This window comes from Streptomyces sp. NPDC042336, from assembly GCF_055581985.1.
Genome location: NZ_JBVJEA010000001.1, coordinates 870,124 through 982,225 on the forward strand (window position 1 = coordinate 870,124; position 112,102 = coordinate 982,225).

Annotated in this window: 101 protein-coding genes, 1 other RNA gene and 1 pseudogene (1 of these 103 cut by a window edge); 48 read left to right on the forward strand and 55 right to left on the reverse strand. The window is 73.2% G+C overall.

Annotated features, from left to right (window positions below; all coding sequences use genetic code 11):
* Window positions 1-129 precede the first annotated feature (129 nt).
* Window positions 130-957 (forward strand): phosphotransferase, encoded by an 828-nt coding sequence (locus ACZ6IM_RS04030; RefSeq protein ID WP_469554121.1) that lies wholly within the window; start codon window positions 130-132, stop codon window positions 955-957.
* Between the two features lie 10 nt (window positions 958-967).
* Here ACZ6IM_RS04030 and ACZ6IM_RS04035 read toward each other — a convergent pair whose 3' ends face one another.
* Window positions 968-1,630, reverse strand: coding sequence for a TetR family transcriptional regulator (locus tag ACZ6IM_RS04035; RefSeq protein ID WP_469554255.1), 663 nt, complete (start codon window positions 1,628-1,630; stop codon window positions 968-970).
* Window positions 1,631-1,784: 154 nt separating this feature from the next.
* Here ACZ6IM_RS04035 and ACZ6IM_RS04040 point away from each other — a divergent pair, with 154 nt between their 5' ends.
* Genes ACZ6IM_RS04040 through ACZ6IM_RS04050 form a run of 3 tightly spaced genes read left to right on the forward strand, consistent with a single transcriptional unit; the run spans window position 1,785 to window position 5,001 of the window.
* The gene (locus ACZ6IM_RS04040) at window positions 1,785-3,179 is read left to right on the forward strand and encodes a glycosyltransferase family 4 protein (protein ID WP_052842779.1); all 1,395 of its coding nucleotides are present in this window, start codon (window positions 1,785-1,787) and stop codon (window positions 3,177-3,179) included.
* Window positions 3,173-3,907, forward strand: a complete 735-nt coding sequence (locus ACZ6IM_RS04045) for a class I SAM-dependent methyltransferase (RefSeq protein ID WP_052842778.1) — start codon at window positions 3,173-3,175, stop codon at window positions 3,905-3,907. Before ACZ6IM_RS04040 ends, ACZ6IM_RS04045 begins: the two co-directional genes overlap by 7 nt.
* Window positions 3,904-5,001, forward strand: coding sequence for a prenyltransferase (locus tag ACZ6IM_RS04050; RefSeq protein WP_052842777.1), 1,098 nt, complete (start codon window positions 3,904-3,906; stop codon window positions 4,999-5,001). The genes ACZ6IM_RS04045 and ACZ6IM_RS04050 overlap by 4 nt, the downstream gene beginning before the upstream one ends.
* Before the next feature lie 16 nt (window positions 5,002-5,017).
* On the opposite strand, the gene ACZ6IM_RS04055 is transcribed toward ACZ6IM_RS04050, so the two are convergent.
* The 5 genes from ACZ6IM_RS04055 to ACZ6IM_RS04075 form a co-directional block, all read right to left on the reverse strand.
* Window positions 5,018-5,305, reverse strand: a complete 288-nt coding sequence (locus ACZ6IM_RS04055; RefSeq protein ID WP_052842776.1) for a hypothetical protein — start codon at window positions 5,303-5,305, stop codon at window positions 5,018-5,020.
* A 107-nt stretch (window positions 5,306-5,412) separates the two neighbouring features.
* Window positions 5,413-6,288 (reverse strand): DUF5336 domain-containing protein, encoded by an 876-nt coding sequence (locus ACZ6IM_RS04060; RefSeq protein WP_052842775.1) that lies wholly within the window; start codon window positions 6,286-6,288, stop codon window positions 5,413-5,415.
* A 158-nt stretch (window positions 6,289-6,446) separates the two neighbouring features.
* Window positions 6,447-7,424 (reverse strand): N-acetylmuramoyl-L-alanine amidase, encoded by a 978-nt coding sequence (locus ACZ6IM_RS04065; protein ID WP_052842774.1) that lies wholly within the window; start codon window positions 7,422-7,424, stop codon window positions 6,447-6,449.
* A 10-nt stretch (window positions 7,425-7,434) separates the two neighbouring features.
* Entirely contained in the window at window positions 7,435-8,127 is a 693-nt protein-coding gene (locus ACZ6IM_RS04070) for a class I SAM-dependent methyltransferase (RefSeq protein ID WP_052842773.1), read from the reverse strand.
* 155 nt (window positions 8,128-8,282) lie between these two features.
* Entirely contained in the window at window positions 8,283-10,037 is a 1,755-nt protein-coding gene (locus tag ACZ6IM_RS04075) for an MFS transporter (RefSeq protein ID WP_052842772.1), read from the reverse strand.
* Window positions 10,038-10,278: 241 nt separating this feature from the next.
* On the opposite strand from ACZ6IM_RS04075, the gene ACZ6IM_RS04080 reads away from it, so the two are divergent.
* Entirely contained in the window at window positions 10,279-11,733 is a 1,455-nt protein-coding gene (locus tag ACZ6IM_RS04080) for an MFS transporter (protein ID WP_052842771.1), read from the forward strand.
* A 352-nt stretch (window positions 11,734-12,085) separates the two neighbouring features.
* Here the strand turns inward: ACZ6IM_RS04080 and ACZ6IM_RS04085 are convergent, their stop codons facing one another.
* The 4 genes from ACZ6IM_RS04085 to ACZ6IM_RS04100 all read right to left on the reverse strand — a co-directional run bounded on the left by ACZ6IM_RS04085 (window position 12,086) and on the right by ACZ6IM_RS04100 (window position 15,863).
* Window positions 12,086-12,718: a response regulator gene (locus ACZ6IM_RS04085; RefSeq protein WP_469554126.1), complete on the reverse strand. Its 633-nt coding sequence runs from the start codon at window positions 12,716-12,718 to the stop codon at window positions 12,086-12,088.
* Between the two features lie 241 nt (window positions 12,719-12,959).
* Window positions 12,960-14,186 (reverse strand): sensor histidine kinase, encoded by a 1,227-nt coding sequence (locus ACZ6IM_RS04090; RefSeq protein ID WP_469554127.1) that lies wholly within the window; start codon window positions 14,184-14,186, stop codon window positions 12,960-12,962.
* A gap of 37 nt (window positions 14,187-14,223) precedes the next feature.
* Entirely contained in the window at window positions 14,224-14,940 is a 717-nt protein-coding gene (locus ACZ6IM_RS04095) for an ABC transporter permease (RefSeq protein ID WP_052842769.1), read from the reverse strand.
* Window positions 14,937-15,863 carry an ABC transporter ATP-binding protein gene (locus tag ACZ6IM_RS04100; protein ID WP_469554129.1) on the reverse strand — a complete coding sequence of 309 codons (927 nt, stop codon included), beginning with the start codon at window positions 15,861-15,863 and terminating at the stop codon, window positions 14,937-14,939. The genes ACZ6IM_RS04095 and ACZ6IM_RS04100 overlap by 4 nt, the downstream gene beginning before the upstream one ends.
* Before the next feature lie 144 nt (window positions 15,864-16,007).
* On the opposite strand from ACZ6IM_RS04100, the gene ACZ6IM_RS04105 reads away from it, so the two are divergent.
* On the forward strand, window positions 16,008-16,889 hold the full coding sequence (locus ACZ6IM_RS04105; RefSeq protein WP_052842767.1) for a MaoC/PaaZ C-terminal domain-containing protein: 882 nt from the start codon (window positions 16,008-16,010) through the stop codon (window positions 16,887-16,889).
* A 104-nt stretch (window positions 16,890-16,993) separates the two neighbouring features.
* On the opposite strand, the gene ACZ6IM_RS04110 is transcribed toward ACZ6IM_RS04105, so the two are convergent.
* Together ACZ6IM_RS04110 and ACZ6IM_RS04115 are read right to left on the reverse strand one after the other, a co-directional pair.
* A complete protein-coding gene (locus ACZ6IM_RS04110) occupies window positions 16,994-17,161 on the reverse strand; it encodes a hypothetical protein (protein ID WP_052842766.1) in 168 nt (55 codons plus the stop codon).
* 97 nt (window positions 17,162-17,258) lie between these two features.
* A complete protein-coding gene (locus ACZ6IM_RS04115) occupies window positions 17,259-18,518 on the reverse strand; it encodes a hypothetical protein (RefSeq protein ID WP_469554131.1) in 1,260 nt (419 codons plus the stop codon).
* Window positions 18,519-18,727: 209 nt separating this feature from the next.
* Here ACZ6IM_RS04115 and ACZ6IM_RS04120 point away from each other — a divergent pair, with 209 nt between their 5' ends.
* Genes ACZ6IM_RS04120 through ACZ6IM_RS04130 form a run of 3 tightly spaced genes read left to right on the forward strand, consistent with a single transcriptional unit; the run spans window position 18,728 to window position 21,821 of the window.
* A complete protein-coding gene (locus tag ACZ6IM_RS04120) occupies window positions 18,728-19,597 on the forward strand; it encodes a Nif3-like dinuclear metal center hexameric protein (protein ID WP_052842764.1) in 870 nt (289 codons plus the stop codon).
* Window positions 19,594-20,337, forward strand: coding sequence for a zinc ribbon domain-containing protein (locus ACZ6IM_RS04125; RefSeq protein WP_469554257.1), 744 nt, complete (start codon window positions 19,594-19,596; stop codon window positions 20,335-20,337). Before ACZ6IM_RS04120 ends, ACZ6IM_RS04125 begins: the two co-directional genes overlap by 4 nt.
* 11 nt (window positions 20,338-20,348) lie before the next feature.
* Window positions 20,349-21,821, forward strand: coding sequence for a bifunctional RNase H/acid phosphatase (locus ACZ6IM_RS04130; protein ID WP_052842762.1), 1,473 nt, complete (start codon window positions 20,349-20,351; stop codon window positions 21,819-21,821).
* Here ACZ6IM_RS04130 and eda read toward each other — a convergent pair.
* From eda to ACZ6IM_RS04150, 4 genes are all read right to left on the reverse strand, one after another.
* A complete protein-coding gene (gene eda / locus ACZ6IM_RS04135; RefSeq protein WP_052842761.1) occupies window positions 21,796-22,470 on the reverse strand; it encodes a bifunctional 4-hydroxy-2-oxoglutarate aldolase/2-dehydro-3-deoxy-phosphogluconate aldolase in 675 nt (224 codons plus the stop codon). The genes ACZ6IM_RS04130 and eda overlap by 26 nt on opposite strands.
* 72 nt (window positions 22,471-22,542) lie before the next feature.
* Window positions 22,543-23,325 (reverse strand): peroxide stress protein YaaA, encoded by a 783-nt coding sequence (gene yaaA, locus ACZ6IM_RS04140; protein WP_052842760.1) that lies wholly within the window; start codon window positions 23,323-23,325, stop codon window positions 22,543-22,545.
* Between the two features lie 35 nt (window positions 23,326-23,360).
* Entirely contained in the window at window positions 23,361-23,975 is a 615-nt protein-coding gene (locus ACZ6IM_RS04145; protein WP_469554134.1) for a hypothetical protein, read from the reverse strand.
* On the reverse strand, window positions 23,972-24,733 hold the full coding sequence (locus ACZ6IM_RS04150) for a MerR family transcriptional regulator (protein ID WP_052842758.1): 762 nt from the start codon (window positions 24,731-24,733) through the stop codon (window positions 23,972-23,974). Before ACZ6IM_RS04150 ends, ACZ6IM_RS04145 begins: the two co-directional genes overlap by 4 nt.
* Window positions 24,734-24,840: 107 nt before the next feature.
* Here ACZ6IM_RS04150 and ACZ6IM_RS04155 point away from each other — a divergent pair, with 107 nt between their 5' ends.
* The 3 genes and pseudogenes from ACZ6IM_RS04155 to rnpB all read left to right on the forward strand — a co-directional run bounded on the left by ACZ6IM_RS04155 (window position 24,841) and on the right by rnpB (window position 27,008).
* On the forward strand, window positions 24,841-25,677 hold the full coding sequence (locus tag ACZ6IM_RS04155; protein ID WP_052842757.1) for an AraC family ligand binding domain-containing protein: 837 nt from the start codon (window positions 24,841-24,843) through the stop codon (window positions 25,675-25,677).
* Between the two features lie 19 nt (window positions 25,678-25,696).
* A pseudogene (locus ACZ6IM_RS04160) lies at window positions 25,697-26,524 on the forward strand (DMT family transporter); the annotation flags it as partial.
* 70 nt (window positions 26,525-26,594) lie between these two features.
* An RNA gene (gene rnpB, locus ACZ6IM_RS04165) (RNase P RNA component class A) lies at window positions 26,595-27,008 on the forward strand.
* 51 nt (window positions 27,009-27,059) lie between these two features.
* Here rnpB and ACZ6IM_RS04170 read toward each other — a convergent pair.
* Both ACZ6IM_RS04170 and ACZ6IM_RS04175 read right to left on the reverse strand, forming a co-directional pair.
* On the reverse strand, window positions 27,060-27,701 hold the full coding sequence (locus ACZ6IM_RS04170; RefSeq protein ID WP_469554136.1) for a LysE family translocator: 642 nt from the start codon (window positions 27,699-27,701) through the stop codon (window positions 27,060-27,062).
* Window positions 27,702-27,787: 86 nt separating this feature from the next.
* Complete coding sequence (locus ACZ6IM_RS04175) at window positions 27,788-28,837, reverse strand: LLM class flavin-dependent oxidoreductase (RefSeq protein ID WP_052842755.1); 1,050 nt, start codon at window positions 28,835-28,837, stop codon at window positions 27,788-27,790.
* Between the two features lie 312 nt (window positions 28,838-29,149).
* Between ACZ6IM_RS04175 and ACZ6IM_RS04180 the strand changes: the two genes are divergently transcribed.
* Both ACZ6IM_RS04180 and ACZ6IM_RS04185 read left to right on the forward strand, forming a co-directional pair.
* Window positions 29,150-30,163 carry a glycoside hydrolase family 11 protein gene (locus tag ACZ6IM_RS04180; RefSeq protein WP_469554139.1) on the forward strand — a complete coding sequence of 338 codons (1,014 nt, stop codon included), beginning with the start codon at window positions 29,150-29,152 and terminating at the stop codon, window positions 30,161-30,163.
* A gap of 34 nt (window positions 30,164-30,197) precedes the next feature.
* The gene (locus ACZ6IM_RS04185; RefSeq protein ID WP_469554140.1) at window positions 30,198-31,223 is read left to right on the forward strand and encodes a polysaccharide deacetylase family protein; all 1,026 of its coding nucleotides are present in this window, start codon (window positions 30,198-30,200) and stop codon (window positions 31,221-31,223) included.
* Between the two features lie 69 nt (window positions 31,224-31,292).
* Here the strand turns inward: ACZ6IM_RS04185 and ACZ6IM_RS04190 are convergent, their stop codons facing one another.
* Entirely contained in the window at window positions 31,293-31,634 is a 342-nt protein-coding gene (locus ACZ6IM_RS04190; protein ID WP_469554142.1) for a MazG-like family protein, read from the reverse strand.
* Between the two features lie 30 nt (window positions 31,635-31,664).
* Window positions 31,665-32,207: a DoxX family protein gene (locus ACZ6IM_RS04195; RefSeq protein WP_052842753.1), complete on the reverse strand. Its 543-nt coding sequence runs from the start codon at window positions 32,205-32,207 to the stop codon at window positions 31,665-31,667.
* 152 nt (window positions 32,208-32,359) lie between these two features.
* On the opposite strand from ACZ6IM_RS04195, the gene ACZ6IM_RS04200 reads away from it, so the two are divergent.
* Window positions 32,360-32,686 carry a nuclear transport factor 2-like protein gene (locus ACZ6IM_RS04200; RefSeq protein ID WP_030192071.1) on the forward strand — a complete coding sequence of 109 codons (327 nt, stop codon included), beginning with the start codon at window positions 32,360-32,362 and terminating at the stop codon, window positions 32,684-32,686.
* A 237-nt stretch (window positions 32,687-32,923) separates the two neighbouring features.
* Here ACZ6IM_RS04200 and ACZ6IM_RS04205 read toward each other — a convergent pair whose 3' ends face one another.
* Window positions 32,924-33,715, reverse strand: coding sequence for an SDR family oxidoreductase (locus ACZ6IM_RS04205; RefSeq protein ID WP_052842752.1), 792 nt, complete (start codon window positions 33,713-33,715; stop codon window positions 32,924-32,926).
* A gap of 132 nt (window positions 33,716-33,847) precedes the next feature.
* Between ACZ6IM_RS04205 and ACZ6IM_RS04210 the strand changes: the two genes are divergently transcribed.
* Window positions 33,848-35,518 carry an alkaline phosphatase D family protein gene (locus ACZ6IM_RS04210; RefSeq protein WP_052842751.1) on the forward strand — a complete coding sequence of 557 codons (1,671 nt, stop codon included), beginning with the start codon at window positions 33,848-33,850 and terminating at the stop codon, window positions 35,516-35,518.
* Here ACZ6IM_RS04210 and ACZ6IM_RS04215 read toward each other — a convergent pair.
* Complete coding sequence (locus ACZ6IM_RS04215; protein ID WP_052842750.1) at window positions 35,505-36,545, reverse strand: Gfo/Idh/MocA family protein; 1,041 nt, start codon at window positions 36,543-36,545, stop codon at window positions 35,505-35,507. The genes ACZ6IM_RS04210 and ACZ6IM_RS04215 overlap by 14 nt on opposite strands.
* Before the next feature lie 174 nt (window positions 36,546-36,719).
* Here ACZ6IM_RS04215 and ACZ6IM_RS04220 point away from each other — a divergent pair, with 174 nt between their 5' ends.
* The 4 genes from ACZ6IM_RS04220 (at window position 36,720) to ACZ6IM_RS04235 (ending at window position 41,487) form a co-directional block, all read left to right on the forward strand.
* Window positions 36,720-38,060, forward strand: coding sequence for a multidrug effflux MFS transporter (locus ACZ6IM_RS04220; protein ID WP_469554144.1), 1,341 nt, complete (start codon window positions 36,720-36,722; stop codon window positions 38,058-38,060).
* Between the two features lie 77 nt (window positions 38,061-38,137).
* On the forward strand, window positions 38,138-39,211 hold the full coding sequence (locus ACZ6IM_RS04225; RefSeq protein ID WP_052842748.1) for a serine hydrolase domain-containing protein: 1,074 nt from the start codon (window positions 38,138-38,140) through the stop codon (window positions 39,209-39,211).
* A gap of 567 nt (window positions 39,212-39,778) precedes the next feature.
* On the forward strand, window positions 39,779-40,768 hold the full coding sequence (locus ACZ6IM_RS04230) for a small ribosomal subunit Rsm22 family protein (protein ID WP_052837381.1): 990 nt from the start codon (window positions 39,779-39,781) through the stop codon (window positions 40,766-40,768).
* Between the two features lie 56 nt (window positions 40,769-40,824).
* A complete protein-coding gene (locus ACZ6IM_RS04235) occupies window positions 40,825-41,487 on the forward strand; it encodes a response regulator transcription factor (protein ID WP_052837678.1) in 663 nt (220 codons plus the stop codon).
* Window positions 41,488-41,506: 19 nt separating this feature from the next.
* On the opposite strand, the gene ACZ6IM_RS04240 is transcribed toward ACZ6IM_RS04235, so the two are convergent.
* A complete protein-coding gene (locus tag ACZ6IM_RS04240) occupies window positions 41,507-41,686 on the reverse strand; it encodes a DUF6243 family protein (RefSeq protein ID WP_469554146.1) in 180 nt (59 codons plus the stop codon).
* Between the two features lie 104 nt (window positions 41,687-41,790).
* On the opposite strand from ACZ6IM_RS04240, the gene ACZ6IM_RS04245 reads away from it, so the two are divergent.
* Window positions 41,791-42,447 carry a TetR/AcrR family transcriptional regulator gene (locus ACZ6IM_RS04245; RefSeq protein ID WP_052837382.1) on the forward strand — a complete coding sequence of 219 codons (657 nt, stop codon included), beginning with the start codon at window positions 41,791-41,793 and terminating at the stop codon, window positions 42,445-42,447.
* A 91-nt stretch (window positions 42,448-42,538) separates the two neighbouring features.
* Window positions 42,539-43,270, forward strand: a complete 732-nt coding sequence (locus tag ACZ6IM_RS04250) for a bifunctional DNA primase/polymerase (RefSeq protein ID WP_052837383.1) — start codon at window positions 42,539-42,541, stop codon at window positions 43,268-43,270.
* 3 nt (window positions 43,271-43,273) lie between these two features.
* Here the strand turns inward: ACZ6IM_RS04250 and ACZ6IM_RS04255 are convergent, their stop codons facing one another.
* The 7 genes from ACZ6IM_RS04255 to ACZ6IM_RS04285 form a co-directional block, all read right to left on the reverse strand.
* Window positions 43,274-44,263: an SCO2278 family lipoprotein gene (locus ACZ6IM_RS04255; protein ID WP_052837384.1), complete on the reverse strand. Its 990-nt coding sequence runs from the start codon at window positions 44,261-44,263 to the stop codon at window positions 43,274-43,276.
* Window positions 44,223-45,095 (reverse strand): iron uptake transporter permease EfeU, encoded by an 873-nt coding sequence (gene efeU, locus ACZ6IM_RS04260; protein WP_052837385.1) that lies wholly within the window; start codon window positions 45,093-45,095, stop codon window positions 44,223-44,225. Before efeU ends, ACZ6IM_RS04255 begins: the two co-directional genes overlap by 41 nt.
* 2 nt (window positions 45,096-45,097) lie before the next feature.
* Window positions 45,098-46,354 carry an iron uptake transporter deferrochelatase/peroxidase subunit gene (gene efeB / locus ACZ6IM_RS04265; protein ID WP_052837386.1) on the reverse strand — a complete coding sequence of 419 codons (1,257 nt, stop codon included), beginning with the start codon at window positions 46,352-46,354 and terminating at the stop codon, window positions 45,098-45,100.
* A 16-nt stretch (window positions 46,355-46,370) separates the two neighbouring features.
* Window positions 46,371-47,525 (reverse strand): iron uptake system protein EfeO, encoded by a 1,155-nt coding sequence (gene efeO, locus ACZ6IM_RS04270; RefSeq protein ID WP_052837387.1) that lies wholly within the window; start codon window positions 47,523-47,525, stop codon window positions 46,371-46,373.
* 220 nt (window positions 47,526-47,745) lie between these two features.
* Complete coding sequence (locus tag ACZ6IM_RS04275) at window positions 47,746-48,588, reverse strand: heme ABC transporter ATP-binding protein (RefSeq protein WP_052837388.1); 843 nt, start codon at window positions 48,586-48,588, stop codon at window positions 47,746-47,748.
* Window positions 48,585-49,676, reverse strand: coding sequence for a FecCD family ABC transporter permease (locus tag ACZ6IM_RS04280; RefSeq protein WP_052837389.1), 1,092 nt, complete (start codon window positions 49,674-49,676; stop codon window positions 48,585-48,587). Before ACZ6IM_RS04280 ends, ACZ6IM_RS04275 begins: the two co-directional genes overlap by 4 nt.
* Window positions 49,673-50,701, reverse strand: coding sequence for a heme/hemin ABC transporter substrate-binding protein (locus ACZ6IM_RS04285; protein WP_052837390.1), 1,029 nt, complete (start codon window positions 50,699-50,701; stop codon window positions 49,673-49,675). The genes ACZ6IM_RS04280 and ACZ6IM_RS04285 overlap by 4 nt, the downstream gene beginning before the upstream one ends.
* A 103-nt stretch (window positions 50,702-50,804) precedes the next feature.
* On the opposite strand from ACZ6IM_RS04285, the gene ACZ6IM_RS04290 reads away from it, so the two are divergent.
* From ACZ6IM_RS04290 to ACZ6IM_RS04300, 3 genes are read left to right on the forward strand one after another with little or no spacing between them, the layout of a single operon-like run.
* Window positions 50,805-52,271: an HtaA domain-containing protein gene (locus tag ACZ6IM_RS04290; RefSeq protein WP_052837391.1), complete on the forward strand. Its 1,467-nt coding sequence runs from the start codon at window positions 50,805-50,807 to the stop codon at window positions 52,269-52,271.
* A gap of 30 nt (window positions 52,272-52,301) precedes the next feature.
* Window positions 52,302-53,915: an HtaA domain-containing protein gene (locus ACZ6IM_RS04295; protein WP_469554150.1), complete on the forward strand. Its 1,614-nt coding sequence runs from the start codon at window positions 52,302-52,304 to the stop codon at window positions 53,913-53,915.
* 59 nt (window positions 53,916-53,974) lie between these two features.
* Window positions 53,975-54,619 (forward strand): PhzF family phenazine biosynthesis protein, encoded by a 645-nt coding sequence (locus tag ACZ6IM_RS04300; RefSeq protein ID WP_052839960.1) that lies wholly within the window; start codon window positions 53,975-53,977, stop codon window positions 54,617-54,619.
* A 35-nt stretch (window positions 54,620-54,654) separates the two neighbouring features.
* On the opposite strand, the gene ACZ6IM_RS04305 is transcribed toward ACZ6IM_RS04300, so the two are convergent.
* On the reverse strand, window positions 54,655-55,302 hold the full coding sequence (locus tag ACZ6IM_RS04305; RefSeq protein ID WP_052839959.1) for a biliverdin-producing heme oxygenase: 648 nt from the start codon (window positions 55,300-55,302) through the stop codon (window positions 54,655-54,657).
* A gap of 131 nt (window positions 55,303-55,433) precedes the next feature.
* Window positions 55,434-56,291: a type I methionyl aminopeptidase gene (gene map / locus ACZ6IM_RS04310; protein WP_052839958.1), complete on the reverse strand. Its 858-nt coding sequence runs from the start codon at window positions 56,289-56,291 to the stop codon at window positions 55,434-55,436.
* A gap of 57 nt (window positions 56,292-56,348) precedes the next feature.
* Here map and ACZ6IM_RS04315 point away from each other — a divergent pair, with 57 nt between their 5' ends.
* Window positions 56,349-56,591 carry a hypothetical protein gene (locus tag ACZ6IM_RS04315; protein WP_052839957.1) on the forward strand — a complete coding sequence of 81 codons (243 nt, stop codon included), beginning with the start codon at window positions 56,349-56,351 and terminating at the stop codon, window positions 56,589-56,591.
* Here the strand turns inward: ACZ6IM_RS04315 and ACZ6IM_RS04320 are convergent, their stop codons facing one another.
* Together ACZ6IM_RS04320 and ACZ6IM_RS04325 are read right to left on the reverse strand one after the other, a co-directional pair.
* Window positions 56,592-57,935 (reverse strand): MFS transporter, encoded by a 1,344-nt coding sequence (locus ACZ6IM_RS04320; RefSeq protein ID WP_469554153.1) that lies wholly within the window; start codon window positions 57,933-57,935, stop codon window positions 56,592-56,594. It abuts the gene before it with no gap.
* Between the two features lie 466 nt (window positions 57,936-58,401).
* Window positions 58,402-59,016, reverse strand: coding sequence for a hypothetical protein (locus ACZ6IM_RS04325; RefSeq protein WP_052839956.1), 615 nt, complete (start codon window positions 59,014-59,016; stop codon window positions 58,402-58,404).
* Between the two features lie 131 nt (window positions 59,017-59,147).
* Here ACZ6IM_RS04325 and npdG point away from each other — a divergent pair, with 131 nt between their 5' ends.
* Both npdG and ACZ6IM_RS04335 read left to right on the forward strand, forming a co-directional pair.
* Window positions 59,148-59,855, forward strand: coding sequence for an NADPH-dependent F420 reductase (gene npdG, locus ACZ6IM_RS04330; protein WP_052839955.1), 708 nt, complete (start codon window positions 59,148-59,150; stop codon window positions 59,853-59,855).
* A 76-nt stretch (window positions 59,856-59,931) separates the two neighbouring features.
* The gene (locus ACZ6IM_RS04335; protein WP_217252526.1) at window positions 59,932-60,123 is read left to right on the forward strand and encodes a hypothetical protein; all 192 of its coding nucleotides are present in this window, start codon (window positions 59,932-59,934) and stop codon (window positions 60,121-60,123) included.
* On the opposite strand, the gene ACZ6IM_RS04340 is transcribed toward ACZ6IM_RS04335, so the two are convergent.
* Window positions 60,113-60,910, reverse strand: a complete 798-nt coding sequence (locus tag ACZ6IM_RS04340; RefSeq protein WP_052839953.1) for a site-2 protease family protein — start codon at window positions 60,908-60,910, stop codon at window positions 60,113-60,115. The two genes, ACZ6IM_RS04335 and ACZ6IM_RS04340, sit on opposite strands and share 11 nt — an antisense overlap.
* Before the next feature lie 228 nt (window positions 60,911-61,138).
* Between ACZ6IM_RS04340 and ACZ6IM_RS04345 the strand changes: the two genes are divergently transcribed.
* Window positions 61,139-64,939 carry an AfsR/SARP family transcriptional regulator gene (locus ACZ6IM_RS04345; protein WP_469554155.1) on the forward strand — a complete coding sequence of 1,267 codons (3,801 nt, stop codon included), beginning with the start codon at window positions 61,139-61,141 and terminating at the stop codon, window positions 64,937-64,939.
* 12 nt (window positions 64,940-64,951) lie between these two features.
* Here ACZ6IM_RS04345 and ACZ6IM_RS04350 read toward each other — a convergent pair whose 3' ends face one another.
* From ACZ6IM_RS04350 to panB, 3 genes are all read right to left on the reverse strand, one after another.
* Window positions 64,952-65,776 carry an ABC transporter permease gene (locus ACZ6IM_RS04350; RefSeq protein WP_052839952.1) on the reverse strand — a complete coding sequence of 275 codons (825 nt, stop codon included), beginning with the start codon at window positions 65,774-65,776 and terminating at the stop codon, window positions 64,952-64,954.
* A complete protein-coding gene (locus tag ACZ6IM_RS04355; protein ID WP_469554157.1) occupies window positions 65,773-66,804 on the reverse strand; it encodes an ATP-binding cassette domain-containing protein in 1,032 nt (343 codons plus the stop codon). Before ACZ6IM_RS04355 ends, ACZ6IM_RS04350 begins: the two co-directional genes overlap by 4 nt.
* Before the next feature lie 177 nt (window positions 66,805-66,981).
* Complete coding sequence (gene panB / locus ACZ6IM_RS04360; RefSeq protein WP_052839950.1) at window positions 66,982-67,857, reverse strand: 3-methyl-2-oxobutanoate hydroxymethyltransferase; 876 nt, start codon at window positions 67,855-67,857, stop codon at window positions 66,982-66,984.
* Window positions 67,858-68,177: 320 nt separating this feature from the next.
* Here panB and ACZ6IM_RS04365 point away from each other — a divergent pair, with 320 nt between their 5' ends.
* Together ACZ6IM_RS04365 and ACZ6IM_RS04370 are read left to right on the forward strand one after the other, a co-directional pair.
* A complete protein-coding gene (locus tag ACZ6IM_RS04365) occupies window positions 68,178-69,230 on the forward strand; it encodes an endonuclease/exonuclease/phosphatase family protein (protein ID WP_052839949.1) in 1,053 nt (350 codons plus the stop codon).
* Between the two features lie 116 nt (window positions 69,231-69,346).
* Window positions 69,347-70,573, forward strand: coding sequence for an MFS transporter (locus tag ACZ6IM_RS04370; RefSeq protein WP_052839948.1), 1,227 nt, complete (start codon window positions 69,347-69,349; stop codon window positions 70,571-70,573).
* A 47-nt stretch (window positions 70,574-70,620) separates the two neighbouring features.
* Here ACZ6IM_RS04370 and ACZ6IM_RS04375 read toward each other — a convergent pair whose 3' ends face one another.
* Window positions 70,621-73,104: an ABC transporter permease gene (locus ACZ6IM_RS04375; protein WP_469554160.1), complete on the reverse strand. Its 2,484-nt coding sequence runs from the start codon at window positions 73,102-73,104 to the stop codon at window positions 70,621-70,623.
* A complete protein-coding gene (locus ACZ6IM_RS04380; RefSeq protein WP_052839946.1) occupies window positions 73,098-73,874 on the reverse strand; it encodes an ABC transporter ATP-binding protein in 777 nt (258 codons plus the stop codon). Before ACZ6IM_RS04380 ends, ACZ6IM_RS04375 begins: the two co-directional genes overlap by 7 nt.
* Before the next feature lie 128 nt (window positions 73,875-74,002).
* Between ACZ6IM_RS04380 and ACZ6IM_RS04385 the strand changes: the two genes are divergently transcribed.
* The 3 genes from ACZ6IM_RS04385 to ACZ6IM_RS04395 all read left to right on the forward strand — a co-directional run bounded on the left by ACZ6IM_RS04385 (window position 74,003) and on the right by ACZ6IM_RS04395 (window position 75,772).
* Window positions 74,003-74,620: a TetR/AcrR family transcriptional regulator gene (locus ACZ6IM_RS04385; RefSeq protein ID WP_052839945.1), complete on the forward strand. Its 618-nt coding sequence runs from the start codon at window positions 74,003-74,005 to the stop codon at window positions 74,618-74,620.
* A gap of 88 nt (window positions 74,621-74,708) precedes the next feature.
* Complete coding sequence (locus ACZ6IM_RS04390; RefSeq protein ID WP_052839944.1) at window positions 74,709-75,563, forward strand: helix-turn-helix domain-containing protein; 855 nt, start codon at window positions 74,709-74,711, stop codon at window positions 75,561-75,563.
* Window positions 75,560-75,772 carry a DUF397 domain-containing protein gene (locus ACZ6IM_RS04395; RefSeq protein ID WP_052839943.1) on the forward strand — a complete coding sequence of 71 codons (213 nt, stop codon included), beginning with the start codon at window positions 75,560-75,562 and terminating at the stop codon, window positions 75,770-75,772. Before ACZ6IM_RS04390 ends, ACZ6IM_RS04395 begins: the two co-directional genes overlap by 4 nt.
* Before the next feature lie 5 nt (window positions 75,773-75,777).
* Here ACZ6IM_RS04395 and ACZ6IM_RS04400 read toward each other — a convergent pair whose 3' ends face one another.
* Window positions 75,778-76,008 (reverse strand): hypothetical protein, encoded by a 231-nt coding sequence (locus ACZ6IM_RS04400; RefSeq protein ID WP_052839942.1) that lies wholly within the window; start codon window positions 76,006-76,008, stop codon window positions 75,778-75,780.
* Window positions 76,009-76,554: 546 nt separating this feature from the next.
* On the opposite strand from ACZ6IM_RS04400, the gene ACZ6IM_RS04405 reads away from it, so the two are divergent.
* From ACZ6IM_RS04405 to ACZ6IM_RS04415, 3 genes are all read left to right on the forward strand, one after another.
* Window positions 76,555-78,645, forward strand: coding sequence for a WD40 repeat domain-containing serine/threonine protein kinase (locus ACZ6IM_RS04405; protein ID WP_469554163.1), 2,091 nt, complete (start codon window positions 76,555-76,557; stop codon window positions 78,643-78,645).
* A 110-nt stretch (window positions 78,646-78,755) separates the two neighbouring features.
* Window positions 78,756-79,208 (forward strand): hypothetical protein, encoded by a 453-nt coding sequence (locus ACZ6IM_RS04410; protein ID WP_052839940.1) that lies wholly within the window; start codon window positions 78,756-78,758, stop codon window positions 79,206-79,208.
* A gap of 32 nt (window positions 79,209-79,240) precedes the next feature.
* Entirely contained in the window at window positions 79,241-80,113 is an 873-nt protein-coding gene (locus ACZ6IM_RS04415) for a hypothetical protein (protein ID WP_052840242.1), read from the forward strand.
* A 36-nt stretch (window positions 80,114-80,149) separates the two neighbouring features.
* Here ACZ6IM_RS04415 and glnA read toward each other — a convergent pair whose 3' ends face one another.
* The gene (glnA, locus tag ACZ6IM_RS04420; protein WP_052840241.1) at window positions 80,150-81,511 is read right to left on the reverse strand and encodes a type I glutamate--ammonia ligase; all 1,362 of its coding nucleotides are present in this window, start codon (window positions 81,509-81,511) and stop codon (window positions 80,150-80,152) included.
* A gap of 290 nt (window positions 81,512-81,801) precedes the next feature.
* Between glnA and ACZ6IM_RS04425 the strand changes: the two genes are divergently transcribed.
* The 3 genes from ACZ6IM_RS04425 (at window position 81,802) to ACZ6IM_RS04435 (ending at window position 84,950) form a co-directional block, all read left to right on the forward strand.
* Entirely contained in the window at window positions 81,802-82,470 is a 669-nt protein-coding gene (locus ACZ6IM_RS04425) for a DUF3105 domain-containing protein (protein WP_052839939.1), read from the forward strand.
* The gene (locus tag ACZ6IM_RS04430; protein WP_052839938.1) at window positions 82,467-83,093 is read left to right on the forward strand and encodes a DUF305 domain-containing protein; all 627 of its coding nucleotides are present in this window, start codon (window positions 82,467-82,469) and stop codon (window positions 83,091-83,093) included. The genes ACZ6IM_RS04425 and ACZ6IM_RS04430 overlap by 4 nt, the downstream gene beginning before the upstream one ends.
* Before the next feature lie 96 nt (window positions 83,094-83,189).
* The gene (locus ACZ6IM_RS04435; RefSeq protein ID WP_052839937.1) at window positions 83,190-84,950 is read left to right on the forward strand and encodes an NAD+ synthase; all 1,761 of its coding nucleotides are present in this window, start codon (window positions 83,190-83,192) and stop codon (window positions 84,948-84,950) included.
* Between the two features lie 37 nt (window positions 84,951-84,987).
* On the opposite strand, the gene ACZ6IM_RS04440 is transcribed toward ACZ6IM_RS04435, so the two are convergent.
* From ACZ6IM_RS04440 to ACZ6IM_RS04450, 3 genes are read right to left on the reverse strand one after another with little or no spacing between them, the layout of a single operon-like run.
* Window positions 84,988-85,434: a VOC family protein gene (locus ACZ6IM_RS04440; protein WP_052839936.1), complete on the reverse strand. Its 447-nt coding sequence runs from the start codon at window positions 85,432-85,434 to the stop codon at window positions 84,988-84,990.
* A 52-nt stretch (window positions 85,435-85,486) separates the two neighbouring features.
* The gene (locus tag ACZ6IM_RS04445) at window positions 85,487-85,741 is read right to left on the reverse strand and encodes a Txe/YoeB family addiction module toxin (protein WP_030189135.1); all 255 of its coding nucleotides are present in this window, start codon (window positions 85,739-85,741) and stop codon (window positions 85,487-85,489) included.
* Window positions 85,738-86,001 carry a type II toxin-antitoxin system Phd/YefM family antitoxin gene (locus tag ACZ6IM_RS04450; RefSeq protein WP_052839935.1) on the reverse strand — a complete coding sequence of 88 codons (264 nt, stop codon included), beginning with the start codon at window positions 85,999-86,001 and terminating at the stop codon, window positions 85,738-85,740. The genes ACZ6IM_RS04445 and ACZ6IM_RS04450 overlap by 4 nt, the downstream gene beginning before the upstream one ends.
* 173 nt (window positions 86,002-86,174) lie before the next feature.
* Here ACZ6IM_RS04450 and ACZ6IM_RS04455 point away from each other — a divergent pair, with 173 nt between their 5' ends.
* On the forward strand, window positions 86,175-89,180 hold the full coding sequence (locus ACZ6IM_RS04455) for a bifunctional [glutamine synthetase] adenylyltransferase/[glutamine synthetase]-adenylyl-L-tyrosine phosphorylase (protein ID WP_052839934.1): 3,006 nt from the start codon (window positions 86,175-86,177) through the stop codon (window positions 89,178-89,180).
* Between the two features lie 118 nt (window positions 89,181-89,298).
* On the opposite strand, the gene ACZ6IM_RS04460 is transcribed toward ACZ6IM_RS04455, so the two are convergent.
* Window positions 89,299-90,159 (reverse strand): phosphatase PAP2 family protein, encoded by an 861-nt coding sequence (locus tag ACZ6IM_RS04460; RefSeq protein ID WP_052839933.1) that lies wholly within the window; start codon window positions 90,157-90,159, stop codon window positions 89,299-89,301.
* Between the two features lie 94 nt (window positions 90,160-90,253).
* Entirely contained in the window at window positions 90,254-91,288 is a 1,035-nt protein-coding gene (locus tag ACZ6IM_RS04465; protein WP_052839932.1) for a LacI family DNA-binding transcriptional regulator, read from the reverse strand.
* A gap of 378 nt (window positions 91,289-91,666) precedes the next feature.
* Between ACZ6IM_RS04465 and ACZ6IM_RS04470 the strand changes: the two genes are divergently transcribed.
* From ACZ6IM_RS04470 to ACZ6IM_RS04495, 6 genes are all read left to right on the forward strand, one after another.
* Window positions 91,667-92,938, forward strand: a complete 1,272-nt coding sequence (locus ACZ6IM_RS04470) for an extracellular solute-binding protein (protein WP_469554168.1) — start codon at window positions 91,667-91,669, stop codon at window positions 92,936-92,938.
* A 106-nt stretch (window positions 92,939-93,044) separates the two neighbouring features.
* Window positions 93,045-94,049 carry a carbohydrate ABC transporter permease gene (locus ACZ6IM_RS04475; protein WP_003976584.1) on the forward strand — a complete coding sequence of 335 codons (1,005 nt, stop codon included), beginning with the start codon at window positions 93,045-93,047 and terminating at the stop codon, window positions 94,047-94,049.
* A gap of 13 nt (window positions 94,050-94,062) precedes the next feature.
* The gene (locus tag ACZ6IM_RS04480) at window positions 94,063-94,974 is read left to right on the forward strand and encodes a sugar ABC transporter permease (RefSeq protein WP_052839930.1); all 912 of its coding nucleotides are present in this window, start codon (window positions 94,063-94,065) and stop codon (window positions 94,972-94,974) included.
* Between the two features lie 118 nt (window positions 94,975-95,092).
* Window positions 95,093-96,775 (forward strand): glycoside hydrolase family 13 protein, encoded by a 1,683-nt coding sequence (locus ACZ6IM_RS04485; RefSeq protein ID WP_052839929.1) that lies wholly within the window; start codon window positions 95,093-95,095, stop codon window positions 96,773-96,775.
* A gap of 206 nt (window positions 96,776-96,981) precedes the next feature.
* Window positions 96,982-102,387, forward strand: coding sequence for a pullulanase-type alpha-1,6-glucosidase (pulA, locus tag ACZ6IM_RS04490; protein WP_469554171.1), 5,406 nt, complete (start codon window positions 96,982-96,984; stop codon window positions 102,385-102,387).
* 55 nt (window positions 102,388-102,442) lie between these two features.
* Window positions 102,443-102,799: a 5-carboxymethyl-2-hydroxymuconate Delta-isomerase gene (locus ACZ6IM_RS04495; protein WP_052839927.1), complete on the forward strand. Its 357-nt coding sequence runs from the start codon at window positions 102,443-102,445 to the stop codon at window positions 102,797-102,799.
* Here ACZ6IM_RS04495 and ACZ6IM_RS04500 read toward each other — a convergent pair.
* The 4 genes from ACZ6IM_RS04500 to ACZ6IM_RS04515 form a co-directional block, all read right to left on the reverse strand.
* Window positions 102,796-103,485 carry a TetR/AcrR family transcriptional regulator gene (locus ACZ6IM_RS04500; protein WP_469554173.1) on the reverse strand — a complete coding sequence of 230 codons (690 nt, stop codon included), beginning with the start codon at window positions 103,483-103,485 and terminating at the stop codon, window positions 102,796-102,798. The genes ACZ6IM_RS04495 and ACZ6IM_RS04500 overlap by 4 nt on opposite strands.
* 56 nt (window positions 103,486-103,541) lie before the next feature.
* Window positions 103,542-104,630, reverse strand: coding sequence for a PDR/VanB family oxidoreductase (locus tag ACZ6IM_RS04505; RefSeq protein WP_469554176.1), 1,089 nt, complete (start codon window positions 104,628-104,630; stop codon window positions 103,542-103,544).
* A 94-nt stretch (window positions 104,631-104,724) separates the two neighbouring features.
* On the reverse strand, window positions 104,725-106,656 hold the full coding sequence (locus ACZ6IM_RS04510; RefSeq protein ID WP_052839924.1) for a hypothetical protein: 1,932 nt from the start codon (window positions 106,654-106,656) through the stop codon (window positions 104,725-104,727).
* Between the two features lie 66 nt (window positions 106,657-106,722).
* Window positions 106,723-107,232, reverse strand: coding sequence for a tetratricopeptide repeat protein (locus ACZ6IM_RS04515; RefSeq protein ID WP_052840240.1), 510 nt, complete (start codon window positions 107,230-107,232; stop codon window positions 106,723-106,725).
* A gap of 136 nt (window positions 107,233-107,368) precedes the next feature.
* On the opposite strand from ACZ6IM_RS04515, the gene ACZ6IM_RS04520 reads away from it, so the two are divergent.
* Window positions 107,369-107,821, forward strand: coding sequence for a hypothetical protein (locus ACZ6IM_RS04520; protein WP_469554178.1), 453 nt, complete (start codon window positions 107,369-107,371; stop codon window positions 107,819-107,821).
* A gap of 76 nt (window positions 107,822-107,897) precedes the next feature.
* On the opposite strand, the gene ACZ6IM_RS04525 is transcribed toward ACZ6IM_RS04520, so the two are convergent.
* The 4 genes from ACZ6IM_RS04525 to ACZ6IM_RS04540 all read right to left on the reverse strand — a co-directional run.
* A complete protein-coding gene (locus ACZ6IM_RS04525) occupies window positions 107,898-109,376 on the reverse strand; it encodes a DUF1996 domain-containing protein (protein ID WP_469554180.1) in 1,479 nt (492 codons plus the stop codon).
* A 159-nt stretch (window positions 109,377-109,535) separates the two neighbouring features.
* A complete protein-coding gene (locus tag ACZ6IM_RS04530; protein WP_469554183.1) occupies window positions 109,536-110,189 on the reverse strand; it encodes a response regulator transcription factor in 654 nt (217 codons plus the stop codon).
* The gene (locus ACZ6IM_RS04535; protein ID WP_052839920.1) at window positions 110,174-111,451 is read right to left on the reverse strand and encodes a sensor histidine kinase; all 1,278 of its coding nucleotides are present in this window, start codon (window positions 111,449-111,451) and stop codon (window positions 110,174-110,176) included. Before ACZ6IM_RS04535 ends, ACZ6IM_RS04530 begins: the two co-directional genes overlap by 16 nt.
* Window positions 111,448-112,102: the 3' portion of an SDR family oxidoreductase gene (locus ACZ6IM_RS04540; RefSeq protein WP_469554185.1), read on the reverse strand. It continues 431 nt past the right edge of the window; the window shows 655 of its 1,086 coding nt (coding positions 432-1,086); the start codon falls outside the window, past its right edge; the stop codon is at window positions 111,448-111,450. Before ACZ6IM_RS04540 ends, ACZ6IM_RS04535 begins: the two co-directional genes overlap by 4 nt.

Genomic DNA, 112,102 nt, shown 5'->3' on the forward strand with positions numbered 1-112,102 from the left:
GGTCAGCGCCGGAATTGCACCGGCTTCCCCCCGTACGGGTGATGACGACGCCGCCACTTTACCCGCCCGGGGGGTCCGGGCCGAGGGGCGGCCGGGACGGGAGCCGCGGCCGGGGGATACGTTCCGGGCATGCGGACGGGGAGACTGATCGGGGCGGGGCGCACGGCCGACGTGTACGAGGCGGGCGCGGGGTGGGTGCTGCGGCGCGACCGGGAGGGCGTCGGCGACGCGGTGGCCGAGGGCGCGGTGATGGAACACGTACGGGCGCACGGCTACCCGGTGCCACGGGTCCGGCCCGCGGGACCGGCTTCCCCGCACACCGACCCGCACACCGACCCGCGTGCCGGCCTCCACGCCGACCCGCGCACCGACCCGCACACCGACCTCCCCGTCGACCCGCACACCGACCTCCCCGTCGACCCGCGCACCGACCTCCCCGTCGACCCGCGCACCGACCTCCCCACCGACCCGCGCACCGATCTCGTCATGGAGCGGCTGTTCGGGCCGACGATGCTGCGGGCCTGTCTGGACGGGGCGTTGACGCCCCGGGACGCGGGCGGCATGCTCGCCCGGTTGCTGCGGCTGCTGCACGAGGTGCCCCCGTACCGCTCCACCGACCCGGGCGTGTGCGTCCTCCACCTGGACCTGCACCCGGACAACGTGATCCTCACGGCCGACGGCCCCCGGGTGATCGACTGGTCCAACGCCGAGGAGGGCGTCCCCGGGCTGGACTGGGGCACGTCCGCAGTGATCCTCGCCCAGGTGGCGGCCGTCGGCGGCCCGATGGCCGAGCCCGCCGGAGTCATGCTGGCCGCGCTGCTCGCCGATCCGTCCGCCCTCACGCAGGAAGGCCTCGCCGAGGCGCTGCGGCGACGGGCGGCCAACCCGACCATGGACCCGCGGGAGCTGGCGGTGCTGCCCGCGGCCGAGGATCTGGTCCGCTCCCACCTGGGGTGAACGGCGGACCTCAGCGGTGCGCCGCTTCCGCCGCGCTCCCGGCCTCCGTCAGGTCGATCAGCCGGCACACCGTCTCGATGTCCACCCGCACCTGGGCGAGGGAGGTGCGGCCCGCGAGCCAGGTGATCAGGGTCGAGAGCCAGGTGTGCTCGACGACCCGGACCGCCGACAGCTGCTCGGGGGTCGGGTTCTCCAGGCCGCCCATCGCGTCCAGGATGATCGCCGTGGTCTGCCGCGAGACCTGGTCGACCTCCGGGGAGACGCTGCGGTCGGCGAAGGTCAGGGCGCGGGCCATCGCCTCGGCCAGCCGGGGCTCGCGCTGCAACGCGCCGAAGGCCCGCATCAGGGTCTGCGCCACCCGGTCCGCGGCCGTCTCGCCGGTGGGCGGGCTCTTGCGCAGGGTGCCGTGCAGCCGCTCCAACTGGTCGTGCATGGTCGCGACCAGCAGATGCACCTTGGACGGGAAGTACCGGTACAGCGTGCCGAGGGCGACCTGCGAGGACTCCGCGACCTCCCGCATCTGCACCGCCTCGAAGCCGCCCCGGCAGGCCAGCTGGGCGGTCGCGTGCAGGATGCGGCGGCGGCGCTCCCGCTGCCGCTCGGTCAGGGGCGGTGCGGAGGGGCGGTGCGCCGGACCGGCTGGCTCCGCTGCCGGATCGTCCACCTCGCTCACCTTCTCCCCCGTGGCGTGAATCACCTGATCCACTCGTCACAGCCCGGCTACCTGCCGGTAGATTCGAAGCCGCTGACGATCAAGTCTGAAACTTGTTCTAGATTAACCTCCCGACGTAGTGTCGCGGGACAGCGCAGTGAGGAGGGGGCCCGAAGTGACCGCCGAGGCCAGTCAGACGGGTCCCCGTCCGGAGCCCGCCGCCGACGGCTTGCCACCGCTGCGCATCGCGCTCCTCACCTACAAGGGGAACCCGTTCTGCGGCGGCCAGGGCGTCTACGTCCGCCATCTCTCCCGTGAACTGGCCCGCCTCGGCCACCGCGTCGAGGTCATCGGGGCCCAGCCGTATCCCGTCCTGGACGTCCTCGACGGCCGCGAGGACCGGCTGTCCCTCACCGAGCTGCCCAGCCTCGACCTCTACCGCCAGCCCGACCCCTTCCGCACCCCGAAGCGCGGCGAGTACCGCGACTGGGTCGACGCGCTCGAGGTCGGCACGATGTGGACCGGCGGCTTCCCGGAGCCGCTGACGTTCTCGCTGCGTGCCCGCCGCCATCTGCGGGCCCGCCGCGGCGACTTCGACGTCGTCCACGACAACCAGACCCTCGGCTACGGCCTGCTGGGCGACGTGGGCGCGCCCCTCGTCACCACCATCCATCACCCCATCACCGTCGACCGGCAGTTGGAGCTGGACGCGGCCGACAGCCGCAAGCGCCGCTACTCCGTGCGCCGCTGGTACGCCTTCACCCGGATGCAGAAGCGCGTCGCGCGCCGGCTGCCCTCCGTGCTCACCGTCTCCGGCACCTCCCGCCAGGAGATCGTCGACCACCTCGGTGTACGGGACGACCGCATCCACGTGGTCCACATCGGCGCCGACACCGACCTGTTCTCGCCCGACCCGTCGGTGCCCCGGGTGCCCGGCCGGATCGTGACGACGTCCAGCGCGGACGTGCCGCTCAAGGGCCTGGTCTTCCTCGTCGAGGCGCTCGCGAAGGCGCGCACCGAGCATCCCCGGGCCCACCTCGTCGTCGTCGGCAAGCGGCCCGCCGAGGGACCCGTAGCCCAGGCGATCGAGCGGTACGGCCTCGAAGGCGCCGTCGAGTTCGTCAAGGGCATCTCGGACGCCGAACTGGTCGACCTGGTGCGGTCGGCGGAGGTCGCGTGCGTGCCGTCGCTGTACGAGGGCTTCTCGCTGCCCGCCGCCGAGGCCATGGCGACCGGCACGGCACTGCTCGCCACCACCGGCGGGGCGGTCCCCGAGGTCGCCGGACCCGACGGGGAGACCTGCCTCGCGGTGCCGCCGGGCGACGCCGACGCGCTGGCCGCCGGGCTGAACCGGCTGCTGGGCGACCGCGACCTGCGCGCCAGGCTCGGCGCCGCCGGACGCGAACGCGTGCTGCGGCACTTCACCTGGGCGCGCGCCGCCGAGGGCACCGTCGCCCGCTACCGCGAGGCCATCGGCCCCGCCGCCCCCACGACCACGCCGAGGATCGTGCCCGCGACCCCGACCACCAGTGACTCCGGCGTCTATCCCGAAAGCAGGGCCACGTGCTGACCGTCGACTTCTCCCGGTTCCCGCTCGCCCCGGGCGACCGCGTCCTGGACCTCGGCTGCGGCGCCGGCCGGCACGCGTTCGAGTGCTACCGGCGCGGGGCGCGGGTCGTCGCGCTGGACCGGAACGCCGAGGAGATCCGCGAGGTCGCCAAGTGGTTCGCGGCGATGGAGGAGGCCGGCGAGGCCCCGGCCGGCGCCACCGCCACCGCCATGGAGGGCGACGCCCTGGCCCTGCCCTTTCCCGACGAGTCCTTCGACGTCGTCATCATCTCCGAGGTGATGGAGCACATCCCCGACGACAAGGGCGTCCTCGCCGAGATGGTCCGCGTCCTCAAGCCCGGCGGGCGCATCGCCGTCACCGTGCCGCGCTACGGCCCCGAGAAGGTCTGCTGGACCCTCTCCGACGCCTACCACGAGGTCGAGGGCGGCCACATCCGCATCTACCGGGCCGACCAGCTCCTCGCCCGCATCCGCGAGGCCGGGCTCAAGCCGTACGGCACCCACCACGCGCACGCGCTGCACTCGCCGTACTGGTGGCTCAAGTGCGCGTTCGGCGTCGACAACGACAAGGCGCTGCCGGTACGGGCGTACCACAAACTGCTGGTGTGGGACATCATGAAGAAGCCGCTGGCGACGCGGGTCGCCGAGCAGGCGCTGAACCCGCTGATCGGCAAGAGCTTCGTGGCCTACGCGACCAAGCCCCACCTGCCGCCGGTGGACGCCGCGTGACCTCACCCCGCACTCCCGGCACGCCCCGCACCCCCCGCACCGAACACCTGGTCCTGCCCGGCGTCCTCACCGCCGAGGAGGCCGCCGCGACCGTCCGCGGCATCCTCGCCGTCCAGCGCGAGGACGGCGCGATCCCGTGGTTCCGCGGCCACCACCTCGACCCGTGGGACCACGTCGAGGCGGCCATGGCCCTGGACACGGCCGACGAACACGAGGCCGCCGAGCGGGCGTACACGTGGCTGGCCCGGCACCAGAACCAGGACGGATCCTGGTACGCCGCCTACGCCGACGGGGACTTCGCCGACGTCACCGACCGCGGCCGGGAGACCAACTTCGTCGCCTACGTCGCCGTCGGCGTCTGGCACCACTACCTCGCCACCGGCGACGACACCTTCCTGGAGCGGATGTGGCCGGTCGTCCACGCGGCGGTCGAGTTCGTGCTGCGCCTCCAGCAGCCCGGCGGGCAGATCGGCTGGCGCCGGGACGACGACGGCACCGACACCACGGACGCGCTGCTGACCGGCAGTTCCTCCGTCCACCACGCCCTGCGCTGCGCGCTCGCCATCGCCGAGCAACGCGAAGAGCCGCAGCCCGACTGGGAGTTGGCGGCGGGCGCGCTGCGGCACGCCATCCGCCGCCACCCGGAGCGGTTCCTGGACAAGAACCGCTACTCGATGGACTGGTACTACCCCGTGCTGGGCGGCGCGCTGACCGGCACGGAGGCCAGGTCCCGCATCGAGGAGAGCTGGGACCGCTTCGTGGTCCCGGGCTTCGGGGTGCGCTGCGTCGTCCCCAACCCGTGGGTGACGGGCGGAGAGTCGGCCGAACTCGCGCTCGCCCTGTGGGCGGTGGGCGAGTCCGACCACGCGCTCGCCGTCCTCCAGTCCATCCAGCACCTGCGGGACGCCGACAGCGGCCTGTACTGGACGGGCTACGTCTTCGAGGACGACGCCATATGGCCGCGCGAGCTGACCACCTGGACGGCCGGTTCGCTGCTGCTCGCCGTCGCCGCGCTCGGCGGCCACGAGGCCACCTGCCGGGTCTTCGCCGGCGACCGGCTGCCCAGGGGACTGGACCCGGACTGCTGCGTCTGAGCGGCCGGGCCGGCGGTCAGTGACGGCCGAGGCGGTTGGCGACGGCGTGACCGACGAAGAGGTAGACGACCGCGGCCAGTCCGTAGCCGGCGACGACCCGGGCCCAGGCCTCGTCGAACGTGAAGAGGTCGTGCGACCAGCCCGCCAGCCAGTCGGCCGCGTCATGGACGAACCGCACCAGGTCGTTGGCCCGGTTGGCGTCCAACAGGTACATCAGGATCCACAGGCCGAGGATGAAGGCCATGATGTCGGCGACGATCGCTATGGCCCGGCCCGCGGAGGTGGAACCGCTGTATCTAGACATGCCTTCCGTATGGCCCCGCAGGGCCGGAGGAAACCTACGCCGACGGCCCCCCACCCGGAACGTGGTCCGGGCGGAGGGCCGTTGAGGCGTCGGAAGCGTCGGCGCGGTCAGCCGCGCTGGATGCCCGAGGTGTCCTGGAGGACGCCGCGACGGCCGTCCTGGGTCTGCGCGACCAGGTTGGCGCCGCGCTGCTCGACGGCCAGGTACCAGGTACCCGGCGCCAGTTCGGCGATCGGCGTCGGGGAGCCGTCCTCCGCGAACAGCGGACGCGGCACCGGCACGGCGAACCAGAACGGGGAGAAGTCCCCGGCGGGCTGGGCCGCCGGCTGAGCCTGCGCCTGCTGCGGCGCCTGCGGCTGACCGGGGTGGGGCTGCCCCGGCTGCGGCTGCCCGCCGAAGGACGGACCGGGCTGACCCGGGTGCCCGGGCTGGCCCGGCTGAGAGCCGTACGGCTGCTGCTGGGCGCCCGGGTAGCCGTAACCACCCTGGGGCTGGCCGCCGTAGGGCTGCGGCGCGGCCGGGCGGGGGGCCGGGATCAGGGTGCCCTTGAGGGCGGGGAGCAGCGGGGTGGCGACGGCCGCGGCGGCCATGAGCAGCGTGGCGACGAGGGCGAGGATCAGGCCGATCCCGGCGCCGATGTTGTCCAGGCCCCCGTCGTTGTCGAAGGCGCCCGCCGGGTCGAAGATGTTGCCGAGCGCGCACCACGCGGCGAAGACCGTGAACGCCGTGCCGAACTGGCCGAGGTCGAGACCGGCCACCTTCCTGGGCTGCGGCATGGCACGGTTCACGACGACGAGCGCGGCGCCGATGACGCCCGCCAGGACGACACCGAGCACGACCGAGCCACTGCCCCACAGGCTGGGGATGTCGGCGCTGTCCGGCGCACCGTCGATCGAGTAGATGTCGAGGAACGACGCGATCAACAGCAACACCGCTGCTCCGATCACCACGCCGTCGCCTCGAGTGAGCGAGCGGATATTCACTTCAGGTCCTTCGTAGGTCGTCTCGTCGTCGGTAGAGGCGTCGCTGTCACGATGGCGCCGAAAGGTTCCGGTGTGAAGCGCGGGGGTGGCCCCTCATCGTACGGAGGACACTATCGTCCGGACCTCGGGGCTGTCCGCAGGGATCGGGACGCCGATCGCTACCCGCGCAGGAAACTCACGATTCCCTCAGACATCCCTTGCGCCGCCTTCTGGCGCCAACTGCCGCTGGTCAGCAGGGCCGCGTCCGTGCTGTCGCGCATGTTGCCGCACTCGATGAACACCTTGGGAACCGTTGACAGATTGAGACCGCCCAGGTCCGTGCGCGTGACCAGACCGGTGCCGTCGCCGAGGTAGTTCGAGGGCGCGGTGCCCGTGACCCGCACGAAGCTCCCCGCGACGCGCTTGCCCAGTTCCGCGGAGGGCGCCGCGATCGTGCGGGTGTCGGCCGCCCCGTCGTGCACCGGGCCCGGCAGGATCACGTGGAAGCCGCGATTGCCGGTTCCCGACCCGTCGGCGTGGATCGAGATCGCCGCGTCGGCCTTCGCCTCGTTGCCGATCCGGGCCCGCTCGTCCACACAGGGTCCGTACGGACGGTCGCCGTCCTGCGTCAGCTTCACGGTCGCGCCCTGTTCCTGAAGCAGGGTGCGCAGCCGGTGGGCCACGTCGAGGGTGAACTTCGCCTCCGGCCAGCCCGCGTTGGTGGCCGTGCCCGTCGTGTCGCACTCCTTCCGGTGCGTGCCGATGTCCACCTTGCGGTTGATCTCGGACGCGTGCCGGAAGTTGGCGGGGTTGTGGCCCGGGTCGATGACGACGACCTTGCCCTTGAGGGCGCCGGAGGCGGGGGGCCGGGAGGCGGACGCGGACGGCTTCTGGGACGTGGGGGCGGGTGAGGAGCCCGCGGGCTTCTTGGCGTCGCCGCCCTCGGACGCGGGAGCACTGGCGGAGGGCGCCGCCGACGTCCGTACGGCGCCCGCCCGGCCGCCGCCGTCCCCGTCGTCCGGGCCGCCGACCGCCGCGTACACCCCCCACCCGATCAGCGCCCCGGGCACGAGCGCGGCGACCGCCACGGTCAGCGGGCGGCGCAGCGGGGAGCGGCGGGGCTGGGGAGGTTCGAAGTCCGGGCCTGTGTACGACACGTCAGCGACTCTAACCGCGCCCCCGGATCGCCGCGCCGGTTCGCCGCAGCACGCGCAGCGAGTCGGTCACGGAGACCTCGGTGAACGCGCCGGACGCCAGGGCCCTGAGGTAGACGCGGTACGGGGCCTGCCCGGTGAACTCGTCGGCCGGGTCCGGGAAGACGTCGTGGATGACCAGCAGCCCGCCGTATGCCACGTGCGGGGCCCAGCCCTCGTAGTCGGCGTTCGCGTGCTCGTCGGTGTGGCCGCCGTCGATGAAGACGAGGCCCAGGGGGGAGTTCCAGACCGCCGCGACCTGGGGGGAGCGCCCGACCAGGGCGACCACGTGCTCCTCCAGACCGGCCCGGTGCAGGGTGCGGCGGAAGGTGGGCAGGGTGTCCATCACGCCCAGCTCCGGGTCGACCGTCTCCGGGTCGTGGTATTCCCAGCCCGGCTGCTGCTCCTCGCTGCCCCGGTGGTGGTCGACGGTGAGCGCGGTGACTCCGGCCCGGCGGGCCGCGTCGGCGAGCAGGACGGTGGAGCGTCCGCAGTAGGTGCCGACCTCCAGCAGCGGCAGCCCGAGGCCGCCCGCCTCCACGGCCACCGCGTACAACGCGAGGCCCTCGTGCGCGGGCATGAACCCCTTCGCGGCCTCGAAGGCGGCGAGGACATCGGGCGAGGGCGAGGCGGCGAGGGAGGGGACGGAGTCGGGGGCCGCGGTCATGAGGGCCTTTCGGTGGTGCGGGTGCGGGTGCGGGTGCGCCGGTCCGGTGGCGCGGGTGGTCCGGCGTCGGCGCCCCATGCTGCCGCACCCCCTGCCGCGCGGTGCGACAGGGGGTGCGGGGACCGGCCGGGGCCGGGAGGGCCGGGCGGGGAGGGTCAGGCCGGGACCGTCTCGCCCGGCAGCGACAGGTCCAGGTCGACCTGGCGGTCGCCGCCGTGGGTGGCCGCGTGGGCCAGCGGGGCGTGGCCCGCGGCCCGGGCGGCCAGCACGTACGGGCCCTCGGCGGGCACGGCGAGGGCGTAGCTGCCGTCGGCGGCGGAGAGGGTCGCGCCCGCCTGCCGCCCGTGCCGGTCGATCAGCGTGACCTTGGCGCGGGGGACGGGGGCGCCGTCGGCGGCCAGCACCCGGCCGCGGAAGCCGTGCGGCGGCTGCCCGGTCCCGGCGAGCGCCTGCTCGGCGCGGGCCAGGTTCGCGTCCTCCTCGCTGCTCGCCCTCAGCTGCGAGACCGCCTGGGGGCGACGCGGGAGGAAGAAGGCCAGCACCAGACCGACGGCGACGGCACCCGCCGCGATCATGAAGGAGACGCGGAAGCCGTGCAGGGTGGGGACGGCGACACCGCCCGCGTCGTTCGCCGTGTTGGCGAGCACCATGCCGATGACCGCGCTCGACACCGACGTACCGATGGACCGCATCAGCGTGTTGAGGCCGTTGGCGGCGCCGGTCTCGGAGGCCGGGACCGCGCTGATGATCAGGGCGGGCAGGGAGGAGTAGGCGAGGCCGATGCCCGCGCCGATCAGCACCGAGGTGACGACGGTCTGCCAGGCGGCGCTCATCAGGCCGAGGCCGCCGGCGTAGCCGATCCCGATGATCACCAGGCCGATGATGAGGGTGGTGCGGGGGCCGTAGCGGGCGGACAGACGGGCGTAGACCGGGGCGGTGAACATCATCGTCAGGCCCAGCGGAGCCACGCACAGGCCCGCGACGACCATCGACTGACCGAGGCCGTAGCCGGTCTCGGAGGGCAGCTGGAGGAGCTGCGGCAGCACGAGGGAGATGACGAAGAAGGAGACGCCGACCATGATCGAGGCGAGGTTGGTGAGCAGCACCTCGCGGCGGGCCGTGGTGCGCAGGTCGACCAGCGGGGCCGCGACGCGCAGCTCCATCAGGCCCCACAGGAGCAGGACCACGACGGCGGCAGCGAACAGGCCGAGCGTGGTGGGCGACGACCAGCCCCAGTCGCTGCCCTTGCTGATCGGCAGCAGGAAGAGGATCAGGCCGGCCGACAGGCCCAGCGCGCCCGGCAGGTCGAAGGAGCCCTTGGCGCGCAGCGGGGACTCCGGCACGACCAGCAGGGTCAGGGCGATGGAGACGACACCCAGGCCGGCGGCGCCGTAGTACAGGGCGTGCCAGTCGGTGTGCTGGGCGACCAGGGCCGCGGCGGGCAGCGCGAGGCCGCCGCCGACGCCGATCGAGGAACTCATCAGCGCCATCGCCGAGCCGAGCCGCTCACGGGGCAGCATGTCGCGCATCAGGCCGATGCCGAGCGGTATCGCGCCCATCGCGAAGCCCTGCAGGGTACGGCCGACGATCATCGGGATCAGGGCGTCGGTGAGCGCGCTGAGCAGCGCGCCGACGACCATCACCGACAGGCTGGCGATCAGCATGCGGCGCTTGCCGAACAGGTCGCCGAGCCGGCCCATGATCGGCGTGGCCACGGCTCCGGACAGGAGCGTGGAGGTCAGGACCCAGGTGGCGTTGCTGGGTGAGGTGTCCAGAAGTCGGGGCAGGTCCTTGATGACCGGGACCAGCAGGGTCTGCATCACCGCGACGACGATGCCCGCGAACGCGAGCACCGGGACGGTGGCCCCGCTCGCTCGCCGCGCGGGTTCGTCGGTCGTCGTGTGGGACATGGGGTGGGGCCTCCAGGCCGGAGTTGGCGGATGCGGTGCGTGATCGTGATGTGTGCAGACTGAACCTCGTGCGCCGGGGCAACTATTCCGTTGCTTCGGGCCCCTAACGAATTCTTGACCTTCTCTTGGGGCCGCGCCTACGCACGGTTAACCGGAAGGCCGTCTAGGACCCGGGACCTAGGACGGGCTGGGGACCAAAAACCGATGCAAGGGGCACACCCGGGTTGAGACCATGACACCCATGCTGGAAGCCAGCGGTACCTCCACCGCCTCCCGAATACCGCCGCGCCGTACCCCGCCGACCTGGCTGGTCGTGGTGCTCGCCTGCGCCGGTCAGTTCCTGGTCGTCCTCGACGTGTCCGTCGTCAACGTCGCACTGCCGTCGATGCGGACCGATCTCGGGCTGAGCGCGCAGGGGCTCCAGTGGGTGGTCAACGCGTACGCCATCGCCTTCGCCGGGTTCATGCTGCTCGGCGGACGGGCCGGCGACCTGTACGGGCGCAAGCGGATGTTCCTGGTCGGGCTCGGGCTCTTCACGCTGGCCTCGCTGGGCGGCGGTCTCGCCCAGGAGGGCTGGCAGCTGCTGGTCGCCCGCGCCCTTCAGGGTCTCGGCGCGGCCGTGCTCGCCCCCTCGACGCTGACCATCCTGACCGCGGCGGTGCCGGAGGGCGCGGCGCGGGCGCGGGCGATCGCGACCTGGACCGCCGTGGGCGCGGGCGGCGGTGCCGCGGGCGGTCTGGTGGGCGGCGCCCTGGTGGACGGGCTGTCCTGGCGCTGGGTGCTGCTGATCAACGTGCCGGTGGGCGCGGTCGTGCTGGCCGGCGCCGCGCGGTGGCTGGCCGAGAGCAGGGGCGGCCCACGGCGCCGCCTGGACCTGCCGGGCGCCCTGCTGGTGACCGCCGGTCTCGGCACGCTGGCCTACGGCATCTCGCAGACCGAGTCCGAGGGGTGGGCGGCGCCGGCGGCCCTGGTGCCGCTGCTGGCCGGGCTCGCGCTGCTCGGGCTCTTCCTCCTCGTCGAGGCGCGGACGGCGGCGCCGCTGATGCCGCTCGGGCTGCTGCGGCTGCGGGCGGTCGCGTCGGCGAACGTGGCGATGCTGGTGTCCGGGTCGTCGATGTTCTCGATGTGGTTCTTCATGACCCTGTACGCGCAGAACGTGCTGGGCTACTCCCCGCTGGAGGCGGGCCTGGCCCTCGTGCCCAGCTCCCTGGCGGTGATCCTCGGTTCGAAGGCGGCCCCGCGGTTCCTGCCGGTGCTCGGGGCCCGCAACGTGGCCGTGCTCGGCACGCTCGTCGCGGCGGTCGGCTTCGGCTGGCAGTCGACGATGACGGCGGACGGCGGCTATCTGACCGCCATCATGATCCCCGGCGTTCTGATGATGCTGGGCGCGGGCATCGCGGCGACCCCGCTGGCCTCGCTGGCCATCTCCGGCGCGGCGCCCGGGGACGCCGGACTGGTCTCCGGGCTGATCAACACCTCCCGGACGATGGGCGGTTCGCTGGGTCTCGCGGTGATGTCGACGATCGCGGCGACCCGGGCCGGGGGCGAGGACGCGGGGCCGACGGCCCTGACCGACGGCTACGCGCTGGTCTTCCGCACGGCGGCGGTGGTCCTGCTCGCCGCGGCCCTCCTGATGCGGGCATGGCTCCCGGCAGGACGCCCCAAGCCCGACCCAACGGCCCGCAGCACGGACTGAGCACCGTTCAGGGTGCCCGGTGTCGCCGGGTTCGCGGGTGCGCTCCGGAAGGGGCGCGGGGCTGTGTCTTTGCGCGGCTTCGCCGCGGGGGTGCGAGCAGCTTGAGGCCTTCTGTGTCGCCGGGTTCGCGGGTGCGCTCCGGAAGGGGCGCGGGGCTGTGTCTTTGCGCGGCTTCGCCGCGGGGGTGCGAGCAGCTTGCGGCCCCCTGTGTCGCCGGGTTCGCCGGAGCGCCCCCAAAGGGGCGTGGGGAACTGCGCGAGCAACCCCCACCGGCCCGCGGCCGACAAACCGCCCCGGCCCGCGGCCGACGAACCCCCCGCCGGCCCGCGGCCGACGACCCGCCCGGAGCCGGTCAGAGCCACCCCTGCCGCCGCGCCGCGCGGAGCGCCTCCGTGCGGTTGCGGGTGGCCGTCTTGCCGATCGCGGCGGAGAGGTAGTTGCGGACCGTGGACTCGGACAGATGCAGCGCGCCGGCGATGTCGGCGACCGTCGCACCGTCCGCCGAAGCCCGCAGCACATCGCACTCCCGCGCGGTGAGCGGGCTGGGGCCCGCGCTGAGCGCGGCGGCGGCGAGCGCGGGATCGACGACCGTCTCACCGGCCAGCACCCGGCGGATCGCGCCGGCCAGCTCCTCCACCGGGCCGTCCTTGACCAGGAAACCCGCGGCGCCCGCCTCCATGGCCCGCCGCAGGTACCCGGGGCGGCCGAACGTGGTCAGGATCAGCACCCGGCAGCCGGGCGTCCGCTCCCGCAGCTCGGCGGCGGCGTCCAGGCCGCTCAGCCCCGGCAGTTCGATGTCGAGGAGGGCGATGTCGGGGCGGTGCGCCAGCGCGGCGGGGACGATCTCGTCACCGGCCGCCACCTGCGCGACGACCTCGATGTCCGCCTCCATCCCGAGCAGCAGCGCGAGCGCGCCCCGCATCATCCCCTGGTCCTCGGCGAGGAGCACACGGACGGGATGGGCGCGGGGCGTCTCGTCAGTCACGGGGCAAGGGTAGAGGGCAGGCGCACCACGGACCCGGGGCGCGGCACGGCGCGGGCCGGGGGTGCGGCACGGCGTGGGCCCGGGGTGCGGCACGGCGCGGGCCGGGGGTGCGGCACGGCGTGGGCCCGGGGTGCGGCACGGCGTGGGCCGGGGGTGCGGCACGGCGTGGGCCCGGGGTGCGGCACGGCGCGGGCCGGGGGTGCGGCGCACCACGGGCCCGGGGGCGCGGCACGACGCGGAACTAGGCCGGTGCGCCCACCGGTTCCCCCTCCGCCCGCACCGGCAGCTCCGCCGTCACCGAGAAGCCGCCCCGCGGCTCCACCCCGGCCGTCAGCGAACCGCCCGCCGTGGCGAGGCGTTCCCTGAGCCCGGTCAGCCCGGTGCCCGGTCCCTGGGAGGAGAGGGCGGCCCCCGTACCGTTGTCCGTGACCGTCAGCCGGACCCGGTCCGCGCTGCCCGCGACCGCGATCTCGCACCGGCTCGCCCCGCTGTGCCGTACGACGTTGGTGACCGCCTCCCGCACCACCCACCCCAGCAGCGCCTCCGCCTGCGGGGGCAGCGGCGGTCCGGAGCGGTGCACCACCGGGTCCACGTCCGCCGCGCTCAGCGCGGAGCGCGCCCGGTCCAGCTCGGTGCCGAGGCTGCCCTCGCGGTAGCCGGTGACCGCCTCGCGGACCTCGGTCAGCGCCTGGCGGCCGACCGACTCGATGTCCGTGATCTGGGTCAGCGCCGCGTCCAGGTCGCGGGGCGCCAGCCGGCGGGCGGCCTCCGACTTGACCACGATCACCGACAGCGTGTGCCCCAGCAGGTCGTGCAGGTCCCGCGAGAACCGCAGCCGCTCCTCCGCCACCGCCCGCGTGGCCAGTTCCTCCCTGGCGGCGCGCAACTGCCGTACGGCGTCGGACAGGCTCAGGATCGCGGCCGTCACCATCGTCGACAGGAAGGTCCCGTAGGCGATGTTCAGACCGTTCCAGCCGTCCTTGACGCCTGCCACGGCACCCGCCGCCACCGCCAGCGACCAGCCCCACCGGCCCAGCCACCGGCCGCGCAGCGCCGCGCCCGCGGCGAGGCCCAGCAGCGGGAAGAACAGCAGCCAACTGCCCCCGTACGCCAGGGCCAGAGCGCAGGTCACCAGTGCCATGGCGGCCAGCGCCAGCCGCGTGGACGGGGCCTCGCGCAACTCCTTGTCGAAGGAGCGGAAGGCGACGTAGATGTAGAGCGAGTTGAAGACCAGCAGGCCCAGGCCGCCGACCCAGGGGTTGGCGCTGTTGCCCTGGAAGATGTTCGCCAGGCTGCCCAGGCCCATCAGCAGCCACGGCAGCAGCGTGAAACCGGTGGGCGGCGGCCCCATCCGCTCCGGCCACCCCCCGGCCCCGGCTTGGGAGTCGGCCGGATCGGACTGCCGTGCCAGCTGCCACGCGTCCAGGCGGCACGACATCCCGCGCAGCCGCCCTCGGGTCCCCGTCATGGGTGTCAATTCCCTTCCGCTACGGCGCTCGGGGCGCTCAGTCGGTCGCCGCGCCGCGGCGGTAGGACAGGACGGCGTACGCGCCGAAGGCCAGCAGCCATCCCGTCAGGACGAGAATGGCACCCGCGGGAGGCGCGTGCCCCGTGGCGACCGAGGTGCCCAGCTGCGCGAAGCGGTTGGTCGGGGTGTACGCCGACACCGAGCGCAGCCACTGCGGGAACAGCGCCAGCGGGAACCACAGCCCGCCGAGCACCGCGAGCCCCAGGTTGGCCACCATGTTCGCCACACTCGTGGTCTGCCCGGTCAGCCGGTAGCCGTTGCCGAGCCCCAGCAGCGTGAAGGGCACCGACCCCAGCCACAGCAGCAGCGCCAGCGCCGCCCACTGCCAGGCCTCCAGCCGTACGCCGTTGAGCAGGCCGCCCGCGGCCAGGACGGCCGTGATCGCCGGCAGCACGGTGACCGAGGCGGTCAGGGCACGGCCCACGACCACCTGGTGCGGGCGCATCGGAGTCACCCGCAACTGCCGCAGCCAGCCGATGGCACGGTCCTCGGCGACCCCGCCGCCGGTGTTGAGGGCGGAACCGACCGCGCCGTACGCGGCCATGCCCACCATCGCGCCCGTCTTCCAGTCGCCCGCGTCGCCCCCGAGGTTGGTGAACAGCAGGTACATCAGCACCGGCATGGCGATCCCGCCGACCACGAAGCCGGGGTCGCGCAGCGTGCGGCGCGTTTCCAGGATCAGGTAGTCCCTCATCGCACGCTCTCCTTCTCCGGCACCGGTGCCGGAGACGTCAGGGCCAGGAACGCGTCGTCCAGGGACGCCGGGGCGACCTCCAGGCCGCGTATCGCGCCGAGCCGGGCGAGGGCGACCACGGTCGCGTCGGAGTCCTCGGTGCGCAGCACCGCACGGTCCCCGCGCACCTCCAGCGAGCGGACCCCGGGCAGCAGCGTCAGGTCCTCGGTCGGCCGTCCGGCCAGGTCGAAGGCGACGCGGCTGCCGCCCGCCGCCCGCCTCAGCTCGTCGCCGGTGCCGTCGGCGACGATCCGCCCCCGGTCGACGACCAGGATCCGGTCGGCGTGCGCCTCGGCCTCCTCCAGATAGTGGGTGGAGAAGAGGACCGTGCTGCCGCGCCGGGCGTACGCCCGCATCGACCGCCAGAAGGCCTGCCGGGCCTCCACGTCCAGGGCCGCCGTCGGTTCGTCCAGGACCAGCAGGTCGGGGCGCCCGGCCAGGGCGAGCGCGAACCGCACGCGCTGGGTCTGCCCACCGGACAGCCGGTCCACGCGCCGCCCGGCCAACCGCTCGATCCCGGCCAGCTCCAGGGCCTGCCCGACGGACATCGGCGCCGGATAACGGCCGGCCACGAAGGCGACCAGCTCACCCACGGTGACCCGGGGCACCGCCCGTGCCTCCTGGAGCATGGCCCCGACCCTGCCGGCCCGCACGGCACGCTCCGGCGGCCCGCCGAACAACTCCACGGTGCCCCCGTCGGGCGGGCACAGGCCGAGCAGCAGCGCGATCGCCGTCGACTTGCCCGCGCCGTTGCGGCCCAGCAGCGCGACCGTCTCACCGCGCTCGATGCGCAGGTCCACGCCGTCGACGGCGCGGACGTCGCCGTAGGCCTTGGCCGCACCCGTGAAGGCGACGGCGGGGGTGGTGCCCTCTGTCGGTCTCATACCGGTGACGCTACGGAGCCGGCCCGGGCGGGCGGCAGATGCGGTTGTCCGGACTTCGGGAGGACAAATGTCACGGGTGGCCCGCGTCCCGTACGGTCGGGGCTGTCCGTGATCGTCGTCGTGACCGGGAGGAGCGGCAGGACCATGCCCATCGACGCGGCCGGGGCACTCGGCGCCGCACCCCGGGTCCGGGAGATCGCCTGGGACCACAAGGACGTGCAGCTCTACCACCTCGGCATCGGTGCCGGCCGGCCCGCCACCGACCCGCGCGAGCTGCGCTACACCCTGGAGTCCCGGCTGCACGTCCTGCCGAGCTTCGCCACGGTGGCCGGCGGCGGCGCCCCGGGCGTGATCGCCACGCTGTCCGTGCCCGGCGTCGACGTCGACCTCGCCCACGTCCTGCACGGCGGGCAGCGGCTGCGCCTGCACCGGCCCGTTCCGGTGCGGGGCCGGGCCACCGCGGCCTCGCGCGTCGTCGCCGCGTACGACAAGGGCACGGCGGCCGTCCTCGTGCTGCGCACCGAGGTCACCGACGCGGACGGGCCGCTGTGGACCGACGAGGCCGAGGTCTACGTACGCGGGGAGGGCGGCTGGGGAGGTGAGCGGGGCCCGTCCGGGCGCCCCTCGCCACCGCCCGCCGGGCCACCGGAACACGTCGCCGAACGGGCCTTGCGGGAAGACCAGGCGCTGCTCTACCGGCTCTCCGGCGACTGGAACCCCCTGCACGCCGACCCGGAGTTCGCCGCGCGCGCCGGCTTCGCACGGCCCGTCCTGCACGGTCTGTGCAGCTACGGCGCCACGCTCAAGACGGTCGTGGACACGCTGCTGGACGGTGACGTGTCCCGGGTGCGCGCGTACCGCACGCGGTTCGCCGGGGTGGTGTACCCGGGGGAGACGCTGCGGGTGCGGATGTGGCGGGGCGCCGGGGCGGGCGGTGCCGCTGCGGGAGAGGTCCGCGTGGCCGTCAGCGCCGTCGAGCGCGACGACGCACCGGTCCTCGCCGACACGGTCGTCCGGTACGCGTGAACGACAACGGCCCCGTCCGCCGGACGCGACGGACGGGGCCGGAGCCGCTTGCTTGCGAGTGCCTGTGCCTGTGCCTGTGTCGGTATCGGTGCTTGTCCGTACCGTCAGGCGGCCGTCTCGGACTCCTCGGCCGGCTTGCGGTGGCGACCCTTGGGAGTCGCCGCGCCCTCCTGGCTGGAGACCGGTCCACGGTGCCTGCCGTGGCCGGTGTGGGTCTCGGAAACGTCGGCACCGGCGGCCTGTATCGGCTGGGTCGTGCTGGTGTCGTTCATCGGAAGGAATTCACCCCGTCAACATGATCTTTCCTACAGCCGGGCGAGTCTAACCGGCACACCTCGGGCGGAATCCAGGCGGCCGCGCCAACCGGCACTACTTCGTTACAAGCCGTGCCAGCGGGGCCTGTTGCAGCGGTACGGGGCGGGGCTGAGCGGGGGCGGGAGGGGGCGTCGACGTGCCCTTCGCGCCCGGTTCGCCCAGTTCGCCCGGAGCCGATTCCTCCGCATCCGCCGCATCCGTGGCGCCCCCGGCATCCGCAGCGCCCCCGGCCTCGGTGGCGTGCCCGGCGTCCCCCGCGCCCTCCTTCGGCCCGCCGCCCGCGTCGGGTGCGGGCAGCCGGGCCACGCCGCACGGCGACTGCGGTGTGGAGCACGGCAGCCGCAGCTCGCCGTCCGGGGTCCACAGCCCGGCGCCCGTCAACCACCCCTCGGGCGCCGGAAGATGCCGTACGTGCCGCTCGGCGGGCCGCCACACCCCGACCCAGCTGCCGAACGCGCCGTCCACCCGCAGGGCCACCGCGCAGCGTTCCGGAGTCAGCACCTGCCCCGGCTGGATGGCGAACGGCGTCACGACGCAGTCCGGCAGCCGCAGGCACTCCGGGAACCGCACCGGCAGCGTGCTGCCCAGCACGCCCCAGCCGAGCCGCTCCCGGCCCGGCGAGGGGGCGTCCGAGCGGATCAGCACCAGTCCGCTGTGGGGGTCGGCCAGCAGTATCCGGTCGTCGCTGTCCGCGGCGATCTGCAGCAGTGGCGACACCTCGCCGCCCCGCTCCAGGTCCACCACGACCGCCTTGGTGCGCCCGCCGGTCTCCCGGTCCACCGCCAGCATCCGGCCGGTGCGGTCCAGCCAGACCCCGCCCGAGCAGCGGCCGGGGACCTCCGCCACCCGCTCGGGCCCGAAGGCGCCGCCCGCGACCTGCCACAGCACCGTCGACCGCGGACCGGCCGCGAGGGCGTACGCCCGCTCGCCGCCCGGGGCCGGCGGCAGCAGCCGCAGCCCGGTGCCGTCCGCCGGGCACTCGACCGCGCCGAGCGGCAGCTCGCCGGTACCGGGCCCGGTCGGGTACAGCAGCGCGAAGACGTGCCGGCCGGCCGCGACCCGGTGGACCAGGACCCGCCCGTCGCCCATCGGCTGCACCTCGGTGCCCGGCTCCTCGGGCTGGTTGCCCGGCAGCGGCACCGCGTACGGCTCGGGGCCGTCCAGGGTCCAGCGCTCCGGGTACCAGGAGTCGCCGTCCTCCCCGCTCCGGGCGAGACGCGCGGCGTAGCCACCCTCCGCGGTGATGCTGCAGCCCGCCCGGGGGCCCCCGCCGTTCCCGGGGTCCGCCGAAGGCTCGATCGCACAGGCCGTCATCGTTCGGTCACCTCCGGCGACGAAGCTAGTTTTCGTACGCACGGGCGGGGGACCAGCTGCTGTCCCCATCACACATACGTGTGTCACAGGAACGATTCGCCTGAGGGAAGGGCACGGCGTGTGCTGTGCCGGACCGGCCGGGCGCGGCGGCGGGCGGCGGGTACGTCCGCGGGTACAACGGCACAGAACCTCCAGGTAGCCTTGCACGCGTGCCCCGTCTGTCAGAAGTCATCGCCGCGCTGGACAACCTGTGGCCCGCCGAGCGGGCCGAGTCCTGGGACGCGGTCGGCACCGTCGTGGGCGAGCCCGACCAGGAGGTCACGCGCGTCCTGTTCGCCGTGGACCCCGTCCAGGAGACCGTCGACGAGGCGGTGAAGCTGGGCGCAGACCTGCTCGTCACCCACCACCCGCTGTATCTGCGCGGGACGACGACGGTGGCGGCGTCCACCTTCAAGGGCCGCGTGGTGCACACGCTGATCAAGAACGACATCGCCCTGCACGTCGCCCACACCAACGCCGACACCGCCGACCCGGGCGTCTCCGACGCGCTGGCCGGTGCCCTCGACCTGGACGTCGTACGGCCATTGGTGCCGGACCCGAGCGACCCCGAGGGGCGCCGCGGCCTGGGCCGGGTGTGCGAGCTGCGGCACCCCCTGACCGTCCGCGAGCTGGCCGCCCGCGCCGCCGAGCGGCTGCCCGCCACGGCGCAGGGCATCCGCGTCGCCGGCGACCCGGAGGCGACCGTGCGCACCGTCGCCGTCAGCGGCGGCTCCGGCGACGGTCTCTTCGACCACGTGCGGGCGGCCGGCGTCGACGCCTTCCTGACCGCGGACCTGCGCCACCACCCCGCTTCCGAGTTCGCCGCGGACCGCGCCGCCCACCGTCCCCTCGCGCTGCTCGACGCGGCGCACTGGGCCACCGAGTGGCCCTGGTGCGAGCTGGGCGCGGCCCAGCTCGACGAGATCTCCGACCGCAACGGCTGGGACCTCAGGGTCCACGTCTCGAAGACGGTCACCGACCCCTGGACGGCCCATGTGGCGTCCGCCCCGACCTCTAACGCAATGGGAGCCCCCAACTGAAAGCCGCGCCCGCCGACCAGATCCGACTCCTCGACGTCCAGGGCCTCGACACGCGTCTCCAGCAGCTCGCGCACAAGCTCCGGTCCCTGCCCGAGCACGCCGAGATCGAGTCGCTGACCAAGGACCACACCCAGCTGCGCGACCTGCTCGTGGCCGCGCAGACCGAGGAGAGCGACTGCGCCCGCGAGCAGACCAAGGCCGAGCAGGACGTGGACCAGGTGCGCCAGCGCGCCGGCCGCGACCAGCAGCGCCTGGACTCCGGCGCCGTCACCTCCCCGAAGGACCTGGAGAACCTCCAGCGCGAGATCGCCTCCCTCGCCAAGCGCCAGGGCGACCTCGAGGACGTCGTCCTGGAGGTGATGGAGCGCCGCGAGTCCGCGCAGGAGCGGGTCGCCGAGCTGACCGAGCGGGTCGGCGCGGTGCAGGGCAAGATCGATGACGCCACCGCGCGCCGCGACGCGGCCGTCGAGGAGCTGGACGGCGAGGTGGCCTCGGTGACCAAGGAGCGCGAGGTCATCGCGGGCTCCGTCCCCGACGACCTGCTGAAGCTCTACGACAAGCTGCGCGAGCAGCAGGGCGGCGTCGGCGCGGCCAAGCTGTACCAGCGCAGCTGCCAGGGGTGCCGCCAGGAGCTGGCCATCACCGAGCTGAGCGAGATCCGCGCGGCGGCGCCCGACACGGTCGTCCGCTGCGAGAACTGCCGCCGCATCCTGGTGCGCACGGCGGACTCCGGGCTGTAGGGGGCGGTCCGGTGGCTGACCAGGCGACGCGTCCCGCGCGGGAGTTCGTCGTCGAGGCCGACGGCGGGTCACGGGGGAACCCGGGGCCCGCGGGCTACGGCGCGGTGGTGCTGGACGCGGCGACGGGCCAGACCCTGGTCGAGGCCGCCGAGTACCTCGGGGTCGTCACGAACAACGTCGCCGAGTACCGGGGCCTGCTGGCCGGCCTGCGCGCGGCCAGGGAACTGGACCCGGACGCCACCGTGCGCGTCCGCATGGACTCCAAGCTCGTCGTCGAGCAGATGTCGGGCCGCTGGAAGATCAAGCACCCGGACATGAAGCCCCTGGCGGCCGAGGCGGCCCGGGTCTTCCCACCGGGGCGCGTGACCTACGAGTGGATCCCCCGCGCGGACAACAAGCACGCCGACCGCCTGGCCAACGAGGCGATGGACGCGGGCGCGCGCGGCGAACAGTGGTCGCCGTCCACGTCGACGGCGGAACTGGCCACGGGCGGCGCCACCGGCCGCACGGCCGGGGCCCGCGGGAGCGGGGACCGGCCGGCCGCCGCATCCGCCGGGGCCGCGGAAGGCACCGACGCGGAGAGCACCACCGGCGTCGAGAGTGCGGTGCCCGGCGCGGAGACGCGGGGCGTTGCCGCCCCTCGTGCGGGCGGGGTCCGCGGGATCGGGGCCGAGTCGACCGTCGCACCCGCCGGTACCGGAGGCGGTGGCGGTGGAGATGCCGCACCGGCAGGGGGCGGTGCGGCCGTGGGCGAGCGCCTCGCACAAGCGGCCCGGACCGGCGCCGCCGATGCGTCCGCCGACGCCGACGTGCGGGCCGCCAAGGCCGTGGCGTCACCGGGGTGGGGACCCCCCGACATGGGCGCCCCCGCCACCTTCGTGCTCCTGCGGCACGGGGAGACGCCGCTCACCCCGCAGAAGCGGTTCTCGGGGAGCGGCGGCAGCGATCCGTCCCTGTCGCCCGTCGGCCGCGAGCAGGCCGAGAAGGTCGCCGAGAGCCTCGCCCGGCGCGGCACGATCGAGGCGATCGTCGCCTCGCCCCTGGCCCGCACCCGCGAGACCGCCGGCATCGTCGCCGCCCGGCTGGGTCTTGAGGTGACGGTTGAGGAGGGGCTGCGCGAGACCGACTTCGGCGCGTGGGAGGGGCTCACCTTCGGCGAGGTGCGCGAGCGCCACCCCGCCGACCTGGACGCCTGGCTGGCCTCCCCGGACGCGGAGCCGACCGGCGGCGGCGAGAGCTTCGCGGCCACCGGCGCCCGGATCGCCGCCACCCGCGACAAGCTCGTCGCGGCGTACGCGGGCCGCACGGTGCTGCTGGTCTCCCACGTCACGCCGATCAAGACGTTCCTGCGACTGGCCCTGGGCGCCCCGCCCGAGTCGCTGTTCCGGATGGAGCTGTCGGCGGCGTCGCTGTCGGCGGTGGCGTACTACGCGGACGGCGGCGCCAGCGTCCGCCTGTTCAACGAGACGTCCCACCTGCGCTGAGCCCACCTGCGCCGAGCGCCGCCGCCTCGCGGGCCAGCGCCTCGACGCGCCCCCAGTCCCGGCCGGCCACCGCGTCCTTGGGCAGCATCCAACTGCCCCCGACGCAGCCGACGTTGGGCAGCGCCAGATACTCCGGCGCGGAGTCCGGTCCGATGCCGCCGGTCGGGCAGAAGCGCGCCTGTGGCAGCGGCGCGGCGAGCGCCTTGAGATAGGCGGTGCCGCCCGCGGCCTCGGCCGGGAAGAACTTCATCTCCCGCACCCCCCGCTCCAGCAGCGCCACCACCTCCGACGTGGTCGACACCCCCGGCAGGAACGGCACCCCGGACGCCCGCATCGCCTCCACCAGCGCGTCCGTCCACCCGGGGCTGACCAGGAACCGCGCCCCGGCCGTCACGACCTCGGCGACCTGCTCCGACGTGATGACCGTGCCCGCGCCGACCACCGCGCCCGGCACCTCACCGGCGATGGCCCTGATCGCGTCGAGGGCGACCGGCGTCCGCAGTGTCACCTCGATCGCGGGCAGCCCACCGGCGACGAGCGCCCGGGCGAGCGGCACGGCGTCGGCGAGGTCGTCGACGACCACGACGGGTACGACGGGCGCGAGATCCAGCACCGAGGCGGCGGGGGAGGAGGGCAGCGGAGAACTCATGCCCTCATCGTGCCGCCGAAACGCACTCCCTGCAATCACCGTTGCATCCAGCGCAACGGCGGGGCTGACGGATCAGTGCACCTCGTCCACGAGCACGTCCAGGGACCACGGCCGCCCGGCCTTCGCGGGCGCCTCCGCCTCCACCTCGTACCCCAGGTCCCGCAGCGCCGCCACCAGCTCCGCCGGCCCCGCGGGCGCGGTCCCGGACGCCAGCAGACTCCGTACGATCCGCCCCTTGGTCGCCTTGTTGAAGTGGCTGACCACCTTGCGGGTCGGTGCGTGCAGCACCCGCACGGTCGCCGTCCGCGAGGCGACCTCGCCCCTCGGCTTCCACGCCGCCGCGTACGCCGCCGAACGCAGGTCGAGCACCAGCCCGTTCCCGGCCGCCTCCGGCAGCACCTCGGCCATCGGCGCCCGCCAGTGCGCGCCCAGGGCCCCGAGCCCGGGCAGCTTCACGCCCATCGAGCACCGGTAGGAGGGGATCCGGTCCGTCACCCGCACGGCACCCCACAACCCGGAGAACACCAGCAGCGACCTGGCTGCCCGCCGCTTGGCGGCGGCGTCCAGCGAGGCCAGGTCCAGGGCGTCGTACAGCACACCGGTGTAGATCTCCCCGGCCGGACGCGCACCCGCCGTCAGCAGCTCCACGTTCTTGGCGACCTCGCCGCGCAGCCCCTCGCTCAGCCCGAGCACCTCGCGCGCCTTCTCCTCGTCGCCGGCGCACAGCTCCACCAGCTCGCCGAGGACAGCCTCCCGGGCGGCGGTGAGCCCCGGCAGGGACAGCGACCCGGTCTTCAACGGGGCGCCGCGGCCGGACGCGGCCTTCCCCTCGGACGGCGGCAGCAGGACAAGCACACGTACTCCTTCACTCGCGAGCGCCAGGCTCCCGATCAGGGTACGGCGTAGCCCTCCCGTGCCTGCTCGACGGCCCGTACGAGGGCCCCGGGGTCGTCGGCGTGACACCGCACCACGCGGACCTCGCGCCGCCGCCCGAAGAACGAGACGTGGGCGACGGGCTCGGCGAGTTCCACGGTGACGGAGGTCTGGGACCCCACGGCGAGATCCAGCGCGCCGTCGGCCCGCTCGTGCGTCGCCCGCAGCTCCCGCCGGACGGAGGCGATCCGCTCCAGCGGTATCCGTAGGTCGACGTGGACGGCCCGGCGGATCCGCAGTGTCCCGGCGGCCGGGTCCAGGACGTGCGGCCGGACCACGGACGCGGCGTGCAGCCCGACCACGATCAAGACCGTGTACACGTCCAGCACCAGCACCACGTGGTGCACGGCGGGCCAGTCCCGCAGCAGCACGGACATCATCACTGACTCGACGACACACACGAACCCGAACCCGAACATCATCGCGCCCTGCCCCCGCGCGTACCCGAAGACCGACCCGCCGGCCACCGCCCCGTGGGTCCGCCGGACCGCCCACAGCCACAGGCTCGCCAGCAGCCGCAGCTCGTGCCGGACCAGGAGGTACGGGACGGTGACGAAGGACGGGCCCGTCATGACCGTCGCTCCCGCGAGGCGATGGCGAGCGCCTGCCGCACCGCCTCCGCCTGCCCCGGCGCGAAGTCGGCGTACATGGCCCGCAGGACGCCGTGCCCGGAGTCGAGGTCGACGCCCTCCGCGGGCAGCAGCTCCCCGGGGATGCAGTCGGCGAGCGCCCGCGCGGCCCCGGCCACGCGGGGATCGTCGGCATCGGCGTCGGCCAACTCGTCCAGCAGGGCGTACGCCTCGTGGGCGCGCGCCACCGCCTCCGGCGACTCGAACGCCTCGTGCAGCGTGGCCAGCAGCCCCTCCCGCTCCTCCGGCCCCACCGCGCTCTCCATGAACGCCAGCATCTCCCGGTCCCGCAGGGCCATCGGTGAACCGGACACGTCCCCCATCCCGGCGAACAACCCGGCCAGCTCCGGTGACACCGGCCCCTCGGCCGGCAGCCCGCCCTCCGTCTCCAGCAGCGCCCGCAGCCGCGCCCGGCGCTCGCGGATCGCCGCCTCCTGCCGCGCGAGATCCGCGTCCAGTTCCTCCAGCACCTCGGCCAGATCCTTCCCGGCCTCGTCCGCGAGCACGTCCCGCACCTCGGCGAGCCCGAGCCCCAGTTCGGTCAGCCGCCGGATCCGGGCCAGCACGACGACGTGCCGCAGGGTGTACGTCCGATACCCGTTGGCCAGCCGTTCCGGCTCGGGCAGCAGGCCCTGGTGGTGGTAGTGCCGCACGGTCCGCGTGGTGACGCCGACGGCGCCGGCGAGTTCTCCGATCCGCATGGCCCCAGTAGAAACGTTGACGCTGCGACAGGGTCAAGCGGACGCGGTCCGCGGCCCTGGACACCGCCGACTTCCTCTGATCCCGTAGGGGCAGGGGGTGGGCAGCGGTGGACGCACGTGGTGAACAGGCGCGCTGGACCAGGGCACGGCTGGGGGCGGCAGGACCGCCGCTCGACCTCCTGACCGCACGCTTCGACCGGCACGTCTACGCCCCGCACGCCCACGACGAGTACACGGTCGGCGTCACCGTCGGCGGCCTTGAGGTCATCGCCTACCGGGGCGGCCACATCCACTCGGGGCCGGGCTCCATCGTCGTCCTGGAGCCGGGCGAGGTGCACACCGGCGGCCCCGCCGCCCCGGACGGCTACTCCTACCGCGCCCTGTACGCGGCCCCGAACCTCCTTGTCGACGGCACCCGGACGGACACGGCCCTCCCGCACTTCCGCGAGCCCGTCCTCGACGACCCGGAACTCGCCGCCGCCCTGCGCGCCGCGCACACCGACCTGGCCCGCTGCCCCGACCCCTTGGAGGCGGAGTCGCGCCTGCCCTGGCTCCTCACGGCGCTGGCCCGCCGCCACTCCACGGCCCGCGCGGCCGACGACACGGTCCCCGGCGCCGACCGCGTCGCCCGCGTCGTACGCGACCGCCTCGCCGACGAACTCCTCGCCCCGCCGTCCCTGGCGGCCCTCGCCACCGACCTCGGCCTCTCCCGCTACCAACTCCTGCGGGCCTTCCGTACGGCGACGGGGATGCCGCCGTACGCCTGGCTGGCCCAGCACCGGGTGGCCAGGGCCCGTGGGCTCCTGGAGGCCGGACTGCGCCCCGCCGAGGTGGCGGCGCTGGTGGGCTTCGCCGACCAGGCGCACCTGACCCGCTGGTTCCGGCGGGTCCTCGGGGTGACCCCGGCGGCGTACCGCAACAGCGTTCAAGACCGCGCGGGGTGAGGCGGCCGAGACTCGCCGCATGACTGCACGCGGCTGGTTCCTGTTCTCCCTGATGGGAGTGGTCTGGGGCGTCCCCTACCTGATGATCAAGGTGGCGGTGGACGAGGTGTCCCCGTCCGGAGTGGTGTTCACGCGCTGCGCGCTCGGCGCGGCACTCCTGCTGCCCTTCGCCCTGCGCAAGGGAGACCTCCTCGGCACCGTGCGACGCCACTGGAAGCCCATGCTGGCCTTCGCCGTGATCGAGATCATCGGTCCCTGGTGGACCCTGACGGACGCCGAGCGGCACCTGTCCAGCTCCACCGCCGGGCTGCTGATCGCGGGCGTGCCGATCGTCGGCGTTCTCCTCGCCCGCTTCTTCGGCGCCGGGGAACGGGTCGGCGCCCGCCGCGTCACCGGACTCGGCCTCGGCCTCGGGGGCGTCGCCGTCCTCACCGTCCCGCACCTCACCGGCGGCGACGCCCGCTCGCTGGCCGAGGTGCTGGTGACGGTCGTCGGCTACGCCACGGCCCCCCTGATAGCCGCCCGCCACCTCAAGGACGTCCCCACCCTCCAGCTCATCACCCCCTGCCTCACCCTGGCCGCCCTCGTCTACGCTCCCGCCGCCTTCCTGACCCGGCCCTCCGCCCTCCCCTCGGGCGAGGCCCTGGCCGCCCTGGCCGGACTCGGCCTCGTCTGCACCGCGATCGCCTTCGTGGCCTTCCTGGAGCTGATCAAGGAGGTCGGCCCTGTCCGGGCCGGCGTCATCACCTACGTCAACCCGGCGGTCGCCGTCGCCGCGGGCGCCCTCCTCCTCGACGAGGACCTGACCCTCGGCATCGGCGTCGCCTTCACCCTGATCCTGGCCGGCTCGGTCCTCGCGACGGCCGCCGCCGGTCCGAGGCGGGAGGTCCGCCGGGTACCATGGTCGACACGGCAGACGAGCCGGGCGGACGGCCGCGTGGAGTCCCTCACAGGACTTCCCGAGGAACGTCCGGGCTCCACAGGGCAGGGTGATGGCTAACGGCCACCCGGGGTGACCCGCGGGACAGTGCCACAGAAAGCAGACCGCCCGGGACTCCGGTCCCGGGTAAGGGTGAAACGGTGGTGTAAGAGACCACCAGTGCCCAGGGCGACCTGGGCAGCTAGGTAAACCCCACCCGGAGCAAGGTCAAGAGGAGACGCCTCCTCGCAAGAAGGGGCGGCTCTGCGCGGACGTTCGAGGGCTGCCCGCCCGAGTCCGCGGGTAGACCGCTGGAGGCCGGTGGCAACGCCGGTCCTAGATGGATGGCCGTCGCCGACGGGACCGCGAGGCCCCGTCGGAACAGAACCCGGCGTACAGCCCGACTCGTCTGCCCCCCTCCCGCCTGGGGGCGGTTCCGTGTGCCGGGCCGGATCGGACCCCGTCAGTCCTTGCGCCCCGTCGCCGCGACGGTGACTCCGAGACCGATCATCGTGAGGCCGCCGATCCCGCCGACCAGGGAGAGCCGCCGGGGTGAGCGGGCGAACCACTCCCGTCCGGTCGCCGCGGCCAGTCCCCACACGCTGTCGCACGCCACCGCGATGAGGTTGAAGACCAGACCCAGCAGCAGCATCTGGACCACCACGTGTCCCCGGTCGCGGTCCACGAACTGGGGGAGCACGGCGGCGAAGAACACCATCGTCTTGGGGTTCGCCACCCCGACCGCGAACCCCTCCCACAGCGTCCGCAGACCGCCCCCGCGCACGCTCCCGTCCGCGGTGACCGCGCCCTGCAACGAGCCGCGCTTCCGCCAGGCCCGCACGCCCAGGTACACCAGGCAGGCCGCGCCGACGAGCTTCAGCGCCGTGAAGACGAGCACCGAGCGCTCCACCACCGAGCCGACCCCGAGCGCCACCGCCACGACGAGCACATAGGCGCCCACCGTGTTGCCCACGACCGTGGTCAGCGCCGCCCGGCGCCCCTGGGCCAGCGCCCGCCCGATCACGAACAGCACGCTGGGCCCGGGGACCACGATCAGCAGGAACGACATCGCCGCGAAGGCGAGCAAGCGCTCGGAGGACACCATGACGCCCATCGAAGCACGGCCGGACACCGGACCTCAGCCCCTTTTCGCGGGGTCCTGAGCCTCCCCCCCCTCACCCGGCCACGTCCTCACGCCAACGCCGGCATCACCCGTTCCGCGATCAGCCGCAGTTGGGTGTTCACGTCGGCCGCGTCCGTGAGGTCCCGGCCGGTGAACGCCTTCACCAGGGCGCGGTCGGTGATGGCGCAGATCATGTGGTTGACGCCGCTGGGGGCGATGTCGCGTTCGATCTTCTCCCGGCACTCCTCGGGTGTGCCCGCGACCGAGAGGCGGTCGGCGATGGCCGGGGTGGTCAGTTCGATGCCGCGGGCCAGGTCGCCGGCGCCGATCGCGTCGATGACCGGCTTCAGTTCCGCCGGGTCGACGCCGTTGCGGCGCAACTGCTCCTCCGGCATGGAGGAGGCGTAGATGCCGACCATGCTGCGTGCCGCCTCCTTGGCCGCCGCCGAGTCGGGGCCGGTGGCGAAGACCACCCACGCTCCGATGTCCAGCGAGCGCCAGTCCCGGCCGGCCCGCTCCGCGCCCGCTCTGATGTGCCGCACCGCGTAGTCGTAGGCCTCGCGGGTGTAGCTCAGGGCGTGGTGGCACCCGTCCGACAACTCCCCGGCCGCCTCGAAGGACTTCGGGCCCCGCATCGCACCGAGCTTCAGCGGCAGCCGGTCCTGGACGGGCCGGGCGAAGGTGAACAGGCCGTCGTAGGAGAAGAACTCGCCCTCGTACGTGATGGCGCCCTCGTCGAGGAAGGTGCGCATCACGTGCAGGGCCTCCTTGACCCGGGAGAGCGGCCTGGTGCGGGCCCAGTCGATGCGGTACTGGGCCAGCAGGCCGAAGTTGCCGCTGGACAGGACGCCTTCGGCGCGGCCGCCGGAGAGTTCGTCGAGCGTGGCGAGGGCCTGGGCGATCAGGGTCGGCTCGCGCAGCGTCACGGGAGAGACGCTCGGCCCGAGGCGGATGCGGTCGGTGCGGCCGGCCGCCGCGGCGAAGAGGAGCCACAGGTCCTTGTGCCAGGTCTCGTCGGCGGCGTAACAGGCGTGGAATCCGAGTTCGTCGGCGAGCCGGATCGACTCCAGGGACTCGGCCAGCGGGTGGTCCGGGAGCATCGCGTAGCTGAACTTCACGAGCGCCAACCTCCGTTGTGGGGAACGGTGCTCTGCCTCCACCGAGGATGTGAGTCCACACCGCGGCTGTCCAGGGAGCGGTATCTCGAAATTTTCGGTATCCGTCATCCTCATTTCCGGCCGCTTCGGTGAGAGGTGTCTGTGGGGTGTGTGCGCGTTCGAGAGGAGTGGGGACTGGTCTGCGGGTTCGTGTCTCGGAAGCCGTATTCCTGCATGCCGAAGGTTTCGAAACTTCTACCGAAACTGTTGACGCTTGATGGGTGCAGGTCAACACTGTCGCCGTTGTCCGAACCAGCAGGAGAGGAACCCCCCATGAACCTGCTCGTCCAACCGAGGCGTCGCAGACGCGGCCTCGTCGCCCTGCTCATCAGGAGCGCGTGGGCCGTCGCCCTCGCCGCGCTCGCCGCGCTGATGCTGCCGGGCACCGCCCAGGCCGACACGGTCGTCACGACCAACCAGGAGGGCACCAACAACGGCTACTACTACTCGTTCTGGACCGACAGCCAGGGCACCGTCTCCATGAACATGGGCTCCGGCGGTCAGTACAGCACCTCGTGGCGCAACACCGGCAACTTCGTCGCGGGCAAGGGCTGGAGCAACGGCGGGCGCAGGACCGTGCAGTACTCGGGCAGCTTCAACCCGTCCGGCAACGCGTACCTGGCGCTCTACGGGTGGACGTCGAACCCGCTCGTCGAGTACTACATCGTCGACAACTGGGGCACCTACCGGCCCACGGGCGAGTTCAAGGGCACCGTCACCACCGACGGTGGTACGTACGACATCTACAAGACGACTCGGTACAACGCCCCCTCTGTCGAGGGCACCCGCACCTTCGACCAGTACTGGAGTGTCAGGCAGTCGAAGCGGACCGGCGGCACCATCACCACCGGCAACCACTTCGACGCGTGGGCGCGGGCGGGGATGCCGCTCGGCAACTTCAGCTACTACATGATCATGGCCACCGAGGGCTACCAGAGCAGCGGCAGCTCCGACATCAACGTCGGGGGGACCAGTGGCGGCGGCGGTGGCGGCGGTGGCGGCGGTGGTGGCGGTGGTGGGGGTGCGTGCGCCGCGACGCTGTCCGCCGGGCAGAAGTGGGGCGACCGGTACAACCTGAACGTCTCGGTGAGCGGTGCCAGTGACTGGACGGTGACGATGAACGTGCCGTCCCCGGCGAAGGTCCTGTCGACCTGGAACGTGAACGCGAGCTACCCGAGCGCGCAGACGTTGACCGCGAAGTCGAACGGCAGCGGCGGCAACTGGGGCGCCACCATCCAGGCCAACGGCAACTGGACCTGGCCGACCGTGTCCTGCAGCACCGGCTGACCCATCCCACCAGCGGAGAGGAGGAATCACTCGTATGCGTACCAGTACCAGACCACGCGTGTCCTCGCGCCCCCTGCGCACTCTGGCCACCGGCGTCGCCGTCACCGCGCTCGCCGCCGCGGGCACGGTGGTGGCGAGCGCCGCCCCGTCCCAGGCCGCGGCCTGCAACGGCTATGTCGGGCTCACCTTCGACGACGGCCCCTCCGGCAGCACCCAGTCCCTGCTCAACGCGCTCAGGCAGAACGGGCTGCGGGCCACCATGTTCAACCAGGGCCAGTACGCCGCCCAGAACCCGTCCCTGGTCCGGGCCCAGGTCGACGCCGGCATGTGGGTCGCCAACCACAGCTACACCCACCCCCACATGACCCAGCTGAGCCAGGCCCAGATGGACTCGGAGATCTCCCGGACCCAGCAGGCGATCGCGGGCGCGGGGGGCGGGACGCCCAAGCTGTTCCGGCCGCCGTACGGCGAGACCAACGCGACGCTCCGGTCGGTCGAGGCCAAGTACGGGCTGACCGAGGTGATCTGGGACGTCGACTCCCAGGACTGGAACAACGCCGGCACCGACGCGATCGTGCAGGCCGTCTCGCGCCTGGGCAACGGCCAGGTCATCCTCATGCACGACTGGCCCGCCAACACGCTCGCCGCCATTCCGCGCATCGCGCAGACCCTGGCGAGCAAGGGACTGTGCTCCGGCATGATCTCGCCGCAGACCGGCCGCGCGGTCGCCCCCGACGGCAGCGGCGGCGGTGGTGGTGGCGGCGGGGGCGGTGGCGGCGGCGGGGGCGGTGGGAGTGCCTGTACCGCGACGTTGTCCGCCGGGCAGCGGTGGGGCGACCGGTACAACCTGAACGTCTCGGTGAGCGGTGCCAGTGACTGGACGGTGACGATGAACGTGCCGTCCCCGGCGAAGGTCCTGTCGACCTGGAACGTGAACGCGAGTTATCCGAGCGCGCAGACGCTGACCGCGAAGTCGAACGGCAGCGGCGGCAACTGGGGCGCCACCATCCAGGCCAACGGCAACTGGACCTGGCCGACCGTGTCCTGCGCCGCGGGCTGACCGGGCTGCGACCGGCCCGCACCCGTGACCGACTCCCACGGGTGCGGGCCTTCCGGCGGCCTCGTCCCCTCACCCACCCAGCGAGCGTCCCGCCACCCGGGCCAGATGCCGGCCGAAGACCTCGCGGGCCCCGGGTGTCAGGGTCCGCAGGGCCACCATCGCCGTGATCACGACGTCGCACAGCTCCGCCTCCACGTCGTCCCAGGTGTGGGTGACGCCCTTGCGCGGGTTCTGGCCGGTCGCGCCGATCACCGCTTCGGCGACCTCGCCGACCTCCTCCGACAGCTTCAGCACGCGCAGCAGCAGGCCCTCCCGGCCGCCGACGGGCTGCTCCGCCTCCAGCCACGTCCACAGGGCGTCGATGGTGTCCCAGAGATCGTCGGTCCGCGCGCCGTCCGCCTTGTCGCTCATGCGGAGCAGCGTGCCATGTCCCCGCGGGCGTCAGTCGAAGAGTGCTTCCTGCCGCCCCTCGGCAGCCCTGCGCAGCCGCCGGTTCCGCGCCCCCACGACCACCGTCGTGGCCGCCGCCGTCGCCGCGAGGGCGGCCGGGACCATCCAGTTACGGTTGACCGCGTGGCCCAGGGCGTGGTCCAGGGAGAGACGGCCGGGGCCGGAGACCGCGAGGCCCGCGGCGGTCAGGCCGAGGGAGACCGCGTACTCGTAGCCGCCGGACTGGGCGAAGAAGCCGTTCGGGGCGTGCACCGCCGCGGCGCCCGCCATCGCGCCGGCCGCGGCCGCGCCCGCGGCCGGCGTGGCCAGGCCCAGCGCCAGCAGTGCGCCGCCGCCCGCCTCCGCGAGCCCCGCCGCGGTGGCGCTGGCCCGGCCCGGCGTGTAGCCCATGGCCTCCATGGCCCGGCCGGTCTCGCCGATGCCTCCGCCGCCGAACCAGCCGAGCAGCTTCTGCGCGCCGTGCGCGGCGAGGACGCCGCCGGTTCCCAGGCGGAGCAGCAGCAGCCCCAGATCACGCCGGTCACAGCACTTCACTTCGACTCCTCGTGGACGGTGGCGGCTCATCCGTCCACCGTCGCCCGTCGGCGGCGTCCGGGCCCGTCACCGGGCGCCGTTCGGGTGGTGGCGGGCGTCGACGGGTGGTGGGCCCGGTGGCGGGGGAGCGGAGCCGGTGTGACGCTGCGGCCATGACCATTCAGACCACGCGACTCAGCGACCCGGCCGTCCGCGCCTTCGTCGCCGCCGTCAACGCCCACGACCGCGAGGCCTTCCTCGCGCTGCTCGCGCCGGACGCCACCATGGCCGACGACGGGGACGACCGGAACCTCGACCAGTGGATCGACCAGGAGATCTTCTCCTCCAACGGCCACCTGGAGGTCGACCGGGAGTCGAACGGCGGTCGCGCCCTCATCGCCCGCTACCGCAACGACACCTGGGGCGAGATGCGGACCCGGTGGGACTTCACCGTGGACGAGGACGGCCGGATCGCCCGCTTCGAGACCGGGCAGGCGTAAACGGGAAACGGTGCGGCGGCCGTTCCGTCCCACCGGTGTACCGGTGTGGCGGAACGGCCGCCGCCTCCCCCCTCGGGATGGTCCATGGAGCGTCGTCGAGGGGCCTTGTGGAAGGCCAACGCTTCAAGTGTGAAGTTCTGGTGAAGGAGATTTGAGCATACGTCCTTCACCGGCCGCAATACCGCGGACGCCGAAATTCCGATTGTGTGAATCAGGGGGTGCCCGGGTGCGGTGCGCTCAGCCGCGCCCCACGTACGGCATCGCCGTCGCCATGACCGTCGCGAACTGCACGTTGGCCTCCAGGGGCAGTTCGGCCATGTGCCGCACCGTGCGCGCGACGTCGGCGACGTCCATCACGGGCTCGGGTGCCGTCTCCCCGTTGGCCTGGAGCGCGCCGGTCTGCATGCCGGCCGTCATGTCGGTCGCCGCGTTGCCGATGTCGATCTGGCCGACCGCGATGCCGTGGCGGCGGCCGTCCAGCGACAGCGACTTGGTCAGGCCCGTCAGCGCGTGCTTGGTCGCCGTGTACGCCACCGAGTGCGGGCGCGGCGTGTGCGCCGAGATCGAGCCGTTGTTGATGATCCGGCCGCCCTGCGGCTCCTGCTCCTTCATCTGCCGGTACGCCGCCTGCGCGCACAGGAACGCCCCGTTGAGGTTGGTGTCCACCACGTGCCGCCAGGCCTCGTAGGGCAGTTCCTCGACGGGCACGCCGCCGGGCCCGAACGTCCCCGCGTTGTTGAACAGCAGGTCCAGTCGTCCGAACCGGTCGCGCACGGCGCCGAACAGGGCCGCCACGTCCTCCGGGCGCGACACGTCGGCACGCACGGTGAGCGTCGTACCGCCGCCCGCGGGGGCCGCCGCGGCCGTCTGCGCCAAGGGCTCGGGGCGGCGGCCGGCCAGGGCCACCGACCAGCCGGCGGTGAGCAGTTCGACGGCGACCGCCCGGCCGATGCCGGACCCGGCACCCGTGACGACGGCGACCTTCCGCACGCCGGCGCTTTCCTCGTCGGTGGTTCTCACGGTGTTCATGAGTCGGCAGCGTACGGGTCGCGGAACATGCGGAACTCATCCGTCCGACATGCGATCGCCATGTCCGCGCCAAGCTCGGGTCGTTCCCGGCCCTTCGAATTCCCCTTGCAACCACCGCAAGGGGAGGAACGGATGACACCCGCGAACCACCAGGCCCCGACCCCGGTCCCGGCCCAGTCGCAGTCCTCGCACGCGCCCGAACTCCGCGCCGCCGCCCGCAGCCTGGGCCGCCGCCGCTTCCTGACCGTCACCGGCGCCGCCGCCGCGCTCGCCTTCTCCGTGAACCTGCCGGCCGCCGGCACCGCGAGCGCCGCCGAGCTGGACGCCGGGCAGCTGACCGCCGACCCCTTCACGCTCGGAGTCGCCTCCGGCGACCCGCAGCCCGGCTCCGTGCTGCTGTGGACGCGCCTCGCCCCGGTCCCGTACCAGGCCGACAGCGGACTGCCCGCCAAACGCGTCGAGGTGAGCTGGGAGGTGGCCCTGGACGAACGGTTCCGCCGCGTCGTCAGAAGGGGCCGGGCCACCGCCCACCCCGAGTTCCACCACACCGTGCACGTCGAGGTCGACCACCTCGCACCCGGCCACGTCTACCACTACCGCTTCCGCGCCGGCCGGTACGTCAGCCCGGCCGGCCGCACCCGCACCGCCCCCGCGCAGCACAGCCGGGTCTCCGACCTCACCTTCGGCCTCGTCTCCTGCCAGAAGTACGACGAGGGGTACTACACCGCCTACAAGCACCTGGCCCAGGAGGACGTGGACGTCGTCTTCCACCTCGGCGACTACCTCTACGAGTACGCCGTGAACGCCACCGGCGGCTCCCGCGCCTACCCCGCGGGCACCCTGCCCGCCCACTTCAACCACGAGACGGTGACGCTGGAGGACTACCGCCTGCGGTACGCCCTCTACAAGTCCGACCCCGACCTGCGGGCCGCGCACGCCGCGCACCCCTTCGTCGTCACCTGGGACGACCACGAGACCGAGAACAACTACGCCGACGAGACGCCGGAGAACAGCGTCCCGCCGGAGGAGTTCCTCATCCGCCGGGCCGCCGCCTACCGCGCCTACTGGGAGAACATGCCGCTGCGCCGGCCCCAGCTGCCCGACGGCCCCGACCTGAAGCTCTACCGCCGCCTGCACTGGGGGCGCCTCGCCCAGTTCGACGTCCTCGACACCCGGCAGTACCGCTCCAACCAGGCCTACGGCGACGGCTGGCAGTTCCCCGGTCCCGAGTCCGAGGACCCGAGCCGCACGCTCACCGGCGACGCGCAGGAGCGTTGGCTGATCAACGGCTGGCACCGGTCGAACGCCCTGTGGAACGTGGTGCCCCAGCAGGTCACCTTCTCCCAGCGGTACAACATGACCACCACCCCGTCCAAGGTCTCCATGGACTCCTGGGACGGCTACCCCGCCTCCCGTGAGCGGGTCCTGGCCGGCGCGCAGGCCGCCGGGATCGAGAACCTCATGGTCCTCACCGGCGACGTGCACGTCTCCTACGGCTTCGACATCAAGCGCGACTTCGACGACCCGGACTCCCGGACCCTGGGCACGGAGATCGTCACCACCTCGGTCACCAGCGGCCGCGACGGCTCGGCGAAGCCGTCCAACTGGGACACCCTCATGACCGCCAACCCGCACCTGAAGTTCTTCAACGGACTGCGCGGCTACGCGACGGTGTCCCTGGGCCGCGAGTCGGCGCGCGCCGACTTCAAGACGGTGTCCCACGTCAGCACCGAGGGCGCGCCGCTCACGACCGCCGGGTCCTTCGTGACCGAGGCGGGGGAGCCGGGGCTCAAGCCGGCGTGACGACCGGCTGGGCCGCTTCTTCCGTTTCTCCCGCTTCTCCCGGGTAGCGGACGCCGACGCGGTCCCGGATCGCGTCGAGCGTCCGCATCACCGCCAGCGTGCCGTCGAGGGGGACCAGCGGTGACTCGGTCTCCCCGGCGCGCAGGGCCCGCATCACCTCCTCCGCCTCGTGCCGGAGGCTCTCGCGGGGCCCGTCCGCCGGGTCGGCCCGGAACTCCTGCGGGTCCCGGCCGGTCCGGTGCAGCACGAAGTGGTCCGGGAAGAAGAACCCGTTCGGGACGTCGATGCGGCCCTCGGAGCCGGTGATCGACGCGGAGTTGGGCGTACCGCCGGTGATGGAGCAGTGCACCGAGGCGAGAGCGCCGCTCTCGTAGGAGAGCAGCGCGCCGGTCTGGAGGTCGACGCCCTCGTCGGAGAGCACGGCTCGCGCCGCGACGTCCGAGGGCTCACCGAGCAGCAGCTGCGCGAACGACACCGGGTACACACCCAGGTCCAGCAGCGCGCCGCCGCCCTGCGCGGGGTCGCGCAGCCGGTGCGCGGGCGGGAAGGGACCCGCGAGGCCGAAGTCCGCCTGGAGGCTGCGGACCTCGCCGACCGCGCCGTCGTCGACCAGCTCCTTCAGGCGCCGCACCAGCGGGTTGCAGAACATCCACATCGCTTCCATGAGGAAGACGCCGTGCTCGCGGGCGAGGGCCACCAGCTCCCCGGCCTCGCGCGCGTTCAGCGTGAACGGCTTCTCGCACAGCACGTTCCGGCCCGCCTCCAGGCACAGACCGGCCGCGGTCCGGTGCGCCGAGTGCGGGGTCGCGACGTACACCACGTCGACGTCCTCGTCCCGCGCCAGCGCCTCCCAGCCGCCGTACGCCCGCGGTATCCCGAACCGCTCGGCGAACGCCTTCGCCGACGCCTCCGTCCGGGAGGCCACCGCCACGACCTCCGCGTCCGGCAGATCGACCAGATCCGCCGTGAACCTCGCCGCCATCCCGCCGGTCGCGAGAATCCCCCAGCGCACCTTCTGTCCGGTCACCGCTGCCACCCTGCCCCACCCTCGCTCAGGTTCGTTCGTCGTCGTGCGTCGTGCGTCGTGCGTCGTGCATTCGTCGTGCGTCGTGCGTCGTGCGTCGTTCGAGTTTGTTCGTTCGAGTCCGTACGAGCTGAGAGCATAGGTGGCGGATCTGTAGAAGAGGGAGGGGCACATCACATGCCCGAGCGCGGGCCGTCCATACCGCACCAGTCACCGGACACGACCACGACCTCGGCGGCGCACCCGTCGCACACCTCGCCCACACTGCCCGCCGCCCGGCGCATCAGTCTTCTCGTCACCCTCATCCTCGGCAGCCTGACCGCCACGCCGCCGCTGGCGATGGACATGTACCTCCCCGCGCTCCCCGAGGTCACCCGGTCCCTGAGCGCACCGGCCGCCACCGTCCAGCTCACGCTCACCGCCTGTCTGGCCGGCATGGCCCTCGGGCAGATCGTCGTCGGTCCGATGAGCGACAAGTGGGGGCGCAGGCGTCCGCTGCTGGCCGGTCTCGCCGTCTACGTCGTCGCCACCGCGCTGTGCGCCGTCGCGCCGAACGTGGAACTTCTCGTCGCCCTCCGGCTGGTCCAGGGACTCGCGGGCGCCGCCGGGATCGTCATCGCCCGCGCCGTCGTACGCGACCTGTACGACGGTGTGGCCATGGCCCGCTTCTTCTCCACCCTCATGCTGATCTCCGGCGTCGCGCCGGTCGTCGCGCCGCTCATCGGCGGGCAGATCCTGCGCGTGACGGACTGGCGGGGCGTGTTCGTCGTCCTCGTCGTGGTCGGGGTGGTGCTGGGCGTCGTCGTGTGGGCCAGGCTGCCGGAGACGCTGCCCGTCGAGGAGCGGCACGCGGGCGGCGTCGGCGACACCCTGCGCGCGATGCGCGGCCTGCTCGCCGACCGGGCCTTCACCGGGTACATGCTCGCGGGCGGCTTCGCCTTCGCCTCGCTGTTCGCCTACGTCGCGGCGTCGCCGTTCGTCATGCAGGAGATCTACGGGGCCTCCGCGCAGACGTTCAGCCTGCTGTTCGGGCTCAACTCGATCGGCCTCGTGGTGGTCGGGCAGATCAACGGCAAGATCCTCGTCGGGCGGGTCAGGCTGGACCGGGTGCTCGGCCTCGGTCTCGTCGTCGTGATCGCCGCCGCGACCGTACTGCTGCTGATGTCCCTGGGCGTCTTCGGCGAGGTGGGGCTCGGGCCGGTCGCCGCCGCGCTGTTCGTGCTGATGTCGGCGATGGGCATCAGCCTGCCCAACACCCAGGCGCTCGCGCTGATGCGGGTCAAGACGTCCGCCGGCTCCGCCTCCGCGCTGCTCGGCACGTCCTCCTTCCTCATCGGCGCGGTCGCCTCGCCGCTGGTCGGGATCGCGGGGGAGGACACCGCCGTGCCGATGGCCGTGGTGCAGTTGGTGGCCGCGGTGCTGGCGCTCGGCTTCCTCGTCACCCTGTGCCGGCCCTCGGCCGGACGCACCGCCGGGCGGGGAGCGGGCGGAGGAGCAGGCAAGGGGGAGGACAACTGAGCGCTCCGAGACTGCGCGGCGACACCCCGGAGCGGGCCGGACTCGACCCCGGGCAGCTCCGTCGTGTCGTCGCCGAGGTGCACCGACTCACCGCCGGCGAACGCCCCTGGGCCGCGGGCGCCGTCGTGGCCGTCGGGCGCGGGCCCGTGCTCGCCGTCGAGGAGGCGGCGGGCTGGGCCGTGCGCTACGCCTCCTACGACCCGCGTACCGACACGGGCGTGGAGCTGCCGGCGGAATCGCGGGTGCCGATGACCGTGGACACGCCCTTCGACCTCGCCTCGCTGACGAAGGTGTTCACGGCGGTCGCCGCCGTGCAGCAGATCGAGCGGGGCACGCTCGGCATCGACGCGGAGGTCGGGGCGTACCTGCCGGACTTCCGGGCGGTGGCGCGGCACGGTGTCACCGTGCGGCAACTGCTCACCCACACCTCCGGGATGCGGCCCGAACTCCCGCTGTACGACGCCTCCGCCTCCGCCTTCGCCTCCGCCTCCGCCGACAAGGACGAACGGCTGCGGCGGCTGCGGGCGGAGCCGCCGGTGGGGGTGCCGGGCGTGTACTGCTACTCGGACCTGAACATGCTGCTCCTGCAACAGGTGCTGGAGCGCATCACCGGGCGGGGGCTGGACGTCCTCGTCCGGGACGGGATCACCCGGCCGCTGGGCATGACGGCGACGCGCTTCGGGCCGTGTCCGGGCGCCGCGGCCACGGAGGACCAGCGGCGGCCGTGGGCCAAGGTGGACCGGGGGATGCTGCGCGGGGTCGTCCACGACGAGAACGCGTGGGCGCTGGGCGGGGTGGCCGGTCACGCGGGGCTGTTCTCCACGGGCCGGGATCTCGCGGTCTTCTGCCGGACGCTGCTCGCGGGGGGTTCGCACGGGCCGGCGCGGATCCTCGGGCCGGACTTCGTGGAACTGTTGCTGGCCGCACCGGGGTTGGGATTCGCCTTGGACCAGCCGTGGTTCATGGGCGAACTGGCGGGGCGCGGGGCGGCGGGGCACACCGGGTTCACGGGGACGATGCTGGTTCTCGACCGGGCGACGGACACCTTCGCGGTCCTCCTCGCCAACACGGTCCACCCACGCCGTCGGGCTCCGGACAACCGGCCGCGCGCGGCGCTGTGCACGCGGGTGGCGCGGGCGGTACGGGTCTGATCGACACGGGTGCCTGCGGCGGCCTGTGCGGGGTGCCTGCGGCGCCTGTGCGGGTTCGGTGGGGGTGCGGGGTGCGCGGTGCGTTGTGGGTGGGTCGGGGCCGCGCCGGGGGGTGTCCGTCCTCGGAACGGCGCGGAATCGGTCGGCCACAGATCTCCCCCGGCGTTGACGCGCCAACCGCTGCGGGCGGACACCCCCCGACACGTCCCCTTCTCGCCGTACGCGGCTGCGGGCCGCCAGCGCCGCGCTGCCCCGGCCCGCCGTACGCGGCTGCGGGCCGCCGACGCCTTCCTGCCCCGGCCCGCCCGTACGCGGCTCTCCCGCCGCGTCGCCATGCCGCCCCGGCTGCGGGCCGTCGTCCGTCGCCCTCGCTGCGGGCCGTCGTGCCGCTGGGGCGATGGGGGTCCCCCCCCCGCTCGGGCGAAGCCGAGAGTGGGGGAGGGTGGCGCAGCGGCACCCCGCTGCGCCGGGCCGCGCTCCCCTCGCGCCCGCACCCGCGCCGGGTGCCGAGGGAACGCCGGACCACTGACCGCACCGCACCCTCGGAGTGCCTCGTACAATCGCCGGGTGAACCAGCCCGCCGCCCCCGCCGACACCCTGCGGGCCGCCCTCGCCGACCTCGTCGACGGGTTGCCGCCCCGCCAGGCCGCGCAGGCCGTGGAGCGGCTGATCGCCAGCTACCGCGGGGACACCCCGACCGACGCCCCCATCCTCCGCGACCGCGCCGACGTCGTCGCCTACGCCGCCTACCGCATGCCGGCCACCTTCGCCGCGGTGCGCTCCGCGCTGGACGCGTTCGCCGCGGCCGTGCCGGGATGGGTGCCCGGCGGTCACGTGGACGTGGGCGGCGGGACCGGCGCCGCGACCTGGGCCGTCAGCGACACCTGGGGCGGGACGCGTCCGGTGACCGTACTCGACTGGGCCGAACCCGCGCTCGCCCTCGGCCGGGAGATCGCCGCCTCGCTGCCGGCTCTGCGCGACGTCCGCTGGCGGCGTTCCCGGATCGGAGCGGCGCTCGACATCGAGAGCACCGATCTCGTCACGGTGTCCTACGTGCTCAACGAGCTGACCGGACCCGACCGCGCCGCCCTCGTCGACGCCGCCGCCGGTGCCGCCCGGGCCGTCGTGATCGTGGAAGCGGGTACCCCCGCCGGATACGCCCGCGTCATCGAGGCCCGCGACCGGCTGATCGCCGCCGGGTTCCGGGTCGCCGCGCCCTGTCCGCACAGTGCCGCCTGCCCCATCGTGCCCGGCACGGACTGGTGCCACTTCGCGGCCCGCGTCAGCCGGTCCAGCCTGCACCGGCAGGTCAAGAGCGGGTCCCTCGCCTACGAGGACGAGAAGTTCAGCTATGTCGCCGCCACCCGGCTCCCCGCCGAACCCGCCGCCTCCCGGGTGGTCCGGCGTCCGCAGATCCGCAAGGGCCAGGTGCTGCTCGACCTCTGCGAGCCCGACGAGCGGTTGCGGCGCCGTACGGTCACCAAGCGGCACGGCGACCTGTACAAGGCGGCCCGCGACGCGGCCTGGGGCGACTCCTGGCCGGCCGGGGAAGACTGACCGGCCCGACGACCCTGGAAGTGGACCTCCCCGTGGAACGTGACGTGCGCCCCGCCCTGCGGATCGTGATCGCCGAGGACGATCCGCTGCTGCGCGAAGGGCTCGCCCTGCTGCTGCGGGCCGAGGGCCTGGACGTGGTGGCCACCGCGGACACCGGCGAGTCGGTGCTCGCCGCCATCGACGAGCACGAGCCGGACGTGGCCATCCTGGACGTGCGCATGCCGCCCACCCACACCGACGAGGGGGTCCGCGCGGCCGTCGAGGCGCGGCGGCGGCGCCCCGGACTCGCCGTGCTGGTGCTGTCCGCGTATGTGGAGCAGTCCTTCGCCACCGACCTGCTGACCGGGGGAGTGGGCGGCCTCGGCTATCTGCTCAAGGAACGCGTCGGCCGGGTCGAGGAGTTCATGGACGCGCTCGGCCGGGTCGCGGGCGGCGGCACCGCCATCGACCCGGAGGTCGTCGCCCAGCTGTTCACCCGGACCCGGCAGGACACCCGGCTGGAGCGGCTCAGCCCGCGCGAGCGGGAGGTGCTCGGTCTGATGGCCGAGGGCCTGGGCAACAGCGCCATCGCCGGACGGCTCGTGGTCACCGACGGTGCCGTCCACAAGCACATCCGCAGCATCTTCGCCAAGCTCGACCTGTCCCCGGCCGACCAGGTCGACCGGCGGGTGGCGGCCGTCCTGCACTATCTGGAGAACGCGCGGGCGCCACGCCACTGAGCGGCCGGGGAGGGCGCGGTCAGCTCCTCGGGTTCTGCTGCCGTTCCCGCAGTCTGCGCAGCAGTTCCTGCTTCTGGGCCTGCGGCGACAGGCCGCCGCCGACGCGGGCGGCCCGGTCACCGCCGCGCAGGGCGTCACGGCCCAGCTTCCGGCGTGTGCCGCCGACTCCCAGCATGTTTCCGGCTCCACCTCGGGTCATGTCGTTCTCCTCTCGGACCGACGCATGGAGAGACGAGACGTGTCGTCTTGCCTTGCTCCCCTTCGGCGAGACGTCACGTCTTGTCAACCTGGTAACTTCGGAGCATGGCCACCATCCGGAAGTCCGCCCGCACCACGCCCACCGCCGCCGAGCGGCCGCATCCCGACGCCACCCGGCGCAGCCAGCGGTCCCGCCAGGCCATCTACGACGCCGCCCTCGCCCTGGTCGGGGACGTCGGCTACCCGAAGACCACCATCGAGGGCATCGCAGCCCGCGCGGGCGTGGGCAAGCAGACGATCTACCGGTGGTGGTCCTCGAAGGCGGAGGTGCTCCTGGAGGCCTTCCTCGACCTCGGTGAGCAGGCCGTCCACGCCCAGGGGCAGGAAGCGCCCTACGCCATCCCGGACACCGGCGACATCGCCGCCGACCTCAAGGCCGTACTGCGCGCCACCGTCGACCAGCTGTACGACCCGAAGTTCGAGGTGCCGTCCCGCGCCCTGGCCGCGGAAGGGCTCGTCAACGAACAGCTCGGCCGGGAGTTCGTCGCCAAGCTCCTGGAGCCGTCGCTCCAGCTCCACGCCGACCGGCTGCGTGCCGCCCAGGCGGCCGGCCAGGTGCGGCCGGAGATCGACCCGCGCATCGCGCTGGAACTCTTCGTCTCGCCGCTCGCCCAGCGCTGGCTCCAGCACACGGGGCCGGTCTCCTACGACTACACCGACACCCTCGTCGATTACGCGCTGCACGGGCTCGCCCCGCGGTGACCAGGGAAGTTTGTCCCTTCGCGACCCCGAAGCGCTGAATGGTGCGACGATAGGGCATGCTGGTGCGCACGACGGCGAGGCAAGGGGATAGATGAGCGCGGAGTTCGGCGGTCGGGGCGGTCTGCAGGGCAAACTCTCCTCGTGGCTGCGCGGACGCCGGCCCAAGGAGGCCACCTCGGACGGTGGCCGGGAGGATCTGCTGCTCGCCGCCGCCGGTGCCGGACTGCCCCTGGCGCCCGCCGCGCACCCCGCCGGATACCGTTGCTCCTGCGACCGCGTGGGCTGTCCCACCCCCGCCCGGCACCCGGTGTCGTTCGCCTGGCAGACGCAGTCCACCACGGACCGCGCCCAGATCGAGCGCTGGGCCCGGCACCAGCCCGAGGCCAACTTCATCACCGCGACCGGCATGGTGCACGACGTACTCGACGTGCCGTTGCAGGCCGGCCGGGAGGCGCTGGAGCGGCTGCTCGCCGCCGGTGTCGAGGTCGGGCCGGTCGCCGAGAGCGACGACGGACGCATGCTGCTGTTCACCCTCACCCGCGGCACCCCCGAGGACGAGGACGAGTGGTGGCCCTGCGAGCTGGACTGCCACCCCGAGACCATGGACGAGCACCCCGGGCTGCGCTGGCACTGCCGCGGCTCCTATGTGCTGGTGCCGCCGGCCCGGCTGCCCGGGGAACACCGCACGGTGCACTGGGTGCGCGGTCTTGAGCATCCGCTGCCGGATCCGCTGACCCTGCTGGAGACCCTCACCGACGCCTGCGCCCGGCACGCCGGTGAGGAGAGCGACCACGAGGGAGCCTCCTGGCCGCTGCGCCGCTGAGCGCTACTCGCCCTTCCCCGACGTCAGGCCCTGGACCCGGCCGAGCACCGACACCGGTCCGTCCGCCGGGTCGAGCGCGACCTCGTTGGAGACGAACTCCATCGTCAGCGACTGCTTGATCTCGCCGTCCGTCAGCGCCAGCACGTCCTTGTTCGGCGTCGGCACCGACGCGCCCCGCGCGGCGGTCTGCTTCTCGAAGTGCCGCGAGGTGAAGAACACCAGCGCCCCGCCGTCCTTCGTGCGCAGCGCCAGCGGCGCGTAGTCGCCGTTCGCCAGCGGCTCGTCGATGTACTGGGTGACCAGGCCCGGGCGGATCGAGCGCTTCTCGCGCAGCGCGCGCCAGGAGCTGGTGTGCACGCCGTCCGCGAAGGCCTTGCCGCCGTCCCGCAGATACGTCGTGTAGTCCTTGCTCAGGTCGGCCGGCGGGACGCTCACGTCGGTGGAGTTCGCGGGCACGGCCTCGGCCCAGCCGTCCCGGTCGGTCTTGAACTCGGGCACCTTGCCGGGGGCGACCAGCGTCAGGTACGCCGCCTCCCAGGTCTCCTCCAGACCGTTCCGGGTGAACACCAGCAGCCAGCGGGCCTTGCCGCCCTTGTTGGCCTTGGTGTCCGCGACGAACCAGCGGGGCCAGCCCGCCTTCTTCGGGATCGTGAACTTCGCGTCGGTCAGCTCCAGCGGCGCGTGCGCCGGATTGCCGTCGGGGTGGTTGACCGCGCCCGCCTTCAGCCGCGCCGAGTCGATCGCGGCGAGGGCGCCGGTGGTGTGGTCGGCGTCCAGGGAGGCGTCGTACGCCTTGTCGGCCGCGTTGTAGGCGGTGGTGAACTGCTCCAGCGCCTTCGCGGCCTCGGCCCGGGTGGCCGAGGGGAGCACCTCGCGCTCACCGTGCACCACCACGCAGCCGCTCGCCGTCAGCGACAACGCGGTCGCCGAGGCGGATATGAGCGCGCACTTCTCAAGCCTGCGGGGCCTTCGAGGGCCGCGATCCTGGCTCATCAGGTTCCTTCACCTTCCCCTTCCCGGAGGCGAACCCTACCGGGGCGAGGAAGAGCGCGAGCGCCGGGACCAGGTAGAGCAGCCACACCGTGACCTGGAGGACGGTCGGATCGGGCTGGAAGTTGAACACGCCCTTGAGCAGGGTGCCGTACCAGCTGGACGGATCGACCGTGTTGCTGATGTCGAAGGCCAGGTTCGTCAGGCCCGGTACCAGGTCCGCCTCCTGGAGGTCGTGCACGCCGTACGCCAGGACGCCCGCCGCCACGACGACCAGCATGCCGCCGGTCCAGGTGAAGAACTTGGCCAGGTTGATGCGCACCGCGCCCTTGTAGAACAGCCAGCCGAGCAGCACCGCCGTGGCCAGCCCGAGGGCCACGCCGATCAGCGGGCGCGGGGTGCCGTCGCTCGCCGCGTGCACCGACGCCCACACGAACAGGGCCGTCTCCAGGCCCTCCCGGCCGACCGCCAGGAACGCCGTGGCCACCAGCGCGCCGGTGCCCATCGCCAGGGCCGCGTCCAGCCTGCCGTGCAGCTCCGCCTTCAGGTGCCGGGCGGTGCGCCGCATCCAGAAGACCATCCACGTCACCAGCACCACGGCCAGGATGGAGAGCGAACCGCCCAGCGCCTCCTGCGCCTTGAACGTCAGTTCCTGCGAGCCGAACTCCAGCGCGCAGCCGAAGCCGAGCGCGATGGCGATCGCCACGCCGATGCCCGCCCAGATGGGCTTCAGGGCGTCCCGGCGGCCCGTCTTGACCAGATAGGCGATCAGGATGCAGACGACGAGTGAGGCCTCCAGGCCCTCGCGCAGTCCGATCAGGTAGTTGGAGAACACGGTTACGCCTCCTTGCCGAACAGCGTGCTGCCCCACCAGTCGTCCGCGTCGCGGACCCCGGGCGGCACGGCGAAGACCGCCGAACCCACGTGCTGGATGTACTCGTTGAGCGCGTCCGTCGCCAGGTTCCGCTGGACGGGGACGAAGCCGGTGCGGATGTCGCGCTGGTAGGCCAGGAAGAACAGGCCGGCGTCCAGGCGGCCCAGGCCGTCCGTGCCGTCGGTGAAGGAGTAGCCGCGGCGCAGCAGCGTCGCCCCGCCGTTGGAGTCGGGGTGCGCGAGCCGGACGTGCGCGTCGGGCTTCATCGCCTTCAGGAACGGCTCGTCGCGCTCCTTGGCCTTGCCGACCGGGGCGCCCTCGCCCTTGTCGCGGCCGAACACGTCCTCCTGCTCCTGCAGCGGGGCTCGGTCCCAGGTCTCGATGTGCATGCGGATGCGCCGCGCGACGAGGTAGGAGCCGCCCGCCATCCAGGCCTGGCCGTCCTTCTCGGCGGCCCAGACGAACTTCGCCAGCCGGTCCTGGTCCGTGCCCGCGATGTTGCGGGTGCCGTCCTTGAAGCCGAGCAGGTTGCGCGGGGTCTGCTCGTCGGGCGTCGTGGACGAGGTCTTGCCGAAGCCGAGCTGCGACCAGCGCACGACCACCTTGCCGAAGCCGATGCGGGCGAGGTTGCGGATCGCGTGCACGGCGACCTGGGGGTCGTCGGCGCAGGCCTGGACGCAGAGGTCGCCGCCGCTGCGGGCCTTGTCGAGATTGTCCCCGGGGAACCTCGGCAGGTCGGCCAGGGCCTCGGGACGCCGGTCGGCGAGGCCGAACCTGGCGAAGAGGGACGGGCCGAAGCCGATGGTGAGGGTCAGCCGGGACGGCCTGAGGCCCAGTGCCTCACCGGTGTCGTCCGGCGGGGCCTCGGGCAGCCCGCCGTAGGCGCCCTCGCCCACCGCGTGACCGGCGGTCATCGCGCGGGCCGCCGCCGTCCACTCCTTGAGCAGCGCGACGAACGTGGCCCGGTCCTCGGTCGTCACGTCGAACGCCGCGAAGTGCAGGCGGTCCTGCACCGGCGTCGCGATGCCCGCCTGGTGCGCCCCGTGGAAGGGGACGGCGGAGCCCGCGCCGGCACCGGCCGGGGCCGCGTCGTCGCCGGTGCGGTCCATCGCCACCGCCCCGCCGGCCGCCGCGGCGGCGCCGAGCGCGAGGCCCGCGCCGCCCCAGCCGATCAGCGCCCGCCGGGACGGAGAGGGGGCGGGGGACTCGGTGTCCGTCATCGTCGTCTCCCCGCGTCTACTTGGTGACCACGGCCGCGGCGAGCTTGGACAGCGGCTCCGCGAGCGCGTTGACCGCGTCCGACAGCTCCTTGCGGTCCGCCTTGCCGACCTTGTCGTAGGAGGTGAACTCATAGGAACCGGGGTTCGGGCGGTACTGGTCGAGCAGCTTGTCCAGCGCCGCGAACTGGCCGTCCAGCTCCGTCGTCAGCGCCGCGTCGTTCTCCTTGGCGACCGGCTTCAGCAGCGCGTACGACTTCTGCGCGCCCTCCACGTTGGCCTTGAAGTCGACCAGGTCGGTGTGCGAGTAACGCTCCTCCTCGCCGGTGACCTTGCCGGTGGCGACCTCGTCGAGCAGCTCCTTGGCGCCGTTGGCCATGGAGGTCGGGGTGATCTCGGCCTTGCCGACCCGGTTCTGCCAGTCCTTCAGGTCGGTCACCAGGGTGGCGGCGAGTTCCTTCTCGCGGTCGCCGATCTTCTTGTCCTGCCACAGCGCCTTCTCCAGGCGGTGCCAGCCGGTCCAGTCGGTCGCCGGGTCCTGGCCCGCCTCCAGACCGTCCTCGCGGACGTCGACCTGCGGGTCGATGTCACCGAAGGACTCCGCGACCGGCTCCGTGCGCTCCCAGCCGATGCGGGAGGGGGCGTACGCCTTCTTCGCGGCCTCCAGGTCACCGGCCTCGACGGCCTTCGCGAACGCCTCGGCCTTCGGGAGGGTCTCGTCGGCCTGCTGCTGCACGTACTGGCGGTAGGCGGCCACGGCCTCGTCGAGGCGCGGGTCGCGCGCGGCGGTCTTCCCGCCGGTGGCCCTGACGTCCTGGCGGATGCCCTTGCCCTTCATGCCGGGCTTGCAGGCGATCCGGTAGTCGCCCGCCTTCACTTCGGCCGTGACCCGCTGCTTGGTGCCGGGGCCGATGTTCTCCCGCTCGGTGACCACCCGGTCGTCGGGGAAGAGCAGGTAGACCTCGGTGACCTTGGAACCCTTGTTCTCGACGGCGAGTTCGACGTGACCGGCCGGGAACTCGGCCTTCGACACCTCGCACTTGTCGTCCGTCGCCGTCACCGTGATGACGTGATCGCCGTCCTCGGCACCGCTCTTCTCCGTGCACCCCGTGACGGCGGCCAGGGCCGCGGCGGTGGCGACGGCGGTGACGACGGAGAGTCTGGCGGCTCGCATGCGGGCTCCAAAGAACGGCCGAAAGTGCGCGTGACGGGCCTCACAGGAAGGTGAGGCTGGCCTAACATACCTAAGGATTTCCTAAGGAAAACCAGTCCATACGGTGATCCGAATCTCATGGACGGTGTATGAGCACGGGCCGGTCACGGTGGCTCAATGAAGTGCTCATGGGAGGGTCAAGGGAGCGTCAAGGACGGGCCTCGGCGGGGGAGCACGGGCGTCACGGCGTGCGGCGCGGGACGACGAGGAGCGCGCCCGTGCGCGGGTGCGGGAACACCTCCACCGGCTGCTCGTAGACCTCGGACAGCAGCCCCTCGGCGAACACCTCCGCCGGTGGACCCTCGGCCGCGATCCGGCCCGAGCGCAGCACCGCCACCCGGTCCGCGTACGCAGCCGCCAGCGCGAGGTCGTGCAGGACGACGACCACCGCGTCCCCCGCCCGCGCCCGCTCCCGGCACAACCGCAGCACGAGTTCCTGGTGCCGGAGATCCAGGGCCGCGGTCGGCTCGTCGAGCAGCAGGAGGGGAGCGCGCTGGGCGAGGACCCGGGCCAGGGCCACGCGGGCCCGCTCGCCGCCGCTGAGCGCGGAGAACGGGCGCCCGGCGAATCCGGCCACCTCCGTGCGCGCCATCGCCTCGGCCACGGCAGCGTCGTCCTCGCCCTCCCGGTCGCCGCCCGCCCAGGGCGCCCGGCCCATCCGGACGACCTCCTCCACCGCGAACGGGAAGGACAGCGACGCCGACTGGGGCAGCACCGCCCGGCGCAGCGCGAGTTCGGGCGCCGACCACCGCGCCACCGGCCGGCCTTGGACGCGTACGACACCCTCGGCGGCCGGGACGTCGGCGGCCAGCGCGCCCAACAGGGTCGACTTGCCCGCTCCGTTGGGACCGACCAGCGCGAGCACCTCGCCCGCGCGGACGCCCACGTCCACCCCGTCGAGGGCCGGCCGCCCGCCGAGGTGCACGCGCACTCCGTCGGCCTCGGCGAGCACGTCGCCGGGCGTGGCCGGGGGCGGCGGCACCGGAGGGGACGGCACGAGTCGCGGCAGCTTCACGCCCCTCATGCCCAGCCTCCCTGCCTGCGCCGGGTGCGGCGCAGCAGCCAGAAGAAGAACGGACTGCCCAGCAGCGCGGTCAACACCCCGAGCGGCAGCTCGGCCGGCTCCGCGACGGTGCGGGCGGCCAGGTCGGCGGCGAGCAGGACCAGCGCGCCGAGCAGAGCGCTGCCCGGGATCAGGAACCGGTGCCCGGGCCCCGCCGCCATCCGCAGCAGATGCGGGACGACGAGTCCGACGAAGCCGATGACCCCGGCCACGCTCACCGCCGCCGCGGTCAGCAGGGCGATCACCAGGACGAGGACGATCCGCAGCCGCTCCACGTCCACGCCCAGGTGCCGGGCCGGGCGTTCGCCCAGGGAGAGGAGGTCCAGACGGCGGGCGTACAGCGGGGCGAGCCCGAGGCCGAGCGCCGCGCAGGGCAGGACCGCCAGCACCTTCGGCCAGGTCGCCTGGGCGAGCGAGCCCAGCTGCCAGAAGGTGATCTGGTTGACCGCCGCCGTGTCCGCGAAGAACAGGAACAGTCCGATCAGCGCCCCCGCGAAGGCGTTCACCGCGATGCCGGTGAGGATCAGTGTCACGACCTCCGTACGGCCGCCGGAGCGGGACATCGCGTAGACGACCAGGACGGTGATCAGGCCGGAGACGAACGCGAAGACGGACACCGTCCAGGTGCCGAGGAAGTTCAGGCCGAACGCGAGAGCGGCGACCGCGCCGACCGCCGCGCCCGAGGACACGCCGATGACGCCCGGCTCGGCCAGCGGATTGCCGAACACGCCCTGCATCAGCGCGCCCGCGCAGCCCAGCGAGGCGCCGACGAGCAGCGCGAGCACGATCCTGGGGAACCGCACGTTCCACAGCACCGACCCGGCCACCCGGTCCAGTTCCGCGCCGCCGAGCCCGGCCCGGTGCAGCAGCGAGCCGAGCACGTCGCCGACCGGGACCGGGTAGGCGCCGGTGCCGGCCGCGACCGGGACGAGGACCAGCAGACCGGCGGCGAGGGCGGCGGTCAGCAGCCAGGCGGTGGTGCGCCGGGCACGCGGGGCGGCCGGGTCCGCGGGCGCCTGGGAGCGGGCCGGCTTGTCCAGTACGGTCACTTGCCGTCCCCCTCGCCGTACAGCTGCGCCACGACCGACTCCAGCACCTGGTCGGTGCGCGGGCCGTAGTTGAGGAGCACGCCGTCCTCGACGGAGACGATCCGGCGGTCCGTCCCGGCCGGGGTCTGGGCGACACCGGGGATCTTCACCAGCCCGTCCACGCCGCCGACCGACTCGAGTCCCTTGCTCATCACGAGGATCGCGTCCGGCGCGGCCTTGACGAGGGCCTCGCTGGTGATGGCGGTGAAGTCCTTGCCGAGGCCGGAGGCGGCCCCGGCGTCCACCGCCCCGGCCGCCTCGATCAGCGAACCGGCGCCGGAGTCCCTGCCGCCGATGAGGTAGACGGAGGCCGAGCCGCGCAGGTACAGGAAAGCGACCCGGGGTTTCTCCCCGTGCGGAACGTCCTTGCGCACGGCCCCGATCCGCTGCTCCGAACGCCGGGCCAGCTCCTTCCCGGCCGCCGGCACGCCCAGGGCGTCGGCGACCGACCGGATGCGCGGGCCCACGTCGTCCAGCCCCTCGGCCGCCCCGACGAAGAGCACCGGGACCCCGGCGGCGCGGATCTGGTCCACCGCCTCCTCGGGACCCGTGGTGGTCTCGGCGAGCACGAGGTCGGGCTTCAGCGACAGCACGCTCTCGGCGGAGACGTCGTGGCCCCGGGTGACCACGGGGAGTTCCGCCGCCTGTTCGAAGGTGGCGGTGACGTCCCGGGCGACGACACGGTCGCCGAGCCCGAGTGTGAAGACGATCTCGCTGAGGCTGCCGGAGAGGGGGACGATCCGCTCGGCCGCCTTCACCGTCACCCGCTCGCCGTCGGCGGAGGAGACGGTGACCGGGAGCCGGGGTTCGGGTCTCTTCGCGAGTGGTTCGACGCGGTTCACGACGGGCGCCCCGGCCGGGGCGGATCCCGCGCCGCCGTCGCCGCCGGGTGCCGCCTCGGACGCGCCTCCGCACCCCGTCGCGGTCAGGGAGAGGGCGAGCACGGACAGCAGTGCTCCCGCCAGTCGGTTTCGCAAGCGTCGCACGGTTCCGTCCGTCCTTTCCGGTCGACCGTCGGCATCGGTCGACTAGAGCTTAGGTTAGCCTTACCTTTGTTCGCTACCGGCCCCCCGATCCGGAGGACTTCGCATGCCCGCCCGCCTTCGCGCCCTGGTCACCGTGGTGTGCGCGGCCGTTCTCGGCGCCCTGCTGTCCGTGACCGCCGCCCACGCCGAGAGCCGGACCGTGCAGGGCGGACGGCTCGACTGGGGCATCAAGTCCTCCTTCCAGAGCTATGTCACCGGGCCGATCGCGAAGGGGAGTTACTCCCTGACCGGGAGCGCGGCCACCGTCGGCGGCAGCTCCTTCCGGTTCCACTCGGCGACCGGCACCTACGACGGCGGCACCGGCGCCTTCCGCGCCGCCTTCTCCGGCGGAGTGCGCTTCCTCGGCCACCGCACGGGCACCGGCGCGTACCAGCTCGACCTCACCCTCAGCCGTCCCACCGTGAGCGTCTCCGGCTCCACCGGCACGCTCCGCGTGGACGTCGTCAGCAGGGCGAAGGACACCGGGGCGGTCACGACGTCCCGTCAGGTGCCCTTCGCCTCCCTCTCCCTCGGCGGCATCGACATGCGGGGCGGCGGGAGCACCGTGGCCCTGAACGACCTGCCCGCCACCCTCACCGCCGAGGGCGCCCGGTCCTTCGCCGGGTACTACACCGCGGGCACCGCGCTCGACCCGGTGAGCCTGTCCGTCGACGTCGAGGCACCCGCGGCGCGGCAGGAGAAGCAGCCGCCGGCCGCCCCCTCGCCGTCCGCCGAGTCGCCGGAGCCCGCGAAGACATCGAGCGGCACGGTCCGGGACGGCGCCGTCGACTGGGGTGTGCGCCGCACCTTCCGCGAGTACGTCACCGGCGACATCGCCGACGGCGAGTGGGCCCTCACCGAGGGCGCCCAGGACGGCGGCGCCCTCTTCCGCTTCCCCGGCGGCGAGGGGACGTACGAGGACGGCGACCTCACCGCCGCCTTCAAGGGCACGGTGCGCTTCACCGGCGCCCACGGCCTCGACCTGAGCCTCGGCAACGTGCGGACCGTCGTCGAGGACGGCAGGGGCACCCTGTACGCCGACGTGACGAGCCCGGACGCCGAGGAGAAGAAGGTGCCCCTGGTCACCTTCACCGCGGGCCAACCGAAGCCGGCCGACGGCCTGGTGAAGGTCACCGAGGCCCCGGCCGAGCTCACCGCCCGCGGCGCGAAGGCCTTCGGCGGCATGTACCGGGCCGGCACCGCGATGGACCCCGTGTCCCTCGCCGTCGCCCTCACCGCCGACGCGGAACTGCCCGCCCTGCCGGACCTCGGCAGCGAACCCACCCCCAGTGCGAGCCCGCAGCCCGAGCAGACCGGCGCCGACACCTCCGCCGCCCCCGTCGCGAGCGGCACCGACGACGGCGACTTCCCCGCACTTCCCGTCTCCCTCGCGGCCGGTGCCCTGCTGCTGGCGGCCGCGGCCCTCGTGGCCGTCGCCCTCCGCAGGCGCCGCGCCCGGCCCGCCGCATCCGCCGAGGCCGCAGCGTCCCCGGCGGACCCGGACCCGGACCCGGCCCCGGGCCAGGGCTGAACACCCCCGACACCCAAGGAGAACCGAGCCATGCCCGTCAGACGACGTCGCTCCACCGCACTCGCCGCCGCCGTGGCCACGGCCGCCGCACTCGGCGCGACCGCTTTCGCCGCGCTGGGCGGCGCCACCACCGCCTCCGCGGCCGAAGCCCCGCTATCGGACTACGAGTTGACGTGGGGCATCAAGCAGTCCTACCGGACGTACGTCGGCATGTTCGGCAGCTTCACCGCCTCCGAGGGCGCCGCCCAGGCCGCGGGCAACGGCGCCTTCACCTTCACCGAAGGCACCGGCACCTACGACACCACGGCGCACACCGTCGACCTCGGTTTCAAGGGCAGGCTGGTGAGTGCCTCCGCCGCGCACGGCTTCGAGGTCACGCTCACCGACGTGCGCTTCGACAGCGGCGCCGGTGAGATCACCGCCGACGTGACCACCGTCGACACCTCCGGCGCGACGCCCACCAAGAAGGGCGACGACGTGCCGCTCGCCACGGTCGCCGTGTCCCGCGCGATGACCGGCATGGCGACCACCCTCACCGCCGAGGCGGGCGAGTACCTCGGCAGTGCGAGCTACGCGGGCGCGGCCGGGGACCCGCTGACGGTGGTCAAGAAGACGCCCCCGACCACGGAGCCGACGACCGGTCCCACGACCGGGCCCACCACCGGTCCCACGACCGGGCCCACGACCGGTCCCACCAGCGGTCCCACCGGGGAACCCTCCAAGGAGCCGACCACCGGCCCGACCGACCCGGAACCGACCGGCCCGCAGACCACGCCCGGTACCCAGGGCCCGAGCCCCGCGGCGAGCACGAGCGCCCCGCCGTCGGCCCCCGCGAGCGCGGCCCCCGCCAAGGGCGCCATCGCCGACGGCACCCTCCGCTGGGGCGTGAAGGAGTCCTTCCGCGCCTACGTCGTCGGAACCATCGCCAAGGGCAGGGTCACCGTCTCCGGCGGCGCCACCCAGGCCGCCGGGAACGGCGCGTTCACCTTCAAGGATGCCACCGGCACCTACGACACGGACACCGACAAGCTGACCGCCGCCTTCAAGGGCGCCGTCAACTTCAAGGGCCACGAGTCGGACGGGACCTACGGCCTCGACCTGACCCTGAGCAACCTCAAGGCCACCCTGGACGGAGGCACCGGCAAGCTCACCGCCGACGTTAACAGCCTCGGCACGCGGACCGAGGGCGTGGTCCTGGCCGACCTCGCGGCCCGGTCCGGCGACCTGAGGGCCGACAAGGACGTCATCACGGTCGACGGCATCGCCGCCACCGTCACCGACGCCGGTGCCAAGGTCTTCGGCAACTACCCGGCCGGCACGGCCCTCGACCCGGTCGGCCTGACGGTGGCGCTCGGCGAAGACGCCCGGCTGCCTGACGGCGGCGGCACGGGCAGCTCCGGCGGCGCGGGCGGCACCGGCGGCGCGACCACCGGCGGCGCCGGGAGTACCGGCGGCACGGGTTCGACCGTCGGCGGCGCCGGAACGACCACCGGCGGTTCGACCGGCGGCGGCAGCCTCGCCTCCACCGGTTCGGACATACCGGGCCCGGCCCTGGGCGCGGCGGCCGGTGTCGCGGTCGTGGCCGGCGCGGGCGCGGTGTACGCGGCGCGCGGGCGGCGGGCGCGGGCACGGTCCGCCGAGTAGTCCGTTGCGGGCCGGGGCGGCCCGCAACGGCCGCCCCCGGGCGATGCTTGAATGCCCCGGTGATCGACTACGACGTACTGCGCGTCTTCTGCGCCCCGAACGGCGGATACGGCAACGAACTGGGCGTCGTCCGGGACGGATCCGTGCTGCCGGAGCCCGAGCGGCGGCAGGAGCTGGCCGCCGAACTCGGCTTCAGTGAGACCGTGTTCGTCGACGACCCCGAGCGCGGCGTCGTCGACATCTACACGCCCACCCTGCGCCTGCCCTTCGCCGGGCACCCCTGCGTCGGCACCGCCTGGCTGCTCGACGTGCCCGAACTCGTCACCCCGGCCGGGGTGGTGGGCGCCCGGCTGGACGGGGAGTTCAGCTGGATCGAGGCCCGCCCCGAGTGGGCCCCGCCGCGCACCCTGCGTCAGTACGCCACCGTCGCCGAGGTCGACGACCTGGCGGTGCCGCCGAAGGGGGAGTGGATCTACGCCTGGGCGTGGGAGGACGAGGCGGCGGGAAGAGTGCGCGCCCGCGCCTTCCCCGGGCGCGAGGACGGGATCGACGAGGACGAGGCGACGGGCGCGGCGGCGCTGCTGCTGACCGGGCAGCTGGGCCGCGCCCTGAACATCACGCAGGGGGCCGGCTCCCAGATCCTCACCGCACCGCAGCCCGAGGGCTGGGTCGAGATCGGCGGGCGGGTGCGCCTGGAGCGGTGACGGCGACCGCCACCGCTGCCGGCGCACCGCCCGGCTCACGCGGACAGCGGGAACTCCTCGCCCAGCGCCCGGAAGACCGCCGTGTTCAGAGCGAAGGCGCGCCTGCACTCGGCGACGATCCGCTGCTTCTCCAGGTCGTCCGCGCGGATGCCGTCCAGCAGTTCGCGGTACTCCCGCTTGAAGGCGGCCGGGTTGGGGATCTCCTCGAAGACGTAGAAGCGGACCCCGTCGCCCTTCCTGGCGAAGCCCCACGTCCGCTCGGCCTTGTCGCGGATGATCTGCCCGCCCGACAGGTCGCCGAGGTAGCGCGTGTAGTGGTGGGCGACGTACCCCGCCGGCCAGTCCTCGGCGCACTCGCGCACCCGGGCCGCGTACGCCTCGGTCGCGGGCAGGGCGGTCAGGCCCGCGCGCCAGCCGGCGCCGCGCAGGTGCGCCAGGTCCCGCTCCAGGGAGGCCAGCCGGAGCAGCTCCGGCCGGACGAACGGCCCGGCCACCGGATCCGCCGCCAGCCGTCCGGCGGCGGCCTCCAGGGCCTCGTAGACGAACCACAGCTGCTCGGTGTAGCGCGCGTAGGCGTCCACGCCGAGCCGGCCCCCGAGCAGGTCGCTCATGAAGGTGGAGGTCTCCGCCTCCACGTGCTGCTCGTGGGACGCCGTGCGGATGAGGGTCGAGAAGGAGTCCATGGGGCCGATTTTCTATGGTTAGGCTTACCTAAGTCAATAGGCTTGCCGACGGGCTGTCGGTAAAAGCGTACCCACCCGGACGCGAAACAGCCCGCCCTCCGAGGAGAGCGGGCCGTCCAGGGCGTGCGAGGTCAGGGCAGGGTGAGGATCTCCGCGCCCGAGTCCGTCACCACGAGCGTGTGCTCGAACTGGGCCGTGCGCCTGCGGTCCTTCGTCACGACCGTCCAGCCGTCGTCCCACATGTCGTACTCATGGGTCCCGAGTGTCAGCATCGGCTCGATCGTGAAGGTCATCCCGGGCTGGATGACGGTCGTCGCGTGCGGGCTGTCGTAGTGCGGCACGATGAGCCCCGAGTGGAACGAGGAGTTGATGCCGTGGCCGGTGAAGTCCCGCACCACCCCGTACCCGAACCGCTTCGCGTACGACTCGATGACCCGGCCGATGATGTTGATCTGGCGGCCCGGCTTGACCGCCTTGATCGCGCGGGCCAGCGACTCCCGGGTCCGCTCGACCAGCAGCCGGCTCTCCTCGTCCACGTCGCCGACCAGGTAGGTCGCGTTGTTGTCGCCGTGCACCCCGCCGATGTACGCCGTCACGTCGAGGTTCACGATGTCGCCGTCGCGCAGCACCGTGGAGTCGGGGATGCCGTGGCAGATGACCTCGTTGACCGAACTGCACAGGGACTTGGGGAAGCCGCGGTAGCCGAGCGTCGAGGGGTAGGCGCCGTGGTCGCACATGTACTCGTGCGCCACCCGGTCCAGCTCGTCGGTCGTCACGCCGGGCGCGATGTGCTTCGCGGCCTCCTCCATCGCCCGCGCCGCGATCCGCCCGGCCACGCGCATCGCCTCGACCGTCTCGGGTGTCTGCACCTCCGGACCGGTGTACGGCGCCGGCGCGGGTTTGCCGACGTACTCGGGCCGGCGGATGTTTCCGGGCACGGAACGGGTGGGAGACAGCTCCCCTGGTACGAGCAGCGACTGGCCAGACATGCAGCGAGTCTAACCAGCGGGCATGGGGGAACATGTCGGTGGCGAGAGGAGCTGTCCATGGCCCTGTTCAAGAAGCGCACGGTCGGCAAACCGGGCGAGTGGTACTACTGCCTGGAGCACCAGAAGGTCGAGGAGGGCCCGGACTGCCCGGGCAGGGACCGCTTCGGGCCGTACGCCTCCCGCACGGAGGCCGAGCACGCGATGCAGACCGCCCGCGAGCGCAACCTCGAGTGGGAGAACGACCCCAGGTGGCACGACGCCTCCTCGGCGGGGGGCGCCGACGGCGACCGGGACGACTGATCAGCCGCTCGCGGCGTCGGCTGCGCGCTTCTCGCGCAGCCGGACCGCGTGCTCGTTCGTCCGCGCGTCGTACGTCATCATCGTCGGCAGGCACAGCGCCAGCAGCCCCACCGCGCCCGCGCACAGCAGCCCGCCCGACCACACCGACGCCCGCACCCCGGCGAGCGCGGCCGTGCCGCCCGCCCGGACCTGACCGAGCTGCGGGCCAACCGAGTACGACAGCAGCTCGATCCCGGCGAGCCGGCCGCGCAGCTCGTCCGGGATGGTCTGGTTCCACATCGCGCTGCGGAAGACGCCGCTGACCATGTCGCAGGCCCCGGCGAGCACGAGGCACAGCAGCACCAGCCACACGTTCCCGGCGAAGCCCGCCGCGGCGACCGCCACGCCCCACCCGGCCGCCGCGAGGACCACCATCCGCCCGTGCCGGTGCACCCGCGACGTCCATCCGCTGCTCACGCCCACCAGCAGCGAGCCCGCCGGGATCGCCGCGTACATCAGCCCGAGCGACCACTCGGCGCCCAGTTCGTCGGCCAGGAACGGCAGCACCGCGAGCGGCATCGCCAGGAGCATCGCCGCGATGTCGACCGCGTACGTGCCCAGCAGCTCCTTGCGGCCCCACGCGTACCCGGCCCCCTCGGCGATCGCGGCCCATGAGGGCTTGCGCGCCTCGTGCGAGGCCGGTGCGGAGGCGAGGCCCGCGACCAGGGCCACCGAGGCGGCGAAGCTGACCAGGTCCACCGCGTACGCCCAGCCGAGGCCCGCGTACGCCACCACCACGCCCGCCAGCGCCGGTCCGGCGATCCCGCCGGCCTGCCAGCGCAGCGCGTTCAGCGAGGCGGCGGCCGGCAGGTGCTCGTGGGCCACGATCCGCGGGATCAGCGAGTCCAGGGCCGGGCGCTGGACCGCGCCGAGCGCCGCGGTGAACGCGGCGATCACATACAGCGGCCACACGGCTGGGCTCGGCATCAGCGCGTTGACCAGCAGCGCCGCGCACAGCGCGCCCTGACCGGCCTCCGTCCACAGGATCAGCCGCCGCTTGTCCCAGGCGTCGGCCAGCGCACCGCCGTACAGCCCGAACACCACCAGCGGCACCAGCTCCACGGCGCCGATCGCGCCGACCGCCGCCGCCGAGCCCGTCAGCTCCTTGATCTGCACCGGCAGCGCGACGAACGTCAGGAAGCTCCCGAAGTTCGTGATCAGCCCCGAGACCCAGAGCCGCCGGAAGTCCCGCGAGGCCCGCCAGGGGGACAGGTCGGGCAGCAGGGCCCGCAATCCGGCGGGCGGGCCGTCGAACGCCTCACCCGCCTTGTCGGCGGGGGCGTCGGCGGGAGAGGTGTCGGTCACGAGCGGCCATCGTCCGGCGACCCGCCGAGCACGGCAACCGGTTTTCCCCGACGGCGGTCACCGGCCGGGCCGCGACCGTCACAACCGACGCGGCGGTCACCGGCCGGGGCGCGCCCGTCACGACGGTCACCGGCCGGGGCGCGCCCGTCACGACGGTCACCGGCCTGGGCGCGGCCGTCACGGCCGACGACGGCCGGACAGCGGCGGCCAGTGCCGGGTCGCGGCCGACGCGGCGGTCGCCGGGCGGACTTGCGGTGGGTGGCGGCCGGAGTGGGGCGGTTGTCGGGCGGGTTTGTGGCGGGTGGCGGCTGAGGCGCGGTGGTCGTTGGGCGAGTTGCGGCGGGTGGTGACCCGGGGGCGTGCGGGCGCGGTCGGGCTGTGGTGGGTGGCGGCCGACACGGCCGACCGCGGCGGTCGGCGGCGAGGGCGCGGCGGGCGGTGGGTGGCACCGGGTGGGGGGTGGTCGTCACCAGCCCGATGGTGGTGGGGCCGTCAGGTGGTCGGCGAGGCGGGAGAGGCGGTCTCGGAAGCGGCGTCGGCCCCGGGGCGGCGGCACCGCGTTCTCCCCGGCCGACGCGCTGACCAGGTGCTGCACCGTGTCCAGATCCAGCTCGGCGCCGTCCGGGACGGTCAGCGTCTCGTGTGCCATCGCCGTCAGCTCCCGCTCGCCCGGCTCCCGGTCGGTGCCCAGCGCCAGCACCGTCGCACCGGCCCGGCGGGCGTCGTGCACCCGCTCAAGCAGCGGGGCGCCGGGATCGTCGGGCGTGACCACCAGCAGCGTCTCCCCGCGCCGGGCCGCCGCCAGCCGTCCGAGGCCGACCGCGAGATGCGCCGGGTCCGACGGGCGCGCGTCGTGCCTGACCAGCGTCGGCGCCAGCTCCGGCGTCCCCGACCAGGCGGCCTCGTCCACCAGGTGCGCCGCCAGATGCCAGGGCTCGAACCCGGGGGTGCCCACCAGCAGCAGACCGCCCCCGTGCGGGACCACCGACCCCCGCAGCGCCCCCGCGAACCTCCGGGTGGCCCCCAGCCACTCGGTCCCGGCGAGCACTTCCCGCAGCAGCGCGACCCTCACGGCGTCCATGCGGCCGCATCCTGCCGCAACACCGTCCGCGCGGTCCGCCGTTCGCCCCGGATTCACCCGGCCCGGGGACCCCCTTCCACCGGGCGGGACCCCTGCCCCTGGGCAGGCCGTGGCGGACGTAGGGTCGCCCCATGACCTCTACCGACAGTGCTGCACACAAGGCCCCCGCCAAGGACCCCTGGGACCTGCCCGACGTCTCCGGGCTGGTCGTCGGCGTGCTCGGCGGCACCGGGCCCCAGGGCAAGGGCCTCGCGTACCGCCTCGCCAAGGCCGGCCAGAAGGTGATCGTCGGCTCCCGCGCCGCCGAGCGCGCCGCGGCCGCCGCCGAGGAGATCGGGCATGGCGTCGAGGGCGCCGACAACGCCGAGACCGCCCGCCGCAGCGACGTCGTGATCGTCGCCGTGCCGTGGGACGGACACGGCAAGACCCTCGAATCCCTGCGCGAGGAACTGTCCGGCAAGCTCGTCGTCGACTGCGTCAACCCGCTCGGCTTCGACAAGAAGGGCGCCTACGCGCTCAAGCCCGAGGAGGGCAGCGCCGCCGAGCAGGCCGCCGCCCTGCTGCCGGACAGCCGGGTCGCCGCCGCCTTCCACCACCTCTCGGCGGTCCTCCTCCAGGACCCGGAGATCGACGAGATCGACACCGACGTGATGGTGCTCGGCGAGGAGCGCGCCGACGTGGAGATCGTGCAGGCACTCGCCGGGCGCATCCCCGGCATGCGCGGCGTCTTCGCCGGACGGCTGCGCAACGCCCACCAGGTCGAGTCGCTGGTCGCCAACCTGATCTCCGTCAACCGCCGCTACAAGGCACACGCCGGGCTCCGCGTCACCGACGTGTGAGGCGATGGGGGACACTGGTGGGTGCCGGCCGCGCCGGCGCAGTACCCGCACGTGTCCCCCGACAGGAGCCCGCCCCATGCCCCGCCTCGCCCTCTACGCCCTGGTCGTCTGCGTCCTCGCGGTGGCCGCCGCCGTCGTCTCCTTCGTGCAGGGCAGCGTCGTGATCGGCGTCGTGTGGGTGCTGCTGTCCGGCGTGTCGTCCAACATGTGCTGGTACTACGTGAAGCGGGGCCGGGACACCCGGCGCGCCACGTCCGTCACGGGGTGACCGTGCACAGCTCGTCCGTCTGCCAGAAGCGGTACAGTTCGAAGCCGCAGTAGGTGTCGACCTCGCCGATCCCGAGGGAACGCAGGATCGCGTCGATCGCGTCGAAGAAGACGCCGTTGAGCGCCGGGATCCACAGCAGCGCGAACACGATCAGCAGCCCGAACGGCGCGAGCGGCTCCACCTGCCGCCGCACGTTGTACGACAGCCAGGGCTCGATCACGCCGTAGCCGTCCAGGCCCGGCACCGGCAGGAAGTTCAGGATCGCGGCCGTGACCTGGAGCAGCGCGAGGAAGGCCAGCGCCAGCCGGAAGTCGCGCGGCACGCCGTCCAGCGCGTCCAGCCAGAACGGCGCCGTGCACACGACGGCGAACAGCACGTTCGTCAGCGGGCCCGCCGCCGAGATCAGACTGTGCCGCCAGCGCCCCCGGATCCGCCCCCGCTCGATGAAGACGGCGCCGCCGGGCAGACCGATCCCACCCATGATCACGAACAGCACCGGGAGCACGATGCTCAGCAGCGCGTGCGTGTACTTCACCGGGTTCAGCGTGAGGTAGCCCTTCGCGCCGACCGAGATGTCGCCGCTGTGCAGCGCGGTGCGGGCGTGCGCGTACTCGTGCAGGCACAGGGACACGACCCAGGCGGCCGTCACGAACAGGAACACGGCCAGACCCGGCTGCTCGGCGAACCCGCTCCAGGTGGCCCAGCCCGTGACCGCGGCGACGGCGACGATCCCGAGGAAGACGGGACTGATCCGCCGGTCACTGGGGCGGGCGGTGGCGGTGGACATGGAACTCCCTGACTGTCGGGCACGCGTGAGGGCACCCGCGGGTGCGGGACTGCCCGACCGTACCGGGCGCACGGGGAGAACGTCTCGTGCGGGGCGGACGGTTCCTGGACGGGCGACACGGGGGACGACGGTTCCTGGACGGCGACACGGAGGGGGCGGCGGAGGCCGGTCACGCCGCGCGGCCAAAACCCCGTGACCGGCTCCGACGGCAGCGGGGACAATGGTCCCGTGCGCTATCGCATCCTCGGCACCACACAGGTACTCCGTCCCGACGGCACGGCCGTCCCGCTCGGCGGGGCGCGGCTGCGTGCCCTGCTGACCGTGCTCGCCCTCCGGGCCGGCCGCGCCGTCCCCGCGGGGCTGCTGGTGGAGGAGGTCTGGGACGGGGACCCGCCCGCCGACGCGCCGGGCGCGCTGCAGGCGCTGGTGGGGAGGCTGCGCCGGGCGCTGGGCGCGGACTCGGTCGTCTCCGCCGACGGCGGTTACCGGCTGGCCGCCGCCCCCGACGACGTCGACCTGCACCGCTTCGACCGGCTCGCGGGTGAGGGCACCCGCGCCCTCGCCGACGGCGACCCGGCCAAGGCCGCGGTCGTGCTCGACGACGCCCTCGCCCTGTGGGGCGACCCCGTCCTCCCCGTCCTCCCCGACCTGCCCGACCGCACCGCGGAGGCGGCCCGCTGGACGACCCGGCGCCTGGACGTCCTGCGCGCCCGCCACACCGCCGCCCTGGGCCTCGGGCAGGCCGAGCACTCGCTGCCCGAGCTGACCGCGCTGTGCGACGGACACCCCCTGGACGAGCCCCTCCAGGCACTGCGGCTGCGCGCCCTGCGCGACACCGGCCGCACCGCCGAGGCACTGGCCGCCTACGAGGATGTACGCCGCCTGCTCGCCGACCGCCTCGGCGCCGACCCGGGCCCGGAGCTGCGGGCCCTTCACGCGGAACTGCTCCACCCGGCGCCCGGCCCCGGCCCGGTGTCCGGGCGCGGCCGGGGCGCGATGCCCGGTCCCGCGTCGGGTTCGGCACCGGCACCCGGTCAGGCTCCGGGGTCCGCCGCCTTCCCCGCCCCGGGTACGGGACGCGCCCCCGCTTCCGGGACGGCGCCCGGGCCCCATGCCGCCCCCGCCGGTCCTGCTTCAGGCAGCCGGCCTGTTTCCCGGACGGCACCGGGGTCCCCCGCCACCCCCGCCCCTGCCTCCGGCCCCGCACCCGCTTCCCACCCGGCGCCCGCGCCCACCACCGGCCCGGCCTCCGCCACCGGACCGCAGCCGACCACCGCCCCTGCCGCCGGCCCCGCACCCGCTTCCCACCCGGCGCCCGCGCCCACCACCGGCCCGGAGTCCGCCACCGGACCGCAGCCGACCACCGCCCCCGCGTCCGCGTCCGCCAGCGCCCCCGCCCCCGCGTCCGCCACGGCGCCCGCGACCGCGCCGCCGTCGGAAGCCGCCGCCGCGTGGCCCGAGTCCGCCACCCCACCCGCCCCTGAGGGATCGCGGCCCCGGGGCAACCTGCGTGCCCGGCTCACCTCCTTCGTCGGGCGGGAAGGTGACGTGGAAGCGCTGCGCGCCGACCTGGCGACCACCCGGCTCGTCACCCTCCTCGGACCCGGCGGCGCCGGGAAGACCCGGCTGTCGCAGGAGGTCGCCGAGGGGGCCGGGGACACGGCGCGGGACGGGGTGTGGCTGGCCGAGCTGGCCCCCGTCGACGACCCCGCCGACGTACCGGAGGCCGTCCTGACCGCCGTCGGCGCCCGCGAGACCGTGCTCTACCGCGCCGGTGCCGAGGAGATGCGGGCCGCCACCGCCTCCGAACGGCAGGACACCGCCGTCGAGCGGCTCGTCGAGCACTGCGGTCGGCGCCGCCTGCTGATCGTCCTCGACAACTGCGAGCACGTCGTCGACTCCGCTGCCCGCCTCACCGAGGCACTCCTCGCCCGCTGCCCCCACCTGACCGTCCTCGCCACCAGCCGCGAACCCCTCGGCGTGCCGGGGGAGACGCTGCGCCCCGTGGAGCCGCTGTCCGAGCCCGCCGCGCTGCGGCTGCTCGCCGACCGGGGTGCCGCCGCCCGCCCCGGCTTCCGCGTCGACGCCGACGAGGAGACCGCCGCCGCCTGCGCCGAGATCTGCCGCCGCCTCGACGGCCTGCCGCTGGCCATCGAACTGGCCGCCGCCCGGCTCCGCATGCTCACCCCGCGCCAGATCGCCGACCGGCTCGACGACCGCTTCCGCCTGCTCACCTCCGGCAGCCGTACCGTCCTGCCCCGCCAGCAGACGCTGCGCGCGGTCGTCGACTGGTCCTGGGACCTGCTCGACGCCGACGAGCGCGACGTGCTGGGGCGGCTGTCCGTCTTCGCGGGCGGCTGCGACCTGGCCGCCGCCGAGGCCGTGTGCGGACCCGCCGCGCTGGAGGCGCTCGGCTCCCTCGTCGACAAGTCCCTCGTCGTGGCCACGCCCGTGACCGACCGCCTGTCCGGCGACGGCATGCGCTACCGGCTCCTGGAGACCGTCGCCGAGTACGCCGGCGAGCGCCTCGACGAGGCCGGCGGACGCGCCTCGGCGGCCCGCGCCCACCTGACGTACTACCGCGAACTCGCCCGCACCACCGATCCGTTGCTGCGCGGAGCACAGCAACTCGCCGCCATCGAGCGGCTGGAGCGCGAGTACGAGAACCTGCGCACCGCCCTGCGCCACGCCGTCGCCGAACGCGACGAGCAGGAGGCGCTCTGCCTGGCGCTGTCGCTGGTCTGGTACTGGCAGATGCGCGACCTGCGGGTGGAGGCCCGGAACTGGTTCGTCGAGGTGATGGCACTCGGCCCGGACCCCTTCGCCGAACCGGCCGGCCCCGCCCAGCCGGTGTGGGAGCGGTGCACGTCCGCCCCGCCCCCGATGACCGGCGAGGTCCTCGCGGAGGCCCGGCGCGGAGTGCACCTGGCCCATCTGGCCTGCATGGACACGGAGCTGGACGCGTGGCAGAACCCGGCGGCCAAGCGCAAACTGCGCGTCATCGCGGACACCTACGAGCCGGGGATGCCGCAGACCTGTTCCAGCCCCGGCCTGCTCTGGTTCTACTCCGTGTTGCTCACCGGTGACATGGCGCGGCTGCGCGAGATCATGGACGCCACCGTGCGGACCTGCCGCGAGACCCCGGGGTACGAGTGGGAGCTGGCCGGCGGCCTGCAGATGCGCGCCAACATGCTCGCCAACCGCACCGACTGGGCGGGCGACGCGGTCCGCGACGCCGACGAGTCGCTGGAGATCTACCGCCGGCTCGGCGACGGCTGGGGCATGGCCGAGGCCCTCTCCGGGCGGGCCGAGGCCCGCGAGCGCATCGGCGAGTACCGGCTCGCGGCCGCCGACTACCGGGCCGCCGCGGAACACGCCGAGCGGCTCGGCGCGCACGCCCAGGTGGACATCCTCGACGCCCGCCTCGGCAGCGTGCTGCTGGAGGCGGGCGACACGGAGCAGGGCGAGCGCGTCCTGCGCGAGGTGATCGACCGTACGGCGGGTATGGGCCACAACGGCGCCATGCCCGCGGCCCGGCTCTTCCTCGCCGGACACCTCGGCATGACCGGCCGTACGGCCGAGGCGGGTGAGCAGCTGCGCTCGCTGCGCGAGGAGTTCTCCATCGCCCACTTCGTGGTCTTCGACGCCTTCATCATCGCCGCCGAAGCCTGGCTCGCCACGCTGGAGGGCCGGCACGAGGAGTGCCTGACCGGGATCCGCAAGTCGCTGCGGAAGGCCGAGGACCCGCTGTCCACGGCCATCGCCCCGCACATGCGCTCCGCGTACCTGACCATCGCCGCGATGGCCCTGGCCCGCTCGGACGGCGGCGGCCGGGCCGCGGACGGCGCCCGGTGCCTGGGCGCCGCCGAGGCGATGCTCCCGCCGGGGCACGTGTCGACGGGCATGGAGCGGGACGCGCGCGAGCGGGCCGTCGAGCGGGTCCGCGAGGCGCTCGGCGCCGAGGCGTACGCCGACGCGTACGCCGAGGGCGGCCGGCTCTCCCCGGAGGAGGCCGTCGCCCTCGTCTGACGCGTACGCGGTTCAGCTCTTCGTGCGGAACTTGTGGACGGCGATCGGCGCCATCACCGCCGTCAGCACGGCGGACCAGGCCAGCGTCACCCACAGGTCGTGCGCGATGGGACCGCCGACCATCAGGCCGCGTGCGGTGTCCGCCAGCGAGGACAGCGGGTTGTAGTCCGTGAACGACCGCAGCCATCCCGGCATCGACTCGGTCGGCGCGAAGATCGACGAGCCGAACTGCAGCGGCATCAGCACCAGGAACCCCATCGCTTGCACGGACTGCGCGTTCTTCATGATCACGCCGAGGGTCAGGAACACCCACATCAGCGCCGACCCGAACACCGCGGACAGCCCCACCGAGGCCAGGAGCCCCGCCCAGTCGGTGATGTCGAAACCGACCAGGACGGCCACGACCATCAGCACCGCGGTCGCGAACAGCATCCGCAGCAACTCCACCGCGATCTTCGCGAACAGCACCGAGCCGCGGCCGATCGGCAGCGACCGGAAGCGGTCCATGACACCGGAGTTGAAGTCCTGGTTGAAGCCGGTCCCGACCCCCTGGGCCATGTTCATGCCCATCATGGCCATCAGGCCGGGGATGACGTACTGCACGTACGCCTGCTGACCGCCGCCCAGGGACTGCCCGATGGAGCCGCCGAACACGTACACGAACAGCAGCGTGAAGACGATCGGGAAGAGGATGGCGTCGAACATCGACTCCGGGTCCTGCCGGATCCACAGCAGGTTGCGGCGGACGAGCGCGCCGGTGTGCCGGAGGTGGGCGCGCGGGGTGATCCGCGCGTCCGGGGTGACGCGGGTGTCGGGGGAGTACGTGGCGGCGCTCATACGGCGACCTCCTCGCGTGTGTCGTCGGTGGCGGGAGCGGGGTCCTGCGGGGCACTGGCGCGGTGGCCGGTGAGGGACAGGAAGACCTCGTCCAGACTGGGGAGTTCGGTGGTGACGGCGGAGACGGTGATGCCGCGCGCGGTGACCGCGCCGACCACCGCCGTCAGCTGCTCGTCGCTGAGGATCGGCACCAGGACGGCACCGCGCTGGGTGTCCACCGTGGAACTGGCGAGCCCGGTGATGCCCAGCTCGTCCAGGTGGGCGGCGAGCGGGCGCAGTTGCAGCGGGTCGGCCGGGCGGACCCGCAGGGTGCGGCCGCCGACCTTGGCCTTCAGCTCCTCGATGCCGCCGTTCGCGATGACCTTGCCGCGGTCCACGACGGTCAGCTCGGAGGCCAGCTGCTCCGCCTCCTCCATGTACTGGGTGGTGAGCAGCACGGTGACGCCGTCGCCGACCATGCGCTTGACCTCGTCCCACACCTCGTTGCGGGTGCGCGGGTCGAGGCCGGTGGTGGGCTCGTCCAGGAACAGCACGGACGGGTGTCCGATCATGGAGGCGGCCAGGTCGAGGCGGCGCCGCATGCCACCGGAGTAGGTGGACGCGGGCCGCTTGCCGGCCTCGGTGAGCGAGAACCGCTCCAGCAGCTCGTCGGCGCGGCCGCGCGCGTCCCGGCGGGACAGGTCGAGCAGCCGGCCGATCATGTAGAGGTTCTCCCAGCCGGGGAGCTTCTCGTCCACGGAGGCGTACTGCCCGGTCAGCCCTATGACGCGGCGCAGCTGCCGCGGCTGCCGTACGACGTCGTACCCGGCGACGCGCGCCTGGCCGGAGTCGGGGGTGATGAGGGTGGACAGGATGCGTACGAGGGTGGTCTTACCGGCGCCGTTCGGCCCGAGCACGCCCATCACGGTGCCCTCGCGCACGTCCAGGTCGACGCCGTCCAGCGCCTTGGTCTCGCCGTAGTGCTTGACCAGCCCCCGCACGGTGACCGCGCTGTCCGCGGCCCGGGGGATGTCGTCGATTCGCTTCATGCCCCAGACGATGGCAGGCCCCACCGACAAACCGCCGACATCCCACCGACAGCCGCCCGGCCCCGCCGACATGGCACCGACATCACGCGCGGGGAACCAGCCGGCCCCGCCGACGGGGGAAGATCGGCGGGGCCGGTGGTCGTACCGCGATGGTCTGCTGGTGGACGGGGCCAGCGGCTAGTGGACGGAGTGCTCGTCCTCGGGGAACGTGCCGCCGACGACGTCCTCGGCGTACGCCTTCGCCGCGTCGCCCATGACCTTGCGCAGGTCGGCGTACTGCTTGACGAACTTCGGCACCCGGCCGCCGGTCAGCCCGAGCATGTCGGTCCACACCAGCACCTGGGCGTCGGTGTCCGGACCCGCGCCGATCCCGACCGTCGGGATGTGCAGCGTCCGCGTCACCTCGGCGGCCAGCTCGGCCGGCACCAGCTCCAGGACGACCGCGAAGGCGCCGGCGTCCTGCACCGCCTTGGCGTCGCGCAGCAGCTGCTGGGCCGCCTCCTCGCCGCGGCCCTGCACCCGGTAGCCCATGGAGTTGACGGACTGCGGGGTGAGGCCGATGTGCGCCATCACCGGGATGCCGGACTCCACCAGCAGCTCGATCTGCCGGTGCGAGCGCTCGCCGCCCTCCAGCTTGACCGCCCCGACCCCGGCCTCCTTGACCAACCGGGTCGCCGAGCGCAGCGCCTGCACCGGTCCCTCCTGGTAGGAACCGAAGGGCAGGTCGCCCACGATCAGGGCGCGGCTGGTGCCCCGTACGACGGCGGCCGAGAGCATCGTCATCTCGTCCAGCGTGACGGGGACGGTGGTCTCGTAGCCGAGGTGGCAGTTGCCCGCGGAGTCGCCGACCAGCATCACCGGGATGCCGGACTCGTCGAAGACGGACGCGGTCATCGCGTCGTACGCGGTGAGCATGGGCCACTTCTCCCCGCGCTCCTTGGCGGCGGTGATGTCCCGGACGGTGATACGGCGGTTGATCTTGCCCCCGTACAGCGCCCTGCTCCCGTCGGCGGGGGTGCGCTGCGGCGTCTGGGCAGCCGAAAGCTGCGTCATGGCAACGGCTCCTTCATGTCATCTCGAGGCGCCCTGACGGCGTCCCCGGATCCCTTCCATGGTGGCACCTGTGGCGGCCCGACGGCTAGGGGACCCCCGTCACGCTCCCGGGGACGGGGCAGGGTGTGGCTCATGGGGTCAAATGTGCCCGTTCTGTCACAGAGCCGCCCGTCCGGGCGCGGTGCGGAACTCCGCGGGACGGCCCGTACGTCCTCGTGCCCGTACGGCCGTCGAGGGACGGCGGGATCGGAGCCGATCATCCCCTATGGTGCTGAGTCACAGGGGGCGACGGTGTGCACAGCAGGCAGTGAGGCAACGGTATGGCGCAGCAGGCGTACATGACGGAGACGGACAGCGGCGGCTCGGACCCCGAGCGCCGGGAGACCCGGATTCGGCGCCTGTTCGACCGGGCGGTCAGCGGCTGGCGCGGCGACCGGCGGATCTGGCGCCGGGGCCTGGTCACGGCCGTGGTCGCGCTCCTCCTGTCGGCGGTCATGGCGGCCCACTCGCGCATCCCGAACGCCATCGGCAACCTCGGCAGCCTCACCGAGACCTTCCTGCCGTGGTTCGGCCTGCTGATCCCGGTCCTGCTGGTGATCGCCCTGGTCCGCAAGTCGGCGACGGCGCTGATCGCGCTGGTGGTGCCGGTGAGCGTGTGGCTCAACCTCTTCGGCGGCCTGCTCTTCGACAAGACCGGCTCGGGCGGCGACCTCACCGTGGCCACGCACAACGTCAACGCCGACAACGCCGACCCGGCGGGCACCGCCCGTGCCGTCGCCGCCGCCGGCGCGGACGTGATGGCCCTGGAGGAACTGAAGGCGTCCGCCGTCCCGACGTACGAGAAGGCGCTGGCGGCGAAGTACCCGCATCACGCGGTCGTCGGCACCGTCGGGCTGTGGAGCAAGTACCCGGTCAGCGACGTGAAGCCGGTCGACATCGAGCTGGGCTGGAAGCGCGCGATGCGCGCCACCGTCGCCACCCCGTCCGGCCCGATCGCGGTGTACGTCGCCCATCTGCCCTCCGTACGGGTGAAGCTGGAGGCCGGGTTCACCGCCCGGCAGCGGGACAAGAGCGCCGACGCCCTCGGCGAGGCCATCCGCCACGAGAAGCTGCCCCGCAAGATCCTCCTCGGCGACCTCAACGGCACCATGAACGACCGCTCGCTCACCGCGATCACCTCCCAGCTGCGCTCCCCGCAGGGTGCCGTGGGCGACGGCTTCGGCTTCAGCTGGCCGGCGTCCTTCCCGATGGCCCGCATCGACCAGATCCTGGTCACCGGCGTGGAGCCCATGACCAGCTGGACCCTCCCGGCGACCGGCAGCGACCATCTGCCGATCGCCGCGCGTGTGAAGGTCGACACAACGGCTTCCTAGAATTCGTCCGCGGAATACCCGCCCTGAGAGTCTTTGTTCCGTACGGGAACATACAGTCGTCCCCCTGTGCCCCGTCCCTCCCGTACGCACTCCGCTCTCGAAAGGCGAGATCCTTCATGCCCCTGGCCCTGCTCGCCCTTGCCGTGGGCGCCTTCGGCATCGGTACCACCGAGTTCGTGATGATGGGCCTGCTGCCCGACGTCGCGGACGACCTGGACATTTCCATCCCGACCGCCGGCCACCTCGTCTCCGCCTACGCGCTCGGCGTCGTCATCGGCGCCCCGCTGCTCGCCGCGGCGACGACCCGGATGTCCCGCCGCGCCGTCCTGATCGCCCTCATGGCGCTCTTCGTGGTCGGCAACGCCCTGTCGGCCGTCGCGCCCGGGGAGATCTCCCTGCTGGCCGCCCGCTTCGTCAGCGGCCTGCCGCACGGCGCCTTCTTCGGCGTCGGCGCGGTCGTCGCCACCGGCATGGTCGCGCCGGAACGCAAGGCCCGCTCCGTCTCCCTGATGTTCCTCGGCCTCACCGTCGCCAACATCGTCGGCGTCCCGGCCGCCACCGCCATGGGCCAGCAGCTCGGCTGGCGGGCCACCTTCCTCGGCGTGAGCGCGATCGGCGTGGCGGCGATGGCGGCGCTGGCCCTCCTGATCCCGCGCGACAGCGCCCCCGCGCCCTCCACGGGCCTGCGCGGCGAACTGGCCGCCCTGCGCTCGCTGCCCGTCTGGCTGGCGCTGGGCACGACGGTCGCCGGCTTCGGCGCGCTCTTCGCGGCGTACAGCTACGTCACGCCGATGCTCACCGACGCCGCCGGATTCGCCGAGACCAGCGTGACGCTGCTCCTCGCCCTTTTCGGTGTCGGCGCCACCGCGGGCAACCTGCTGGGCGGCCGCCTGGCCGACCACTCCCTGCGCGGCACCCTCTTCGGCGGCCTGGCCTCCCTGGTCGTGGTCCTGGCGCTGTTCCCCCTCCTCATGCGTACGCCGGTCACGGCGGCCTTGTCGGTGGCCCTGCTCGGCATGGCCGCCTTCGTCACCGGCTCGCCCCTCCAGCTCATGGTCATGGAGAAGGCCGCGGCCGCCCCTTCCCTGGCCTCCTCCGCCAACCAGGCCGCCTTCAACCTCGCCAACGCGGGTGGCGCCTGGATCGGCGGCCTCGCCCTGGCCGCCGGATTCGGGGTCACCTCCCCGGCGACGGCGGGCGCCGCCCTGGCGGTCCTCGGCCTCGCGGTCGCGGGCACGGCGTGGGCGGTGGACCGGCGGCACGCCGCCACCGCCCCGGTCGCCGGCCGCGAGCGCGTGGTCGCGGGGCACGTGCCGGAGACGGTGGAGGCGGTACGCCGCTGACGCCGGTGACGGGGATGCCCGGCGAGCCCGCGCACCCGGTCGCCGGCTCAGGCGGCGCGGCGCCGCAGCGCGGACGCCACCGGCACCACCGTGCCGAGCACCGCCAGCAGCGCCGAGGCGGCCGTGACGGCGCCGGCCGCCGCCCACGGCACGACGATCGGCGCCGTGCCGAACAGCTGGTGCAGGGCGGCACCGAGACCGAGCAGGTTGACCCCGGCGGCGAGCAGTGCCAGGGTCACGCCGACCGCCGTGACCAGGAGCGCCTCGGCGACGAAGAAGCGCAGGACCTGGCGCGGCGTGGCCCCGGTCAGCCCGAGGACGGCCAGGTCGCGGCGCCGGTCCGCGGTCGCCATCAGCAGGGTGTTCAGGATCGCCACGAAGCAGAACAGCACGACGATCACGGCGGTGGACCGCTGCCGGGTCTCGGTGAGGCGGTGTGCCTGCGCGGCCTCGGCGGCGACCAGCCCCTCCCGGGTGGTCAGCCGGGCCCCGCTGCCCGCGAGCGCCGCCCGCACCCGCGCGAGGGCGGCCGGGCGGTCCGTGCCCGGCGCCAGGGAGAGGGAGGCCCGGCGGACCAGGCCGTCGCGGGCGAACAGCCCCGTCCCGGCGAAGCGTTCGGGAAGGTAGGCCACGTCCTCACCGGGCAGCGCCGCATAGGTGGCGGCCACGCGCAGGGTGATGCCGCGGCCGTCCGCGAGCGTCGCAGGGACCCGGTCGCCGACCTTCATCCCCCACCGGTCGGCGACGGCCATGCTTCCTTCGTCCAGGTCGTCCAGCGAGCCGCGCACGACCTTCAGGCGGGTCGACCGGCGCAGCGCCTCGGGGTTCAGCGCGAGCCCGTCGTTCTCCTCCAGCCGCCCGTCCCCGTCGGGGAAGTAGACGGTGGTCAGCACCGGCGCGGCGACCCGCACCCCCGCCACCCGGGCCACCCGCTCCGCCACGCGCGGGCTGAACCCGGGCGTCCCGTCCTCCGGTACGACGGCGTACGGCGCCCCGACCCCCGTCCGGAACCCCGCGTCCCGGGCGGCCCCCAGCGAGTCGGTGGCCGTGAGCAGGGACAGCGCCAGCCCGACCGTCAGCAGCACCGGCGCCGCCGTGGCCGCCGTACGCCGGCGCGAGGTGAGCGCGCTCTGCCGCACGAGCAGTGCGGCGGGGCCGTGCGACCGCCGCAGTGGCCGCATCAGCACCCGGACGACGGGACCCACGAGCAGCGGTGCCAGCGCGGCGACCGCGACGACGGGCACCAGCAGCGAGACGACGTACGCGGTGGGGGAGAGGACCGTGCGCGGCGCGACCAGCCCGATCCAGCACGCGGCCGCGGCCCCGCCGGCCAGTCCGACGACCCCGAGGGCGGCCCGGCCGGGCGTCACCCCCGCGTCCTCGGCCGCACCCTCCCGCAGCGCCTCCACCGGTCGTACGCGCGAGGCCCGTCGCGCGGCGGCCACCGCACCGCAGAGGGCCACGAGCAGCCCGGTCAGGACGGCGGCCCCGAGCGGAGCGAGCACCTCCGGGCGGGCCGAGAGCTCCACCGCGAACCCGGGCGGTGCGACGTCCATCGCGACGAGCAGATCCGTCAGCGGCCGGGTGCCGAGCAGCCCGAGCACTCCGCCCCCGGCCGAGGCGAGAGCGCCGACCAGCAGGGCCTCGGCGCGGACCATGCGGCGCACCTGCGGCCCGGTGGCGCCGACCGTCCGCAGCAGGGCGATCTCCCGGCGCCGCTGCACCACCGCGAAGGCGAAGGTGGAGGCCACCACGAACACCGCGGTGGTACCGGCGACCGCGGCCATCACCGGCAGCAGGGTGAGGGTGTTGTCCAGGGCCTCCCGGTCCATCGCCGCGTCCGCGTCGGCGCGGTGCCGGTCGGCCCCGGTGAGCACCTCGGCCGTGTCCGGGACCACCGCCCGCACCCGCTCCACCGGCCCCAGCGCCACCAGGGCGTCGACACGGGGCGACAGCCTTTCCGCCTCCTCGGCGCCGAAGAAGACGGCGTCCTCCCAGCCGACCGGGGCCACCGTGCCGACGACGGTGTAGCGTCCCGGGCCGTCGGCGGCCGTCAGCACGGTCACCGTCTCCCCGGTGCGCGCCCGGCCGGCCGGGACGACGATCTCGCCTCCCGCGCGCGGCTCCCGCCCGTCCCGCAGCGCGTACCCGCCGAACTCGGCCACCGGCCAGGGGTGTCCGACCTGCTTCTCCGTGCCGCCGACGCTCGCGAGCCGCGCGTAGAAGCTCCGGTCGACGACCGCGGTGCCGGTCGCCGACACGTCCCGCACCGACCGCGGGGACAGTCCACGGGCCGCGGCGGGGGACCGCACGCCGAGATCGTGCTGTGCGGAGTCCCAGCGGGGATCGGCGGGCAGGACGACGGCGGGAGCGTGGACGAACCGGTGCGGGGGCCGCTGCGGTGGCTGTGCCGCTGACATCAGTACGACACCCAGAGCGGTCAGTTGCGCCACCGCGAGGACGAGCGCGACGACCGTCCCGAGGAACGACACCCAGCGGAGCCGGAGCGTGCCAAGCGCGACCCTCAGCACGGGGCACCCGCCGCTTCCTCCGCCGCGGGTCGGCCCAGCGCGGTCATCCGCTCGGCGACCGCCTGCGGAGTGGGCGAGCGCAGCTCTCCCGCGAGGAGCCCGTCGGCGAGGAAGACCACGCGGTCGGCGAAGGCCGCGACCTGCGGATCATGGGTGACCATGACGACGGTCCCTGCCTCCCGGTCACCGGGGGAGTGCACCAGGTCCCGCAGGACACGGAGCAGTTCGCGCCCCGTCGTGAGGTCGAGCGCCCCGGTCGGCTCGTCGGCGAAGAGGACGGCCGGGCGGGTCACCAGCGCGCGGGCGACGGCCACCCGCTGCTGCTGGCCCCCGGAGAGGTGATGCGGACGGCTCCCCGCCCGGTCGCCGAGCCCCACCTGCTCCAGCGCGCGCCGCACCTCCCCGCGTGCCGGGCGCCGGCCGGCGAGCCGCAGGGGCAGTGCGACGTTCTGCTCGGCGGTGAGGGAGGGCAGCAGGTTGTACGCCTGGAAGACGAACCCGGTGGCGGTCCTGCGGAACCGGGTCCGCTCCGTCTCGTTCAGCGAGGTCAGGTCGGTGCCGTCCAGGACGACGCGTCCGGAACTGGGCCCGTCCAGCCCAGCCGCGCACTGCAGAAGCGTCGACTTGCCGGACCCCGAGGGCCCCATCACGGCGGTGAAACACCCCCGTGAGAAGCCCAGATCGACCGGCCCGAGCACGGTCGCCTCGGCCCGTCCGGACCCGTACCGCTTGGTCAACGCCTCCAGCCGCACCGCGTCTTCGTCGCGCATGTCGCCCGCTCCCCCTCGACCACCCACATGTGGACGCCGTCCACATTTCCGACGCGTCGTAGACTAGCCGCCGATGTGAACGCCGTCCACATCGAGAGGGCGGGAGAACCGCGGACAGAGGAGTACCGATGGCCCCACGGGACACCTACCGGCACGGCGACCTGCCCAACGCGCTCATCGCGGCGGGCGTCGAACTGGCCCGGGAGGGCGGCCCGGACGCGGTGGTCCTGCGTGAGGCGACCCGCCGGGTGGGGGTGGCCCCGAACGCGGCCTACCGCCACTTCGCCGACCGGCGGGCCCTGCTGGCCGCGGTCTCCCAGGTGGGCCTGGCGGAGCTGGCCCGCACGATGGAGCGCGAACCGGCGGGAGCAGCCTCCTGCGCACGCGCGCGCCTGCGTGCCCTGGCCCGCGGCTACCTCGCCTTCGCGCAGTCCGAACCGGGCCTGTTCCGCGCCGCGTTCGCGACCACGGGCATGGCCGACACCGACACCGGGGAAGCGGCCGGGACCGGGGGCCGGACCGCCTACCGCCTCCTGTCCGAGGCCCTGGACGACCTCGCCACCACGGGTGCCCTGTCTCCCGGACACCGCCCGGACGCCGAGTACTTCGTCTGGTCCACCGTCCACGGCATGGCCGTACTCCTCACCGACGGCCCCCTGCGGGGCCTGCGTCCGCCCGAGGCGGAGGAGGCGGAACGCAGGGTGATGGAAGCGGTGGAGCGGGGCCTGTGCGGCACGTCCGGGTGACGCGGTGACCGCATTCCGTCACCCGGCGTAACGCGCTCGTCTACCTTGACGTACGTCGCGACGGGACGCGTACGACGGAGGGGTGCGGATGTCGGGGAACGGCGAGGCGGACGAGCCGGGTTGGGAGGTCGACCCGGACGACGAGTGGGGTGTGGCCGTCCTCACCACCGTGGGGAGGCAACTGAGGCTGCGCCGCGAGGCGGTGGGCATGCGGGCGGGCGACTTCGGGGTGGCGGTCGGCTACGGGGAGGACCTGGTCTACAAGGTCGAGGGCGGCAAGCGGATCCCCCGGCGGGAGTACCTGGAGAGGGCGGACCAGGTTCTCGACGCGGGCGGCCTCCTCGCCGCTGCCTGGGAGGACGTGAAGAGGGTCCGGTACCCCAAGCATGTGCGGGAGCTGGCCAAGCTGGAGGCCACGGCGGTTGAGATCTCCTTGTACGCCAACCACAACATCCATGGGCTTTTGCAGACCGAGGACCACATGCGATCGCTCTTCGACGCCTGGTTGCCCGCGTACACGGAGGAAGAGACCGAGCGGATGGTGGCGGCACGACTGGCACGCCGGTCGGTGTTCGAGCGGTCCCCGGCGCCGACCTTCAGTTTCGTCCAGGAGGAGGCGACGCTGCGCCGGCCCGTAGGGGGCAGAATGGTGTGGCGTGGTCAGCTCGAACGACTGCTTGAGCTGGGTGAGTTGCGGAGCGTATCGATCCAGGTGATGCCGACCGCACGCGAGGAGCACTTCGGCACGGGCGGTCTGATCGAGGTCCTGAAATTTCCCGACGGTACGGCGGTGGGCCGCTCCGAAGGAGCGTTCAGCGGTCGGCCCGTGTCCGACCCCAAACAGCTCCGGATCCTTGAGCTGCGCTATGGCATGATCCGGGCCCAGGCTCTCACGCCCCGAGAGTCGCGGGCCGTCATCGAGCAGATGCTTGGAGAGTCATGATCCGCGTCACCTCAACCTCGGAAGCCCCCGTTCCCGTCTGGTTCAAGAGCAGCTACAGCAGCAGCGGGGACGGCAACGACTGCGTCGAAGTGGCGATAACCCCCGCCACCATCCACATCCGCGACTCCAAGCGCCCCCACGGCCCCCGCCTCGCCGTCACGCGGACGGCGTGGGCGGGGTTCGTGAGGGCGGCGGTCGTGACGCCCTGAACGGCTCAGACCATGGTCGTGTGGACCTGGCCCTGGGCCGCCGCGCCGCCGAAGGGTGCCGAGGCGCCGAGGCCGCCGGCGAGGGTGAGCGGGCCGGACTCCGCGTAGAGGCCGGCACCGAGGGCGCCGTCGCCCGCGACCAGGGCGGTGCTCGCGGTGAGGCCGATGCCGCCGGACACCCGGTCCAGGTCCGCGTCGGAGATCTCGGCCGTCTCGACCTGGGGGACAGTGTTCATGGCAGGTCTGTTCCTTTCGTGGGGAAGGGGAGCGGTGCGGTACGCACGCCCGGCGCCCGGGGTTGGGGACATCCGGCGCGGGCCGTCGGCGTGCCGTGCACCGATCAAAGCACGGGGCTGAACGGCCCACCATCGACGAGCGGTTGAGTGCCGCCGCCCGGCGTCGCCGGATTCACCAGTGTGTGAATGCGGTCAGGGAAAGCGGCCGGATCTTCACGCCACCCACCGAGGGCAGCGGGCTCGTCGGCGCCGCGGCGCGGGCCGCCTGCCCAGCGGGCCGCCGCCGGGGCCCGACCGTGCGACCGAGCGATGAACGCTGTGGAGATTCACGGGTTTTCCGGGACCGATCCAGGAACGGGCCCCGGCCGGCCGGGGTGTGACACGCCACCGGCCGCCGTCGCCTTCCGAGAACGCGCCGGTGCCCGCGAGTCGTGCTATGGCATGATCCGGGCCCAGGCTCGCGCGTTTCGGAGTCGGGGGCCGTAGTCGAGCAGAGGCTTGGAGAGTCATGATCCGCTGCACCGCATCCACCGAAGCGCTCGCGGGATGACGGACCGTAGGCCTGACCCGGCCGCCGGTGGCATACCGGCGGCGATCGGTCCCTACCGGCTGGAGAGGCTGCTGGGCGAGGGCGGGATGGGCCGCGTCTACCTGGGACGTACGCCCGCCGGGAGCGCCGTGGCCGTCAAGGTCATCCACCGTGCGTACGCCGCCGACCCGGAGTTCCGCAAGCGCTTCGCGCTTGAGGTGGCGGCGGCCCGGCGCGTCCAGGGGCTCTACACCGTGCCCGTCGTCGCGGCGGACCTGGAGGCGGAGGAGCCATGGCTCGCCACGGCCTACGCTCCCGGACCCTCCCTCCAGCACGCCGTCGGCGAACGGGGGCCGCTGCCCGCCGACGAGGTGCTCACGCTGACGGCCAGGGTCGCCGAGGCGCTGGAGACCGTCCACGCCGCGGGAGTGATCCACCGGGACCTGAAGCCGGCCAACATCGTCCTCACCGCGGACGGACCCAAGGTCATCGACTTCGGCATCGCCCGCGCCGCGGACGTCACCGCCGTGACCGCCACGGGCATGCGCGCCGGGACGCCCGCCTACATGGCACCCGAGTACATCCGGGGCCAGCACGTCACCGAGGCCGGTGACGTGTTCGCGCTCGGCCTCGTCGCCCACTTCGCCGCCACCGGACGGCTCGCGTTCGGCGGCGGCAGCGACCACGGCGTGGCGTACCGGATCCTGGAGGCGGCGCCCGACCTCGACGGCTGCCCGGCGCCCGTGCGCGGCGTGGTGACCCGCTGCCTGGAGAAGGACCCGGCGTTGCGGCCGACGCCCGCCGAGGTCGTCCGGCTCTGCGGCCGGGCGGCGAACGGGGACTTCGACGACGGCCGCACGCCCACCGTCGTGTCCGCGCCCCCGGCGACCGGCCCGGACGCGCCCACCGCCACCGCCCCGGCGCGCACCCCGGCACCGGACGCCGACCCCGCGCCACCGTCCACCCCGCCGTACGTCGCCCTGCTCGGCGTCGTCGGTGTCATCGCCCTGGTCGGCGTACTGGTGGCGGTGCTGCTGCCGTCGTCGAAGAAGCCCCCGAAGAGCAAGCAGCCGTATCCCGTGGTCGCGGCGACCGACATCTTCGCCAAGGGGAGCACCGGCATCGCGTTCGGCCGGGACGGCAGGACGCTCGCCACCGGGGGAGAGGACGGCAGGATCAGGCTCTGGGACGTCACCACGCGCAAGGTGCGCGCCACGCTCGTCGAGAAGGACCGGTCGGGGCAGCCGATGAGCGTCCTCAACGTGACGTTCAGCGCCGACGGGAAGACGCTGGCCGCGAGGACCTACAACAGCCTGGTCGGCGTCTGGGACGTGGCAGGGCGACGGGAGATCCGCCGCATCGAGGAACACACCTACGCCATCGCCCTCAGCCCCGACGGCAAGCGGATCGCCCTCGGCGACATCATCGGGTCCGAGCTGTGGGACGTCGACAGCCGCAGCGAGGACGCGCGCGCCCACTTCACACAGGAGGTGCGCACGACGGACGTGGCGTTCAGCCCCGACGGCAAGGCCCTCGCCACCGTCGGCGACCCCTCCGACAAGCGCAGTTACCCGAACAACGAGCCGGCCAAGCTGTGGGACCTGACCCGGCTCGATCCGGAGCCCTACGGCCAGGGCGACCCCCGCCGCAACCTCGCCCTCGACGACGTCACCTACGCCGTCGCGTTCAGCCCCGACGGCAAGACCCTCGCCACCGGCGGACCGTACAGCGACGTCCGGCTGTGGGACGTGGCCACCGGCCGCCTCAAGGCCACCCTGGCCAACGACCGCGTCCAGGCCCGGGACCTGGCCTTCAGCCCCGACGGCCGGAGCCTCGCAGTCACCGCCGACGGCGGGGTACTGCTGTGGAACCTGGCAGACCGCAGGCCGAGCGCCATCCTCTCCGACGACGACAGCGGCTACGGCGACGACAAGATCCGGGAACTGGCATTCAGCCCGGACGGACGCTTCCTCGCCGGCACCACCCTCGGCGGCGTCGACGAACCGGACGAGGACTCCGACGCCCCGGACGAGTACGGCCCCTCGAACGACCCCGGGGCACACCACGGCGTACGCCTGTGGAAGCTCCCCTCAGGGACCGCTCGTTGAGCGCTCCCGCTCTGCCGGGAAGCCGGGACGGTGCACCGACTGGCCCCGGCATGGTGTCACGTGAACCCCTCGAGGCGGGTGCCGCTCACGTATCCAGTTGTCTGTTGCGCATGTCTGACGACCAGCTTTCGCAGGGCACCCTCTGCGTGATGGTCGAGCGGCCGGAGACGGGCCCCGACTTCCAGGACCGACGCGGCTCGGCGAAGCGCACGGCTGTTCAATGGCGTGAGCAGCATCCGGACGCCGAGGTGGGAATGGTGATGCTCCCGTACGGCATGGCCGCCTTATGTATCCGGGACCTGGAGCTGGAGATCCCGGGTGCACTTTTCGGGCAGGAGGAATCCGTACCCGCCACCATGCGGCAGGTGCAACTCAGCGTTCCGCTGAAGGCCGGGCCCGGGTCGGTCCTCTTCGTCTTCATGACCGAAGACCGTGAGCACTGGAACGAATACCTCGAAGTGCTCAGCGGCATCATGAAGTCGATCTCGGATGAGGAACCGAGGGTGGAGAGTGCCGTGAAGGCCGCAGTCCAGGACGCCGGAGGAACGGAGCAACGAGCGTGATCAGCATCGGGCAGGCGAAGGATGAGGCCCGCGTGAGGCGTGCGAAGTATCCTGCCCTGCTCGCGGTCGGTATCGGTTGCTACACGATCGCCGTTGTCGCGGCGATGTTCCTCCTTGCCGACGGGACCGGGCCCTTCGTCGAGATCGTCCTGTGGATTGTGCACGGACTGCTGCTCGTCGCACTGATCCGGAGACTCGGTGCTCGGGAGTCGAGCACATACGCGGCGCTGTTCGTCGTGCTGACCTCCGTGGTGTCGGTGTACGTCTTCGACCTGGGGCGCGACGACCTCACGCTGCGCCAACGTGGCGAGGAGGTCACGGCCACGGTGGTGAAGGAGCGGCTCGACCCGGCCCAGGGGCGCAAGGCCCGCCACTCCCACTACGAGCTGCGGCGCGAGGACGGCTCCCGCGTGCCCGGGCCGGAGCTGGAGACGACGACCGACCTCTACGACGTCGGCCAGGTGCTGACCGTGGTCGCGGACCCGGAAGGGGTACTCCGCCCCCGGACGCCGGGGCAGGCGGACGCCACCGGTGAGCTGCTCGGCGCGGGGGCGGCGGGCCTTGCCGCGCTCGGTGCGGTCGGGTGGATGACATGGCGCGGATCGGACGCCGCGAGCCGACGGGAGGAACGGAAGCGCCCGGCCGGCACGGGCAAGGTGTACCGGCACATCACTGGCGACTCCAGTACGCCGGACGAGCAGGAGCGGAAGCTGCGCGAAGTGCTGCGCACCCAAACGGCCGACCGGCGCGGCTACATCAAGGTCCAGCCCGAGGAGTACCCCGACGTCCCGCAGCAACGGGCGGCGCGGATCGCCTGGGAGATGGGGCTGCGCGCAGAGGCGCTGGGGAACCGGGGCTCGTGGCGGTTCGCGGAGACGGTGATCGAGGAAGTCCCCCACGACTGAACCGGGGGGCGGCCAGCCTGCCGCCCCCCGGCCCGGCTACAGCACCGGCAGCGACTTCCGCAGCTCGAACGCCGTCACCTGCGACCGGTACTCCTCCCACTCCTGCCGCTTGTTGCGGAGGAAGAAGTCGAAGACGTGTTCGCCCAGGGTCTCGGCGACCAGGTCGCTGCGTTCCATCAGGGCGAGGGCCTCGCCCAGGTTCTGCGGGAGGGGCTCGATGCCCAGGGCGCGACGCTCCGCGTCCGAGAGGGCCCAGACGTCGTCCTCGGCGCCCGGCGGCAGCTCGTAGCCCTCCTCGATGCCCTTGAGGCCGGCGGCGAGGAGGACGGCGTAGGTCAGGTACGGGTTGGCACCGGAGTCGATGGAGCGGACCTCGACGCGGGCCGAGCCGGTCTTGCCGGGCTTGTACATCGGGACGCGGACCAGGGCCGAGCGGTTGTTGTGGCCCCAGCAGATGTAGGACGGGGCCTCGCCGCCGGCGCCCGCCGTGCGCTCGGTGCCGCCCCAGATGCGCTTGTAGGAGTTCACCCACTGGTTGGTGACCGCGGAGATCTCCGCGGCGTGGCGGAGCAGGCCCGCGATGAAGGAGCGGCCGACCTTGGAGAGCTGGTACTCCGCGCCGGACTCGTAGAACGCGTTGCGGTCGCCCTCGAAGAGGGAGAGGTGGGTGTGCATGCCCGAGCCGGGGTACTCCGAGAACGGCTTCGGCATGAAGGTGGCCTGGAGGCCCTGCTCCAGCGCGACCTGCTTCATGACCAGGCGGAAGGTCATGATGTTGTCGGCCGTGGAGAGCGCGTCCGCGTAGCGCAGGTCGATCTCCTGCTGGCCGGGGGCGCCCTCATGGTGGGAGAACTCCACCGAGATGCCCATCGACTCCAGCATGGTGATCGCCTGGCGGCGGAAGTCCATGCCGATGTTCTGCGGGGTGTGGTCGAAGTACCCGGAGTTGTCGGCGGGGGTGGGCACCGAGCCGTCGACCGGCTTGTCCTTCAGCAGGAAGAACTCGATCTCCGGGTGGGTGTAGAAGGTGAAGCCCAGGTCGGAGGTGCGGGCCAGGGCGCGCTTGAGGACGTACCGCGGGTCCGCGAAGGACGGCGAGCCGTCCGGCATGAGGATGTCGCAGAACATGCGGGCCGTGCCGGGGGCCTCCGCGCGCCACGGCAGGACCTGGAACGTCGACGGGTCCGGCTTGGCGATCATGTCGGACTCGTAGACCCGGGCGAAGCCCTCGATCGCGGAGCCGTCGAAACCGATGCCCTCGTCGAAGGCCTGCTCCAGCTCGGCCGGGGCCACGGCGACGGACTTGAGGAAGCCCAGAACGTCCGTGAACCACAGGCGTACGAACCGGATGTCGCGCTCCTCCAGCGTCCGGATCACGAACTCCTGCTGCTTGTCCATCTTCCGCTTCCCCATCCTTGCTGGTCAGGCCGCCTGTCTCCGGTACGGCGGGAGGCGGTCGGGCACCTGAGCATCACACCACAGCGCCGTTACGTGTGCGTTGCGGACCTCCGTCGGCCGGCCCACCCCGTGACCGCAGCGTAGAGGCCACCTGTTCGATCGGGCCATTCCGGGGCTCCGGCCGGGACAGATCCTGTGCCCGCCCTACGAAGGTCGGGCTCCGCGCCATTACGATCAGCGGACCTCACGCTCGTCCGTCTCCAGAAGTCTTCCCAGAAGGGCAACACCCCATGGGTTCCGCCAAGAAGAGCAGCAACGCGGCGCGACAGGCCCGCATAGCCGAGATGCGGCGTGCCGAGGAGGCCCGCGACCGCAGGAACCGGATCCTCACGATCACGCTCAGCACCGTGGTCGTCGCCGGTCTCGTCGTCGGCGGCGTCCTCCTCGTCCGGTCGCAGTCCGACGACTCCTCCGGCGACACGGCCTCCGACGCCAAGACCTCCGGAAAGTTCGAGACCGGCGCGGACGGCGTGCGGACCTGGAAGGGCGACCTGGGGCGCAACCACGTCACCAAGAAGGTCACCTACCCCGTCGAGCCCCCGGTCGGCGGCGACCACAACCAGGTCTGGATGAACTGCAACGGCGACGTCTACACCAAGCCGCTGAACAACGAGAACGCCGTGCACTCCCTGGAGCACGGTGCCGTCTGGGTGACGTACACCGACAAGGCCCCCGAGGCCGACGTCCAGAAGCTGGCCGCCAAGGTCAAGAAGACGCCGTACTCGCTGATGAGCCCCGACGACAAGCAGAAGGACCCGATCGTGCTGTCCGCCTGGGGGCACCAGCGCACGGTGACCGGTGCCGACGACCCGAACGTGGACAAGTTCTTCGAGAAGTTCGTCCAGGGCCGGCAGACCCCCGAGCCGGGGGCCGCGTGCACCAACGGGCTGTCCCAGTGACCACGAAGCGGGCCGGCTGGATCGCGGGGGCCGCGGCCGCCGTGCTCGTCGCGGCCGGCGGGATCACCTACGCGGTCGCCGGGGACGACGGCGGCGGCACGGTCCCGGCCGCCGACTCCGCGGACGCCGGGTTCGCGCGGGACATGTCCGTCCACCACCAGCAGGCCGTGGAGATGTCGTACATCGTGCGCGACCGCACCGACGACGAGGAGGTGCGGCGCCTCGCGTACGACATCGCGCAGACCCAGGCCAACCAGCGCGGCATGATGATCGGCTGGCTGGACCTGTGGGCGCTGCCCAAGGTGTCCTCGGAGCCGCCGATGACCTGGATGGACATGGGCGACGCACCCTCCGCCGGTGAGGGGTCGCTGATGCCCGGGATGGCCACCGACGCCGAGATGAAGAAGCTCGGGACGCTGGACGGGAAGCAGGCCGAGGTCTACTACCTCCAGCTGATGACCGAGCACCACAAGGGCGGCGTCCACATGGCCGAGGGGTGCGTCGAGAGGTGCACGGTCGGCGTGGAGAAGCGGCTGGCCCAGGGAATGGTGGAGTCGCAGGAGTCGGAGATCCGGCTGATGGCCGACCTGCTGGCCGAGCGGGGCGCGAAGCCGCGGACGTGAGACCGCGCACATGAAGCGACCTGCGTGAGGTCCCGGACATGAGGCGGTAACACGTCCGGCGCCCCATCGCGTCGTTCTGACGATTACAGTGGACGCGTGCCTCGACTACGACTCGCCCTGAACCAGATCGACTCCACCGTCGGCGACATCGACGCCAACGCCGAGTCGGTCCTGCGCTGGACCCGGCACTCGGCCGACCAGGGAGCACACCTGGTGGCGTTCCCGGAGATGACGCTGACCGGGTATCCGGTCGAGGACCTGGCCCTCAGGTCGTCCTTCGTCGAGGCCTCCCGCGCCGCCCTGCGCTCCCTCGCGGGCCGGCTGGCGGACGAGGGCCTCGGCGGGGTCCCCGTGGTCGTCGGCTACCTCGACCGCTCGGCGACCGCGCAGCCGAGGTACGGCCAGCCGGCCGGCGCCCCGCAGAACGCGGCGGCCGTGCTGCACGGCGGCGAGGTGGCGCTGAGCTTCGCCAAGCACCACCTGCCGAACTACGGCGTCTTCGACGAGTTCCGCTACTTCGTGCCCGGTGACACCCTGCCCGTGGTGCGGGTGCGTGGCGTGGACGTGGCGCTGGCCATCTGCGAGGACCTGTGGCAGGACGGCGGCCGGGTGCCGGCGGCCCGCTCGGCACGCGCCGGGCTGCTGCTCTCCGTCAACGCCTCCCCGTACGAGCGGGACAAGGACGACACCCGGCTGGAGCTGGTGAGCAGGCGTGCCCGGGAGGCCGGGTGCACCACCGCCTACCTCGCCATGACCGGCGGGCAGGACGAGCTGGTCTTCGACGGCGACTCGATCGTCGTCGACCGGGACGGGACGGTCCTGGCCCGGGCGCCGCAGTTCACCGAGGGCTGCGTGGTGCTGGACCTCGACCTGCCCGCCGCCGAGCCGGAGCCGCCCACGGGCGTCGTGGACGACGGGCTGCGCATCGACCGGGTGGTGCTCTCCGAGCGGCCGGCGCCCGAGCCCGCCGCCGGGCCGTGGCTGTCCGGCGGCCACGCCGAGCCGCTGGACGACGACGAGGAGGTCTACTCGGCGCTCGTCGTCGGCCTGCGCGCGTACGTCACGAAGAACGGCTTCCGCTCGGTGCTGATCGGACTGTCCGGCGGCATCGACTCCGCGCTGGTCGCGTCGATCGCCTGCGACGCGCTCGGCGCCCAGCACGTGTACGGCGTCTCGATGCCGTCCAAGTACTCCTCCCAGCACTCCAGGGACGACGCGGCCGAGCTGGCCCGGCGCACCGGCCTCGACTACCGCACCGTGTCCATCGAGCCGATGTTCGACGCGTACACGGGCGCGCTGGAGCTGACCGGCCTGGCCGAGGAGAACCTCCAGTCCCGGCTGCGCGGCACGCTGCTGATGGCGCTCTCCAACCAGGAGGGCCACCTGGTCCTGGCCCCCGGCAACAAGTCGGAGCTGGCGGTCGGCTACTCGACGCTGTACGGCGACTCGGTGGGCGGGTACGGGCCCATCAAGGACGTGTACAAGACCTCGGTCTTCCGCCTCGCCGAGTGGCGCAACCGCGCGGCCGCCGCCCTGGGCCGGACCCCGCCGATCCCCGAGAACTCGATCACCAAGCCGCCGAGCGCGGAGCTGCGCCCGGACCAGGTCGACACGGACTCGCTGCCGGACTACCCGGTGCTGGACGCGATCCTCGCCCTGTACGTCGACGGGGACCGCGGCGCGGACGAGATCGTCGCCGCCGGGTACGACCGGGAGCTGGTGACGCGGACCCTGCGCATGGTGGACACCGCCGAGTACAAGCGGCGGCAGTACCCGCCGGGCACCAAGATCTCGTCCAAGGGCTTCGGCAAGGACCGCCGCCTGCCGGTCACCAACCGCTGGCGGGAGAGAGGCTGAGGCGGCGGAACCCCGTACGGGGCGGCCCCCGTACCGGCTAGCCTCCGCGCTTGAGGTCGGCCAGCACCTTGTGCAGCGGCTCCGCCACCCGGCGCCGGTACTCCTGGATCGCCCAGCCGTTGCCGTCCGGGTCCTTGAAGTACATGAAGGTGGCGCCGTCGTCCGGGGCGTACTGCACCGGCTCGGAGACCTCCAGGCCCCGCGCGGTCAGCTCGGCGTGGGCCGCCTTGATGTCGGCGACGCAGAGCTGGAGGCCCTGGTACGAGCCCGGTTCCGGCCGGGTCTGCCCCTGCGCCATGTCCCAGATGGCGTCGCCGAGGGCGAGGGAACAGCCGGAGCCCGGGGGCGTCAGCTGGACGATCCGCATGCCCGGCATGACCTCCTGGTCGATGTCGACGTGGAAGCCGACCTTGTCGCGGTAGAAGTCCCGGGCGCGGTCGATGTCGGTGACGGGGAGCGGGACGACTTCGAGCGTGAAGTCCATGGCATGACTCCTTCGGCCCGCGTCGGCCGCGGGCGTCAGTGGTGCGCGAGTGTCAGTAGTGGTAGCGCGCCTGGACGATGACCAGCAGGTCATCGGTCGGCTTGTACACAAGACGGTGCGTGTCGTCGATGCGCCGTGACCAGTAGCCGGACAGGTCGCCCTTGAGGGGCTCCGGCTTGCCGATGCCCTTGAACGGGTCACGGGCGATGTCGGCGATCAGTCTGTTGATCCGCTTGGTCACCTTCCGGTCGCTCTCGGCCCAGTGGACGTAGTCCTCCCAGCCGTGGGACGTGAAAGTGATCCTCACGCCCGCTCCGCGTCCGGGTCGATCAGCTCACGCTGCCGTGCGTCGCCCGCCTCGGCCTCGGCGATGGAGTCGAGCAGACGCCGGGCGTTCCTCGGCGAGCGCAGGAGGTGCACCGTCTCCGTCCACGCCGTGAAGTCCTCCTCGGACATGAGCACGGCATTCCCCTTGCGGGAGGTGATGTGCACCGGGGCGTGGTCCTCGTTGACCTGCTCTATCAGCGGGAACAGATTCTGACGGGCTTCGCTGGCGGTGATGGACATACCAGTGCCTCCCTTCCTCGGCTTGTACAAGATATCGTACGAGTCTGGAGCGGTCCACCGGAAAGCGGGAGCGGTACGTCCCGGCGCCCGCACGCCGTTCCCCGGCTACGCTCAGCCCGTACGACCTTGATCCGACCGGGCCCACGTGCCCCGCAGTCCGACTGGAGGGCGAGATGACGGCGCCGGGGCGCAGGAGCAGTACCTTCACGCGGCTGCTGCGGCACGGCTTCACCGATCCCTCGGCCGCCGAGCGGCTGCTGGAGGGGGCGGAGCTGGCCGAGCTGCGCGCCGACCCCGTGCTCCTGGAGGCGCTGGGCGCCACCGCCGACCCGGACCTCGCCCTGCACGGACTGGTGCGGCTGCTCGAGGCGCAGCCCGACCCCACCGCCCGCCAGGAGCTGCTGGACACCCTGATAGCGGCCAAGCCGCTGCGGGACCGCCTCCTCGGGGTGCTCGGCGCCTCCGAGGCGCTCGCCGACCACCTCGCCCGGCACGCGGGGGACTGGCGGACCCTGGTCACGTACGAGCCGCGCGACCTGCACCGCGGGGTGGAGGAGTTCGAGCGGGGACTCGCCGAGGCCACCGACCCGGTGTCCCTGCGCGTCGCCTACCGGCGCTGCCTGCTGTCCATCGCCGCCCGCGACGTGTGCGGCACCATCGACGTCGCCGAGACCGCCGCCGAGCTGGCCGACCTCGCCACCGCCACCCTGCGCGCCGCCCTGGCCCTCGCCGAGGCCGCCGCCCCCGAGGACGCCGCGCGGTGCCGGCTGGCGGTGATCGCGATGGGCAAGTGCGGCGGGCACGAGCTGAACTACGTCTCCGACGTCGACGTGATCTTCGTGGGCGAGCCCGCGGAGGGCGCCGGCCCCGACGTGGACGAGACCAAGGCGCTGCGGGCCGCGACCTCGCTGGCCTCGCACATGATGCGGATCTGCTCCGAGACCACCGTCGAGGGCTCGATCTGGCCCGTCGACGCCAACCTCCGCCCCGAAGGCCGCAACGGCCCGCTGGTGCGCACCCTCAGCAGCCACGTCGCCTACTACCAGCGCTGGGCCAAGACCTGGGAGTTCCAGGCGCTGCTCAAGGCCCGCCCGGTGGCCGGCGACCCCGGCCTCGGCGCCGAGTACGTGGCCGCCCTCCAGCCGCTGGTGTGGCAGGCCGCCGACCGCGAGAACTTCGTCCCGGACGTGCAGAAGATGCGCCGCCGGGTGGTGGAGAACATCCCCGTCGCCGAGGTCGACCGGCAGCTCAAGCTCGGGCCGGGCGGCCTGAGGGACGTCGAGTTCGCCGTGCAGCTGCTCCAGCTGGTGCACGGGCGGGCGGACACCTCCCTGCACAGCGGCACGACGCTGGACGCGCTGGAGGCGCTCGCCGCGGGCGGCTACGTCGGCCGTACGGACGCCGCCCAGCTCGACGAGGCGTACCGCTTCCTGCGCTCCATGGAGCACCGCATCCAGCTGCACCGGCTGCGCCGCACCCACCTCGTGCCCGAGGAGGAGGCCGACCTGCGCCGCATGGGGCGCTCCCTGGGCATGCGCACCGACCCGGTGGCCGGACTGCTGCGTGTGTGGAAGCGGCACGCCGCCGTCGTCCGCCGGCTGCACGAGAAGCTGTTCTACCGGCCGCTGCTCGACGCCGTCGCCCAGCTCGCGCCCGGCGAGGCCCGGCTCAGCCCCGAGGCGGCCCGGGAGCGCCTGGTCGCCCTCGGTTACGCCGACCCGGCCGCCGCGCTCAGGCACCTGGAGGCGCTGGCCTCCGGTGTCACCCGCAAGGCCGCCATCCAGCGCACCCTGTTGCCCGTGCTGCTCGGCTGGTTCGCCGACTCCGCGGACCCGGACACCGGACTGCTGAACTTCCGCAAGGTCTCCGACGCGCTCGGCACCACCCCCTGGTACCTCAGGCTGCTGCGGGACGAGGGCGCGGCCGCCGAGAACCTGGCCCGCGTGCTCTCCGCCGGGCGGCTCGCCCCCGACCTGCTGATGCGTGCCCCGGAGGCCGTGGCGCTGCTCGGGGACGGCGTCGCCGGGGGACTGCGGCCGCGCGGCCGGGCCCAGCTGGAGCAGGAGACCCTCGCCGCGGTCCGGCGCGCCGACGACGCCGTACAGGCCGTCACCGCGGTGCGCGGCGTACGGCGCCGGGAGCTGTTCCGCACGGCCGCCGCGGACATCGTCGGCTCCTACGGCACCGAGGCCCGGCCCGTCGCGGCCGACCAGGGCGCGCTGGTGGACCTGGTCGGCGGCGCCGTGTCCGACCTGACGGCGGCGACCCTGGCGGGGACGCTGCGGGCGGTGGTGCGGGAGAAGTGGGGCGACGTCCTGCCGACCCGGTTCGCGATCATCGCCATGGGCCGCTTCGGCGGACACGAGCTGGGCTACGGCTCGGACGCGGACGTGCTGTTCGTGCACGAGCCCCGGGACGGGGTGGACGAGCGGGAGGCGGGCGACGCCGCCAACAAGGTCGTCTCCGAGATGCGGCGCCTGCTCCAGGTGCCGAGCGCCGACCCGCCGCTGCTGATCGACGCCGACCTGCGCCCCGAGGGCAGGTCGGGGCCGCTGGTGCGGACCCTGAAGTCGTACGAGGCCTACTACCGGCGCTGGTCGCTGGGGTGGGAGTCGCACGCGCTGCTGCGGGCCGAGTTCGTCGCCGGGGACGAGGACCTCGGACGGCGCTTCATCGAGTTGATCGACCCCTTGCGGTACCCGGAGGGCGGGCTGGAGGAGGACGCCGTACGGGAGATCCGGCGGCTGAAGGCCCGCATGGAGTCCGAGCGGCTGCCGCGCGGGGCCGACCCCAAGCTGCACGCCAAACTGGGGCCGGGCGGTCTGTCCGACGTGGAGTGGACCGTGCAGCTGTTCCAGCTGCGGCACGGGCACGAGATCGCCGGGCTGCGGACCACCAGGACGCGGGCGGCGCTGGCCGCGGCCCGTGACGCGGGGCTGGTCTCGGAGGAGCACACCGCCACGCTCGACGAGGCCTGGGTGCTGGCGACCCGGGTCCGCAACGCGGTGATGCTGGTCCGCGGGCGGGCCGGCGACACCTTCCCGACCGACCCGCGCGAGCTGGCGGCGGTGGGGCGCTACCTGGGCCACGGGCCGGGTCACGCGGGCGACATGCTCGACGAGTACCGCCGCACGGCCCGCCGGGCCCGGACGGTGGTGGAGGAGCTGTTCTACGCATAGCCGCCGCCGCTGCGGGCAGTCGTACGCCGCCTCAGCTGCGGGCAGTCGTGCCTCCCCCAGTGCCTGAACGGCCTGGGAGGTACCCCAAGGCGGCACGGGTGGGCGCAGCGGCACCCCGCTACGCCGGGCTGCGCACCCACCTCCGCCGTCGCCCGGCCTCCGGCGCCATGCGAGGCAACCGGTACGGCAGGCTCCCGTACCACGCGGCAGCGACGCCGTACCCGAACGCCAGGCACAGCACGCCCCCCACCGCGTCCAGCCAGAAGTGGTTCGCCGTCGCCACGATCACCACCAGCGTGAGCGCCGGATACAGCAGCCCCAGCACCCGCACCCACGGCACCGAGGCCAGCGCGAAGATCGTCAGCCCGCACCACACCGACCACCCGATGTGCATCGACGGCATCGCGGCGTACTGGTTGGACATGTTCTTCAGGTCGCCGGACGCCATCGACCCCCACGTCTGGTGGACCATCACCGTGTCGACGAAGTGCCCGCCGGTCATCAGCCGGGGCGGGGCGAGCGGGTACAGGTAGTAGCCGACCAGGGCGACACCCGTGGTCGCGAAGAGCACCAGCCGGGTCGCCGCGTAGCGGCCGGGGTGGCTGCGGTAGAGCCACACCAGGACACCCAGGGTCACCACGAAGTGCAGCGTGGCGTAGTAGTAGTTCATGCCGACGACCAGCCAAGTCACCGAGTTCACGGCGTGGTTGACGGACTCCTCGACGGCGATCCCCAGTTGCTGCTCGACGCGCCAGATCCAGTCGGCGTTGCGCAGTGCCGCCGTCCGCTGTTCCGGCACCGCGTTGCGGACGAGGGAGTACGTCCAGTAGCTGAGCGCGATCAGCAGGATCTCGAACCAGAGACGGGGGCGGCGCGGGGTGCGGAGCCGGGACAGCAGGCTCTTCCCCGTCGGCTCTGTGACGGGGTGCGGAACGCCGTCCTCCAGGCGTTCCCGTGTCCTCACGGTCGCGTCACCCATAGGTATGAAGTCTGCCAGAAAAGCCCTCTCCCACCGATCATCCCCCAGTCGGATCCGACCCGCATCCGCCCCTGAGCCGGCACCCCCGTGGGGGTCAGGGGCGGATGCGCTCGCCCGGTGCCGACGCCGTCGAGCCGCGCACCACCAGTTCCGGCATGAACACGAACTCGCTGTGCGGTGCGGGCGTCCCGCCGATCTCTTCGAGCAGCGTGCGTACCGCCGCCTGCCCCATCGCGGGCACCGGCTTGCGGACCGTGGTCAGCGGCGGGTCGGTGAAGGCGATCAGCGGCGAGTCGTCGAAGCCGACGACCGAGACGTCCTTGGGCACGTCCAGGCCCGACTGCCGGGCCGCGCGTATCGCGCCCAGCGCCATCATGTCGCTGGCGCAGACCACCGCCGTGCAGTCCCGCCCGATGAGCGCGGAGGCCGCCGCCTGGCCGCCCTCCAGGGTGTACAGGGAGTGCTGGACCAGTTCCTTCTCCACCGTCTCGGCACTCAGGCCCAACTGCTCCTGCACGGTGCGCACGAACCCCTCGATCTTGCGCTGCACCGGCACGAACCGCTTCGGCCCGAGGGCCAGCCCGATCCGGGTGTGGCCGAGCGAGACGAGGTGGGTGACCGCGAGGCTCATCGCGGCCCGGTCGTCGGGGGAGATGAACGGCGCCTGCACCTGCGAGGAGAAGCCGTCGACCAGGACGAAGGGCACGCCCTGCGCGCGCAGCCGCTCGTAGCGCTGCATGTCGGCGGTGGTGTCGGCGTGCAGTCCCGAGACGTAGATGATGCCGGCCACCCCGCGGTCGACCAGCATCTCGGTCAGCTCGTCCTCCGTGGAGCCGCCCGGCGTCTGGGTGGCGAGGACCGGCGTGTAGCCCTGGCGGGTCAGCGCCTGCCCGATGACCTGGGCCAGCGCCGGGAATATCGGGTTCTCCAGCTCCGGGGTGATCAGGCCCACCAGGCCCTCGCTGCGCTGCCGCAGCCGCACGGGGCGCTCGTAGCCCAGCACGTCCAGGGCGGCGAGCACGGACTGGCGGGTGGTGGCGGCGACGCCCGGCTTCCCGTTGAGGACGCGGCTGACCGTCGCTTCGCTCACCCCCGCCTGGGCGGCGATGTCGGCAAGCCGTGTGGTCACAGGGGTGGACTGTACCTGCCGGCCGCTTCCTTGCACACCGATCGGGCGCCGTGGGCGGCCTGTTGGACGGCCCGGCGCGGGCTGCTGCGTCATCGCGCTCCCTCGAGAAAGTGGCGGCAAGAGCTTGCAGAGTCTTGCACAACCCGCCCGATACCGCTCGGGCCCCGTAAACAAGCGTCTCATGACGGTCGCCGAGAGGTCACGCCCGGATAACTTCGGAGATCTCTTGCACATTTTTGCTGCAAGACCTTTCGCCGGGCTTACAACGCTGTTACGTTCACGTCGCTCGGCGGCGGCAACGACGCGGCCGACAGTGGCAGGAGCGGCGGACGGGCCCGCACCCTGCACCACACGGGCTTTCACCCTCAAGGAGAACTCATGCGGCGTGGCATAGCGGCCACCGCGCTGGTGGCGTCCCTCGCCCTGGCGGCGACGGCGTGCGGCGGAGACGACGGCGGCGACAGCGAGTCGGGCGGACCGGTCACCATCACTTACTGGGACACCTCCAACGCGACCAACGAGGCGCCGACCTACAAGGCCCTGGTCAAGGAGTTCGAGGCCGCCAACAAGGGCGTCAAGGTCAACTTCGTCAACGTGCCCTTCGACCAGGCGCAGAACAAGTTCGACACCGCCGCGGGCTCCAAGGGCGCCCCCGACGTGCTGCGCTCCGAGGTCGGCTGGACGCCCGCCTTCGCCAAGAAGGGCTTCTTCCTGCCGCTGGACGGCACCGAGGCCCTCGCCGAGCAGGACAAGTTCCAGCCCAGCCTGATCGAGCAGGCCAAGTACGAGGGCAAGACCTACGGCGTCCCGCTGGTCACCGACACCCTCGCCTTCGTCTACAACAAGGAACTCTTCAAGAAGGCCGGCGTCGAGGCCCCCAAGACCTGGGACGACCTGAAGAAGGCCGCCGCCACCATCAAGGACAAGACCGGCGCCGACGGCTACTGGGCCTCCACGGCCGGGTACTACGCGCAGCCGTTCCTGTACGGCGAGGGCACCGACACGGTCGACGCCGAGGGCAAGAAGGTCACGGTCGGCTCGCCCGCGGCGAAGAAGGGCTACGGCACCTGGCTGAGCCTCTTCGACGGCAAGGGCCTGCACAAGGCCGACACCACCGCGGACGCCTACGCCCACATCCAGGAGGCGTTCGTCAGCGGCAAGGTCGCCTCGATCATCCAGGGCCCGTGGGAGATCACCAACTTCTACAAGGGCTCGGCCTTCAAGGACAAGAACAACCTCGGCATCGCCACCGTCCCGGCCGGTTCCACCGGCAAGGCGGGCGCGCCGACCGGCGGCCACAACCTGTCGGTCTACGCCGGTTCGGACAAGGCCCACCAGGAGGCGGCGCTGAAGTTCGTGAAGTTCATGATCTCGGCGAAGTCCCAGGAGACCGTCGCCCTGAAGAACTCCACGCTGCCGACCCGCGACGACGCCTACACCGGCAAGGTCAAGGCCGACCCGGGCATCGCCGGCTTCCAGACGGTCCTGCCGGCCGCCCAGCCGCGCCCGGCGCTGCCCGAGTACAGCTCCCTGTGGACGCCGCTGGACGACGAGCTGCCCCAGATCGCCGGCGGCAAGAAGTCCCTGGACGAGGGGCTGGGCGACGTCGAGACCGCGATCGCCAAGCTGGTGCCGGACTTCAGCAAGTAGCCACACCCGACCGCCGGGCCCCACTGGGGGGAGGGGCCCGGCGGTCACCGGCCGCACCCCGACCGCTGACCTCTGACCTTCCCGATGCTCCCGAAGGTGTCGAACCATGACAGTCGCCATCGACCGCGCGACCGGCAAGCGCCGCGGTGACCGCACCCCGCGGCCCGGCCTCGGCCGCCGTCTGAAAGACGGCTACCAGAAGCACTGGTACGCCTACGCCATGATCGCGCCGGTGGCCGTCGTGATCGGCGTCCTCGTGCTCTACCCGCTGGGCTACGGCCTCTACCTCACCCTCACCGACGCCAACAGCCTCAACAGCGCGCGCACCATCGGCGTCAACGAGATCGAGGCCACCTACAAGTTCGTCGGCCTGGACAACTACGCCGACATCCTGTGGGGCCCGACGGCGTACGACCGCTTCTGGTCGCACTTCATCTGGACCATCGTGTGGACGGCGGTCTGCGTCGGCCTGCACTTCTTCATCGGCCTCGGGCTCGCCCTGCTGCTCAACCAGAAGCTGCGCGGCCGCACCTTCTACCGGCTGATCCTGGTCCTGCCCTGGGCCGTGCCCACCTTCGTCACCGTCTTCGGCTGGCGCTTCATGCTCGCCGACCAGGGCATCATCAACTCCGCCCTGGACTGGCTGCACCTGCCGACGCCCGCGTGGCTGGAGGACACCTTCTGGCAGCGCTTCTCCGCGATCATGGTCAACACCTGGTGCGGTGTGCCGTTCATGATGGTCTCGCTCCTCGGCGGCCTGCAGTCCATCGACAACAGCCTCTACGAGGCCTCGGAGATGGACGGCGCCAACGCCTGGCAGCGTTTCCGCTACGTCACCCTGCCCGGTCTGCGGTCGGTCAGCTCCACCGTCGTGCTGCTCGGCATCATCTGGACCTTCAACCAGTTCGCCGTGATCTTCCTGCTGTTCGGCAACACCGCCCCCGACGCGCAGATCCTCGTCACCTGGGCGTACCAGCTCGGCTTCGGACAGCAGCCGCGCGACTTCGCGCAGTCCGCGGCCTACGGCATCCTGCTGCTGGCCATCCTGATCGTCTTCACCTCCTTCTACCGCCGCTGGCTGAACCGCAATGAGCAGCAGCTCGCGAACTGAGGCAGGAGCCGCCATGAGTACAAGCACCGCGCCCACCAAGGCCCCCGCCGAGCAGGTCACCGCGCCCACCGCGCCGCCGCGCAGGGTGCGCCGCCGCGGCGAACGCAGCCTCGCCGCGTCCCTCACCTCGCACGGCGTGCTGGTCCTCGCGAGCCTCGTCGCCCTCTTCCCGGTCGCCTGGCTGGTCTACCTGTCCCTCGGCCCGGACAAGAACGACTACCTGCACCCCGGAGGCATCTGGTCGAAGATGACCTTCGACAACTACGCGTTCGTGCTCCAGGACACCAACTTCTTCGACTGGCTGAAGAGTTCGCTGATCGTCTCGCTGGGCACCACCGTCATCGGCGTGCTGGTCGCCGCGACCACCGGCTACGCGGTCTCGCGGATGCGCTTCCCGGGCTACCGGAAGCTCATGTGGGTCCTGCTGGTCACCCAGATGTTCCCCATCGCGGTACTCATCGTGCCGATGTACCAGATCCTGTCGAAGCTCCAGCTCATCGACAACTACTTCGGCCTGATCCTCGTCTACTGCTCGACCGCGGTGCCGTACTGCGCCTGGCTGCTCAAGGGCTACTTCGACACCATCCCGTTCGAGATCGACGAGGCCGGGCGGGTGGACGGGCTGTCCCCGTTCGGCACCTTCTTCCGGCTGATCCTGCCGCTGGCCCGGCCGGGCCTCGCGGTCGCCGGCTTCTACAGCTTCATCACGGCCTTCGGCGAGGTCGCGTTCGCCTCGACGTTCATGCTGAGCGACACGAAGTACACCTTCGCCGTCGGACTGCAGAGCTTCGTCAGCGAGCACGACGCGCAGCGCAACCTGATGGCGGCCACCGCCGTGCTGGTCGCGATACCCGTCTCCGCGTTCTTCTACCTCGTGCAGAAGAACCTGGTGACCGGCCTCACCGCGGGCGGCACGAAGGGCTGACCGCCGCCCGGCCCGGAAACGTCCGGCCGCGGTGCCCATCCGACCCCGCTGCACCGCGGCCGGCCGCCTCTTCCCGCACCGACGCCTCCACTCCGTTCCGTTACGTACCAAGGACGACATGAGCCAGCAGCACTCCGCCGCACCGGCCCCCACCTCCGCCGTCGCCACCGTCGCAGGGCGCCACGACTGGTGGCGGGACGCGGTCATCTACCAGGTGTACCCGCGCAGCTTCGCCGACAGCAACGGCGACGGCATGGGCGACCTGGAGGGTGTCCGCACCCGCCTGCCGTACCTGCGCGACCTGGGCGTGGACGCCGTGTGGCTCAGCCCCTTCTACGCCTCCCCGCAGGCCGACGCCGGGTACGACGTCGCCGACTACCGGGCCGTCGACCCCATGTTCGGCACCCTCCTGGACGCCGACGCGCTGATCCGCGACGCCCACGCGCTGGGCCTGCGCATCATCGTCGACCTGGTCCCGAACCACTCCTCCGACCAGTACGAATGGTTCAGGCGCGCCCTCGCCGAGGGCCCCGGCTCCCCCTCCCGGGACCGCTACCACTTCCGCCCCGGCAAGGGGAAGAACGGCGAACTGCCGCCCAACGACTGGGAGTCCATCTTCGGCGGCCCCGCCTGGACCCGGGTCACCGAGCCCGACGGCACGCCGGGGGAGTGGTACCTGCACCTGTTCGCCCCCGAGCAGCCCGACTTCAACTGGGAGCACCCGGCGGTCGGCGACGAGTTCCGCTCCATCCTGCGGTTCTGGCTGGACATGGGCGTGGACGGCTTCCGCATCGACGTCGCACACGGCATGGTGAAGGCCGAGGGCCTGCCCGACCTGGGATCCCACGAGCAGCTGAAACTGCTGGGCAACGATGTCATGCCGTTCTTCGACCAGGACGGCGTGCACGAGATCTACCGCCAGTGGCGGCGCATCCTCGACGAGTACTCCGGCGAGCGGATCTTCGTCGCCGAGGCGTGGACCCCGACCGTCGAGCGCACGGCGAACTACGTCCGCCCCGACGAACTGCACCAGGCCTTCAACTTCCAGTACCTGGGCACCCACTGGGACGCCGAGGAGCTGCGCACGGTCATCGACCGGACGCTGGACGCCATGCGCCCGGTCGGCGCCCCCGCCACCTGGGTCCTGTCCAACCACGACGTCACCCGGCACGCCACCCGCTTCGCCAACCCGGCGGGCCTCGGCACCCAGATCCGCCTGGCCGGCGACCGCGCACTGGGCCTGCGCAGGGCCCGCGCCGCGACCCTCCTCATGCTGGCGCTGCCCGGCTCGGCCTACGTCTACCAGGGCGAGGAACTGGGCCTCCCGGATGTCGTCGACCTGCCCGACGAGGTGCGCCAGGACCCGGCCTACTTCCGCGGCGCGGGCCAGGACGGCTTCCGCGACGGCTGCCGGGTGCCGATCCCGTGGACGCGTGAGGGCTCCTCGTACGGCTTCGGCGACGGGGGCAGCTGGCTGCCGCAGCCCGCGGGCTGGGGCGAGCTGAGCGTCGAGGCGCAGACCGGCGAGCCCGGCTCCACCCTGGAGCTGTACCGCGAGGCACTTGCCGTCCGCCGCTCCACCGCCGACCTGGGCGCGGGCGACGCGGTCGAGTGGCTGCGCGCCCCCGAGGGCGTCGTCGCCTTCCGCCGCGGGGAGTTCGTGTGCGTCGCCAACACCACCGGCGAGTCGGTGGCGATGCCCGCGTACGGGCGGGTGCTGCTGGCCAGCGGTGAGATCACCGAGGCGGCCGGCGAGGCGAAGGTCCCGGCGGACACCACGGTGTGGTGGACCCGCGCCTGACGCTCCCTCCGGACGGCCGAGGGCCCGCCGCTTCCCCGGGGAAGCGGCGGGCCCTCGCGCGTCCGCCGCTCTGCCGGGTGAGGCGAGCAAGTCCGGTGAAAATCCTTACCGTTACTTTCGCAAGTCTTGCCGCAAGACTTGCGACAGCGCTACGGTCTCGCCGGGGTCGGACCCGAACGAGCCGTACTCGCAAGGAGCTCACGCCTGTGATATCGAGATGGCCGGTGCCCGCCACGCGCCGCACCGCACGAGTGAGACGGGTCGCGGCCGTCACCGTGACCGCGCTCGCCGCAGCCCTGCTTCCCCCGCTCGCCGCGCGGGCCGACGCCCCGCCCGCGCCCCCGTCCGACGCGAAGCTGGCGAAGACCGCCGCACGCCACGACCTGACCCGTGAGCAGTTCTACTTCGTCCTGCCGGACCGCTTCGCCGACGGGGACGCCGGGAACGACCGCGGCGGCCTGACCGGCACCCGGCTCGCCACCGGTTACGACCCCACCGACAAGGGCTTCTACCAGGGCGGCGACCTCAAGGGGCTGACCGAGAAGCTCGACTACATCAAGGGTCTGGGCACCACCTCCATCTGGATGGCGCCCCTCTTCAAGAACCAGCCCGTGCAGGGCACCGGCAAGGACGCCTCGGCCGGCTACCACGGGTACTGGATCACCGACTTCACCCAGGTCGACCCGCACTTCGGCACCAACCAGGACCTGAAGAACCTCATCTCCAAGGCCCACGCCAAGGGCATGAAGGTCTTCTTCGACGTCATCACCAATCACACCGCCGACGTCGTCGACTACGAGGAGAAGTCCTACGACTACCTCTCCAAGGGCGCCTTCCCGTACCTGACCCGGGACGGGCAGCCCTTCGACGACGCCGACGGCACCCGCCGCTTCCCCCGCGTGGACACCGGCTCCTTCCCGCGCACCCCGACGGTCCCGGCCGCCAAGAAGAACCTCAAGGTCCCCTCCTGGCTCAACGACCCGGCGATGTACCACAACCGGGGCGACTCCACCTGGGCCGGCGAGTCGGCCACCTACGGCGACTTCAACGGCCTAGACGACCTGTGGACCGAACGGCCCGAGGTCGTCGACGGCATGGAGAAGATCTACCAGCGGTGGGTGAGGGACTTCGCCGTCGACGGCTTCCGGATCGACACCGTGAAGCACGTCGACATGGAGTTCTGGACCCAGTGGGCGACCGCGCTGGACGCCTACGCCGCGAGGAAGGGCCGCGACGACTTCTTCATGTTCGGCGAGGTCTACTCCGCCGACACCTCCGTCACCGCGCCCTACGTCACCGAGGGCCGCCTGGACTCCACCCTGGACTTCCCCTTCCAGGACGCGGCCCGCGCGTACGCCTCCCAGGGCGGCAGCGCGCAGAAGCTCGCCTCGGTCTTCGGCGACGACTGGAAGTACACGACCGACAAGGCCAACGCCTACGAGCAGGTCACCTTCCTCGGCAACCACGACATGGGCCGCATCGGAACCTTCCTCAGGCAGGACGACCCGGAGGCCACCGACGCGGAACTGCTGAAGAAGGACAGGCTCGCCAACGAGCTGATGTTCCTCAGCCGGGGCAACCCGGTGATCTACTACGGCGACGAGCAGGGCTTCACCGGCGCCGGGGGCGACAAGGACGCCCGCCAGCCGATGTTCGCCTCGCGCACCGCCGACTACCTGGACGACGACCAGCTCGGCACCGACCGCACCCACGCCGAGGCCGCCTACGACACGGGGGCACCGCTCTACCGGCAGATCAGTGCGCTCGCCAAGCTCCGCAAGGCCAACCCCGCCCTCGCCGACGGCGTCCAGACCGAGCGCCACGCCGCCGACGGTCCCGGCGTCTACGCCGTCTCCCGCACCGACGCGAAGACCGGCACCGAGTACGTCGTCGCCTTCAACAACGCCGGCACCGCGAAGAGCGCCACCTTCGCCACCGGCTCGGCGCACATGAGCTTCCGCGGCATCTACGGCACCGACGCCACCGTGCGGTCCGGCGCCGACAAGAAGGTCACCGTCACGGTCCCCGCCGGATCGGCCGTGGTCCTCAAGGCCGCGGGCGGGCTCGCCCGGCCCGCCGCCGAGCCGACGATCACCCTGCGCGCCCCGGACCCCGGCGCCACCGGCACCGTCGAGCTGAGCGCCGACGTCGCGGGCGGACAGCTCAACCGCGTCGTCTTCGCCGCCCAGACCGGCGACGGCAAGTGGCGCACCCTCGGCACCGCCGACCACGCGCCCTACCAGGTCACCCACACCGTCGACGCGGACACCCCGGCCGGCACCGCCCTGCGCTACAAGGCGGTCGTCGTGGACTCCACGGGCCGCACCGCGAGCGCCACGGCCGCCTCCACCACCGGCACCCCGCCCGCCGAGGAGGCCCCCACCACCTCCTCCCGGGACTACGCGGTCGTCCACTACAAGCGCGCGGACGGGAACTACGACGACTGGGGCCTGTACGCCTGGGGCGACCTCGCCGACGGCGAGGCGACCACCTGGCCCGCGGCCCACCCCTTCACCGGCCGGGACGCCTACGGCGCCTTCGCCCACGTCAAGCTCAAGCCCGGAGCGTCCAGCGTCGGCTTCCTCGTCATCGACAAGGACGGCGACAAGGACGTCGCCGCCGACCGCACCATCGACGTCACACGGACCGGCGAGGTGTGGATCGAGCAGGGCGAGGAGCAGGTCGCCACCGACCGGCCCGAGTACCCGGCCCAGGACACCACCAAGGCCGTCCTGCACTACCACCGCGCCGACGGCGACTACGACGGCTGGGGCCTGCACGTCTGGGGCGACGCCGCGAACCCCACCGACTGGGCCAAGCCCCTCCGGCCGGTCAGGACCGACCCGTACGGCGCGGTCTTCGAGGTGCCCCTCACCGAGGGCGCGAGCAGCCTGAGCTACATCGTGCACAAGGGCGACGAGAAGGACCTGCCCACCGACCAGGCCCTGGACCTCAAGGCCGATGGCCACGAGGTGTGGCTGCTGAGCGGCCAGGAGCAGTACCTGCTGCCGCAGCCCGCGGGCTCGGCGGCGGCCGTCGACCTCACCACCTCCAAGGCGGTCTGGATCGACCGGAACACGGTCGCCTGGAACGGCTCCGAGGGCGCCGCCTCCACCCAGCTGCTCGCCTCCCGCACCGGCTCCATCGCCGCCGAGGGCGGCAGGCTCACCGGCGCCGACCAGCGGTGGCTGCGCCTGACGAAGAGCACCCTCACCGACGCCCAGAAGGCGAAGTTCCCGCACCTGAGGGAGTACACCGCCTGGTCGGTCGACCCCCGCGACCGCGACCGGGTCCGCGAGGCCCTGCGCGGCCAGGTCGTCGCCTCCCAGCGCACCGCCACCGGCGCCCTGCTCGCCGCGACGGGCGTGCAGACCGCGGGCGTCCTGGACGACCTGTACGCGGACCGGGCGGCCGGCGCGGGCCTCGGCCCGGTCTTCCGCCACGGCCGGCCCACCCTCTCCGTGTGGGCGCCGACCGCGCAGGACGTCCGGCTGGAGATCGGCGACCGCACGGTGCCGATGCGCCGCGACGACGCCACCGGCGTCTGGTCCGTCACCGGCCCGAAGTCCTGGAAGGGCAAGCCCTACCGGTACGCCGTCACGGTCTGGGCGCCCACCGCGGGCGAGGTCGTCACCAACGAGGTCACCGACCCGTACTCCCTCGCCCTCACCACCGACTCCGAGCGCAGCCTCGTCGTCGACCTCGACGACCGCTCCCTCGCCCCGCGCGGCTGGAAGGACTACGACAAGCCGAAGGCGGTGCCGCTCAGGGACGCCCGGATCCAGGAGCTGCACATCCGGGACTTCTCCGTCGCCGACGCGAGCGCGGACCCCGGCCACCGGGGCACCTACCTCGCCTTCACCGACAAGACGAGCGACGGCTCGAAGCACCTGCGCGAGCTGGCCGAGGCCGGCACCTCCTACGTGCACCTGCTGCCCGCCTTCGACATCGCCACCGTCCCCGAGAGGAAGTCCGACCAGGCCACGCCCGACTGCGACCTCGCCGCCCACCCGGCCGACTCCGACCGGCAGCAGGAGTGCGTGGCGAAGGCCGCCGCCAAGGACGCCTTCAACTGGGGCTACGACCCGTACCACTACACGGTCCCCGAGGGCTCCTACGCCACCGACCCGGACGGCACCGGGCGCACCGTCGAGTTCCGGAAGATGGTCAAGGCCCTCAACGAGGACGGCCTGCGCGTCGTCATGGACGTCGTCTACAACCACACGGCCGCGAGCGGCCAGGCGAAGACCAGCGTCCTCGACCGGATCGTGCCCGGCTACTACCAGCGGCTGCTCCCCGACGGCTCCGTGGCCGACAGCACCTGCTGCGCGAACACCGCCACCGAGAACGCCATGATGGGCAAGCTCGTCGTCGACTCGATCGTCACCTGGGCCAAGGAGTACAAGGTCGACGGCTTCCGCTTCGACCTCATGGGCCACCACCCGAAGGCCAACATCCTCGCGGTCAGGAAGGCGCTGGACGAGCTGACCCCCGCCAAGGACGGCGTCGACGGCAAGAAGATCATCCTGTACGGCGAGGGCTGGAACTTCGGCGAGGTCGCCGACGACGCCCGCTTCGTCCAGGCCACCCAGAAGAACATGGCCGGCACCGGCATCGCCACCTTCTCCGACCGGGCCCGCGACGCCGTGCGCGGCGGCGGCCCCTTCGACGAGGACCCCGGCGTCCAGGGCTTCGCCTCCGGCCTCTACACCGACCCGAACTCCTCGAAGGCCAACGGCACCGAGGCCGAGCAGCGGGCCCGCCTGCTGCACTACCAGGACCTGATCAAGGTCGGGCTGACCGGCAGCCTCGCCGACTACGCCTTCACCGACACCGACGGCAAGGAGGTCAAGGGCTCCGAGGTCGACTACAACGGCGCCCCCGCCGGATACGCGGCGGCACCCGGCGACGCCCTCGCCTACGCCGACGCCCACGACAACGAGTCCCTGTTCGACGCGCTCGCCTTCAAGCTCCCTCGCGACACCTCCGCCGACGACCGGGCCCGCATGCAGGTCCTCGCCCTGGCGACCGCCGCCCTCTCGCAGGGCCCGGCGCTCTCCCAGGCCGGCACCGACCTGCTGCGCTCCAAGTCGCTGGACCGCAACTCCTACGACAGCGGCGACTGGTTCAACGCCGTCCACTGGAACTGCGCCGACGGCAACGGCTTCGGGCGGGGCCTGCCACCCGCCGCGGACAACCAGGACAAGTGGCCCTACGCCAAGCCCCTGCTGGGCGCGGTGCGGGTCGGCTGCCCGCAGATCACCGGCGCCTCGGCGGCGTACCGGGACCTGCTGAGGATCCGCGGCGGCGAGCGGGACTTCTCCCTCGCCACGGCCGGACAGGTGCAGTCCCGGCTCTCCTTCCCGCTCTCCGGCGAGGAGGAGACGCCCGGTGTGATCACCATGCGCCTCGGTGACCTCGTGGTCGTCTTCAACGCCACGCCCGAGCGCCAGGACCAGCGCGTCGACGCGGCGGCCGGGACCGGCTACCGGCTGCACCCGGTGCAGGCGGCGGGCGCGGACACGGTGGTGAAGGAGTCGGCGTACGCGGCGAAGACCGGCACCTTCACCGTGCCGGCCCGTACCGTCGCCGTCTTCCAGCGGGCCGGCTGACGGCGGGAGGTCTGCGGTTAGGGTGAGCCCTGCTGTTCACGCAACGGGAGGGCTCATGCCGCAGATCACCGTCGACTACTCCGACCGGCTCGCCGGCGACTTCGACCGGCCCGCGTTCGCGCGGGCCCTGCACGAGGCCGTCGTCGAGATCGCGGCCGCCCGGCCGCCGGCCTGCAAGACGCAGTTCCGCCGCACCGAGGACACCGTGGTCGGCCCCGACGCCGAGGGGCACGCCGTCGTGCACGTCACGCTCGGGCTGCTGGCCGGCCGCACCGACGAGACCAAGGCGCGGCTGACCGAGGCCGTCCTGGAACTGCTGCGCCAGTACGCCAAGCCCGGCGGCGGCCTCGCCCTGCACGCCTCCGCCGAGGTCCGCGACCTGGACCCGTCGTACCGGAAGTACGAGAGCTAGTCCATGAACCCGGTGAGCCGGCCGACCAGGTCCCCGAAGGGGCCGTCGGCCGGCTCGTCCGCGATGACGCGGCGCAGCAGGGCGCCCATCTCCTCGTCATAGGCGGCGCTCACCGCCAGCAGCGCGGCGAAGTCGTGCACGAGCTGCGCCTCCAGCTCGGCGCGCGGGATGCGGCGCCCGTCCAGCCAGAGCAGCGCCGTCGACTCGGCGAGCGAGATCCAGGAGCGGACGACCAGTTCCAGCCGCGCGGGCGCCTCGGTGACGTCCAGGTGCGAAAGGATCTGGACATACGCGGCCTGCCGTACCGAGTCCACCAGCGCGTTGGCCGTCGAGGAGCCGACCGCCGGGCCGCCGCGCATCAGGGCCGAGAAACCCGGGCCGTGCCCGTCGACGAAGTCGAAGTAGCGGCCCATCACCCGCAGCAGCCGCGCGCCCAGCGGGCCCTCGTGCGGCTCCGCGAACCGGGCCGCCAGATCGTCCGAGGCGCGTTGCAACGCGGCCTCGTACAGGCTGAGTTTGCCGGGGAAGTAGTGGTAGACCAGCGGGCGCGAGATGCCCGCCGCCGACGCTATCTCGTCGATGGAGACCTCGTCGGGCGAGCGGCGGCTGAACAGATCGAGCGCGACGCCGATCAACTGCTGCCGCCGCTCCTCGACGCCCATTCTGCGGCGTACCCCGGTAGTCATACGAACACCTTACCGATCGAATCCGGCCCCGAACGGGCCGGACCGGACATCGGTGTTCACATGTCGAGCACCAGCCGTGCACCGCGGCACCGGGAGACACAGATGAGCATCGAGTCGCCGCGTTCCGAGTCGGTCAGCAGCTCGTCCCGGTGATCGATCTCGCCCTCCAGCACCTTCTGTTGGCAGGTCCCGCACCAGCCCTGCTCGCAGGAGTACGGGGTGTTCGGCAGCTCGGCGCGGACGGCGGTCAGCACCGAGGAGTCAGCGGGCACGGTCAGTGTGCGCCCGCTGCGGCGCAGCTCCACCTCGAACTCCGCCTCGCCGTCGGCCGTCGTGCGCGGAGCGAACCGCTCCAGGTGCAGCGCGGTGCCCTCGGGGAGGCGTTCCTCGACGGCCGCCATCAGGCCCTGCGGGCCGCAGCAGTACACGGCCGCGCCCTCGGGGAGGTCCGCCAGGAAGCCGTCGAGATCCGGCATCCCGTCCTCGTCCTCGGCGACGACGGTGACCTTCCGGCCGACCGGGTCCAGCTTCTCGATCTCCTCCAGGAACGGCATCGACGCCCGCGTCCGCCCGCCGTACAGCAGCCGCCACTCGGTGCCCTCCCCCAGCGCCCGCAGCATCGGGAGCACGGGCGTGATGCCGATGCCCCCGGCGACGAACGCGTAGGCGGGCGCCTCGACCAGCGGGAAGCGGTTGCGCGGACCGCGCACCTCCAGCTCCGTGCCCTCCTGCACCTGCTCGTGCACCTCGCGCGAGCCGCCCCGCCCGCCCTCGACCAGCCGCGCGGCCACGGTGTACGACGAGGTGTCCTCCGGGTCGCCGCACAGCGAGTACTGCCGCACCAGGCCCGAGGGCAGCACCAGGTCCAGGTGGGCGCCCGGCTCCCAGCGCGGCAGGCCGGTCCCCTCCAGGCGCAGTCGCACCACCCCGTCGGCCAGCCGCTCGTGCGCGGTGACCAGCAGCGTGAGCGCGGGGGAGCGGGGGAGCCCGGAGACCGGCGGGCGCGGGACGGAACGCGTGCGGGGCGGCGAGCCGGGCGTCCGGCGCCGCACCGCCCGGCCGACGACGAGCGCGGCACCGGCCGCGAGGAGCAGGGTCGCCGGCTTCCGTAGGCGTGCCGTGCGCGAGACAGGCTTGTGAGACATGGCGTCAATGTACTGACGAGTACGGTCCGGCGAAACCCTTCCGCCGACACTTGTTGACGCCAGTGTCAGCAAGCGGGGAGGTGTGCGCGGAGGGCTAGCGCAGGCCGCCGATCGTCCGCCCGCCGGCCAGCGTGCCCTTCAGCTCGGCCCGGGCGCCCTGCTCGGCCTCGGCCGTCAGCAGGTTGCCGTCGGCGGTGCCGCTGATGCCGCCCGTCGCCTCGATCGACTCGGTGTCGCGGCCGCCCGCCGCGAGCAGGTACCAGTGCCCGCCCTCCGACTTCCACAGCACCCCGGCCAGCACCTGCGGATCGCGCTCGCCGCAGGCCGGCACGTCCTGCGCCTTCGCCGCCACCGCACCCTGCACCCCGCCCGGCGTCCGGAACTGCGCCAGCACCCGGGCCCCCTCACCGCGCCAGGTCTCGGCGCGGGTGCACACCCACGCGCCCGCCCCCGTCCCGTCGGGCAGCGGCTGCGTCGCGAACTCCCAGGCGTTCACCGACCGCACCCCCTGCCCGCGCACCGTGCCCAGCGAGCAGGCGTACGGCGCCCAGGTGCCCAGCGCCTTCCCACCCGAGGCGTCCTTCGCCGCACCGGGGCGTCCGGTGGTGAGCCGGGCCGGCACCAACTCGCCCAGGTCCGTCACCACCCGGGTGTCCGAACCGTCGGTCAGCTCCAGCACGTTCCACGACGTGCACGCCCCGGTCTGCTGCTGCACCGGGCTGGCCAGCGGGGCCGTCACGCCGTCGGTCAGCGCCAGCTCCCTGGCCCCGGAGCCCGGAGCGGCGAGGTCGCGTCCGGCCGCCTTGGTCACCCAGGGCGCCGTCAGATAGCGCACGTTGCCGTCGGCGCGGCCCAGGACCACCGCGGTCGCCGCCGCCCGGCCGGCCCCGTCGGTCCGCGCGAAGTCCAGGGCGGCACCGGCGGAACCGTCCTTCGGCTCGGCATACCGGACCAGGCGCAGACCGTCGTGCAGGATGACCACCCGCGCGTTGTCGACGTCCCCGGCGTACAGCAGCTGCGGCGGACCGGCCGGACCGCCGGTCTGGGTCCCCGGCGTCGCGGACACCCCCACGCTCTCGCCGGGCCGGGCCCAGACGGCCAGGGCGCGACGCAGCAGCGCCTGGTCACCGGTGAGGTCACCGCGCGCCGGCCACACCGAGAAGTCCGTGCGCGCGGACGTCTCCCACGCGGCGGGCGCGGCCTTCGTCAGCCTGCCCGGGTCGAGCGCGGCCTCGGCCGCCGGGTTCCGCGCGTACGGCGGGGCGGCGGCACCTTCCGGCCCCCAGCCGTCCCCGGGCAGCCCGAGGAGCGCCCCGCACACCACCAGGGCCGCCCCGGCGACCAGCGCGGCTTTCATGTGCTGGCGCCGACGCAGCAGATCGGTCGGCCGGGCCTGCAACGAGCAGGGGTCGAACTCGGGGGAGCCGAGCAGCCCGTACTGCCCCGGCACACCGTCGGCCTCGTGCAGCGCGGCGTCGACGTCGGCGACCCCGGCGGCCGTCAGCACCTGCCGCACCCCGTCGTCGGCGAGCCGCTCCAGACCGCGCAGCGCGTACGCCGCCCGGCCGGGCCCGGAGAGCGCGGACAGCCGCTGATCCAGGGCCAGTTCGTCCGCGCCGCCCGAGCGCGGGAAGAGCTTGAGGCCCCGCACGTGGGGCAGCAGTGGCGGCAGCTGGGACCGCCTGGGCCACGCCCGCCGCCGCAGCGGAAGCCCCGCCTCCAGCGCCGTACGCACCACCCGCAGCCGGACCAGCGCGTACCCCGGGTCGACCTCGCGGCCGGTGGACTGCGCCGGGATCACCGGGATCGTCGTCCGGTTGCGGGGCAGGGCGCGCTGGGTGAGGGCGTGCGCGGTCAGGACGCGGCGGCCCCGGCCCAGGCCCGGCGGCAGCACCAGGTAGGCCAGCCGGGCCAGGCGCGGATAGTGCTCGACGAGCGCGGCCTCGGCCTGCTCGACGTCGACGACCGGGTCGGCCGGGGAGGCGGAGGACGGTGCGGGGCGCGGGGCGACATCCTGTGGCTGCACGTTCAGCAGAACGAGCGAACGGGGCGATGGTCACCGTACGGCCTCCGTCCCGGGCGGGGCGGCGCGCTACTCGTCCGGTTCCACCAGGAGCCGCGCGTAGTTGGCCATCGAGCGCTGGTAGCGCGGGAGATGGGGCGCGAGCGCGCCGAGCGCCAGGGCCAGGGCCTCGCGGTCGCGGCCCAGGCTGGACAGGCAGAGCGCGAGCGTGGCGCGCACGGCGTCGTCCAACTCGTCCGACGGCGCCACCAGTTCCGGCGAGAGCAGCTTCACGCCCTCCTCCGGGTGCCCGGTGTTCCGCAGCGAGCTGGAGAGCTGGATCTTCGCCCGGCGCCCCTTGTACGGGCTGGCCTCGCCGAGCCCGCGCTCCAGCGCCTCGCGGTACAGCGGCACGGCCCGGTCGGAGTGGCCCGTCGAGTCCCAGGCGCAGGCCCGCTCGAACAGGCCGAGGGGACTGTCGGCGGGCAACTCGTCGGCGAGGGCGTCGACGACCGCCCGGAAGTCGGCCGCATCCTCCTCGGCGTAGTCGTCGAATGCCGCCCAGGCGGCCGTCACGCGCTCTTCCCAGTCCTGGTCCACGGAGCCCACTCTCGCACGCCGTGCGCACAACGGCACCCGGGCTCCTGAGTACTTCGCGCCCCGAGCCCGTATCGATGACGAGAGCCCCGCGCGGGGGCTCCGCGCGGCATGTCGCCACAGCGGACCGGAGGAACACATGAGGCTGACCCGACCGATGCTCGCGCCGGCCGCCCTGGCGGCGGTCCTGGCGCTGACGGGCTGCGGCGCCGAAGGGGACGGCGGCGACGACGGGGCCGCCGTGCCCGCGACGGCGACCGGCAGCCTGGAACACCTGGCCGCCGAGGCCGAGTGCACCCCGGACCTCCAGACCGACGCCGACACCATCCGCCAAGCCCTGTGCGGGAAGGGCGAGGAGAAGTACGTCCTCGCCACCTTCTCCACCGACCGCGGCCAGCGGGAGTGGATCAACACCGCCAAGGACTACGGCGGCTACTACCTCGTCGGCCGCAAGTGGGTCGCCGTCGGCCACGAGGACGTGGTGGCGGAACTGCGCGGCACACTCGGCGGGACCCTGGAACAGGGCGCCCGGCACGGGGGCGGCGGCGGGCACCCGGACGGGCAGGGCGAGCACGCCGGGCTTGGCGGCTGACCGGGCGCGGACGCGCGAAGGGGGCCGGTGACGGAATTCCGTCACCGGCCCCCTCCTCACCTCGGGGCCGGCACCGCTACTGGCAGTCCTCGCCGCGGTTGATGCAGTCGACCACCTCGTTCATCAGGTCCTCGTCCATGACGTTGATGAAGTCGTTGTGATCGGTGATCGGCTTGTGCAGCTGCTCCGGGAAGCTGTCCACGGCGTACGGGTTCTGCACCTGGCCGTTCTCGACGGTCGGGGTGGGGATGTCGTACGCGAGGCGGATCTGCAGCTGGGGAACGGCCTGGAAGCCGTTCGGGCAGCTGCCGTCCTCCTGCACGAACGCCATGTGGTCCCGGTGGTTGGCGCTGTCGATGTTCTGGCCGTCCCAGCAGCTCTGGAAGTTGACCGTGCGCAGCACCTGGCTGCCGTCGGGGCACAGCGGGTACTTGTCCGTCACCTGGCGGTCCTCGAAGCCGGAGCAGCTCCACGAGGTGTTGGCGTTCGCGTCGCCGTTGGTGAAGGACTTGGCGTCACCGGTGATGACGCGCAGGAACTTCGGCATCGCGACCACGTCGCCCTGCCGGCTGCCGACGAACTTGATCTCGGCCTGGGCGGGCTTGAGGATCTTGCCGATGTTGCCCTCGGCGCCACCGCCCTGGTCGCCCGCGTCGAACTCCTGCGTACCGTCCTGGAGGCGCAGCACCGGCCAGTAGTACGTGGACTTGTCGGCCTGGTTCTGGCAGGAGGTGTCCGCGTTCGCCAGGTCCTCGTCGCTGGAGAAGGCGTCGTTGTCCTGGTTGCCGACGTAGTCGTGCGTGTGGTGGGCGCCGTTGTCGACACCCGGGGCGGCGATCAGGTTGTCGCTGTTGAACAGGTTGTTCTCGTTGACACCGCACTCCGTGGTGAAGGTGCCGGTGGAACCGCCGTCACCGTCGGCGGCCAGGCCGTTGCGGCTGTCGCGGGAGTTCGGCTGGACGTCGTTGATGTCGATGAAGTCGTCGGCGACCGGACCCGCGACGCCGTTGCCGTTGTCGTCCTGGCCACCGCCGTCCTGGCCACCGTCGTTCTGACCGCCGTCCTGTCCGCCGCCGTTCTGCTGGTCCGCGGGACGGCCCTGGCATCCGGCCAGCTCGTCCAGGGTGTCGTCGGCCTTGCCGCCGGCCCGGTTGATCTCCAGCTGGATCCGGTCGATGAGCGCCTTCCGCCGGTCCTTGAGCGGGCCGAGAATGCTGTTCTGGACGAACTGCGCGTCACCCGCCTGCGCCCGCCGCGTGGTGGCGAGGCGCTGGTAGGCGTCGGTGATCTGACTGTCCATCGAGGCCAGTTCGCCGTCCACCTCCCCGCGCGCCCGGTCCGGCACGTCACGGATCTTCTGACCGACGTCGGGGCAGTCGATCGTCGCGACCTGCGCGCCGGCCGACCTGGTCCGGTTGTGGCCGGAGTGCTCCTCGTGCGCCGACGCGTAGAAGTTGGCCCAGACCAGTCCGCCCCCGCCGACCGCCAGGGCCGCCGCCCCGGCTACGATCTTGGTGGCCAGCGGCGTACGGCGTTTTCTTGTGTTGCGTCCCATGGAACTCCTCTGACTTCCTTGCGGGGGCATCGCTTGCGGGGCATCGAGGGCGCCCGACAGGAGTGAAGCGGCTCCCATCCATACGGAAGCCGCCTCGGAGGTGTTCACCCGCCCCGGAAATTGCCGGGTCCCGTGGGGCGGGCGGGACGTGCGAGAAGGTCAGCGGCCGCGGTCCAGATACGCCAGAACCGCCAGGACACGGCGGTTGTCGTCGTCCGAGACCTCCAGGCTCAGCTTCGCGAAGATGTTCGCCGTGTGCTTCGCGATCGCCCGCTCCGTGACGACGAGCTTCCCGGCGATCGCCGCGTTGGTCCGGCCCTGCGCCATCAGCTCCAGCACCTCCAGCTCGCGGGGGGTGAGCCGCTCCAGCGGCCGGTCCTCCGCCGCACGCCGGCTGAGCAGCTGCTGGATGACCTGCGGGTCCATCGCCGTACCGCCCGCCGCCACCCGCCGTACCGCGTCCACGAACTGCTCCGCGTCGAACACCCGGTCCTTGAGCAGGTACCCCACCCCGCCGCTCCCGTCGGCCAGCAGCTCGCGCGCGTACAGCTGCTCCACGTGCTGGGACAGGACCAGCACCGGCAGCCCGGGCCGGTCGTGGCGGGCCTGGAGCGCGCACTGCAGGCCCTCGTCGGTGAGCGTGGGCGGCAGCCGGACGTCGACCACGGCGACGTCCGGCCGCAGTTCGGCCAGGGCCCGGGACAGCTCGGGGCCGGTCTCCACGGCCGCGGCGATCTCGAAGTCGTGGGCCTCCAGGAGCCTGACCAGTCCGTCGCGCAGCAGGAACAGGTCTTCGGCTAGGACAACGCGCAAGGGATCTCCATGGTGACCATGGTGGGGCCGCCCGCGGGCGAGCCGACGGCCAGGACGCCGTCGAATGTACCGAGTCGGCGCTCCACACCGGCCAGGCCCGAGCCCGCTCCGATCACGGCGCCGCCCTTGCCGTTGTCGGTGACCGAGACGCGCAGCCGCCCCTCCGTGCAGTGCATGTCGACCCAGATGCGGTCGGCGCCGGAGTGCTTCACGGCGTTGGTGAGGATCTCGCTGACCGCGAAGTACGCGGCCGCCTCCACGGGTGCCTCGGCGCGGCCGGGCAGGTCCACCTCGACCTCGACGGTGACGGGCAGCCGCAGGGCCAGGGCACGTACCGCGTCGCCCAGGCCGCGTTCGGCGAGCACCGGGGGATGGATGCCGCGCACGAGTTCGCGCAGCTCGGTCAGGGCGTCGGCGGAGGACTGACGGGTCCGCGCGAGCAGTTCCCTGGCCTTCGCCGGGTCCTTCTCCAGCAGCGCCTCGATGGTGCCCAGGTCCATGCCGACGGCGACCAGCCGGGCCTGTGCCCCGTCGTGCAGGTCGCGCTCGATGCGGCGCAGTTCGGCGGCGGAGGTGTCGACGGCGTCGCGCCGGGTCTCGGTCAGTACCCGTACCCGCTCGGCGAGTTCGCCCTGGCCCGAGCCGAGGAGCGCGCCGGTGAGCCGGAAGTGGGCGCGCAGCAGGAGCGGGGTGAGCCGGTAGGCGGCGAGCAGGAGCACGGCGCCCAGAGCGGCGGCGTAGAGGGCGGAGGTCTGGTCGGTGACCTTGACGAAGCCGTACCAGTACCCGTCGGGCAGCACCCGCCACAGCCCGGCCGCGATGACGAGGCCCTCCAGCGGGTAGAGCGCCAGCGCGAAGGCCAGCAGCGCGCTGACGAAGCCCGCCGTCATGTCGACCGGCAGCCACAGGACGTCCCGCCAGGTCGCCGGGTCACGAAGCATCCCGAAGGTGCGGGCCCACGGGTTGGCGTCCTCGGGCAGCGGCCGGTACGTCCGCGGGATCCGCACCCCGCCCCACTCGGCGGCGAGCAGCCGCCGCCGGTCCGCGAACGCCCGGACCCCCGTCAGCACCCACGGCGTGGTGACGATGCCGACCCCGATCGGGACGAGGGCGATGGACACCAGGGTCAGGCAGAAGCAGATCACCGCGCCGGGCAGGGAGATGAACGCCAGTGCCAGTCCCCGCACGGCCGACAGCGCCACGCCCCGCGTCCGCCCGCGTGTCCGTGGCTGCCCTGTGCCGCTCTTCGTCTCGATGCTCATGACATCAGTCTCGCGGAGGCGACGGCGCCGGGCACTGGGCCGGGCACCCCGATCAGGGGGTGGTGCCAGCTACACCCCCCGCCGGGTCCGTCGGCGGCCAGGAACTTCGTCTCCGTCTCCGGGTCCAGGCCGACCGGTGGCCGGTCCCGGCGCTGGGGTGCCGTGCCGCCGAGGTCCCGCAGCCACCTCCAGGTGTCGGCCACGGTGTCGCCGACGGGCCGGCAGACCAGTCCCGTCGCCAGGGCCCGGGAGACGTCCGCGCTCTGCAGGGCGTCGTGCAGCTCACTGCCCGGCGGCGTCCACACCGGCAACTGGCCCCACGGCTCTACGCCGGCGGCGAGCACGGTCTTGGGGGCGGTCCAGCGCAGCTCCGCGGGGCCGCCCGTGGCCGTCGCGCAGGCTTCGAGCAGGCCGCCCATCGTGGCGTGCCCCGGCGGGGAGGCCAGGTTGTACGGCCCGCCCAGCTCCCGTACCACCGCGCCGAGCACCCAGTCGGCGAGGTCACGCACGTCGATGTACTGCAGGGGCAGGTCCCGGGGGCCCGGCGCGAGGACCGGGCCGCCGCGGGCCAGGCGGTTGAGCCACCACGGCAGCCGGCCGACGTTCTCGTAGGGGCCGAGGATCAGCCCGGCCCGCACGAGCACCGAGCGG

Coding starts and splice junctions, on each gene's coding strand:
- ACZ6IM_RS04030 (WP_469554121.1), top strand. CDS start 130: ATGCGGACGGGGAGACTGATCGGGGCGGGGCGCACGGCCGACGTGTAC.
- ACZ6IM_RS04055 (WP_052842776.1), bottom strand. CDS start 5,305: ATGTCTAGATACAGCGGTTCCACCTCCGCGGGCCGGGCCATAGCGATC.
- ACZ6IM_RS04070 (WP_052842773.1), bottom strand. CDS start 8,127: ATGACCGCGGCCCCCGACTCCGTCCCCTCCCTCGCCGCCTCGCCCTCG.
- ACZ6IM_RS04075 (WP_052842772.1), bottom strand. CDS start 10,037: ATGTCCCACACGACGACCGACGAACCCGCGCGGCGAGCGAGCGGGGCC.
- ACZ6IM_RS04080 (WP_052842771.1), top strand. CDS start 10,279: ATGCTGGAAGCCAGCGGTACCTCCACCGCCTCCCGAATACCGCCGCGC.
- ACZ6IM_RS04090 (WP_469554127.1), bottom strand. CDS start 14,186: ATGACGGGGACCCGAGGGCGGCTGCGCGGGATGTCGTGCCGCCTGGAC.
- ACZ6IM_RS04095 (WP_052842769.1), bottom strand. CDS start 14,940: ATGAGGGACTACCTGATCCTGGAAACGCGCCGCACGCTGCGCGACCCC.
- ACZ6IM_RS04100 (WP_469554129.1), bottom strand. CDS start 15,863: ATGAGACCGACAGAGGGCACCACCCCCGCCGTCGCCTTCACGGGTGCG.
- ACZ6IM_RS04105 (WP_052842767.1), top strand. CDS start 16,008: ATGCCCATCGACGCGGCCGGGGCACTCGGCGCCGCACCCCGGGTCCGG.
- ACZ6IM_RS04110 (WP_052842766.1), bottom strand. CDS start 17,161: ATGAACGACACCAGCACGACCCAGCCGATACAGGCCGCCGGTGCCGAC.
- ACZ6IM_RS04115 (WP_469554131.1), bottom strand. CDS start 18,518: ATGACGGCCTGTGCGATCGAGCCTTCGGCGGACCCCGGGAACGGCGGG.
- eda (WP_052842761.1), bottom strand. CDS start 22,470: ATGAGTTCTCCGCTGCCCTCCTCCCCCGCCGCCTCGGTGCTGGATCTC.
- ACZ6IM_RS04145 (WP_469554134.1), bottom strand. CDS start 23,975: ATGACGGGCCCGTCCTTCGTCACCGTCCCGTACCTCCTGGTCCGGCAC.
- ACZ6IM_RS04150 (WP_052842758.1), bottom strand. CDS start 24,733: ATGCGGATCGGAGAACTCGCCGGCGCCGTCGGCGTCACCACGCGGACC.
- ACZ6IM_RS04170 (WP_469554136.1), bottom strand. CDS start 27,701: ATGGTGTCCTCCGAGCGCTTGCTCGCCTTCGCGGCGATGTCGTTCCTG.
- ACZ6IM_RS04180 (WP_469554139.1), top strand. CDS start 29,150: ATGAACCTGCTCGTCCAACCGAGGCGTCGCAGACGCGGCCTCGTCGCC.
- ACZ6IM_RS04185 (WP_469554140.1), top strand. CDS start 30,198: ATGCGTACCAGTACCAGACCACGCGTGTCCTCGCGCCCCCTGCGCACT.
- ACZ6IM_RS04190 (WP_469554142.1), bottom strand. CDS start 31,634: ATGAGCGACAAGGCGGACGGCGCGCGGACCGACGATCTCTGGGACACC.
- ACZ6IM_RS04200 (WP_030192071.1), top strand. CDS start 32,360: ATGACCATTCAGACCACGCGACTCAGCGACCCGGCCGTCCGCGCCTTC.
- ACZ6IM_RS04205 (WP_052842752.1), bottom strand. CDS start 33,715: ATGAACACCGTGAGAACCACCGACGAGGAAAGCGCCGGCGTGCGGAAG.
- ACZ6IM_RS04210 (WP_052842751.1), top strand. CDS start 33,848: ATGACACCCGCGAACCACCAGGCCCCGACCCCGGTCCCGGCCCAGTCG.
- ACZ6IM_RS04220 (WP_469554144.1), top strand. CDS start 36,720: ATGCCCGAGCGCGGGCCGTCCATACCGCACCAGTCACCGGACACGACC.
- ACZ6IM_RS04240 (WP_469554146.1), bottom strand. CDS start 41,686: ATGACCCGAGGTGGAGCCGGAAACATGCTGGGAGTCGGCGGCACACGC.
- ACZ6IM_RS04245 (WP_052837382.1), top strand. CDS start 41,791: ATGGCCACCATCCGGAAGTCCGCCCGCACCACGCCCACCGCCGCCGAG.
- ACZ6IM_RS04250 (WP_052837383.1), top strand. CDS start 42,539: ATGAGCGCGGAGTTCGGCGGTCGGGGCGGTCTGCAGGGCAAACTCTCC.
- ACZ6IM_RS04255 (WP_052837384.1), bottom strand. CDS start 44,263: ATGAGCCAGGATCGCGGCCCTCGAAGGCCCCGCAGGCTTGAGAAGTGC.
- efeB (WP_052837386.1), bottom strand. CDS start 46,354: ATGACGGACACCGAGTCCCCCGCCCCCTCTCCGTCCCGGCGGGCGCTG.
- efeO (WP_052837387.1), bottom strand. CDS start 47,525: ATGCGAGCCGCCAGACTCTCCGTCGTCACCGCCGTCGCCACCGCCGCG.
- ACZ6IM_RS04275 (WP_052837388.1), bottom strand. CDS start 48,588: ATGAGGGGCGTGAAGCTGCCGCGACTCGTGCCGTCCCCTCCGGTGCCG.
- ACZ6IM_RS04290 (WP_052837391.1), top strand. CDS start 50,805: ATGCCCGCCCGCCTTCGCGCCCTGGTCACCGTGGTGTGCGCGGCCGTT.
- ACZ6IM_RS04295 (WP_469554150.1), top strand. CDS start 52,302: ATGCCCGTCAGACGACGTCGCTCCACCGCACTCGCCGCCGCCGTGGCC.
- ACZ6IM_RS04305 (WP_052839959.1), bottom strand. CDS start 55,302: ATGGACTCCTTCTCGACCCTCATCCGCACGGCGTCCCACGAGCAGCAC.
- map (WP_052839958.1), bottom strand. CDS start 56,291: ATGTCTGGCCAGTCGCTGCTCGTACCAGGGGAGCTGTCTCCCACCCGT.
- ACZ6IM_RS04315 (WP_052839957.1), top strand. CDS start 56,349: ATGGCCCTGTTCAAGAAGCGCACGGTCGGCAAACCGGGCGAGTGGTAC.
- ACZ6IM_RS04325 (WP_052839956.1), bottom strand. CDS start 59,016: ATGGACGCCGTGAGGGTCGCGCTGCTGCGGGAAGTGCTCGCCGGGACC.
- npdG (WP_052839955.1), top strand. CDS start 59,148: ATGACCTCTACCGACAGTGCTGCACACAAGGCCCCCGCCAAGGACCCC.
- ACZ6IM_RS04335 (WP_217252526.1), top strand. CDS start 59,932: ATGCCCCGCCTCGCCCTCTACGCCCTGGTCGTCTGCGTCCTCGCGGTG.
- ACZ6IM_RS04340 (WP_052839953.1), bottom strand. CDS start 60,910: ATGTCCACCGCCACCGCCCGCCCCAGTGACCGGCGGATCAGTCCCGTC.
- ACZ6IM_RS04350 (WP_052839952.1), bottom strand. CDS start 65,776: ATGAGCGCCGCCACGTACTCCCCCGACACCCGCGTCACCCCGGACGCG.
- ACZ6IM_RS04355 (WP_469554157.1), bottom strand. CDS start 66,804: ATGAAGCGAATCGACGACATCCCCCGGGCCGCGGACAGCGCGGTCACC.
- panB (WP_052839950.1), bottom strand. CDS start 67,857: ATGACGCAGCTTTCGGCTGCCCAGACGCCGCAGCGCACCCCCGCCGAC.
- ACZ6IM_RS04365 (WP_052839949.1), top strand. CDS start 68,178: ATGGCGCAGCAGGCGTACATGACGGAGACGGACAGCGGCGGCTCGGAC.
- ACZ6IM_RS04370 (WP_052839948.1), top strand. CDS start 69,347: ATGCCCCTGGCCCTGCTCGCCCTTGCCGTGGGCGCCTTCGGCATCGGT.
- ACZ6IM_RS04380 (WP_052839946.1), bottom strand. CDS start 73,874: ATGCGCGACGAAGACGCGGTGCGGCTGGAGGCGTTGACCAAGCGGTAC.
- ACZ6IM_RS04385 (WP_052839945.1), top strand. CDS start 74,003: ATGGCCCCACGGGACACCTACCGGCACGGCGACCTGCCCAACGCGCTC.
- ACZ6IM_RS04390 (WP_052839944.1), top strand. CDS start 74,709: ATGTCGGGGAACGGCGAGGCGGACGAGCCGGGTTGGGAGGTCGACCCG.
- ACZ6IM_RS04395 (WP_052839943.1), top strand. CDS start 75,560: ATGATCCGCGTCACCTCAACCTCGGAAGCCCCCGTTCCCGTCTGGTTC.
- ACZ6IM_RS04400 (WP_052839942.1), bottom strand. CDS start 76,008: ATGAACACTGTCCCCCAGGTCGAGACGGCCGAGATCTCCGACGCGGAC.
- ACZ6IM_RS04405 (WP_469554163.1), top strand. CDS start 76,555: ATGACGGACCGTAGGCCTGACCCGGCCGCCGGTGGCATACCGGCGGCG.
- ACZ6IM_RS04410 (WP_052839940.1), top strand. CDS start 78,756: ATGTCTGACGACCAGCTTTCGCAGGGCACCCTCTGCGTGATGGTCGAG.
- glnA (WP_052840241.1), bottom strand. CDS start 81,511: ATGGACAAGCAGCAGGAGTTCGTGATCCGGACGCTGGAGGAGCGCGAC.
- ACZ6IM_RS04425 (WP_052839939.1), top strand. CDS start 81,802: ATGGGTTCCGCCAAGAAGAGCAGCAACGCGGCGCGACAGGCCCGCATA.
- ACZ6IM_RS04440 (WP_052839936.1), bottom strand. CDS start 85,434: ATGGACTTCACGCTCGAAGTCGTCCCGCTCCCCGTCACCGACATCGAC.
- ACZ6IM_RS04450 (WP_052839935.1), bottom strand. CDS start 86,001: ATGTCCATCACCGCCAGCGAAGCCCGTCAGAATCTGTTCCCGCTGATA.
- ACZ6IM_RS04455 (WP_052839934.1), top strand. CDS start 86,175: ATGACGGCGCCGGGGCGCAGGAGCAGTACCTTCACGCGGCTGCTGCGG.
- ACZ6IM_RS04460 (WP_052839933.1), bottom strand. CDS start 90,159: ATGGGTGACGCGACCGTGAGGACACGGGAACGCCTGGAGGACGGCGTT.
- ACZ6IM_RS04470 (WP_469554168.1), top strand. CDS start 91,667: ATGCGGCGTGGCATAGCGGCCACCGCGCTGGTGGCGTCCCTCGCCCTG.
- ACZ6IM_RS04475 (WP_003976584.1), top strand. CDS start 93,045: ATGACAGTCGCCATCGACCGCGCGACCGGCAAGCGCCGCGGTGACCGC.
- ACZ6IM_RS04480 (WP_052839930.1), top strand. CDS start 94,063: ATGAGTACAAGCACCGCGCCCACCAAGGCCCCCGCCGAGCAGGTCACC.
- ACZ6IM_RS04485 (WP_052839929.1), top strand. CDS start 95,093: ATGAGCCAGCAGCACTCCGCCGCACCGGCCCCCACCTCCGCCGTCGCC.
- ACZ6IM_RS04495 (WP_052839927.1), top strand. CDS start 102,443: ATGCCGCAGATCACCGTCGACTACTCCGACCGGCTCGCCGGCGACTTC.
- ACZ6IM_RS04500 (WP_469554173.1), bottom strand. CDS start 103,485: ATGACTACCGGGGTACGCCGCAGAATGGGCGTCGAGGAGCGGCGGCAG.
- ACZ6IM_RS04505 (WP_469554176.1), bottom strand. CDS start 104,630: ATGTCTCACAAGCCTGTCTCGCGCACGGCACGCCTACGGAAGCCGGCG.
- ACZ6IM_RS04520 (WP_469554178.1), top strand. CDS start 107,369: ATGAGGCTGACCCGACCGATGCTCGCGCCGGCCGCCCTGGCGGCGGTC.
- ACZ6IM_RS04525 (WP_469554180.1), bottom strand. CDS start 109,376: ATGGGACGCAACACAAGAAAACGCCGTACGCCGCTGGCCACCAAGATC.
- ACZ6IM_RS04535 (WP_052839920.1), bottom strand. CDS start 111,451: ATGAGCATCGAGACGAAGAGCGGCACAGGGCAGCCACGGACACGCGGG.